This is a genomic window from Paenibacillus yanchengensis (genome assembly GCF_042684845.1).
Taxonomy (GTDB): domain Bacteria; phylum Bacillota; class Bacilli; order Paenibacillales; family Paenibacillaceae; genus Pristimantibacillus; species Pristimantibacillus yanchengensis.
On the sequence record NZ_JBHUMH010000022.1, the window covers coordinates 1 to 115,343 of the forward strand.

The following is a 115,343-nucleotide window of genomic DNA, read 5'->3' on the forward strand; positions in this document are numbered from 1 at the left end:
GAGTTCATATTCCTCCACAATCGCTGCTCTGGTTTTCCCATTTTCATAGAGTTGCACCATTTGTTTTTTGAATTCGGTCGTAAACGTACGACGTTGTTTTTTAGGCATTGTAGAGATCCGCTCCTTACCATGATAGTTTTATTCTACAAGCCCTTATTTTTTCTGTCCACCTTAGTGTAGCCGATCCAGTAACAACTACTTGAGTGGGTCGGTTTTTTTTGTAGGCTTGTCATTCGGTTGACATATTGCTCGATTATAATACGTAGTAGCAAACATGGTAAGGAGATAAGCGAGATGAAGTATAGCCGTTTGGCAAGGAAAGAGATAGTTATAGCTCTTTGTTTTTTATTACCGAGTTTGATTGGGTTTGCTTTGTTTTATATTATTCCATTCGGACAGACGATAAGTCATTCCTTGCAAGATCGACTGGTTAACGGTGGTGATAGGGGTATTACTTTACAACATTATCAAGCGATAGTAGCGAGTTCTTCCTTTCGTAATGCGGCTAGCAACACGGGCAGTTTTATTGCAATAGCTGTTCCACTGATCGTTGTTATTTCGCTGGCGCTTGCTATGATGCTGAACAGTCATGTTTATTTACGAAAATGGTTAAGAACGGCATACGTATTGCCTTTAGTCGTGCCTGTCGCTTCCATTATTTTAGTGTGGCAACTGTTGTTTGATTGGAACGGAGCGTTGAATGAGTGGCTCGTGCGATTGGGTGGGGGGCGAGTAGATTGGATGAAAACAGAGTGGGCGCAAGCAGTCATTATTATGATGTATATATGGAAAAATACAGGGTATAACGTTGTGCTTTTTTTAGCAGGGCTACAAAATATACCGGAGCAATATTATGAAATTGCTAGTTTAGAAGGAGCAGGAAGGTGGCGCAAACTATCGATTACGATTATCTATTTAGTGCCAACTTTTTTTCTAGTCATATTAATGTCGATTTTAAACTCGTTTAAAATATTTCGTGAAACCTATCTAATAGCGGGGGAATATCCGCACGATAGTATTTATATGCTACAGCATTATATGAACAACTTATTTCTATCATTAGATATGGAGAAGCTGTCGGCAGCAGCTGTCTTGATGGCTATAGCTATTTTGGTGCTTGTATTTGTTTTATTTCGAGTGGAGAAGGTGTTTCGATCTTTTATGGAATAGAGGGAATAAAGAGGGGATAAAGGGAAGAAAGGAGGAAGTTAATTGCTTGTTATGAACCGTTGGAAGCGCAAAGAAATGGGATATGCGATTGGACGTACTGCTATTTTGCTAGTTATTGGTGTCGCATTACTCTTTCCAGTTGTGTTGACAGTCATTAATTCGTTGATGACGGAGCAAGAAATATTAGCGAATTACAGTATGCTTGGCAGTACCGAATCTAGTCAATTAGTGCAATTAAAGTGGATACCGGATTGGGTGTCCTTACAGCAATATTATCAAGTGTTAATCGCAACACCTCAATATCTTTATTTATTTTGGAACTCGGTTGGATTAGTCGTACCGATTATTGTTGGGCAAGTGGTTGTTGCGGCATTGGCTGCATTTGCATTTGGTAAACTTCAATTTCCTGGTCGTGAGATATTATTTTCTATTTATTTGTTAGCGATGCTGTTGCCATTTCAAGTAACGTTAGTACCTAACTATATTATGATTGATCAGCTTGGATTAATGAATAAAGCAGCTTCTATTATATTGCCGGGTATATTTGCGGCGTTTGGTGTATTTTTGCTACGCCAGTTTATGTTACAAATACCGACGGCTTATATCGAAGCAGCCAAAATAGATGGTGCTAGCTACTTCCGAATTTTCCGCTCTATTGTATTACCGATGGTAAAACCGGGTTTAGCAGCGCTAGTGGTCTTATTGTTTGCTGATTATTGGAATATGGTGGAGCAGCCACTAATCTTTTTGCAAAACGCAGAGATGCAGCCATTGTCGGTATTTTTATCTCGTTTGCAAAAAGAAGCATTCTCCGTATCATTCGCAGCATCCGTCATTTATATGATTCCGATGCTGTTGTTATTTTTGCTGGCAGAAAAATATTTTATTGAAGGGATTGAATTGTCAGGAATTAAAGGATAAGGAACGATAGAAAAGGAGCAGAGAACTTAAAGCGATGAAGAAACGTAGCGAGCGGGTGTGGATAAGTTTATTGGTTATTTTTTTTGCAATATTATTGTTGCTGACGTTGTTTAGTAATACAATTCAAACGGCGATGCTGCCCAAAGTAGTAACGTCGCAAGCAGCAGCGAAGTCATTGTCTTATACGTTGCAAAGTAGCGGTACAGTAACTCCCAAAGCAGTACAGTTTATCCGAAGTAGCATCAGTGGAGGAATTGCTAAAATTACTGTAAAAGAACAGCAAACGGTAAAGAAAGGAGATATATTGCTAACCTTTGATGATGAACAACGAAAACTGCTAGAAAGACAATTGCGTGAAGGGGAACTGCAATATGATAAACAACAGCTGCAAGGGGAGTTGCTACAGGAGCAATATGTTACTGCGGTAAAAGAAGCAGATACGGATGCCATTGCCCAAGCGAAGCGAGATATTAAGCTGCATAAGCTAGATTTGGAATTAGCGGAGCTTAAGTTAGATACGTTGCGTGAAGATATGAGGACGAGTAGACAATTGGTATCAGAAAAAGCTGGAATAGTTGCTGAGTTGTTAGTCGAAGAAGGGGAACAAGTAACGAATGGACAGTCCGTGCTCCATTTGATTGATCCAATAGAAGGGTATGAAATAACATTCGTCTTGGACAAACCGTTAGCCGATCGCTTGCAGCTAGGACAGCAACTGAAAGTGACAATACAAGAGGAACAAGGAAAGCAGCAAAAGGCAGCTGGACAGATTAGCGATATAAAACGAATAGATGCTCGCTCGTCTAGTAGTAGTTCTAATGAAACAGTAGCTAGTACAAAAGAAGAAGAAGAGTTACCAGACAAAGTAGAGCTAGCAGAAGTGACGCTACAATTGTCGAGTAAGGAGGTGCAACCGTCTTGGATTGGAGCGGAGGCTCAATTAGTTGATACTTTGCCAGTGGAAGAACAAGGAGTTGTGTTACAGCAATCATTTGTGAAATGGGATAGCAAAGGTAGTTACGTCCTAGTAGTACGTGAGAAAAAATCTTCTCTTGGCAATACCTACATTGCCGACAAAGTATACGTCACGATTGCTGCGGAAGTGGGGGATGAAGTTATGATAACCCGTGGTTTAACAGCAGATGACAAAGTAATTATTGAAGCAAGCGAACCAATAGAAGCAGGTAATCGAGTCCGAATTTATTAATAAGACAAGAAGCAGAGTAAAGGAGACGGGGAATAATGATAATTATAAGTTGGAGAAAAAAGATAGGTATAGTAGGTTTGATGCTCCTGTTGCTACTAGCAGCATGTTCTGCACCGAGCAATTATTCCGATAAAGGGGAGTCGGCTGGAGAAGCTGGCAATCAACAGCAGAAAAAAGTAGTGGTTGCTGTACAAGGTGAAAATAAATTTTTGGAGGAAGCTGCTACTGCATTTGAACAACAATATACGGATATCGATATAGAATTACAATATTATATGGCGATGCCACAAGTAGCGACAGGTGGTGGGATGACCGAAGCGATTGCACAAGCTGATGTTGAAAAGTATATACAAACGGTTACTACACAAATTATGGCGGGTAAAGGCTCGGATTTAATCGTCATGAATCAGTTGCCACAACAAAAGTTGGTAGAGAAAAAAATGCTCGTTAATTTGTATGACAAAATGGAGCAGGATAGTGATTTTCAACTGGATCATTTTTATAAAAGTGTGTTAACAGCATCACAAGATGGAGATGGTTTGTACGCTATACCATTTGCAATGCAGCTCGATATGGTACAAGGGCGTCAAGATTTATTAGACAAGGCTAAGTTACAAATCGATGATGCATCTTGGACGTGGGAACAGTTTAAAGAAGTAGCGAAACAGTTAAAACAAACGGTTGGTGAAGATTACTATGCTTTTATTAACGTGTTTCCGATGCATTTATTAATTAACTATATGGAAGAAAATTTGTCTACTTTAATTGATGAAACGGGAACCGCCCATTTTGATTCCGATCATTTCCGGGAAATGATGGCATCTATTAAATCACTATATGATGAGCAAGTATTGCAGCAGCAATTTTCATACGATTATGATAAGGCATTATTTTCACAAACATCATTGTCTAGCCCAGAAGGTGCGCTGCGAACGATGAGTATGGCTAATAGTGTGTTATTTAAAAGTCCAACAGCTAGCGGCAAAGGAGAAGGCATTCCATTTCGATCGGAATTAATGATGGGAATGAATAGCAAATCAACAGTGCAAGAAGAAGCATGGCTATTTTTGAAATTTTTACTGTCAGACCATATGCAACAATCGCTTGAACTATCAGGTATCCCAATAAATAAAGTGGTAGCAGAACAACGAATAGAAGAGGCTGCTACGAAACTTGTCAATGGCGAAGTGGAATACGCCGATCCTGTATCAGCCGAAGTTGCAGAGCAGCAAGCGGTACAATTAAAAGAACTGCTCACGAATGTAGGAGACAAATTGCAATTAGATCACAAAGTCCAATCCATTGCAATTGAAGAATTCGAAATGTACATGAACAACCAAAAAACTGCGGAGGAAGTAAGTAAACTCATTCAAAATCGAGTATCCACTTATTTGAATGAGTAGTGATGTAGATGATGTAGATGATGTAGAATGATGGAAAATGAAAAGTAGTGTAGAGCGTGCAGAATGATTGCAAATGAAAAGTAGTGTATAGCGTGCAGAATGATGGCAAATAAAAAGTAGTATAGATCGTGCAGAATGATGGCAAATGAATAACGATGTAGATGGTTTAGAACGATATATGCTAGAAAGTAAACATACTAACATTTATAACACAGACCAAGTGAAGTGCTACTAATGTTAGTATGTCTTCCATCAAAATACCCATTCATGCGAAAATCAAATAAAGCGTTTTCCCTATGGTTTGCAGATGATCTTCATACGAAAAAACGTACAAAGTGTTAGCTTCAAAGGCTATTTTGTGACTGTTTATAGGAAAAAACGTACAAAGTGTTAGCTCCAAAGGTTATACTGTGACCGTTTATAGGAAAATACGTACAAAACGTTCGTTCCATAGGTCTGTCCAGGACTGTTTATACGATTTTTCATACAAACTTTCTCCCTTAGCGTGATGTCATCTGCACATTCACTTGGATGACGTGATTCAACTAGTATCGCACATGGAACCTTCGATGATATAGACAATATGGCGGTTTGTTGAGTCTATTTGTGACAGTATAAATCAATGAAAGCGCAAAATGCAGTAGAAAGGGGGCGTCCAGTTGTCAGTTGCACTGATTTATGGATGCCCCCTACTTGATAGTAAAATGATTTGCAACAATAATGGAGCTGATAGCTGATAGCTGATAGCTGATAGCTGATAGCTGCTAGCTGCTCATTAACAATTAGACATTAAGTCATAGTTGATTAATCAATTATAAGTAATCAAATCAAATATCAATTATTATTTATTAATAACAATATTGTCGCTACCTACGGATACTTCGCTTAGTTTCATTACTTTATCGAAGAACGCTAGTGGAGCGTAGGCATTGCCGTCTTTTTTGATGACAGGTACAGTGCCTAATTTAATTGGTGCTAGCTTAGCAAATGTGTAGTAATCTTTGTTTAATTGTAAAGAGATCGTATTACCAAGGCGAATTGTTTTCGTTGGTTGTTCCCAAGTTACTTTTATATCTAGCGCTTCAGCGATAGCTCTAACTGGAAGCATGACAACATCTTTATCATTTATATAAGCGGCTGGCGCTTTAATTGTTTTGCCGTTAACGATAAATTGCTTTTTGTCGATCGCTACTTCTTCTTGTGCAATTCCTTGTTCTTTTAGTACAACAATTTTTTGTGGAGTGGTGATTGCAGGAATGCTCTTAGTTGAAGCACCATACTCTACGAACAACACTTGATCTACGAGGCTACCAGTGTAAGCTTTGCCAGCAGTATCTGTTACTTTGATGTCTTCATCAACATTTAGCTTTAATGTACCGTTAGAGCTAACCATTTCTTTGTCGAATTTATCTACTGTTGTAAAAGAATCATCTGTATCCACGCTCACAGCAATTGGAGTATATTGTGGCGGATAGATCATAATCATTGGCATATTATTTTGTAAGAAAGCAGTTATAGTAGCACCTTCTTTAAGTTCGCCGTTAACAAATGTTTCAGCATTAATGTTCAAGTAAGCTGTTTCTTTATTATCAAGTTCAATCTTTACTGATTTGCGAGACTTGTCCGTCTCGTGTGGAGTAATGGCTGTAATTTTACCAGTAACGTTACTGTAGTCGCCAACATTCACTTCTTCCTCCACTACATTTTGTTGTTTTAATACAACTACTTTGGTTGGTATTGTTTGTGCAGGAAGACTTTCATTCGAAACACTGTAAGTAACGAGTAAGTTTTTGTTAGTTAGTTCGCCATCAAATGCTTTTCCATCGTAGCTCACAACTTCCGTTTTGTCGTTAATGTTCAGTTTTAATTGTCCATCTGCACTTATAAGATTTTTGTCGAAGTGATCTGCGATAACAGACTCACCAGTTGTACTATTAGCAATAACTAGAGCTTGATATTGTGGTGGGAATATCATAGGAGCACCCGCATTACCATTATAGTATGCAACAACATTGGCTCCAGTTTTTAATTCGTTAGCTACATATGTTTCATCTGTAACGTAGAAGTTAGTAATACTATCATCTTTTGCTTTGACTGTAACGATTTTTGTATTGTCTTGTAATGTATGTTCTGTAATTTTATCTACGACACCTGTAACAGTCATAAATTTAATTGCTTGTACGTTTTGATTAGCTGCGTCATGTTGTTTGATTACTCGTTCTGCTGCGACCGGTGTTACACTCGACGGTGTACTGGCTGCTACAATGCCAGCAGCTGACATAGATAACATAGCTATAGAGATAGATCCGATAAATGTTTTCTTCATTAGTTTATTCATTATTTTCTCTCCTTACGATGTATAGCGATTTTGTTAAGGTACCTATTACTCTAAACGAAACAACGTTTCGAATTGTTGCACTTTATATAAAAATACTGTTTTTTTATTGTTATGATATTGTAAATAAGTTGATGAACGGTTACTCGCATTGTTACGATATTGTAAATAAGTTGATGAACGCTTACTCGCATTGTTATGATTATTGTAAGTAAGATGCAAGCGAGATATTAGAAGTATTAAGGAGTCGATATATATGTTATCTCCATTTGATCCGATAATAATTAACGAAATACTAGAAAAAACAGAACTAACAAAACAAGAGACAATGGAGCAACTGCAACAATATTACAAACAATTACTTGCTATACCTACGCATTATTCAATAGCGATTGAAGAGGTGGAGCGCAATAGCGAGGAAAGAGAACAGTATCAATTTGTTTGGACGAACACAGGTGAATTAATAATAAATGGCAACCCTGAGCAAGTGGCAGTATTGTTGGAATTGAATGAGATTGGTCGCATCATGGAATATAGTCGGGAAGGGGAAACGGCATTAAGTTCAGAAAATACATTGCCAGAGATGGAGGAAGATAAGTCGCAACCAGCATTGTCGGAGGATGAAGCTTATCAGATCGCTCTTACTTTTATACAACAAAAAACAGGTTATCGATGCGATGAATATCAGTTGACAAAAGTGAAAAACGAAGAAGAAAAATATTATTTTTATTGGCAACAAGAAGAGCTGCAACTACCCGTTCCTTATTCAGGGTATTATGTTGTTGTTCAACACAATAAACAAATTAGTGAGTTTCGTTATTATGGTACTAAAGCTGTCAATTTATCCGATCAGCCAGATCAAGCAACCTCCGAATTGTATCGATATTTCGCACAGTTTCTTATAAAACAGCTCGATTTAAATATAGAAATTACGAATGAACAACCACGATTAAAACTAGCATATTTTGCGCGGTTTCTTATACATGGTTGGCGAGTAGATGGTAGCAATTGGGGAGAAATAATGGAAAGAATAAAGCTGGCGGATGCCGACGAAGAAGCGGATATACATGATGAAGACGAAGCATCAGAAGTGGAAGAAAAGCAAGCTAAGTCCTATATCGACAAGATCGCAAACTTTTCTTTGGAAACGATGAAACAAAGCGAACGTTTACAAACTGTCGAACAATTACAGCAGTTTTTTGCTATTGACCCCGAAAACTACGAATTAATAAGAAGCTCTCCTATAAATGAACATGTAGAAGGTTTAGTATGGCGGAAACGTCATTATATATCAAAACGAAAACAAGAAAAAACATTTGAACATTTACTGTTGGATGGGATAGAAGAAACGATTAAAATAAAATGGAACAGAAAAACGAAGCGAGTACTTGGATTTATTTCCTTTGAAGATGATGAGGTTATTAAAAAAGATGGACATGAAGGGGTAGGGGAAGTTGCTCGTAATTTATGGAACGTAGACAAGTGCTTGGAGGTGGTCAAGCATACAATGCAACAGTTATACACCGATTTAATACCGTATTTACGACTAGAATCGATTAGAGAAAACGATGGTAGATATTTCTTTACGTTCATTTTGGAAAAAAAAGGTCACGCACTGTCTGAACAGTTTAGTATGGCGGTTCACCGCTGCACAGGACAAATTAGAATGCTGATGGTTCCGGATATTACTGGGGCGGATGTAGAACAACTGCAAACCACACCACTTTATGAAGTATCAGACATCGCCGATCAATTGCAAAGTAGCATTACATTTGTGAAACAGTGGCAGGATGATTATGCTGCTGATCATTCGGAGAGACAATACCATCTAGTTTATCAACCGGTAGCTCGAACTCGACCTGAGAAAGAATTGAGCGGACTAATCGACGCTGTTACAGGAGAATGGTTAACTTATCGATAACAAAAAAACTCGGACTATTCTAAACAGCTGTCACTATATATTTGAAGCAGTCCGAAAATAATTTTTTTTGTTACACTATTGTAATATATAAAATTCGCCAAAAATATTGTTATATCATTTTTCCAATGTATACTAAATAATAGACGCTTATATTTTAGTGGAGGTTGACAATCGATGAAAAAAAGAACATTTGTAATCATATTAAGTACTGCTATGCTGGCTAGTATGGCAACGGGAGCATTTGCAGCTACCAAATTGCAACAAATTAAAGCATACTTAAATCCAGAAATTAAAGTGCAAGTAGATGGAACATTCAAAACGATGCGTGATGGTAAAGGTAATGAATTGGCTTCTATCAATTATAATGGGCTTAATTATTTTCCTATTGCTGCAATAGCTGGTGCTTTAGACACTGCGGTGGATTATAACAAAGAAACGAAAGTAATTTCACTTGGTGAAAAAGTAGATGGTGTCTCTATTGCGAAAGGCTTCAGCGATATGTATTTTACGAAAGATAGCAAACTTACGACATATAAAGGACACGATTATAAAGAAGGATGGTTTAACAACGGCCCGGGCAATCGTGAAGCATCCTTCATGCTCAAACCAAGCAAAAAATATCAAACATTGTATTTGAAAGTAGCAACGATCGATGGGGATATTAGTAATTTTACAGTGAAAGATGCTGACAAGGATGTTATACTTAAGCAGGTAGCTACGATTACACCTGAAGAAGGTTTGGCAACGATTGAAGTGGATATTGGTGGAGCTGACTCACTATACATTTTTGGTGATGTGAAGGATAAGACGGCGGTTTTTGTCCCATTAACAGCATCGTATTATAAATAAAGAACTAAATTGTTTTATATAGTTTGAAAGTATAAAGTAAAAGGTTGTTCAAAATTGACATTTGTCATTTGAACAACCTTTTGTTTGTTGCCTGTATTATGTTATTTGTCGCTGCACTATTTTAATTGATGCTTTTTAACAAATTCACGCAATGTTTCCTCTAAGTTAGGGCTGCCCACTTCATCTAGTTCATAGTGAACTCTAGTGAATGGCTTGTCTATTTTAATTACTCGTGAAAGATCAATTGGTGTACCAATGATAACGACGTCACATTCTGTCCGATTGATTGTTTCTTCCAAGTCTTTCAGTTGTTGTTTTCCGTAACCCATAGCAGGTAACAGATTTTCAATATGGCTGTACTTATTCAATGTATCGGTTAGTGTACCAACAGTGTAAGGACGTGGATCAACTAGTTCTTGAGCGCCTAGACGTTCAGCAGCTACTGTTCCAGCACCGATTTTCATTTCGCCGTGTGTTAATGTTGGGCCATCTTCTACGACTAGTACACGTTTTCCTTTGATCATTTCTGGATTGTCGACCGTAATTTTTGATTCTGCTTTTATAATAGTAGCTGTAGGGTTAGTACGTTTAATATTTTCTTCTACTATTTTAATCGCTTCTGGCGTAGCACTGTCAATTTTATTAATAATAGCTATATCAGAGATGCGCAAACTTACTTCACCTGGGTAATAGTTCAATTCATGTCCAGGACGGTGTGGATCAAGTACAGTAACTGCTAGATCGGCTTGATAGAAAGAGAAATCATTGTTTCCGCCATCCCATATTATAACGTCACAGCCATCCGGATCATTTTCTGCTGCACGTAATATTTCTTCGTAATCAACGCCAGCATATATAATGTTACCACGTGTAATATGTGGCTCATATTCTTCCATCTCTTCAATCGTACATTTGTGAAGCTGCAAATCTTCCACCGTTGCAAATCGTTGCACACGTTGCGCAGCCAAGTCGCCATATGGCATAGGATGTCTTACAGCAACTACCTTCAAGCCATGCTCCATAAGTAGCTCGATAATTTTGCGAGAAGTTTGGCTTTTGCCGCTTCCTGTCCGTACTGCACAAATGGATATAACAGGTTTATTACTTTTTAGCATCGTATTTTTTGGTCCTAGTAAAGTGAAGTCTGCACCTGCTGCATTAGCAATAGCGCCAACACTCATAACATCTTCATAACGAATATCACTATAAGCAAATACACATTCATCTGCTTGTAATTCTTTAATTAGCTTTGGCAATTCATCTTGTGAATAGATAGGAATACCTTCTGGATAAAGCGAACCAGCAAGTTCTGCTGGGTATCTGCGTCCATCAATGTCTGGAATTTGAGCTGCCGTAAATGCGACAACATTGTAGCTGTCGTTATTACGATAATACGTATTGAAGTTGTGGAAATCTCTTCCAGCCGCTCCGATAATGATAATATTTTTCTTTGTCATTAGGTTCACTCCTGTTTCATTTAATCAAAAGGATAGTAATAGTATGTATAATACGCTGCTACTTTTCGTATCCCAATAAAATATCACTGTTTCCATCATACCTTTTGGAGCCGATGAATCCAAGCGACTTTTTAAAAATATTAGAGAAAAAAATGATAAAATATTGACGAAACTATAAATGAAACAATAATGGAAACAACTGCTGTCACGATTACTGTCTAGTATGCTAATAATTACTTCTTGTATTCCAATTTAGAATAGCGTAACATTAGTGGCAGAAGAATAGTTTTATCCGGTGGAGTCTGTCAACATAGGATACTTGTATTTATTTACAAGCACTTATGTTTTGATTGGCTTTTTTTGTGTTGTTATGTTTCAATACGGAATTTTCAGGCTACTACTAGAGAGAAAGGAGTTACATCATGGAATTTATTTTAAGTCTTGTTTTAATTATTATTGCGACGAAGTTTGCGGGGGATTTGTCCGTTCGCTTAGGGCAGCCAGCAGTGTTAGGTAAATTGTTAGCTGGAATTATATTGGGTCCTGCCGTGTTCAATTTAATTCATGATGGCCAAGATGGGGCATTGATCGATATGTTCGCTCAAATTGGGGTTTTATTATTAATGTTCATTGCAGGATTGGAAACGGACATCGATCAGCTTCGTAAAAATTGGCTACCATCGTTTGCAGTTGCTTTTGGAGGAATTATTTTACCCTTTATCGGAGGATATGGTTTGGCAGTAGCGCTTAATCTATCTCAAACACATGCTTTATTTATCGGTATTTTGTTATGTGCCACATCGGTTAGTATTACGGTACAAACGTTAAAAGAGATGAATCAGCTGAACTCGCGAGAAGGAACGACCATATTAGGTGCTGCTGTAGTAGATGATATCGTCGTTGTTATATTATTTGCTGTGATGATGAGCTTGCTTGGAACAGGGGAAGCTGTTTCCATTCCACTGATGATTACCAAAAAAGTAGTGTTCTTTGCAGTAATTATTGCTCTAAGTTGGTTTGTTGTTCCATTTGTATTAAAACTGATGTCGAAGCTCAAAGTAACGGAAGGTATCATGAGTGCAGGATTATTATTGTGTTTAGGCTTTTCATACTTTGCGGAATTTATGGGTGTAGCGGGTATTATCGGAGCATTTGCAGCAGGGTTAGCTATATCTAGAACAGAATATCAGAAAACAATTGAAACGAAAGTGGAGCCGATTGCTTACACGTTATTCGTACCCGTGTTCTTTGTAAGTATCGGTTTAGATGTAACTTTCGGTGGGTTGAGCAATCAATTGTTGTTTATCGTGTTACTTACAATAGTAGCGGTATTCACCAAATTAATTGGAGGCGGAATTGGAGCAAGGTTAACTGGATTTAATGCGCGTGAATCGATAGCTATTGGTGCAGGAATGGTATCAAGAGGTGAAGTTGCGCTTATTATTGCTGCATCTGGTTTAGCTGCTGGTTTATTACCAGAGGAATATTTTACATCCGTTGTTTTGGTCATTATATTGACGACACTTATTACACCACCTTTAATTAAAATGGTCTTTCAATCTAAATCTAAAATAGAAGATACACACAATACGAACTCTAAACAAGTGGAAATTGACCAGTAACAATGATAACTAAAAAATAAAACGGTTATTTGTAATATGAGCTACATTAAAATTTGAACAACACTTAAGAGATGAACGTATCGATCTTTTGAGTGTTGTTTTTTTGTTTATTAAACTAAGCTAACGCACTTTTATTAGTATTTTATCAAATGTACAGTTCTTTTTTTTATTCTCGTATAATGTCGAGAAGTTTAAATAATGGAGGTTGGTTTATGTCTCAAGCTAATATTCCTAATATTACCCCAACTATTACGTTAATGTTGATAAAGCTCATAACTAGTAGTAAAAGGGTATTAAAAAACACCTTTTAGGGAAGCTCCTTGAAAGGTGTCGAATAAAAATGGGCGCAAAAGATTCCTATTTTTTCGAGTTTTTTTGAAGCAATGATGGGTGAGTCAAAAGGATTAATGACCTAGCGATTTTGCATTTAATGAACTAATTGGCAAAGTAAAGCAGAACGTTGTTCCAACATCCAATACACTTTCGGCCCATATTCTTCCGCCGTGATTTTCAATTACTTTTTTGCATATTGCAAGTCCAAGCCCCGCTCCACCGAAGCTTCTTGAACGAGATTTTTCAGTACGATAAAATTGATCAAACACATGGGGTAATTCCTCCTGTGATATGCCTGCCCCATTATCTGTAATAGAAACTTTCAGATTATCGCCATCAATGTTCACTTCAATCCTTATCGTTCCATTCTCACTTAAATATCTTTTCGCATTGCTGATCAGATTATCGAAGACCTGTGAAAGGCTATTTACATTGGCATAAAGACGTACTGAGGGGAGCGGTTTGATAACTTCCAGTTGCACTGGCTGATCGATAAACTCAATTTCAATAGGAGCTATTATGGATTGAAGCAATTCTCTTGATTCACGAACACAAAGCGCCTCTTTGATTTCGTTTATGTCAAGCTGTGAATATTGAAAAAGGCTTTCTATTAGATTATCAAGACTTTCCGTTTTGTTTTTTATAACGGCGATATATCGGTTAAACTTCTCCCTGTCATGAATAATACCGTCCTGCAAGCCCTCCACATAGCCCTTTATAGAAGACATAGGTGTACGTAAGTCGTGTGAAATACTCACAATCAACTCTTTTCGGGAATGTTCAAGCATTTCCTGTTTTTGCATAGAAGTTTTAAGTTGATCTATCATTAAATCGAAGGCTGCGCATAAATCGCCCATTTCATCATTTTTGTTGTAGGAAATCGAAAAATCGAAATTGCCACTTGTAATTTTTTTTGTTGCAGAAACCAATTCATAGAGTGGTCTTAAAATGTTGGAGGAAATAATCCAAACTAAAAGAATTGCACAAAGAAAAAACGGAATTGCAAAGGCCAACAAAACCAGCAAGTTCTGAGCATCAGACATCACTTCCGGTATATTTGCAGTAACGAGTACCATAAACATAGGGAGGAGTAGCATAGAGAGAAAGGAAAATATCAATCGCTTCCGAATGCCAACTCTCATTTTTCGCTCCTCCCAAACTTATAGCCAACCCCCCGAACGGTTTTAATAAATTCAGGTGCAGAAGGGTTATCCCTTACCTTTTCCCGAATTTTTTTTATGTGGATGGTTACAGTATTTAAGTCTCCATATTCATTGACACCCCATACATTTTTATAAATTTGCTGTCTGGTTAACACTTGATTGGGGTGTAGAACCAAGAAACGCAAGACTTCAAATTCCTTCGCCGTAAAGTCCACATACTGACCGTTCAGCTTTACCGTATAGGCTTTCAAGTCAATCTCCAAGTTTTGAAATGACCGAACGTCTCCTTTGTCGGCAGGAAAGGAAAGCTGATGATATCGCCTTAGCTGAGCTTTAACCCTTGCCACAACCTCTCCAGGACTGAAAGGCTTGACCACATAATCATCAGCTCCCAACCCCAACCCCAAAATTTTATCAACCTCGGCTTTCTTTGCACTGAGCATGATAATCGGGATAGCGGATTCGGCTCGTATGATTCTACACACTTCCATGCCATCCAAGCTTGGCAGCATAATATCCAAGACGATAAGTTGTGGTTTATATTCCCTGAATAGCTTCAAGCACTCCTTTCCATCGGTGCTGATGATCACATCATATTGCTCCGCTTCAAGGTAGTCCTTTATTAATTCAGCTATCTCCAGTTCATCGTCTACAACCATAATCTTCGTATGTTGCACATCGATCACTCCCTCTTTAGTCCATTATAGCATCACCAAGCTAACACTGAGAAAATGCCAACACCCTGCAACAGCTTAGCTATCCCTTCGTATAACCGTAATCCAATAAGCGAGCGTCCACAACAATGCCCAGCATATAAGGGTAAGGAGAGCCATTGCTACCGGAAGTTCGGTTACCTCATAGGCGGGTGTACCCAGCAGGCTCATGCTCGCCTGATCCGGCAAGAAACGTAAGATTTCCGGCCAATGTAGAAGAACGCCTGTGGCAACAAATATTGGAATCATGATCAAAATGGCCAATGGTGTAATCATACTGCGCAAAAAACCGGCTAATCCGAAAGCGATAATAGACATCAGCAAATAGACAGCAATCCACCGCCCAAGGTCTACTATAAGAAATCCGAAACTAAGTCCATCTGTCATCCCAATAATCAAACGCGGGGGAATAAGTGCCACAACTATGGCTGAAAGTACAGCCATCACCATTGCTATTAATTTTCCAATTATCAATCGTTGGCGGTTTGGAGTTGCGGTAAGCGTCATACGAAATTGTCCCTCTTTGTATTCACTGCTAGCCGCGATGACGGGCAGAATGAGAAAAACGTAGATAGGAAAGAACATAACTACCCCAAAGCTAGAAATTGTCGCCGGCGGCTGATTGGAATTCACATAGAACGAGACTCCGATTGCGTCAATAATCGCAAAGGCAAGGTTAATTATTATCGTGAGTGCTAGCGCAGCAATAGCTACCGGATGTGAGATGATTTTGGTCAACTCTGCGGAGACAACATCACGGATGCGGATTTTTTTTTGCAGTGTATTCACATTCATCGTGCATCCCTCCGCTGAATGACAGCCATAGAAACCAGGAGTATGAACACGATCCACCCAGCCAGCACCGTTGCCCCGATTTCAGGGCTTGAAGTGAATGGCGGACCGGAAACACCGCTTTCCGATTGCAATAGAAAGTTTCGTGCAGCACTGATAGGCATGAATGCGTCCAAGGTTGGTACGAATGAAGCAATAACTTGAGACATCGTCACAAAGATAGCGCCTCCCATTACAAATATGCCACGCAAAGTTCGTTTAGTAATAAGAGTGATGCCAAGCGTTAACAAGGTCATAGCTACAATGAATGATACTCCGCCCGTCACTTTCATCAGCGCTTCCGGCCTCCATATGAGATTCGGTTGCCAACTCTTTACAGACAGGTAAGTGAATAGGAACGTCATGGCAGCAAGGATCAGCCCTATAATTAACGCATACAATGCAGTTGCAATCGTTTTTCCGATGACGAATCGAGTTCGGGAAGGCACAGCTAGAACACTTAGTCCAAGCTGACCTGTGCGAAATTCAGCGCCAGCAATCACAGCGCCAAGTATGGTGAAAAATATACCTGGATTAAAAAGAACAGCGCCCATTGTATCAAAAAAATCAAGTTCAGCATAAACTGGTTTTCCATACCACCAATGCATCCCATTTGCATCTAACGTTTGTAATGTCTCCTCATTCATGGAAAATGCTTGATACTGATAAAGAAGACCAATGGCCATCAGAATTCCCGTCACGATCCAAACACCCGGCAATGTCATTATTTTTGTAAATTCAGAACGAATAATGTTAATCACCAGCTCTCGCCTCCTTTACTACCAGTCAAACCCAAAAATGCCTCTTCTAATGAGGAATATCCCTTGTTTACATCATCCAAAGTTCCAGAAACGATAATCTTACCTTTGTTGATAATTACAATATCATCAACAATCTTGGATGTTTCATCCATAAGGTGGCTGGATAACAGAACCGTATTTCCCTTTTGTACGTATTCGCGCAGAAAACCTCTAATAGTTCTGATTCCTTCAGGGTCTAGCCCATTAACAGGTTCATCCAACACAAGGATGCGCGGCTCGCCAAGCAACGCCGCTGCCAGTCCCAAACGCTGCTTCATTCCTAAAGAATATTTGCGAACTCGCATTTTGGCCGCATTGGTAAGACCCACTGTTTCCAGCACTTCATATATACGTTGTTTTGGAATTCGATTGGATTGAGCAATCCAACTGAGGTGATCAATTCCGCGACGCTCCGGAATGGCGGATGCCCCATCTATCATGGCTCCAACAGTTCGCAAAGGCTGAGCATGTTCGATATACGGTTTTCCTTCGATCAGAGCGGTTCCGCTCGTCGGACGATCAATGCCAAGTAAAATCCGAAGAGTAGTTGATTTTCCAGCGCCATTTGGTCCTAGAAAGCCCGTTACCCTGCCTGGGCGTACGGCGAAAGATACATTTTCAACAATTGTCTTGCTGCCGTATGTTTTGGTTACATTGTTAAGTAAAATAGTCTCATTGTTTTTTGTAAGCATATGTTTTTTTCCCTTCATTCTGCTTATAAGCAGTTTATTGTCTTCTTAATTATCCATCCCAAAAATAAACTAGCGCATGTGAAAAAATAAACTAGCGATATGAATTTAATTAAAATTTCATAAACATGAAGGTTAAATGAGCAGAAAGCAATATTCCTGATGAAGTCGCAACAGTCCTGCTGGATGCTGAACGTCAGAAAGAAGCTTATCGGCGGCGCATGTATCGTCATAAGGCCCGTTATTCGCCATTCCTAATCCAGTACTACCTGTGGGGGTATCCGTTGACGTCCCTCGATAATACCTGTCAAATAGACAGGCGACACTTTGTTCATCCATTCCTTGTATCTCCACCCAATATTTCAAAGTGATTTGCCTTATTCAGTGGCATATTTGCGGCTTCTGCAACCGTTCTGCGAATTAACTCTACCAACTCGGTCACACATCAATTCCATTTCAGAAATCAGGTGGCTTGAAACCAAAACAGCAACCCCATCTTCATGAGCAAGTTTTTTTAAGTAATGACGAAATTCATGAATTCCTGCGGGATCAAGCCCGTTGGTTGGCTCATCTAAAATAAGAAGAGATGGGCGGTGTAGAAGGGCTTGGGCAATACCGAGACGTTGCTTCATTCCAAGAGAATAGGTTCTTACTTTGTCGTGAATTCTGTCTTTTAGCCCAACAAGTTCCACAATTTCTTCAATGCGAGTAATAGTCGTTTTTCCTGCACCATTAGGACCGAGAAAACCAAATACTTCTCCTGCTGGGATATCAAATGATAGGTCGTTGACAAGAATTTTTTTCCGATTTTTTTCGTTGCATGTTGAAACTGAACGACGGGTGCCTGTTTCATAAATTCAATTCCTTTCTATGGGACGGATCATATTTTTTTGTTTTTCTACGATTAGCAGCAAATGATATCGTGGATTTATATCGTGTAAATGGGACGGCAGATCAGACGTTTAGAGCTAGTGCAGATGGTACGAACTCGACTGCTTCTGTCAGCTTAACTTTTCTAAAAATCTCAATAAATTAATTGGCTAATTTTCGTTTCATAAGGGAAAGATGATCTACAAATACTAAAGTGCAGAGAAGTCTAACATAGACGACTCTGCATTTTTGAATGTAATAAAAGAAGACTTCATTTCAGGAATTCAAGGGGATATATGCTACGCCATCCAAGCAGTTTTACTCCAAATCATTAATTTCGGAGTAAGATCATCTACCGTTGAATGGAGTAATAGGATTCTATGAATTACTTGCGTCTGATGCATCATCTTACAATGTATAAAAGCACCAACTTTGCTTTATGCAAAGGAGGTGCTTTTTACTGTAATTTATTATTACAATGTTATTTGGATATAACATCAAAATCTGATCGATCAAATTCATCAATAGATGAGAAAATAGAACCTTCTAACTCGTTAAACCGCTGGACTAGAGCAAATTCAACAAAGGCTTTGTCCAAATCGTTTTCTGCTAGTAGCTTGTCGGAAATAGTTATAGTAAACGTATATTCGGTGGAATGCGGCGTTAACTTTTCCTTAGATGTTTGAAAATCTAGTATATACGGTTTGAATATTTCCGGAGTTTTTATTGTAACATCTGTATGTTCGGCATTATTTAGAACTACGGTTGTCTCTATACTATTCCCTTTGTGGGTACTATGACTACTTCTTAATTTAGCAGATTTATTCGCAGGGATAGTGTCATAATCATTCGCTTCAAGTAAATACTCGCCAACTAGTTTCCCATCTATATTCCATTGCTTCGTCGTTTGTAGTTTTTTGAAAAACTGATCGAAATCTTTTTTGGTTGCTGTCATCTTATATAATGGTCGATCGAACATTTGTTGTGCGTCGGTTCTTTTGAAAAGTAAAGACTGTTCTTGAGATAAATGTGGCAGTTGAAAGGAAATTTCATCTACATTTTCAATCAAACTAAATAACAATAGAGCGGCGCGATCAAAATGTGGTTGGATCGTCGTTCGTTGATCAGTTAGTTGCGGTTGCCCATAACTTTCAACAGTTGGATCGGATTTCAAAAAGATAGTTAATCGATATGGTAAGTTAGTTGTTTGTAACTGTATATGATCGTATTGAAATGGCTGCGGATATTGTAATGTATTACTCAGCGTACTTACTTTATTGTTATCCCCCATATATGAAGTTCGATGAAGCCATAGCTTTTCCTTGTCATTCGTAATCGCTCCTTGTGACTTTACAGGATTAGACAAAAAGCTAATCCCTACAGCAATAATAATGGTAAGGAAACTAATAACTGCAATCGTTGCTTTCTTGTTGTGTATAATATTTCTCACGCTAGTTTCACGCTCCTATTCCGTATTTTAAATACAATTTAATAAAGGTATAAACCACTCATCAAACTAACTTACCTTACTCCCCTTTTAGATTCGTTATTCCAAAAGGAACATGGACAGAAGGTGCTAATTTTGCAACACTTTTTAGATATGACTTTTTGATCATCAAAGAAAATATGTGGTTTAAATTCACTTAATACAGTTAATGCTCTATAGACTTAAATACTCGCAAACCTGTATCTGGATTGTTTCTGGAAAGTAAGACGACTTCTACCGGTTGGACGGAGTCCTTATTAATGTTTAATAGTCGCTTAATCAATAGAAAGGCAACGCCTTGCTGTAATATGTTTGTTTCATTCTCTCGTTGATACAATCTATATTTTTATATATGGATAATGCATCTAATATAGCATCTTTAGTTAAATAGTTGTGTTAGACTTAATGGCACAGATTGAATAGTGTAGATTGTAAACAAACTCATTAGTGATTTTGGTGTGTACAAACTTTTTCCGCTTTCTTAATATTTTGCTGTACTATTCCACAAATTCCTGCTTTTCAGTAAAAACCTGTACTTGATTTCGACCAGCTCTTTTGGCAGCATAAAGTGCTTCATCAGCTTTTTGAAGAAGTTGATAGATTGTTTCCTCCATAGCTCCTGTCGTTACAGATACTCCAAAACTGGAGGTAACTGATACAAATCGGTCATTTTCAACTAGAGGCTTCTGTTCAATGCATAATCTAAGGTGATTAGCGAAGTTTTCCCCTTCCACTAGTGTATAACCAGTTAAAGCGAGTACAAATTCTTCACCGCCATATCTAGCAAATAGCATATGTTCTCCCAGCTCAGCCGTACATATTTGAGCCACATGTACTAGTATTTGATCTCCGGTTTGATGCCCATAAGTGTCGTTCACTTTTTTGAAAAAATCAATATCAAATAGAATAATCGTAAAAGATGACAAAGTATCCTTTACTTTCATTAAGCTTTGCTCACTTTGCTGGAAAAAGGCACGACGATTGTATATTTGCGTAAGCTCATCATAATAGGCTTGATGCTCTAACTTTTGTTGTAATGTATGTAGCTCTGTTATATCCGTAAATATAATTAGTAAGCCAGACCTATTATTTGATTGCTGAAGCATAGAAATACGTATTTGATAAATATAATCAGCTTGATGAATCGTATCATTCAATTTGTTTGATATCGTATCTAATTGAACAGGAAATGATTGGCCCGTTAGCATATACCAAACTTGATCAAATGGCTGCCCAATCGTTGATCGATCCAATTCACTAAACATATTTTTACAAGCTTGATTATATTCAATTAATTGATAGGTATCATTGAGCACAATAACACCATCATTCATATTATTAAAGATCGTTTCTTTCGCAATAGGCATAATTGATAGCATTCGAGAGGAAGTGATAGACCAGAGATACAAAGCAGAAGAAAACCAAATAACCATTGGTACCGGATCGATGCCATCGGGTGTCACTCCTATAAATAATAAAAATGCAGACACTACTGGAAGCAACTGACCGCAGATGAGGGCAAATAATTGAGGACGATATACACTAACTGTTTCCTTCCAGCGTGAAAGCAGCAATAAGAACGCAGCAAACATACAGCTAAAAATGTAAATATTATGTACAACAAACCATACCCCATATTTAATCTCACTATATGGAGCTCCAAGCACCGAATGGATATCATATATTCTATATAACATATGATGGGATTCATTTGTTACATTGATGAGTAAAGTGAGACAAGGCATTATAAGTAAAGCGATTATTCTTTTTCTCGTTAATTTATAACCCAAATATTGCATGACAAATAATAATCCTAACGGAGGGAAAAATGGCATCCCTGTATACTGTACAATATTCCAAAATCTAAGTTGTTCTAACGAAGTCGATGTTAAGCTAAAGGCATAACCAAAGCAATAAATCATTGAAGTAAATGTATTCCACATGAACAAATTAGCTATATTAGTATAATGATGTCTCCTCAAATAAGTATAGACAAGTATAGACAAATTCAGTACAGCCGAAGTACAAACTAATGTTATATATGCCGCTAGCTTCGAATCCAATAGTTATACCCTCTTTCATATATGTGAATATAATGTTAACATGATTAGCTTAAATTGTTAATGAATTACTTGAACCATGTACAGGATGTAAATAGTTTCAACACCTATACATATATAGAAGCAAAAAAACTTTAGTCAAGCCCACAACTAGTCCGCATATTTGTACGAGTCCCCACATAAATATCTATCAATCAGCAAAAAACAAATTGTGAAGAGGGGATGATTACATGCGTCGCATGACATGGACCGCGGCTATTGTATTAAGTATCGTATTATTATTGGCTGCTTGCGGGAAAAAGGATGCCGAGTCCGTGGTGAAGGATCTCGACAAGTTAATGAACACGATGGAAAGTTATCAAGGCAGTGGAACAATGACGCTACATTCGGGAGAGCAACCGCAAACGTATGATGTAGAAGTAACGTATCAACAACCACATAACTACCGAATTAAACTAACGAATGAGCAAAAAAATGTGACACAGATTATTTTGAAAAACGATGATGGTGTTTTTGTACTAACACCTAAGCTGAATAAAGTATTTCGTTTCCAGAGTGATTGGCCACAAAATCAAGGGCAAGTTTACTTGTACCAAACGTTGCTACAAAGTATTGTAGTGGACGGTTCACGTCAATTTGAAACAAGTGACAAAGAGTACGTATTTGATGTGATGGCTAATTATAACAATGGCACATTTTCTCGTCAGAAAATTTGGTTGAATAAAGACGATTACAGACCACTTCAAGTAGAAGTGAGTGATACGAATGCTAAAGTAATGGTTGATGTGAAATTTACAGCTTTCGAATTTGATGCCAAGCTTGATCCAGCTATGTTCGATACTGATGCGAATATGAAGGAAGGTCCAGTAACGGGCAGTGCCGATCCGACAACGGCTACGCCAGAAATGACGGATCAGCAAGCGGAAGAGGCGAATAATCAAGCGACAGAATCTGCTGCGGAGCAAACAGAAGAGCAGCAAACAGAGCAAACGAAAGAAGAGGCTACAGAAGAAACAACAGAGCAAGTAAAGGAAGAGGAAGCCGAGCAATCCGATGATAAATCACGTGATGCTGAGCAATCTTCCGAAGAACCAAGTGCTATGGAAACTCCAGAGCAATCCGATGATCAGATCGTAGCGGGACAATTCGTTGCTATGGGACCTTCTTATATGCCTGGTGATGTAGTCATGGGTGAAACAGTGGATATTGTGTTTGGCGGAAATCCGGGTATGATGACTCGCTATGAAGGTAGCTATAATTACACTTTAATTCAAACGCAACCAAAGGATGTCGCTGCATCATTAGTACCTGGAATTATTCATGATCTTGGATTTACTATTGCTGAAATGACAGTAGGCGAGGATAGTTTAAAAACGTTAACTTGGACATATGAAGGGCAACAATTTAGATTAACAAGTGCCGATTTGCCAGATACTGAGATGACTAAAATTGCACAATCTGTCCAAGGAAAAATGGAAAAATAAAAGTTGTTAATTTTGGAAAGACGTATCTCATATAAATTCCAATCATTTCATTGACAGTAACTTGCGTAGCGTATACGATTGATTTCATATGTGTTGCTCGGAGCAGGTCGTCAGATGAAAGGTGGGAGTGAAAGTGGATACGTTTTTCCGCCCTACTACAGTGGAAATTAGTTTGGACGCATTAGAGCATAATGTGCAAGCGATGCGAGCTGCATTGCCTACTGCAACTAAGATGTTAGCATCAGTAAAAGCGAATGCATATGGACACGGTGTCGTACAAGTTGCTAAACAATTGGAGCTATTAGCTGTAGATTATATGGGAGTAGCATTTTTAGATGAAGCATTACAGTTAAGACGGGCAGGCATCAAAACACCAATTCTCGTACTAGGGTATGTACCAGTGGATGGTTTATTAGAAGCAAGAGATCATAGCATTACCATTAGTTTATTCCGTGAGGATGTGAGGCAAGCAGCTGCACAGTTGCCTGATCATCCTGACGGATTAAAGTTACAAGTGCATATTAAAGTCGATACTGGCATGGGGCGTTTGGGAGTTATAGGTTATGAGGAGACGCTATCTTTTATCGAACAATGTATGAAAACGCCACAACTAATAGTAGAAGGCGTATTTACTCATTATGCTAATGCGGATACGGCAGATAAGACGCACACACAAGGGCAATATGCTTTGTTTAAGCAAATAGCTGATGCCATATCGGCTCGTAGTTGGGAGATACCTTACGTACATGCTGACAATAGTGCTGCAGGTATGGAATGCACGTCAGCTGCTGGTAATATGGTACGTTTTGGTATTGGGATGTATGGTTTATATCCATCTGTCGAAGTGAATCGTCAGCATATTGTATTGAAGCCAGTTTTATCCCTTAAATCAGAAATTGTCTTTGTGAAGAGAGCTCCTGAAAATTGGGGAATTAGTTACGGATCGAAATATGTGACAACCGATGCTGAATGGATAGGTACATTGCCGATCGGTTATGCAGATGGTTACAGTAGAATGTTAAGTGGGCAAGCGGAAGTTTTAGTGCGTGGTATACGAACGAAAGTATTGGGTAATATTTGTATGGACCAGTGTATGATTGCATTAGACCCTATACTAGCAGCTACAAATAACGAGCCGATGAAGCATGGTGAAGAAGTAGTATTAATCGGTGAGCAAGGAAGAGAACGAATTACAGCAGACGAATTAGCTGACAAATTAGGCACAATTCACTATGAAGTTGTTTGTATGTTAGCGGCAAGAGTACCGAGAATTTATCGACATAATGGAAAGATAACTGCTATAGTTAATCCAGTAAGTTAGTAAATTCGACATGCCATATAAAATAAATATAATTATTTGCAAATTGGAAAAGGTTTTTAGCGATTGATCTCGAATAATAGTTACGTGATGATCTAACTAGATACGATAGAATGTTTCTTGCAGCATAAGTGATATACGTTGCTCATAGATATATTTAAGTATAGGTAAGCCATAATTAAGCAATAATGTATAATGTGGCTATGGAAAAGTCTTGGAGGTGCAGATTAGGTGGCCAATTTGCAGAATACAAAGAGGATAATGATTAGTCTTCCTGATCACTTGTTGGAGGAGGTTGACGGTATCGTAGCCAAGGAGAATTCAAATCGTAGCGAATTTATCCGTCAAGCGATGAAGTTATATTTGGTTGAGCGAAAAAAACGTCAAATTCGTGAATCCATGCAACGTGGATATATGGAAATGGCTAAAATTAACCTGAATATGGCCTCAGAGGCTTTTTTGGCGGAGGATGAAGCCGACCTTACTTTAGGTCGTCTTGTAAGCGGGGTGTAAAGTTTGATCGTAAAGCGCGGAGATGTGTTTTTTGCTGATTTATCACCAGTAGTAGGTTCCGAGCAAGGAGGCGTGAGACCTGTACTTGTTATTCAGAATGATATTGGAAATCGCTTTAGCCCAACAGTTATTGTGGCTGCAATTACAGCCCAAATTCAAAAAGCTAAGCTGCCTACACATGTCGAGATGAGTGCATCGACACATGGATTTGATCGGGATTCTGTTGTGCTGCTGGAACAAATCAGAACGATAGATAAACAACGCCTTACCGACAAAATCACTCATTTGGACGACGAAACGATGCGGAAAGTAGACGATGCTTTGCATATTAGCGTTGGTTTAATTGATTTCTAAAAAAATGATGGACAACATGAACAACTATTTGGTATTATTTACGTATTGGTTGTTGAATTATATAGAGCATACAAGCGAGGAACGCTTTCAGTTTACCGGATAACGGTAAATTGGGCGTTCTTTTTTTTGTTGCAAAGGAGTGAAGTTTTGAGTAAAAGGAAAAGTTTGCTTATTAGTGTAGTTGCAGTAATCATTTCCGGTTTACTAGTTTTTGGGTTGTATCAGTTGCAGCATAGTCAGTTGATGGAACAAGAAACGGTGGACGTAGTTGTACCAAAATATTTTCTGGCAGCGGGTACTATGATTAGTGAAGAAAATATCGTCGTCAAGTCGTTGCCAAGATCAGTAGTAACGGAAGAAATGGTCGTTAGTAGGTCAGAGATTATAGGGATGGAGGCGATTGCACCACTTGGAGAGAACGAACCTATTTTACATTGGAGGTTAAATTACCATCACTTGCAGCCACGTTATGAGGAGGCGACGTTTCAAATTCCGAAGGAATACGTATTGTCTATTTCTAATGGAATAAGAGCTGGTGACAAAGTCGTTGTCTACTTATCTTCGGCGGATAAGCCGTCAGAGCGGTTATTTCCTCAATCGATTGTAGTTGCTTCAGTTAAAAGCTCTAGTAATACGGAAGTAGACAACTTACAGCAATCACATTTATTATCTTTGGCTGAAGGAAATCAAGAACAAATGTATGTCGCTAGAAGAGATGCCAATGCGATGATTGAATATTTGAATCTGAATTTAACGGAACAGCAGTGGTTGGAAATAGATGAGTTGTGTAAAGCAGGAACTGCTAAGTTAGTTGTGGCGTATAGCCCGGAATCATATGAACAGCAACAAGTAGTAGGTGCAAAGTAACTAGTAAAGGGGGTGAAATTGTGCAACATACTGTAAGCCATTCATCGGGAGCTTTAATCGCATTTATAGGTTCGACACCTAATATTGGAACGACGATTACCGCTGTTGCTACTGCTGTTCGCATTGCTGAACGAAGTCAGAAGCAAATAGGCTATCTTTGTCTTAATTTGAAAAGTTCAAAATTGCACCGCTACATCGGGGTAGATCAACCAATCGCTACATTAGACCAGCTACAAGCCGATTTGCGCGCGTTTAGTTTAAGTAAAAGTAAGTTGCAACAAGCGATGTATTCGCCCAAACAATTGCCTAAACTATCTATTTTATTCGGAAATTTATCAAGAGAGCAGGCTGAGTTTTATTGGCCGGAACATATTGAACATTTAATTCGTGTGGCGCAGCAATTGTATGCTGTAATAATTGTAGATGTTAGTGCGTACTGGGATAATGCAGCAACGATAACTGCTATGCGTTTGGCGGATACGAGGGTCATGATTACAAGTGTTGCATTGTCACATTTTCAGGAAGATCGCAATAAGTGGACGAATGAAGTCGCCCCATTATTTCAACTGTCCGAAGTTGCTTTCGAATATGTTACGACACATTATCCGTGGAAAAATGGAGGGTTTACGATGAATCAAGTGCAAAAGCAATTACAATTAAAAACATGGGATCAAATGAAAGTTTCAGAATCATTGTTGGCAAAGTTGGATCAAGGAACATATGTACACTGGCTTGTGTCGGATCGATCAGGGCAGCAATTGATGAATCAAGGAGCAGCTACTATTATGAAACGACATCAGATTCCGGTAGCATTGCAATGGAAAAAGGAGCAACCATGGTTTCGCAAGTTAACGATGTATAGGAGGAATGGAGCAAGGACATTATGAACAAAACGGATCGTTTTTCACCGACTAATTATGCTGTTTCATTAGAAAGAACGCAGGAAAGTAACGAATCAAACCCATTGTATATGCAGTCCATTCAAGGGGAAGAACAGTTTCAGCAACTGGCAGAAGAAGTGAGAACATTTTTAAGTGCTCCTCGAGGCTTATCAGAGGAAGAACGAAGGAACTATGGTGAAGTGTTAAATAAAGCAGTACTAGGTTATCCACAACAGCGAAAACAGATTATGTCTATTATCGAAGAACGATTAATCCGATTACGGCTATTTACGATGAGTAATATGGAATTGCCTTATCATTCTTTAGCAGAAGCATTATTCGCAGAAGTAGTAGGCTTGAATGTGTTAGAGCTTATTTTAGCACAAAAAAATCAATTAGAAGAAATACAAGTAGTCGGCACTAAAATATATGAAGTACGTAACGGTGAAACGTCTCTATCCGCCTATTCCTTTGCATCGATTGCTGACGTAGAACGCATCCAACAAAACTTAGTACTATACAACAATGATCGTATCAATCCACGTAAACGTTGGGCAGAAGTCATGCTACAGGATGGATCACGAGTGACGATGACTGGATTTGGCTTCACTTCCCAACCGACATTGACGATAAGGTTTTATACGATTACTACATTTACATTAGATGAGCTGGCGACAACGATGTACAGTACGATGAATAAACGGATGATCGACATGCTGCGAATGGTATTACAAGCAAGATTTAATCTAGTTATTATTGGGGCGACGAATTCGGGAAAGACACATTTGATGAAATCACTTATAGCCGAAATTCCAAGTGAAGAGAGGATCGTAACGATAGAAGGACGTTATGAGATGATGATTAGTCGTGATTTTCCAGACAAAAATATTGTGGAGTATGAAGCAACGGAAGATGATGAGATGCATCAGGCAGAGCAAGCTTTCAAATTAGCGTTACGACAGTCTCCTAAACGAATTATTCACGCGGAAATACGAGATAGCGATGCCAATATATACGTTAGAGCGTGTACGCGAGGTCATGCCGGCAGTATGACGACTGTTCATGCTAATCGGTTAGAAGATGTGCCGGAAGCAATTGCTGACATGTGTATGTTGGATGGGAGAGCAATGAATCCTGGACGATTGGTGAAGAGAATTACACAATATGTTACACAAATTGGTATTGAAATGCGGTACTGGCAAGGTAGACGAATTATTGCACGAATAGGTGAATTTGTTTGGCGAGATGGTGAAACTTCTATTCGGGATTGGGTGCAATTTGATTATACCCAGCACCGTTGGAAGTTCCCTTACTCCCCTTCTATACAAGCTCAAGTTATAATAGCGGAGCAGTTAGGACATGAAGTAGCTAAACAATATGCTTCTAGTCGTGAGGTAGGTGAATAAATAGATGAGTACAGTCTCGTTTGTCGCTTATATATTATTATTGTTTAGTTTACAGTATTTGCTTTGGTATCATTTGTTGTCGATGTGGCAGCAAGAGAGGACATTGCAGCATCGCTTAAAATCAGATGTTTGGAAGCGTTATCAGAAGGGTGCTGAACCAGCTAAATCATTGTCATCCGCACAACAATCTCATTTTAAAAAGATAAAAAAGAACGCCGATGTAACTTTGAAAATAAAACAACATATAGCGGAATTGCTAGAAATATTACGAATACCGATGACGATTGTAACTTTTGGATGGATGACGTTTTTTTTCTTATTAGCTGGTACAATGATTGGCGGATTTTTCTTTCAATCGACGAAAGGAACTTTATTGTTTGGAGTAGTTATCGGATTGACACCTTATTTAATTATTCGTTCGATGCTTGTGCAGCGAAGGCTACAAACACAGCTAGATTTTTTGCCGGCAGTTGAACTGTTTTATCAATGTTATCTTGTAACAGGTGAGCGACAAGTGAAAGTTGCCTTACAACGTGTAATTGAAGAAAAACGTTTAATTGGACCGATGCAGTCTGTTTATGAGCAGTTGTATCGTAATTTATCTATCCGCAATGATGATGAAACAAGTTTACGATTATTTGCTAGTTCATTAGGACACTTATGGGCTGATCACTTCGTCACTATATTACAAGTAGCGATGCAAGAAGGAGTGGTAGTTACTGAGTCATTGCAGCAGCTTCTAGTTGATATGCGCAAAGCAAGACGGGCAAATGAATTGGAGCGCAATCGGTTACTGGAAATCCGAATAGCAAATTTTTCGCCAGTATTATTTTTAATCGTATTTATTGGCGTTAATTTTTATTATAACCGAGCGAACGCGTACTACTATTATTTACTTGATGCACAAGGGCGAGACACGTTGTTAAATGCACTTATATTAATCTTTTTATCTTTCATAATGGGACTGTGGTTATCCCGTAAAAAGTTATAGGAGTTAAACAATGATCAATCAAATGAGCAAATTAATTTATTATAGTTCTTGGTTGCTACAGTGTGTTGTTATTGCAATAACGATTTATGGAGTTGCTTGGCTCATTACTAATTCGAAGCGAAAACGCTGGCCACATCTAGCAAAAGTGAAATGGAAAATGACAGCTGCACCACCGATATTAATGAAATTTTTATATATTCTGCAACGAAGTCAACCTTATTTGGATCGGGAATTTTTTTTGAAGAGCAGTGGATTCTCAGTTGATTCCAGTTGGTATTTTGTTGCAAAGCGGTTGCTAATAGGTGGTTGTAGTGTAATAGCTATTCTCGCTATAGTTTGGGAGAAATTAGGGTGGCATTGGTCGCTATCTGTATCGTCTATACTTGTAGTTTCTGGTTTGTCAGCTGTCATAGTTATGCTTATGTTTGACCATATTTGGCTCCGTTCATTAGGGCATATGCGCTCATTAAAAATAACAACAGAAATATATATCGTCAGTAATCACCTGTACTATTTGGCTGAATCGCAGCTGCATATTCATACGAAGCTTACTCGTTGCTTACCTTTTACGCAAGTGATTAAACAGGATTTGGAGCGATTGTTAGCAGATTGGTATCATCATCCTGGACAAGCGTTGCAACAATTCAAAGCACGATTAGCAACTGACGATGCTATGAATTTTGTGGAGACGATAGATGCACTTCGGATGCATGAAAGTAGTCATTATTATGAATTGCTCAAACAAAGAATTAATGATTATAAAGATAAAATAGAGCTAGCGAAGGAAAGTCGTAAAGAGACGACATCATATGTTTTGTTTGTTATTGCAGGTATCCCTATTTTGTATACGTTCCAAGTGTTTATTTATCCATGGGTACAAGAAGGGCAGAAACTATTTATGAATTTACAATAATCCGAATGGGAGTTGTTTAAACGATGCGAAATATATTAATTACTGTGATGATGCTACTTGTGGTGGTCGTATTATTTAACAATATTATTTCTAAAGATGCTACTGGCACGAGAAGTCAAGTGGAACGGCAAGGTACTGCGGCTAACAAGTATATCGAATCTTTGCTTCCATAGATCGTGGTTGCTAACGTTTGAGTGCGGAGTGCAGGGTATCGCGCATAAAATTAGTTTTTGAAGAAGGTGTTAATATGCGATCTATTTTAATATCGGTCATGTTAATTATGGTAGCATTGCTTATTTATAATAGTGTAGCTGGAGGAGATGGAGGAATGAAAAAACAATTAAAGCGTTCGGGAGAATCAATGTCGGAACATATAAGTAAGATAAGCCCATGAAACAAATATTAATATTTGTGTTGTTTTCGGCTATGTTATGCTGGGTTATGTTTTCGCCTATTTATAAACACGTTGCTATTGCGAGACAAGCTGCTTTGCAACAAGAAGTCGATTATTTGTTGGAGGTTGGTGCAAGTGGTACTTATGGATACATTGATGCTAGGATGCAACGCGAATCGCGGGCAAGACTTGAAAAATTTGGTTTGCAGTCGCAACTACTTCAGTACGAATTATTTTCTACGAGCGGGAGTGATCCTAGCAATGCAGGGCAGCCTTTGTCTCGAGGAACTGGTATTGCACTGACGATTAGTTATCCTTACGAAAACTTATTTACTATTGACAGATTGATCGGTATAACGTCTATTCATCCTAACGAGCGAATGCGAGCATTTGGGATGAAAATGAGCGAATATATGAAATAAGATAGGTTGGGAGAAAGATGTATAAGCTCGTTTTAATTATCGCAATGATGTCTGTATGGATAACGGCGCATTCAATCCAAATAGAGCAGGAAATGGCGTTAAAAACAGTATATTTAGCTAAGCAGGCAATTAATCGTGCGGCTCATGCGGCAGCACAACAATTAGATTCAAGTGCATTAAGTGAAGGTGAACTGCGAATCGATGAGGAGCAAGCAAAAGAAGTAGCGATGTTATATTTGCAACGAAATTTACACTTAAATAGTCAAGGAGAACCCCTACCTGCATCATTTTTACAAAATCCGGTTAAGCTGTTAGTATTCGATATTGTGAATGCAGAGCAATCTTTTCCTTACCATTATGTCAATACAGCATATCAATATGAAGTATGGTTAGAGCGACCAGCTGTTATCATTATAGGGAATATTATTTATCCGCAAATGTTCCGTACTATATCATCTATTGATTGGACATTAAAAGGTACAGCGCAAATGACCTATTTCAATGATTGACTAATGAAGTGAAAATTGTTGTAATAGAAAGAGATTGCAAATTGATTCACAAATAAAGGAGTATCATGGTATGTTACGAACGTTATCGAAAAAGCTTCATCCGGATTATTTTAAAGTGTATCGGATATCTAATGCAATACTGCATGGTATATTGGGAATAGTTTTAATTACTTATTTTGTTTTTGTCCAAGTGGAAGATTGGAGTCATATTCCATTGTTAATTGCGACACCTCTATGGTTAGTTTCTTTTCTATATTTCGGCTTGGTTACACCAGCTATTATGGAAAAAGTATTTCGCTATGAACTGTTTGATGATGAATTAGAAATTAAATCAGGTGTTATATTTTTGAAAAATGTACTCGTTCCTATGGTTCGTGTGCAGCACGTAGAAATTAGTAGCGGACCATTAATGCGTAAACATGATCTGGCAAGTGTGGAAGTAGTAACTGCTGCGACCACTCACAAAATTGTTGGTTTGAAGCTGCTAGAAGCAGAAATGTTGAAACGGCGGATTGGTCAGTTAGCGCGGGTGAGCGAAGATGAAAATTGATGAACAACAGAAGCTACACAAATTATATATTGTAGACCAATCGATCTCGCTTATTAAGGTGTTCTGGCCTTTATTTTTAATTATTGTTGTGAAAGAAGGGGTGAATAGCAGCGCTTTTTTATGGATGATTGGCGGAAGCATAGCAATTTTTTTACTTGGATTATTATTTTCTTATATCGGATGGAAGAGATTTAGTTTCACATTGATGTCGGATCGAATTATGATTCATAGTGGCGTGTTTTTTCGTGAAGAAAAAACGATTTATTATGGTCGAATACATTCCGTTAATGTGCAACAAAAACTGCTCCATCGTTTATTTGGTATTGCCCAGGTAATGATCGAAACGCCAGGAGGTAAAGAAAAAAGTGATGGCGTTTTATCTGCACTGTCGTTGTCCTATGCTAATGAACTTGCAGTTATGCTCCGTAATCGGAAAATGGATGCGCAGCAATCTAGAGAAGCGGATGCAGATCATGTACAAATGGAACAACAGGCACAAGAAATAGTTGCATCCGCAGCAATTGACAGTTCGACTACGAGCGAAGAACAGTTAAATCCAAAAGTAAATATTAATTTGAAAACGAGTGAACTATTGAAAGCAGCTGCGACGTCTTTAAACTTTGGGTTAGCGATTGCCTTTATTGCTGGTCTATATTCGTTCGGAAGTCAGTTTCTGGACGTTTTATTGCCTGAAAGTTTTATTGAAGATACGTTAAATCCGCAATATTTATTGCGAGCTGGTTTGATAGTCATAACGTTACTAGTTTTAGCGGTTATTGCTGTAGTCTGGTTATTGTCCTTACTGCTATATGTGATCAAATATAGTGGCTTTACTATGAAAGAACAACAGGATCAGTTGTTGATATCGTATGGCTTATTTGAGAAAAAAACGTTTGTTATTGATCCGGCTAAAGTGCAGGCAGTACTTGTACGACAAAGCTGGTTAAGAAAGCCGTTTGGCTACGTGGAGATCGGAATACAAGTTGTGAGTGCGGAAGAGAAAGAAAATTTAGTGTTACATCCGTTTATTGCGCTCCAAGATGTAAATGGGATATTACAGCAGATATTACCAAAGTTCATTGTGCCGGAGAAAGAAAAGATAGTTTCAGCACCGAAGCGAGCATTTCTTTATTATTGGAGAACCCCGCTTATTATAGCTTTACTACTTACGAGTGCCTTATTTTTCTTTTTCGAAGGTTATGCGCTATGGTCTTTAGGTTTAGTACCATTAATTTGGCTCGTCATGCGAGCAAGTTATAAGGCGGCAGGTGTATTGTTGGAGAAAAATCAATTGACGCTACGGTTTGGCGCATTAACGAAAACGATTTGTTTGATCCATCGACCGCAAATTGTATCATTAAGTATAACCCGCACTAGAGGTCAACGACGCAAACAACTACTCACTATCTCTGCACATGCATTAGGTAGTCTTATTCCTTACAAAGTAAAATGTTTGGATGAACAACATATTTTACCGGTGTGGATGTGGTACAGACGCAACAAATAATTTGCAGCTAAACAGAAATGGGTCTGTCTACTCAGTCCTAAACGAAAAAAACTGGATGGGAAAATATATTTATTATTCCATCCAGTTGCTTGATATAATCTTCAAAAAGCCAAATTTATATGTTTTCTCGTACAAACCCTCCGTTACTAGCCCCTTCGCATGACCTTTTATACGTTTTCTCGTACAAACCCTTCGTTACTAGCTCCTTCGCATGATCGTTTATACGTTTTCTCGTACAAATCCTCCGTATCTACCCCTTTGCCATGTTCGTTTATACGTTTTCTCGTACAAATCCTCCGTATCTAGCCCCTTGCCATGTTCGTTTATACGTTTTTTCAAACAAAACCCCCGTTTCTATTTCCTTCTCATGTTTGTCTACATGTTTTTTTCTAACTAACACTACGTTACAAGCCTGTCGTTTGTTTTTCAATGACTTCGTATTATTAAGGTCAACTAGGAATTTTTGGACAGCGCCTTTCTGTTTTTTGCGTTCTTTAAAATATTTATTTTATCAAACGAACGAAATAGGGAAGCTATACGTCTTATTAATAATGTAGGCTTTAACGATGATAGCGTGAAGGGAGAATTGCTGTCTCATGTTGGAAGAACAAGAGCTTATCTATCATGCAAAACAAGGAGATAGCAATTGTTTAGCTAAGTTGCTACAAGCCAATTATGATTTTGTGTATCACTACGTATTGAAAGTAACTTTAAATAAGCAACGTACAGAAGATTTGGTACAAGATACGATGGTGATCGCTATTGAGAAAATAGCTACTTTTCAAGAAAAAAGTAAGTTTTCTACGTGGCTTATGACGATAGCTTCTAGATTGCTAATTGATCGATCAAGACGGGCGAAGTTAGAACGATTATGGTTGCATACAAAGAAACAACAGTTGATGCATCATGATGATCGGCAACAAATGGAACAACCTCTAGCATGGATGCCGGCATGGCAAGCAGCAGCGGAGCTGCCTGAAAAATATCGAATGGTTATTATATTGAAATATTATTATCAATTTACGCAAACAGAGATAGCATCGCTATTGCAGATTGCAGAAGGAACCGTCAAATCACGGATTAATAAAGCGCTGACCTTACTTAGAAAGGAGTATGCTTTACATGAAAAGTGAAAACAAACAAGAGGAACAAGATAAACAGATGATGAAACGATTGGTCGCTGATTTCACACTATTTGAAGCAGAGCAGCGGCTCGAGCAAAAGCAGGTGAGTCAGGAGCAATTTTTATATTTCGTAGAAGAAAACAAACGACTATCGAAGATTCGCTTGCGCAAGGAGCTGTTGCTATTGTGGGTTATAGCTGTACCTTTAATTATCGTTATGTTCACTTTATTGCTATTGCAGCCTACTTTATTTTTTGGATTACAAGTGATTATCTTTATTGTGATGATTACTTACTTTGGATTAAAGCGAGAGTTTGTCAGTAGACGAGGCGAGGAAGGTGTATAACTGTGGATAAATTACAGGCTATTCCGGTGTGGCTACTTATATTGCTTGCTGTTTTACTTTTAGCTCAGTCCACTTGGTTATTTTTAGATGCTCGCAAGCGAACCCGTTTTTATTGGATATGGGCGTTATGGGGATTAACGCAAATTCCAACACCTTCCTTTGTTTATATTGTTTTTTTTCGATTAAGGTTGTGGCAGAAGTTGTTCCATAGAGCGAATAAGTAAAGGGGGAGTTAAATGTCTACTCGAATAGAGCTTTCGGAATATATGCCGCTGTTGCTACCAATTATAGTTATTTATTTGATACTGGTAATAATTGCTCTTATCGTTTGGAAAAGAACTACTACGATGTTAGGGAATAAATGGTTTTGGCTCATAATAATTATTTTTGTAAGTATGATCGGTCCGATATTGTTTTTAACGATTGGGCGTAGAGAAGAGGGACGTTGATGTTACAAGTAGAACAGCTTGATAAACAGTTTGGGCGTATAAAAGTAATAGATAATATTAGTTTTTCAGTTCCTGCGGGACGATGTGTAGCGATGCTAGGTCCGAATGGAGCGGGGAAAACGACGACACTGCGGATTATTAGTGGATTGTTGCAAGCGACGAGCGGTCAAGTTACTTTGGGAGGCATTGCATATAGTCCGAAAAATGCTGATCAATATAAACAGCGGATGGGGTATTTGCCACAAAACCCACAGTTTTTTTCATGGATGAGCGGATTAGAATTTTTAGTGTTCGCTGGAAAGTTACATGGGTTGTCAGCATCAATAGCTAAGAAAAAAGCGGAACAGTTAATGGAGCAGGTAGGTCTTCAGTTAGCAACTAAAAAGCGAATTGGCAGTTATTCAGGTGGGATGAAACAGCGATTAGGAATTGCTCAAGCTTTCATTCATGAACCGGATTTGTTAATAATGGATGAGCCTGTATCCGCACTTGATCCGATAGGACGTAATGAAATAATGGCGATGCTACAACAGTTAAAAAGAAAGACTACGATTTTATTTTCGACCCATGTGTTACATGATGCGGAACAATTATGCGACGATATTATTATTGTGAAGGAAGGTAAAATTGCTTTGCAGGGAGAGCTAGCTTCATTGAAAGAAAAGTATGATGAACCGCTCGTCCGAATGACCTTTTCTATAGCAACTGATCATGATAAGGGGAAAGTAAAGCAACTACAACGGAAATTGGTAACTGCCGTTCAACCTCATTCAAAGGAATTGATGTTTGTAGATTGTAATCTGGAAACAGAAACTTTAAGTTGCAAAATGACGGATGAAGTTATAGGAAAGCAAATGTTGTGGGAGCTACTAGCGTCAGATACTTATCCCGTGACCGACTTACAATTTACTTCTACTAACTTGGAAAAATTGTTTATGAAAGTGGTGACTGCATGATGGATACTTCTACTATAAAAAGTACAAATAAACAAAATGCTGTCGTGCCAACGACATCTGCGACCTACCGTTTTTTCACACTGATGATGAAAGAAATGATCGAATTTATTCGCAATTATAAAATGATATGGGTACCGCTAGCATTTATTGCTTATGGAATAATGCAACCAGTAGTAACTTACTATTTACCATTTATTTTGGATCATGCCGGTAATTTACCTGCTGGGACAGTTATAGAAATCCCTACACCGGCAGCAGCAGAAGTGCTGGCTTCCACTTTACAACAATATGGTATATTTGCTGTTATTATTATCGTCTTAATTACAATGGGAGCTATTTCGCAGGAACGAGTAAGTGGTATTGCTTCAATTATATTGGCGAAACCTATTTCGATTACAACGTATGTGATGTCAAAATGGGTTGCTTACGTATTGCTTGCATGGAGTTCTTTTTTGATCGGAATTAGTATAACTGGCTATTATACCCGGTTATTGTTTGCTCCTTTTGATTTGTCATTATTTTGGAGTAGTGTAGCGCTATATAGTTTGTGGATCGTATTCATAGTTAGTGTAACACTTGTTTTTAGTAGCATATTACGCAGTAGTATAGCAGCAGCAGCTGCAACGTTAGTTTTGCTTGGTGGGCTTACTCTATTATCATCTTTACCGCTGCAATACTTGCACTACATTCCTAGTCGGTTACCAACGATTGCTGCGCAAATGCTGATCGGCGATGCTGTAGACTCGCGGCAACTTCTAATAATAGTAGTTATTACACTGCTAGTGTTAGTTGGCTTGATCCGTTTTGCTATTGTTAAGTTGAGAAAGAGCGCTGCTTTGGATTAATAAAGAGCTGTCGGTAGCTTGCAGGCGTTTCTCCAGTTAATTTTTTGAAAGTGCGGTGAAAGTGGGTGGTACTTTCGAATCCGCAATCATAAGCGATATCCGCTATATTTTGATCCGAATGTTGTAATATTTCTTTTGCTCGGATAATTCGCTTCGCAGTAACATATTCTGTAATATTCATGCCGGTTAGTTTTTTAAAAGAACGAGATAAATGAGCGGTAGATACGTTTGCCATGGTAGCAAGCTCTGTTAAACGTAATAAAGGAGCGTTTTGTAATTGCTCGTCAATCGTTTGTAAAATGAATTTCATCCAGTCTGGGACGGGCAAAACGTCGGGTGAAATAGAAGTCGATGTAGTGAAGCCACTTAAACGACTAAAAAATAGTAATAGCCGGTGGACTTCGAGCTGAACAGCTTGACGGTAACCGGCTTTTTGCTCTGTTAATTCACGTTGGATGAGATCGAACGATTGACTCACTACCGCTTGTTCATCTGATTGCAGTGCATGCCGGTAAGCTTTGTATCGTTTGGCAAGCTCGAATGCTCGCAAATAAGTGTAGGCATCACCTAGTGGAGCACTATAAGTAAATGCGGCGTTGAAAAATAGAGCCGTTGCTGTTTTCGGGTTGTCTGATTCAGGAAAAGAATAATGAATGGTGTTGGCAGGAATAAGAAATAAGTCGCCTGGTCCAGCATCAAAATAAGATTGATCAATAAAAAATGTACCGTGCCCACTATATACGTAGGCGATCTCATACCAGTCGTGCCAGTGGTTAGGTAATTCGCTTTGAGCTGTTTTGGTATCTTTGTATTCAAATTCAAATGGGAAAGGCGCTTGATTATCAAATGTTCTACGATATAAATTCATTTATTAGCGCTCCCTTGTCGAATGTTTATTTTAATATACGATGAAATAAGTAATGATTGTCTATTAAGTGTAACAAATATCAAAAAAGAGTACAAATAAGATGTTTTAGACTATTTATGTGCTCTCAATGTTCTTTTATAATCAAGATAACAACGTTTAATTTTGTAAGGGGGAAGAAGTAATGAGTACCATTCATCTGCGCAAGGATAAGTGGACGGAGCAACAAAAACAGTTACATGAACAGGTTAGCCAATTACCGATTAAAATTTTACAAATTGGAGAAGGCAACTTTTTAAGAGGTTTTTTTGATTGGATGATTTATGAAAGTAGAAAGCAAGGCATATACGATGGAGCTATTGCGGTAACACAGCCGCGCCTACACGGGAAGCCCAAAATTGAAGCGCTTGCGAAGCAAGAAGGAGCATATACGCTCGTTACTCGAGGCTTGGATCAAGGAAAACAAGTGGAGCAGAAAGAAGTAATTTCTGTGTTTGGTGCTGTTTTTGATCCGTATGAATATTGGGAGCAGTTTCTCGCTTTGGCACGTAACGAATCGTTGCGAATTGTTGTTTCCAATACGACAGAAGCTGGGCTTGTTTATCGAGAAGAGCAGTTGCAAGAAGGGGTCGCGATTCAATCGTTTCCTGGGAAATTAACAAAATTATTATATGAACGATATCAAATATTTAACGGAGCAGCGGATAAAGGGCTTATTTGCTTGCCTTGTGAACTGCTGGAACGTAATGGAGATACTCTGAAAACTTGTGTACTTAAATATAGTGATGACTGGGGTTATCCAGAGGCGTTTAAAACTTGGGTAGTGGAGCATAATCAATTTTTGAATACGTTAGTAGATCGAATTGTGACCGGTTATCCCGATGAAGCACAAGCGAATGCTTGGTTTGAAGAGTGGGGGTATGAAGATACGCAACTTACGACGGCAGAGCCGTATCATTTGTGGGCGATAGAAGCAGATGGTAGTCAGATGGAGAAAATATTGCCGCTACAACAAGCAGGTTTGAATGTGCATTGGGTAGACGATTTGGTACCGTTTCAACTTCGTAAAGTACGTATTTTGAACGGGGCACATACATTAATGACGCCTTTAGCTATTTTGCATGACAAAGAACATGTAAGGGAAACGATGGAAGATGAGCGCATTGGCGCATTTGTTCGTCAAACAGTAGAGCAAGAAATTATACCTGTGATGCCCATGGACAAACAAGCGTTGCAACAATATGCGCAAGATGTATACGAACGGTTTTTGAATCCGTTTATTCGTCATCGTTTAGCTGATATCGCAATGAATAGTTTAAGCAAATTTACTACTCGTCTATTGCCTAACTATTTGTACTATATGGAGCAGCAGCAATCGATTCCTAGTGGATTACTACAAGCTTTTGCTGGATTAATTCGTTATTACAAAGTTTCGCAAGCGGAAGCGGGACAATTCGTTGGTAAAACGCTTAGTGGCGTAACGTATACTGTTCGAGATGATGAAGCATTGCTACAGGAAGTAGCTGCTATATGGAAACAACATGAACAAGCAGGACAATCTTTAGTCGATACAATGACAGAGCTATTAGGCAAAACAAATATTTGGGGTCATCAGTTGGCAGAAAAGTCTCCGGAACTAGCGCAGCAGCTGGCGGATATAATAGAAGAAATGGAGGGAGTAAGTCATGAATAAATGGGTGCGATTAAATGAGAATGATCATGTCATTATTGCATTACAACCTTTTGCGAAAGGTGAGCAGGTGGAACTGGAAGAAGGGCAAGGAACGTTAATCGTGACAGAGGATGTTCCTTCCGGTCATAAAATATTGACGAAGTCAGTGCAAAAAGGCGAGCATATTTTAAAATTTGGTTATTCCATCGGAATTGCAAGTGCTGATCTTGCTCCTGGTTGCTGGATGCATACGCATAATATGGGGACTGGATTGAAAGGATTTATAGATTATACGTACGAGCCGCTCATAGCTGAAGAGAGTAGCCAACGGGATGGAGTTGCATCAGTAACGAATCGGTTTCAAGACCGTACCTTTAATGGCTATGTTCGTCCGAATGGTGAAGTTGGTATACGTAATGAAATTTGGATTATTAACACAGTAGGCTGTATTAATAAAACTTGCGAAATTATCGCTAGACGAGGCGCAACTGAGTTTGCCGATAGAGTAGATGGTGTCTACCATTTTGCTCATCCATTTGGCTGTTCGCAGCTTGGAGATGATTTGACACATACCCAAACCTTATTGGCATCGCTTGTTCATCATTCGAACGCTGGTGGCGTATTAGTTATCGGTCTTGGCTGTGAAAATAATCAAATTGAATTGTTTAAAGAAGCCATTGGGGAACATGATGAACGACGAGTGAAATTTTTGAAATCGCAAGAAGCGGAAGATGAAATAGAAGAAGCAATGGTACTAATGGAACAATTAGTGGAACATGCTGAGCAGACGAAACGTGAGCCTGTACCCGTATCTAAATTAAAGCTAGGATTGAAATGTGGAGGTTCCGATGGTTATTCAGGAATTACAGGTAACCCATTAGTAGGTGCTGTATCTGACCGTTTAATTGGTGCTGGTGGAAGTGCGATTTTAACGGAAGTACCAGAAATGTTTGGTGCAGAAACGATCTTGATGAATCGTGCAGAGGACGAGCAAGTATTTAACAATATTGTGTCGTTAATTAATGATTTCAAACAATACTTTATTCGTCATGAACAAGAAATATATGAAAACCCTTCGCCTGGTAATATAGCAGGCGGGATTACTACATTGGAAGAAAAGTCGCTAGGGTGTACACAAAAGGGTGGTCATTCCATTGTAAAAGATGTTATTCCATATGGCCAGCGCATAACAAAACAAGGGTTAACTTTACTAGAAGCGCCAGGTAATGACCTTGTGTCTGTAACGGCGTTGTCGGCAGCAGGAGCACATATTGTCTTCTTTACAACTGGACGTGGCACACCATTCGGTGGACCTGTACCGACTGTGAAAATATCAACCAATAATGAACTGGCTGCGCGTAAGAAAAACTGGATTGACTTCAATGCAGGCAGATTGCTGACAGATAAAACGATGGAAGAATTGACGGATGATCTTTGGGAGCAAACGATTGCAATTGCATCTGGAGAAACGTTGACGCATAACGAAAGAAATGGGTTTAAAGAAATAGCTATATTTAAAGATGGCGTTATATTGTAAAGCTAAAAATAGGCTATGTAATAAAGGCAGTAGATAAAGGCTCAGTCATTTAGCTCTTTAGCAGAGTTAAATGACTGAGCCTGTTGTCTGCGATTCACACAATTGACACAATTGTTAAGATGTAGTAAAAAACAACGCTAATTATACTTGTCTACCGTTGACAGTTGTATAAATATTGCTTATTATGAATGAAGTGTGATAATCATTATCAATGATAATGGTCGATAGGCATAGCAAAATGAATAGCTCTTTTTTTTAATTGTTATATGAGAATGATTATCTCTACAGTTGATAGAATAATGTGAGGTTCGGCAATGAAACTGCGATATTTCGTAATACTACTAATTATATTATCCTTTATTTCTTTATTTATCGGTGTAAAAGATATTACTTTTAGCGGGCTATGGTCCATGTCAGAGGAACAATGGAAAGTAATGACGATTAGCCGTTTGCCACGCTTAATTAGTATTATTATTGCCGGAGTAAGTATGAGTGTAGCTGGTCTAATTATGCAACAATTGAGCCGTAATAAATTCGTATCACCAACAACAGCGGGTACAGATGATTCCGCAAAGCTTGGTATATTAGTATCGCTTATGATTTTTGGTTCTGCATCAACACTTGAGAAAATGTTAATTGCATTTTTATTTGCACTAGTTGGAACGTTTTTATTTATGAAACTGCTAGATCGAATTAAATTTAAAGACGCTATATTTATTCCACTTGTTGGGCTAATGTTTGGAAATGTTATTAATGCAGCAACTACTTTTTTTGCATATAAAAACGATTTAATCCAAAACATATCCGCTTGGCTGCAAGGCAGTTTTTCGCTAGTACTAAGCGGTCGTTATGAACTGATGTATATTAGTATTCCATTATTAATTGTAGCTTTTTTCTATGCGAATAAATTTACGATTGCTGGAATGGGAGAAGAGTTCGCCGTTAATCTAGGGATGAATCATAAATTAGTAGTAAATATTGGGCTTGTTATTGTGGCGCTTGTCTCTGTAGTTGTTATCGTTACGGTTGGAACAATACCTTTTTTGGGGCTAGTTATTCCTAATATTGTAACGTTATATATGGGAGATAATTTGAAGAAGACACTTGCTCATACGGCAGTGCTCGGAGCGCTGTTCGTACTTGTATGTGATGTATTTGGCAGACTTATTATTTATCCGTACGAAGTACCGATTGGACTAACTGTCGGCGTATTCGGAAGTATTATATTTTTGTATCTGCTATTGAGGAGAAGAGCAAATGAAAGTTAAACTAACGCTACTTGGAGTAGCAGTTTTAGCTGTCATCGCCGCATTCTTGTTCATCGATCTGCCAGTGAATTGGGAATACGCGCTCGATCGCAGAGTGAAAAAAATATTAGCTATAGCACTTACAGGTGCTGCTATCGCCTATGCAACATTGATATTCCAAACGATTACTAATAATCGAATATTGACACCGAATATTATCGGTCTAGATTCGATGTATATGTTAATCCAGACGTTTGTTATTTTCGTATTTGGCTCATTAAGTGTAGCCATCACGAATAAATATATTAACTTTGCTATATCGGTTACAGGTATGATTTTATTTGTACTATTTCTGTATCGCCTACTCTTTAAGCGAGAAGGAAAGCACTTATATTTATTATTGTTAATTGGTTTAGTTATGGGAACATTGTTCGGCAGTTTATCTACGTTTATGCAAGTATTGATTGATCCGAACGAGTTTTTAATTGTACAAGGTAAAATGTTCGCCAGTTTTAATAATGTAAAGACAGAATTACTAGTATTATCGTTTGTTGTATTAGGGATAGTTGCTCTATACACTTCCAGATTCACAAAATATTTTGATGTAATGGCGCTTGGCAAAGAGCAAGCTGTAAACTTAGGCGTTCCGTATGACAAAGTAGTTAAAAATATGTTGATCGTTATCGCCATTTTAATTTCTATTTCAACAGCGTTAGTTGGTCCAATTACATTTTTAGGTTTACTAGTAGTTAATCTCGCTTATCAGTTTATGAAAACATATCGACATACGTTCCTCATTCCTGGATCGATGTTACTTAGTATATTAGCTTTAGTTGGCGGTCAGTTTATTGTAGAAAGAGTTTTTGTGTTTGAAACGACGGTTAGCGTCATTATAAACTTTATCGGCGGTGCGTACTTCTTGTACTTACTGCTAAAGGAGAGTCGAGCATGATTGAAGTAAAGGATGTTTGCAAAGCGTACGGTGGTAAGACAGTTGTTGATAACGTATCTCTCACGATTGACAAAGGAAAGATTACTTCGTTCATTGGACCAAACGGCGCTGGAAAAAGTACATTACTATCAATGATGAGTCGGTTAATGACGAAGGACAAAGGGCAAGTATTAATTGATGGAAAAGATATTTCTGCGTGGAAAAGTAATGAACTAGCTCGCAAAATATCTATCCTTAAACAATCTAATCATATTAATATGCGTTTAACTGTACGAGAGTTAGTTAGCTTTGGACGGTTTCCATATTCACAAGGAAAATTGACCAAAGAAGATTGGCAATATGTTGATGAAGCAATTACTTATATGGAATTGCAAGATATGCAGCATAAATATTTAGATCAATTGAGCGGTGGGCAAAACCAACGAGCGTATATTGCGATGGTTATAGCACAAAACACTGATTATATTTTACTAGATGAGCCGCTAAATAACTTGGATATGAAACATTCTGTACAAATTATGAAAGTATTACGCAGACTGGTTGAAGAATTAAATAAAACTATTGTTATCGTTATTCATGATATTAATTTCGCATCGTGCTATTCCGATAAAATCGTAGCGTTAAAAAATGGGCAAATCGTCAAAGATGGTCCGACTAACGATATTATTGAAAGAGATGTGCTAAGTAATATATATGATATGGACATACCGATTCAACAAATCAATGGCAATCGAATCGGAGTCTATTTCACATAAAATTTTTATAATTTATTTAATAGGAGTGGGGAGAAAATGAAGAAAGGTTTTACACTTTCAATTATTATTTTGGCGTTAGCTATGGTGCTTGCAGCATGCGGTGCAAAGGATAATAAAGAGAACAATAGCGGCGCAACGAATAGTCCAGAAACAGAACAAACAGGTGCAGCAACAACGGAACCAACAACGGAGCCATCTGCTCCAGCAGATGCAGGTACTGTAGTTGTAAAACATCAACTAGGTGAAGATACAGTTACTAAAAATCCACAAAAAGTAGTAGTATTTGACTACGGTACACTTGATACACTGGACAAATTGGGTGTAGAAGTAGCAGCAATGCCAAAAGGTAGCTTACCTGAGTATTTGAACAAGTTTGCTGATGATAAATATGTGAATGCAGGTAACCTTAAAGAGCCTGACATGGAAACAATTCATGGGATGAGCCCAGATTTAATTATTATTTCTGGTCGTCAATCAGATTACTATGAAGAGTTCAAAAAAATTGCACCTACCATTTTTATGGGTGTAGATAATAACAATTATATGGAGTCATTCAAATCGAATGTAACTATATTAGCTGATATTTTTGATAAACAAACAGAAGCTGAAGCTGCTTTGGCTGAAATTGATACGAAAATTGCTGGAATTCAAGCAAAAACAAAAGATAGTGATAAAAAAGGATTAATTATTCTATCTAATGAAGGTAACATTAGCGCGTATGGTCCAAAATCTCGTTTTGGTATTATCCATGATGTATTTGGTGTAAAACCAGCTGATGAGACTATTAAAGCTAATGCACAGCATGGCGATTCTGTTACTTTTGAGTTTATTGCTGAGAAAAACCCAGATTATTTGTTCGTTATTGACCGTAATGCGGTAGTAGCTGGTTCTGGAAGTGCGAAAGAAACATTGAACAACGATCTTGTTAAAAACACAACGGCTTTCAAGGAAGACCAAGTTCTTTACTTGAATCCTCAGTTCTGGTACCTATCTGGCGGCGGATTGATTTCTGTAGCTGAAATGGTGAATGAAATTGAAGCTGGACTTAAATAAATAAAATAGTGTTACCAATAGCCTGTTTCCCTCTATGAGGGGAGCAGGTTTTTTGCTTGAGCAACTGCAACGGAATAGATTCGCAATAACGCTAAAGACAGTGATATAATATAGAGTAGTTAATCGTTAATTACTTTATATAAATGTTTAGTTAATTTGTGGAGAAGGGGACGCTTATTATGACTATTTTTCATGAGCTTGATGTAACAAGACAAGGAAAAATGTTATTGCAACAAATAACGGACACCGTATTACCTCCGGCAGCTGTTGCTATATGGGCATTAGGTCAGAATGGTTTTTTATTGAAATGGCAGTCCATAACAATTATGTTTGATCCCTATTTAACTAATTCGATTTATGAAGCAGCAGGAGAGCCATGGTCTCGAGCATATCCATCTCCATTAGCGCCATCACAATGTGCGACGATTGATTATGTCGTTTGTTCCCATCATCATGATGATCATATGGACAAACAAACGATTCAACAGATGGCAGCATACCCGCATACGAAGTTTGTTGTGCCAAAAGCACATGAAAAATTAATCGAGAGCTATGGTGTGGATGTAAGTAGAGTAATTACGATATCACATGGGGAGCAAATAAAGTTAACAGATGGTGTCATGTTGAAAGCGCATAAAGCAATGCACGACCAATTCGAAACGGATGAGCAAGGGGAGCATAAATATTTGTCGTATGTCGTTTCCTTTGGCGATAAATTACAACTATTTCATGCCGGAGATACAGTAGGTTTTAGTACGCTCGCAGAGTGGGCAAAAGCAGATGGTGATATTGATGTTGCCATGCTACCAATTAATGGTCGTGATTTCTCTCGGACGGAACGAGGCATTGTTGGCAATATGAACTATAGAGAAGCGATTGATTTGGGAAGAAGGATGAAAGCTAAATTACTTGTTCCTATGCATGTTGGTATATTTCCTCATAACGATGAAAATCCAGCTTTTTTTGTAGATTACTTATTTCATCAATACCCGATGCAAAGCTTTCATTTGTTCGCTCCAGGTGAACGGTTTATTTATTGGCAATGATAATGAATGTAAAGGAGAATGTCAGATGTCTATCTATGATTTGGAATGTGAAACTATTCAAGGAGAAGTTGTTTCCCTCTCGAAGTATAAGGGCGATGTATTATTAATCGTCAATACGGCTACAGGCTGCGGATTCGCTCCTCAACTAAGAGGGCTAGAGCAGTTACATCAAAAATACGAGCAAGCTGGTTTGCGGGTGCTGGCATTTCCATGTTCGCAGTTTGCAAATCAAGAATTAGACGATAATAGTAAAATAGCGGAAACATGTGAAGTGCAATTTGGCGTTAGCTACCCACTATTTGCTAAAATTGATGTAAAGGGAGACCAGATGCATCCATTATTTCGCAAGTTAACGGAAGAAGCGCCTGGCGTACTTGGATCAAAAGCAATCAAATGGAATTTTACGAAGTTTCTTGTGGATCGTAATGGCAAAGTAGTCGAACGATTTGCGTCGGCGACAGAGCCTGTGCGGCTGGAGCAATCGATCGAAAAATTGCTGTAATAATAGTTTGGATTAGTAGAAATGAATCAACTTTACATACCCACAAGGGGTATGATAGAATAAAGAAATAATACAATACCCTATGGAGGTATCATAGTGATGGCTAAAACCAATGATCCACTTATTCATACAGAGGAATTAGACAGCTGCTGTGACTCATCATCTGAACGAAAAAGCCATCATTCCGAGCAATCAAAACAGAATTTGACGAGGCGCTTAAATCGGATTGAAGGGCAAATTCGCGGTATTAAAGCGATGATAGACAAGGATGTATACTGTGATGACGTTCTAACGCAAATAGCAGCCGCACAGTCGGCTCTGGGTAGTGTTGCTAAGTTATTGTTGGAAGGGCACTTGCGGAGCTGTGTCGTTGAAAGAATTGAAGCTGGTGAGCATGAAGTTATCGATGAACTATTAACAACAGTTAACAGATTAATGAAATAGAATAGGAGGAATGGAGAGCATGAGTCAAGCTGTATTAAATGTTGAAGGAATGAGCTGCAATCATTGTGTTAACGCAGTGGAAGGTGCAGTTGCTGAAGCTGGAGCGAGTGGCAAAGTAGATTTGGCTACTAAGCAAGTGACGATCGATTATAATATCGATCAAGTAACTGTAGAGGCTATCATTGCAGCCATCGAAGAACAAGGATATGATGTCATAAAGTAAGAAAAAGCGTGTTGAATATAAGCAGTATACTCCATCAGCCAACGTTGCATGCAACTTGAATTGTGGCTGTTAAAGTATACTGTTTTTTGTTGTTTCCCAATATCTAGCTTGCTTGGAATTTTTTCTTTAGGAAGTGGGTATGCTGTTTATTGGGAGGGATGTATATGCCAGATTGGCTAGAAGTCATTGTACGAACAGTAATTGCGATAAGTATATTATTTATCATGACCAAAATGCTAGGTAAACGTCAATTATCGCAACTATCTCTGTTCGAATATATTACTGGTATTTCCATTGGTAATATCGCCGCTTATGTTTCATTAGATTTGGACAAATATTGGTATATGGGGCTTATCTCTATTACTGTCTGGGTATTAATTTCAGTTGGAATTGAGTGGGCTACGCTCAAGAGTAGATCAATCCGCAATTTTGTTGATGGTAAAGGAACGGTGCTTCTCCAAGATGGAAAACTACTTCTCAAAAATCTGACGAAAGAAAAGTTAACGATTGATGAGTTGTTAAGTCAGATGCGTTCGCGAGATATATTTGCTATCGATCAAATTGAATATGCAGTGATGGAATCAAACGGTAGTATCAATTTTATGCTTAAAAAAGAATACCAGCCACTAACTGCTGATACATTCAATTGGAAAATGGCGAAAGAGCAAGCGCCAAAAACAATTATTATGGACGGCATTATAATAGATGAAAGTCTAATTACAGCAGGTTTTGATAAACAGTGGTTAATGAATCAATTACAGCAATACAAAGTACCTTTGGAAGAAGTGTTAATTGGTCAAATTTTAAGTGATAATCAGTTGATTATTCAAACAAGAGATGGTGTAAACTATCCGAGCGATCAACCTAACAAAGCGACGCAGAAAATAGCTGATTTAACAGAGAGCTACGAAGCTGAATTGAAGCGACTTGGACAATATGCTCGTAATGATAGTGATCGGAAAGTTTATGAGCGAGCTTTGCAGCAATTTAAAGAAAATAAACAGTAAACAACAAGGCGGTTCCTTATGAGAAGCCGCCTTGCTGTGTTGCATCAGAAAACTTATTCGAGAAATTGTTCTCGAACGAGTGTATTAAAGGAACGAAGATGTGGATCGAGTTGTTTTTGAGCACGTGCTTCTTTAGCATAAATAAAAAATTGATTGACGAAATCCATATTAGCGGAAATATGCACTTCTTGAATCCCTTTGGTTGCTCGTCTAACTTCTATTGCAATAGTTTGCTTTAATTCTGGTGAAATATTGTGATGGTTGGAGACGGTAAAATTAGAATTGAAATGTTTGGCTATTTGTTCAGGATCATTGATTTTATCATGTTTCGCAATATATTGTTGCTGGTATCCTTCGGTATTCACTTGTTCTTCTGGTTCTTTATTACTTCGAGTACCTGATGCGCTCAAGTTTAGTAGAAAGGCAACATAGGCATTTTTATCTGTTGTAATTACAGTGGCAGTAGCAACACCCGGCAAATTACTTACTTTTTTGGATAGTTCATCATCATACTTCATATATTTATTTTCATGCTGGGTAGCATTGTGCTTGATCGATCCGTAAGCTTTTCCACCATTCATTTTTGGATCGTCATGCTGTCTGCTACCATAATCGTAATTGGTATCGGTAATTTTTTCTTTGTCACTACAAGCGGATAAAGTAAGCGTCATGGTAATAAAAATAAGTAATAAGACAGAAATAGATGGATGTCGTAATGAAGTTCCATGAAACTTGCTCATCGATTATCGCCCCTTTCATAAATGGTTGTTACTTAGTTTGAATCAATAGGCGATAAATATACATGATGGATACATACATAAATGTCCATGCTTTTTGTTAATGTCAAAAGTGGAAAATAAATAAAACGAGTAGAACAGATCAACAAAGTGTGAAGAAAGCAATGATATCAACCGATTCAAGATGTTTGACATCTTTGAGAACAATTTGTGAACTCTCTATGGAACATTGACAAATGGGGGGTTCAACTTTATATTTAATAAAGTGATTCAATATGCAGAAATTGCAGTAACATCAATGAAACACGCAACCGGTCCGCTTGCCACAAACAAATTATGGCGGTTGCAAATATGTCAAAAGTGGGGTTGATGAATAATGAAACGGTGGCAGTTTGTAAAACGACTTGCGCCTCTAATGTTAGTCATGACATTAGTATTGGCAGCATGTGGACGAGAGGATCTATCTGCGCTTAATCCGCAAGGTCCGGTGGCACAGCAGCAGTATGATCTAATGAAGCTGTCCATTTTGATTATGGGAATAGTAATCGCAGTCGTATTTCTTCTTACTTTGTTTGTAATTATACGTTTCCGTAGACGCCCTGGAGACAATACAATTCCAAAACAAATAGAAGGAAACCACAAGCTGGAAATTGTATGGACGGTAATTCCGGTTATTATGCTTGTAATCTTAGCAGTTCCAACGCTGCAATCTGTGTTTGCTCTTGGAAAGGATTACAGAAATGACCCTGAAGCGCTGCAAGTAAAAGTAATCGCTCACCAATTTTGGTGGGAGTTTGAATATCCTGATTTGGGTATTACAACAGCACAGGAGCTCGTCATTCCTGCAGGGAAGAAAGTTATGGTTGAGTTAATATCGAATGATGTTATTCACTCATTCTGGATTCCAGCACTAGCAGGAAAAATTGATACGAACCCTGGAGGAATCAAGAACATTATGTATTTCTCAGCACCTGAAGGTGTATTTCTCGGGAAATGCGCAGAGTTTTGTGGTCCTTCACACAGTTTAATGGACTTTAAAGTCAAATCAGTTAGTGAGTCGTCGTTTGATCGTTGGACTGTAGCGATGAAAGAGCCGACAGCACTACCGACAGATCCGGACATTGCTTCAGCATTAGAAAGCCAATGTTTGACGTGTCACGCAGTTGGTCCAGAAAATTCACCTTATCCTAGCTTAAAAGGGATAGGTAGTCGTGAAAGTGTCGGGGGCGTACTAGTTAATACGGAAGATCCGAAGTATGGACACGAAGGAACAACTTACGACAACTTGTATAACTGGATCAAAAACAATGAAACGATCAAGCCTGATAATCATATGGCTGGAGCGTATGAGTTATCTGAGGAAGAAATGAAAGGTATTGCAGAATACTTAACGAATCTAACGCTTGACTTTGAAGATTAAATGAACATTGATTGAAGGAGGTAACTACCTTGGCTCATGCACATGCTTTGCCAGCTAAACGGTATAGAGGCATTATGGATTGGCTTACAACAGTAGACCATAAAAAAATTGGTATATTGTACTTGCTAGCAGGAGGATTTTTCTTTCTGATAGGCGGCTTGGAAGCTATTCTAATTAGGCTTCAACTGTGGAAACCGCTCAACGATTTCGTTGGAGCACAAACTTTTAGTGAACTTATTACGATGCACGGTACAACGATGATATTTTTGGCAGCGATGCCGATTATTTTCGCCATTATGAATGCGGTAATTCCTCTTCAAATTGGAGCTAGAGACGTAGCGTTTCCATTTTTGAACGCACTTGGTTTTTGGACGTTTCTATCTGGTGGATTATTGTTAAACATTAGCTGGCTTGTAGGTGACGTGCCAGATGCCGGTTGGACATCTTATGCACCACTAGCAGGAACTACATACAGTGTATCGCATGGTATGGACTACTATGTTATGGGACTGCAGATTGCAGGTATCGGTACACTAATCGGTGGAATTAACTTCTTGGTTACGATCATTAATATGCGTGCACCAGGAATGTCGTTTATGCGTATGCCGATGTTTACATGGGCATCCTTTATTACATCAGCGTTAATCTTGTTTGCTTTCCCAGCACTTGCGGTTGGGCTGGCAGCACTGATGTTTGACCGATTGTTCGGTGCAAACTTCTTTAACCCGGATATGGGTGGAAACGTTGTACTTTGGGAGCATATTTTCTGGATATTTGGTCACCCGGAAGTTTATATTCTTATAATGCCAGCCTTCGGTATTATATCGGAAGTAATTAGTACTTTTTCACGTAAACGGTTGTTCGGATACAGCTCGATGGTATTTGCGACCATCTTGATTGGATTCTTGGGCTTTATGGTGTGGGCTCACCATATGTTTACGACGGGTATGGGACCAGTAGCTAACTCGCTCTTTTCGATTGCGACGATGCTTATTGCCGTGCCTACTGGGATAAAAGTATTTAACTGGGTATTTACGATGTGGGGCGGCTCGATAACGTTCCCTACAGCAAACTTGTTTGCGATTGGCTTTATTCCAACCTTCGTTATGGGTGGAGTAACTGGAATTATGCTTTCGGTAGCACCGGCTAACTTCCAGTATCACGATAGTTATTTCGTCGTTGCTCACTTCCACTACGTTATCGTTGGAGGGCTAGTATTTGGTCTATTCGCTGGTCTAACCTACTGGTGGCCAAAAATGTTCGGACGAGTGCTTAGTGAGAAAATTGGAAAATGGACATTCTGGACATTTTTCATCGGTTTCCATCTAACGTTCTTCGTACAGCATTTCCTTGGTCTGATGGGTATGCCACGTCGTATATGGCAATATCTAGACGGTATGGATTTGACAGAAATGAACATGATTAGTACTGTAGGTGCTCTGTTGATGGGTGTTGGTACATTACTATTCATTCTTAACGCAATTGTAACTAGCTTCAAACCAAAAGGTACAGACAATGATCCGTGGAAAGATGGTCGTACACTAGAGTGGACGATTCCTTCGCCTCCACCAGAGTACAACTTTGCTCAAACACCATTAGTACGTGGTTATGATGCTTATTGGAAAGAGAAAATGGATGGTCACAAGAAAATGACTCCAGCAGAGCCAATTGGTGATATTCATATGCCTAACTCTTCCATATTGCCATTTGTTATGGGTATTGGTTTGTTTATAGCTGGATTTGGTTTTATGTATGCTCCAGATTGGGGTACATTGGTTGGAAGCATTAAAGTAGGCCACGCCGTTGGTGTTGTAGGGCTGGCAATCTTGTTCGGTTCGATGATTGTTCGTTCTATGAAGGACGATCATGGATATCACATTCCGAAGGAAGTAGTACTTAAAGATCAGGAGGGGAAAGCATGAGCGCACATACAGTAGACGGCCAATTGCCTCATGAGCCGGAAAAGGCGACCCTCGAAGGTCGCAATAAAATACTAGGCTTCTGGTTATTCCTTGGTGGAGAGACGGTATTATTTGCTACATTGTTCGCAGCTTTTCTAGCGCTTCGTGGTCAAGTATTAGATGGTCCGACAGCTGATCAATTGTTCGATTTGAAATTAATTGCGTTAGCGACAGGTATTCTATTAACTTCCAGCTTGATGAGTGTGTTTGCAGTTAATGCTTTGCATAAGCAAAACACAAAAAGTTTGATCGGCTGGCTTGTAGCTACCGTAGCACTTGGTGTTTGTTTCCTTGGTTTAGAGATTTATGAGTTTGTACATTATGTAGGTATGGGACATGGATTTACTACAAGTGCATTTAGCTCTTCCTTCTATACGTTAGTTGGATTTCATGGAGCGCACGTTATTTTGGGAGTTGTGTGGATATCATTAATTATCTACCAACTGAAAAAACGTGGTCTTAATACAACAACTGCTCCGAAAGTATATGTAGCTAGTATGTACTGGCACTTTATCGATGTTGTGTGGGTATTCATTTTTACCGTCGTTTACTTGATGGGAAAGGTGGGTTAATGTATGTCAGAACAATCTGTTACGAACGGAAATAAAAAAGAACGTCCATATGTAGAAGGACCGAAAAAGCATATTGTCGCTTTTATTATGTCTGTCCTGCTTACATTAGTTGCCTTTGTTACAGTAGCAAGTGGAGGAATTAACAAAGACTTCACGTACATTATTATTATTGCTGCTGCGATATTGCAAGTGTTCATCCAATTGGCGTTCTGGATGCACCTGAAGGATCGTGGACACACATTTGCAATAATCGGTATTCTAGGTGGAGTATTCGTTGCTATATTGTGTGTTATAATGGCATTATCATGGGTATGGTGGTAATAGCCTAGAAGTAGGTTACTGAGAGGGTCCCATGGCTGGGCCCTCTTCTTTATAGAAAGGAGTCTTACATATGTTTGGCTTACAATATTTTAAATGGGATGAAGTATGGACACCACTTTTTTTGTTTGCAATAATTGCTATTAATATTTTGTATTTTTATATTATAGGTCCTTGGAAAGCAAAACATTATCCAGATGCTGAACCAGTTTCACCAGCGAAAAAGGTTATGTTTATAGCTGCTACACTTTTAATATATATTGCCCATGGTGGTCCTATTAATATATTGGGGCATATGATGTTTACGTTCCACATGATTAATATGGCTATTTCTTATTTAATTGTTCCGCCACTAGTTTTAGTGTCCGTTCCCGTATTTGTATGGAAACATATATTTGATCGACCATTTTGGCGTAGACTCCGGTTTTTGATGAATCCAATTGTTACGCTTTTAGCATTTAATCTATCTTTTTCTGTCTATCATTTACCATTTGTACACGATTATATTATGACTCACTTTACGATACATCGATTGTACTATGTGTTATTGTTTATTGCCGCACTGATGATGTGGTGGCAAGTGGTTGTTCCCGTAAAAGAATGGGCGAGACTAACCGATGTCAAACGAATGGCGTATGTATTTGCTAACGGAATGTTATTGACGCCAGCTTGTGCCTTAATTATATTTGCCAGTGAACCGTTATTTGCGACATATAGTGATCCGAATGTTTGGGTTATTGCGATGGGATATTGTGTTCCTGGAGATACAAGTTTTCTATTGGATGCATATGGTGGTCCGCAATTTTTTAATAAATTTGACGTCCTAGAAGATCAACAATTGGGCGGTATAGTAATGAAAATAGTTCAGGAGCTCATGTATGGTGTAATACTTGCTTTTATCTTTAGACAATGGTTCAAACGTGAGCATGCTGATGATGATATATTACCAGAAACAGCTTCTAACCCAAGTACAACTTAAAATGTTTGGATGATATAGTGAAAGAGTATTTTTATTTGAAATTGATAGCCTAATGGCTTATGGGGTGACAATAGTCAGATGAATAGTTTTAATTTACTTCCTACGATTAGTACTTTTTTTATCGTTTTAAGCGCGGTTTTAGTAGCTGTTGGCTGGCGATTAATATTGCAAGGGAAACGAGAACAACATCAAAAAGTGATGATCTACGCTGCAATAGCGGCAGTACTTTTCTTTATCGTGTATTTATCGCGTACGGTATTTCTCGGTAATACGCCGTGGAGTGGTCCAGCAAGTGTAAAACCATTCTACATCACGTTTTTACTATTTCATATTATACTGGCAACTGCTGCTGCGGTGTTCGGTATTACGACAATTACACTTGGCTACAAGAAAAAATATAGTCGTCATCGTAAGCTAGGTAGAATTACAGCGACGATCTGGTTTATTACTGCCATTACTGGTGTAGCTGTATACGCACTATTATATTTAATTTATCCTGGTGATGAAGTAGTTCCATTGTTAGATGCGATTTTTGGTTAGAAACACATTCTTCGACCTTCTTAAGTTAGTTGCTAACTTTGGGAGGTTTTTTTGTTTTATTGATTTAGTACATTCATAAAAATAAAAAGCTAAAATATTTAGGCTCTACCTTAAAATCAGTACTTGACGTGTGAAAGTTCAGATAGACTCTTACAGCTCGGACATTTACAGGAAGTAGGAAAGTAGGAAGCGATTTATACGATTTTTCACACAAGTTGCCTCCAAATTAACCCAATTGATGCCGATTGTACGAAAAATCGTACATAAAACTAGGCACGTCATTCAAAAAGCGATATTTTGTACGATTTATCGTATAAATTAGTCATTATTGCCTGGAAATGACCATTCTCTGTACGAAAAATCGTACAAAACGGTCTTCCATGCCGCGCTACCCAATCAACATCAGCACAGGTCAAGCGCTGATTTCGGTTTTGAGCCAAAATTTATTGACAAACGAGATTACTATGCATATACTGTGTATATCAATATATACAGTATATAGATTATGTATAGAGAAATGAAGCAAGTTGGTAGAGCTAATGGCAACGTGGGAGGGTGCTTGGATGAGTACGTGGCGTGGAGCATGGATGTTATTAAAACATGATATGAAATCTAGCGGCTCTAGTATTGTATTTATAATCGCTTTTTTACTTTACTTAACGCTTATGTTAGTACCGTTTTTAGTAGGGGCAATAAAAAATCAATCTAGTGACCAGTATAATTGGATCATTGACCTGTTATATATTACCGTTTTACTAACTTCGTTAAGTGCAGTTGGCGGAAGGTTGAAGTGGTTGGGATGGCTTACTACACCTTTCTCTGAAAAGATAGTAGTTTGGAGAACGTTACCGATTACGAGCGAGCAAATAACAGTATTTCGAATCATGCAGCTATTTATAGTTGCTTTTAGTTCACAGCTTGTATTTTATATGATACTAGTTGCTGCCATGATTATAATGAAAGTCGAAGTGGTCTTTTTACAGCTGTTTCTTTTCGCTTGCTTTTGGTTTTGTATTGGTTTGATGATTAACTTTGTAACGATCTATTTAGAGTTAGTAAAAAGTGCAAAAGTGTATTCTATTGGTTTTTATGGATTTGCGATTGTCCAAGTTGTCGTTATTCTAGTGTTAGGCATTGTGAGAAAAAGTAGTTTAGTATTAACGACGTTAGCGTTACCGACAAGGGAACTTTGGATATATAGCACAGTTGCTTTGATTGTATTGAGCGCTATTTACTTGTTAGGCTGGCAAATGATTTCTCGAAAAATGCGTGAACGTAGTTTTATTGTTTGATAAGAAAGTAGGTGTGACGTTCGTGCGACTTCCGATTCACATTAATGAACAAAGCGCTGAACCGCTATATTATCAAATTACGGTACAACTTCGAGCATTAATATTAAGTGGACAATTAGTAGCCGGAGAGCAGTTACCGTCGATAAGAGAGCTGGCACAAGCAGTGAAATGTAGTGTCATTACGATTAAACGTGTCTATAACGATTTGGAAAATGAAGGATTAATTAGAACGAGGCAAGGTACAGGAACGTTTGTTAGTGATGTTTCGACAGCTAAAAAAGATGAACAGCGATTAGCAACTGTAGAAATAGCATTAGACGATCTGATGAGACAAGCAGAACAAGTGCAAGTAACGAAAGACGAATTACAGCAGTTGTTTCATCAAAAACTGGATCAATTCTATACGTAAGAGGAGAATAAACAATGGATGAGCAAGCAATAGTTTCGATGGAAGAAGTAACATATGTACGAGATGGCTTTGTGCTTGGACCGTTAAATATATCGATTCCAAAAGGTTATGTGACCGCCGTCGTTGGACCAAATGGCAGTGGTAAAAGTACTTTATTTCAAATGTTACTCGGCTTATGTAACCCTTCGACAGGGCAAATTACACTAGATGGTCAGTTGTTAACGAATGAGTGTAAGGAACAGTACAAACAAGAGATAGGTTACTTGCCAGAGTTGCCGTGGGCACATGAGTCTTATATGCGTGGCAAGGAAAAAGTATCCTTTTACAAAAGTGTATTTTCGAATTGGAACAGCACGTATTATGAACAGTTGCGAGAGAAGCTGCAAATTGATGATCAATTGCGATTAGATAAAATGTCCAAAGGGATGCGCCGAAAATTAGATTTTATTATAGCGCTTGCGCATGAGCCGAATTTGCTATTACTGGATGAACCGTCCAGTGGACTCGACCCGTTAGCATGGAAAGAGATGATTGAAATATTACATCAATATATGGAGCAGGAAGAGCGAAGTATCGTTATTAGCAGTCATATTGTAGAAGAAGTTCGCCGTTTGGCAGATTATATATTATTTGTTCATCAAGGAAAAATAGTAGGTTTTTTTGAAAAAGATGAACTGTTTAATAAGTGGTGTGCGTATATCATATTCGACAGAGAAATTAGTGAGCAGCAGTTATACGGATTGCCGGGCGTACGTAAAATAGAAATTGAACGAGGTGGTACTTACACTATTGTAACAAGCGAGGCACTAGCGGTAGAGCAATGGTTACAGGAGCAACGACTGCAGTCTGTCACAAGAACGGCATTAGATTTAGATGAAATTTTGTTTTATTTAATACAACCACAAAAATCGCAAGAGGTGTGAAATGATGAATCCGTTAAAAGTAGAACAAGTAAGTAAGCAGTACGGAGATTATACAGCGGTCAACAATATTAATTTTGAAGTAGCAAGTGGTGAGATTTATGGGCTGCTAGGAGCGAATGGAGCAGGGAAAACGACGACGATGCGGATGGTACTAGGACTTATCTATCCCGATCAAGGAAAAATATTATACAATGGTAAACCTTTTGACAACAAAAACTTGCAATTACTTGGTTACTTGCCAGAAGAAAGAGGTCTTTATCCAAAAATTACAGTTAGTGATCAAATTATTTATTTGGCACAATTACGGGGCATGGCTAAGGCCGATGCAACGGCAAATTTGAAGCAGTGGTTAGATCGGTTTGAAGTGCCGGAGTATTATAATAAGCGTGTAGAAGAGCTATCCAAAGGTAATCAACAAAAAATTCAATTTATTGCTGCGATTATTCATCGACCAAAAATTGTTATATTGGATGAAGCGTTCAGTGGATTGGACCCTGTCAACGTAGAATTGCTGAAATCAACGGTTAAAGAATTACGTGATGATGGTACATCGATTTTATTTTCTACCCACCGAATGGAGCATGTCGAAGAACTTTGTCGGAATATTACAATATTACATCGCTCTAATACAGTGTTGAAGGGAAACATTCGAGAAATCAAAAAACAGTTTCCACGTGAAAAAGTAATTTTGAACACGATAGGAAATGTAGAAGGGCTAGAGCAAATAGCCGGAGTAACCAAAGTAAATCGTAATGAGCAAGGCTATGAATTGTATATTGCTAATGAGCAAACGGCTGGATTAGTACTGCGTCATGCGATGGAGCAAACAGATATTTTGAAATTTGAAATTAAAGAGCCAACATTAAACGAAATCTTTATTAAAACGGTAGGTGAGCGCCATGAATAGTTTTTGGACAATTGTCGGATTTACAGTTCGTAATAAAATAAAAGCAAAATCTTTTAAAATAACGACGTTAATTATTGCTATTGTGTTGTCGATAGGAATAAATCTGCCGTATATATTTACACAATTTAATATAGGTGGATCAGGTGGAGCAGAACAAACGGCAGTAGGCTACATTCAAATGAGCGATGCAGATCTTGGAACAACAACTGGGAAGAAGCTAGAGCAGCATTTTGCAGCAATCGAAGATGGTTCGTTAGTAGTACGAGGATATGAAAGTAAAGGGTCAGCAGAATCAGATGAACAACAATTGCGAGCGGCAATTGCTTCAGGAGAAATTGAAGGATACTTACTATTCGGCGAACTCGATGATAGCGGATTTCCGAAGATGACTTATAAGAGCGAAGCGATGTTGGAATTCCAAGTACAAAGTAATATTGAATCGGCATTAAAAAATATTCGTCAGCAAGATATCTTGAAAGATGCTGGTTTGACGGAAGAACAAGTTACTTTGCTTAATGCTCCTATTTCCATTGAGACGATTCAAATTTCGGCTTCTGGCGGTGGATTAGGTACAGTTGGTGAAGGAAAAACGGCAGGTCAGCAAGGAATTAATATGTGGATTGTCTATGGTATGATTATATTGTTATTTATGGCGGTAATGATTTCTGGTAATATGATCGCTTCGGAAATTACAGCTGAAAAAAGCTCTCGTGTCATGGAAATATTGATTACAAGTGTGGCACCACTCAAACAAATGTTTGGCAAAATATTCAGTATGTTTCTAGTTGTTATTATTCAGTTAGCGGTATATGTAGCAGTTTTCATAGCTAATCTAAGTTTGCCGCATAACCAAGAAATAATGAAGCAATTGAATTTGAATTTTGATACGGTAGATCCAATGCTGCTTGGATACTCCTTGTTGTTCTTCTTAACTGGCTTTTTCTTATTCGCAACGATGTTCGCTGCGGTAGGATCAATCGTTAGTCGAACCGAAGACCTCGGGCAAGCGGTTATGCCGATCACATTAATATCATTAGCCGGTTTCTATATTGCTATCTTTAGCATCTCGTCACCGGACAGCATGATGGTTAACGTTACGTCGTATATTCCATTTTTCTCACCATTTGTTATGCTACTGCGATTAGGTCTAACCGATCCACCAGCATGGCAAGTATTAACCTCCATCGGAATACTACTCGTTACGATCTACATCTCCGTTTGGATAAGTGCAAAAATTTATCGAACAGGTGTCTTGATGTACGGTAAACGCCCAAGCTGGAAAGAAATTCGCAAAGCGATGAAAGCTTATAAGGTGTAGAGATAAAAGATGTGTATGGAGTAAATATTCGAAGTTTAAGAAAACGAGTTGGTCTAACTCAAATCGAGTTCTCCAAGAAAATTGGTGTTTCGCAAGGAACTTTAAGTGATATAGAATTAGGAAACTGTACCCCTTCTGTAGAAGTCGATTCATGAACCATATGGAGTAACTTTAAATTGGCTTCTTAAGGGCATAGAGCAAGAACGAGTAACCAATTTAGAGTTAGACGCTTGTTAAGTATTGCGAAATGAACTTTTAGATGTAGTAAGGATTCTTCCAGAAAAGACACTGTTAGAAGTACTAAATTACGTAAAGAATAAATTAAAAAATGAATAATAATGTAAGAATTGCGGCCCATGATTCCTTTAATAAGGTGAATCATGGGTTTTTCATTGAGAGGATGCTGCCATGCATGAGTGGAGAGAACACGTTAAATAACAACCAGAAGTGGAACAAAATGTTTGTCTCAGGAATGGCGCTTGGGGAGGTTTAGCATATGCGTTTGATACGAGACATGGAGTAACAACAATTGTTGATGTTCCTTTAATAGGTTTGGACTAGATTCATCCAATAAATTGCCCCAAATTAGGATTATTCCTAAAATCATAACAGACGACTAAGGGTAACCGTTAGTCGAAAACTTCGTCTCGAGCTGTGGCTAGAATCAAGATTCACTCTCTTTCCAAGAAGACAACATTTTTTTCATAACTTTACAAATGAAAGTTATCAAATACTTTGTAAATTTCTTCGGTTTCCGTTTTTATATTATTTTCAAGACACCAAAAAATCACATTTATTACCGCGCCCGTATGAGCTTCAGTCAATAGATCTAGCATTATTGAGTCATTTGGCAAAGAGTGTTTAATAGCCAGATGCCCCCGTAATCCACCACGTAGTTCTTCTTTAATTATTCCTCGTAACGAGTCTCTTTCTTCTGATAGAACTTGCATAAAAAGATTTTTATGATTATTTGCGAAGATTAAGCCCTGTTTAAACATATCTCTGGGGGACAAGTCATCTTTGCTTATAATCACTTCTTGACTGGAGAGCTCTCTGAACGCCTCTGAAAGTAAGTGATATTTATCCATAAAATATTTATAAAAGGTAGCTCTATTTACCATAGCGTGCTCACAAATTTGTTTGACTGTTATACTTTCAAATGAATGATTGTTGATTATTTCTAAGATTGCCTTATACAGAAGTGTCCTAGTTCGTCTAACACGTAAGTCCTCTTTTTCGCTATTCATTCACAATCCACCCTTCACGTAGATAACAATACAAATTAACTAATATGTATCATTTAACAACATTTTAAGATTATTATCGGTTGTTATCCAATACTATACAAAATATAATTTAGCTACAAATACAATATAAGTATACATATGTTTATTAAAAGAAGGGTGATTATTATGAAAAAAGTATTAATTGTAGGACTCGGAATAGCAGGTATGTCTGCAGCAATTAGTTTAAAAAACATAGGATGGGAACCTGTAATTATTGAAAGAGCTTCTGAACGTAGACGTGGTGGTTACTTTATTGGTTTATTTCCAGAAGGTATAAAAGCAGCTCAAAAGTTAGGGTCATATGAAGAAATCAAAATAAGAACACCAGATGACTCTATAGAAAATTTCGAGATGAATAAAAAAGGAAAAATGAAGAGGGGTATTTCATTCTCAGACCAACCTGGCAACCCGCAATCAACGCTTAGAGGAGATATTGAAGAGGGATTATGGCAAACTGTTGATCAGTCCATAAAAATTATTTATAGCACTGTACCCATTGAGATTAAACAAAAAGACCAAGTCGTAAACGTAAAATTAAAGAATATATTAACAGATGTAGTTCAAACAGAGTCATATGATTTAGTTATTGGTGCTGATGGATTGCGTTCAACAGTACGATCATTAGTATTCGGTTCTCACGATAAATACATGAAATCTCTAAATACGATGATAGTCGCATTTCAAATGAAAAAAGATTTGCCTGTCCTAATAAATCAGCAAAGTATTACTTTAGTTGAGAAAAATCGTTCTGTATGGTTTTTTGGTTTGAAAGATACAAATCCTACGGTGTTATTCACTTATCGGACAAAAGATATTGATTCACAATTCATATATCCGATTAAAGATGTATTGAAGGATAAATATAAAGGAATGACTGGAGAAAACTTTGTTAACCATGCTTTAAGTGAACTTGAAAAAGCTGAAAATCCATTAACTGATTCTGTGCATCAAGTGATAATGCCCAAATGGAGTAAGGGGAATGTAGTAATGTTAGGTGATTCAGCATGGTGTTTAACTTTATACTCTGGAATGGGTGCGAGTGCTGGAATGATGGGTGCAAATGTATTAGGAGAAAAACTATCTCAATCTCCAGAAGATATACAGACAGCATTAGAAAACTATGAGTCTGAATTAAGACCGTTTATAAATAAACATCAAAAGTTAGCTTTCCTAAAATCACAATTCTTCGTGCCCTCAAATCTCTTCTACGGATTTTTACGCAGTAGGATAATAAAAATGAAAGCTAAGCAAAAGTTCAAAAATTAAAAAATGAAGCCAGTGCAGCTTTAAAATATATTTGAATTAATTTTCACATTAACGTCTCTCGTACCTTACCGAAAAATTTACTGGGACAAGCCATTGCTTACAGCCTTAATCAATGGCAAAAGCTGACTGCTTTTTTTCCTCACCGCTAGGTGTGGGCAATTTGACGCTCACCTTCCTAACACAACACTAGACGAATAGGCTAGGCTTGATGCCTTATTACAATGGTCAGATACCTTACCCACCTCCTGCAAAAGTACCTCACAAAAAGGTTAGTGTTCTAACGACTTCCGAAAGCAGTTCTGGGTCGTGCCAGTATGCCCTTTTCTCGATCCCTTTTGTGCTTGTCGCTTCACGTAACGTTCTTCTGCTGTGTAGATGATAATTTTCGCTCGATGGCATATAGCTGGTTGCAGTAAGCCATTCTCTCACTAGCCAGCGTCGGCTTGTCATGACTAGGTGGTGCGCCTTTGATTGTTTCATCATATTTGTGTCTGGCATGTGCCCAGCAGCCAACTAGCGTTGCTCCTTTCACCTTATGCTAGCCTGCACAACCATCTACCTGTAAATAACCTTGAAACGTAGCAAGAAATCGCTTCGGATGTTCGTCACCTCGGGTACGATTTTGAAGCAAGAGTACTTTAGTGGGCGATAGCGCTATTTGTGGAAATTTAATAAAATATAGTCCATCATCTTCCGACTTTTATGAATGGGCGATTGGCGGTTTCCTTTCTATAATGAAAGAAAATAACAATTTATATGAGAGGAAGATGATGATGGCTAGACAAATCGTACCATTAGATGGAGAATGGTTGTTCCAAGCGGATATGGCGAATGAGGGAAATGAGCAAGAGTGGTATAAGCATGGACTAACGGATGGGCAGCAAGTGCGAATTCCTCATACGTGGAATATACAAGAAGGTTTAGAAGATTACCGAGGTACGGGCTGGTATAGTTATTCTTTTACAGTTCCTGAAGATTGGCAAGACAAACTTGTTCGAGTGCAATTCGATGCGGTTTATCGAGATACTATCATTTGGCTTAACGGTCAGAAGGTATTAGAGCATAACGGCTCTGGCTACACCCCATTTTTGATAGATATTACTCCTTTCTTAAATAATGCAGCAACGCAGTTGCTTGTTGTATCTGTAAATAATGAAAATAGCGCTACCGCATTGCCTATGAATAATACATTTGATTGGGCAGATGATGGCGGTATTTATCGGGGAGTATCTTTTATCGTAACTGGTCAATATGCCATTGATTATGCTAAGCTTTCTGCTGCACCACTATTTGAAAAAAATGAACGCAACGCTAACTCTGGTGTATTATCGGGGACAGTTCACTTGTGGAATAATCCATTATTGGATGGCGATAGCACTACTAATTTCCGCTTGAACGTTACGGTAGAAAAAGATGGACAAGTAGTGAAGGAGCAAGTAGTAGAGCAGGCTGTGACAGCTAAAGAAGGCATAATAACACTTTCGGAGTTAACGGTAGATAAACTAGATTTATGGCATTTTGACCACCCTCATTTGTATTCCGTTCGTCTTACACTATTTGTAGGTGAAGTGGAGCAAGCGGTTGATGAACTCGTCGTAAACGTTGGCTTTCGGGAAATAAAAGCAGTTGGTAATCAGTTGTTACTTAATCGTGAGCCGGTTCGTTTGATGGGTGTAGAATGGATGCCAGGTTCTCATCCAGAGCGTGGCATGGCAGAGACGGAAGAACAATTGTTTGAAATGCTAACCCATATTAAACATGCAAACTGTGTCATTACAAGATTCCACTGGCAACAAGATAGTAAATTATTGGATTGGTGTGACCGTAATGGATTACTAGTACAAGAGGAAATACCTCATTGGGCACAACCGTTTGATCCAGGCGATGAGACATTAGCACTTGCTACAAAACATGCGGAAGCCATGATTGCTAGACATTATAATCATCCGAGTATTTTTGCATGGGGAATGGGTAATGAAGTGAATGCACAATCTCCGATTACAGTACGCTACTTTGAACGATTAAAATTGGTAATCGAGCAATTAGATCATACACGGTCGATTAACTATGTATCTAATAGCGTTCATGAAAATCCAGCAGCAGATGCATCAGGTGTAGGCGATATGATTATGTGGAACGATTATATTGGCACATGGCATGGTGATTTGGATCGTACAGCAGAGATCAAACAAATTGTAGCTGCCTATCCTGATAAACCGTTAGTAATATCTGAGTTTGGATTGTGTGAACCGAAGTTTACAGGTGGAGACGAACGTCGTGAACAAATATTAATTGAAAATACGCTCGAATATCGTAAACATAAAAGTATTGCTGTGTTGTACTATTTTAGCCTAAATGATTATCGTACACAGATGGGGGAAGAAGGAGTAGGGCGATTCTGCCAACGGGTCCATGGTTCAATGGATATGTATGGAAATGCGAAGCCTTCCTACTATGCACTTCGTACTTTAGGATCACCAGTAGAGCTAACAGCAGTTTACAATGCAGTGACTGAGGGGCTGGAGCTAACGGTAACGGTACGGAATGATATTCCGAACTATGCTATTGATGGTTACAGAATAAGCTTGGAAAATGAGCAAGGAGACAATGCAGAAGTGATACTGCCAGCACTATCTCCAGGACAATCTTATATGATTACTAATCCAGCAATTAGTGTCGAGCGATGGGAAGAAATTTCGTTTCAGATCGTTCGCCCTACCGGGTTTTCAGTAATCGATGGTCGACTAGGTGACTATAAACAATAATAGATCCTATTAACCTTTTGGGATGTTTCGATAATATGTCGGCGAGCATCCCATTATTTTTTTGAATAATCTGGAGAAGTAGTATGGATCATGTATTCCTACGGAGTTGGCAATCTCTTTTATACTTAAATTAGTTAAAGCTAACAATTGGCTAGCACGTTGTATTTTTAGACGTAAGTAAAATTCAATTGGTGGAGTACCTGTTTCCTGGTTGAACATATAGATCAGATGTTGTTTGGATAATCCAATATGATCCGCAAGTTGAGTAAGCGAAAGTGATCGATCTAGTTGTGTCATCATATAGCGGACAGCTTGATCGAAATAATGAGCATGTTGACTGTTACTATTATCATTCGTTAGTGCTAGTCCGACATGGCTGATCAAGTGACGAATACATTGTGATACATAAATATGACTTGCCATCGCATATGGTTTCTCTGTTAACAATGTATAGCATTGTTCTATCTCTTCTATCCATCTTTGATGTAGGTTGGTGGAAAAAGTAAGAGGTTGACTAGTTAATGCGTACGTCTGCATCAGTTCCATTGCATGTGTACCTTGTATGTGCATCCAATAAATACTCCAAGGATTATCATTTACAGCTCCATAACGATGCGGTGTTCCTGCTGGAATAACGATCAGTTGTCGGGGTTTAATAGTCGTTTTCGGTTGATTGTCAAATTCTAACCATCCCTCGCCATCCGCACAATAAATAAGGATATGTTCCTCACATCCACTTAGCCGTTCTCGCAAATGAGCTTTCGCCTCGGGAAAACAGCCGATATCGCTAATATAGCATTGTTTTGTTAATTCGTTCTTTTGTAGCTCTTGCAATATATAATCAGGTTGTACATAAATTTTATCTGGATCAAATGCTGGAGAAGTATGATTGGAGTTGGTCATTTTTCTATCTCCTCATCTCAAAAGGGTATCATCTGATTTTATTGTACCGCTTTATTATTTTATCTCAAATAGTTAAATGGCTCTAGTTATGAAACAGATCATGAAATAATAGCAACCTATTGGTCTATTAACCGTATGTAATATAGATTATTTAAATAAGGGAGATATGACATATGAATCATTGGAAGAAGAAACTATTATCACTGACGGTTGCACTAGCATTGTTAACAACAGCGTTACCGGTTGCGGCAGCCGCAGCACCATCTGCTACTTCTATTAAAATTAACAACGAAAAAGTAGAATATTCAACTGGTGCTCCAATTATAGAGCGAAATACGACTTATGTACCGTTACGTTCGACGCTCGAAGCGATGGATGCAAAACTAGCAACTGCTAATAATGATACGATTGTAGCTGTTGTAGATGGCAAAAAAATAACGCTCAAAAGCAAGCTAAAACGTGTAAATGGTGTAACTTATGCACCAATTCGTGTTGTCGGTGATGCTACAGGATATGATGTTCGCTGGGATCAAGCTACTCGTACTGTGTTGTTAGTGTCCAAAGGAAATAGTACAGAAACTGCAAAAAGTGTTGGACGCGGATTTATGTGGGAAGTGGAAAATGGCAAAACAACCGTTTATTTAGTAGGATCTATGCATCTAGCTGACGATAGTTTTTATCCACTGCGTGCAGAGTATGAGGAAGCTTTTAAAGAAGCGGATTATTTGGGAGTAGAAATAGATATTAGTAAAGCGGCTGATGAAGAGCAGCAAAACTTGATGGTAGATATGGGAATGTACCAAGATGGTACAACGTTAAAAGATCATATTTCAGCAGATACGTACAAAAAGTTAGGTGTTCTTCTTAAAGAGAATGGAATGGAAGCAAATGCGTTGGATGCATTCAAACCGTGGATAGTGGAAACGACTTTAAGTAGTTTAAAATCAACAGAAGCAGGTTTTGATGCAGCAGCAGGTGTTGATTTGTACTTTATTCAAAAAGCGCTGGAACGCAAAATGCCTATTATAGAGCTAGAGTCATATGAATCGCAACTTGGAATGTTTGCTGGATTTTCGAAAGAACTGCAAGAAGAAACATTACTAAGTGCGATTGAAAACTTTGATGTTATAGATCAAAGCGTAAAAGAGATGGCGAACATGTGGGTTAGTGGTGATGAGGAACAGTTGTTAGAGTTAACTAATAGTATGTCTGGCAATGAAGAATACAATAAAGCGATGCTGATTGACCGTAATATCGAGATGGCTAAGAAGATTGATGGCTATTTGAATAGCGGAAAAGAAGAAGAGTACTTTATTGTCGTAGGTGCAGCACATTATTTGGGTGAGCATGGCATTATAAAACTGTTACAAGATAAAGGGTACAGCGTTTCCCGTAAATAACAAAGTCAGCCCAAAAAAGAACCTTATATACCAGTATTCCAACAATTTGCAATAAATAATTGATGCAAAAGTTCTTCATTTAGTGTAATCTGATATTGAGTCATGATGAATCCCTCCATTGAATGTCGTCTCGACAACTTCATTCTAAAGGAAATAATTCATCATGGCTCTTCTTATTTTCTTCCAGATGCNATAAGGGTCTGCCTCCGTCCTTTTGTACGAAATATCGTATAAAGCTTCGTCTACAGCGGTCAGCCCACGCCCTTTTGTACGAAATATCGTATAAAGCTTCGTCTACAAGGGTCTGCCTCCGTCCTTTTATACGAAATATCGTATAAAGCTTCGTCTACACGGTCTGCCCACGCCCTTTTGTACGAAATATCGTATAAAGCTTCGTCTACAGCGTTCTGCCCATGCCCTTTTATACGAAATATCGTATAAAGCTTCAGCTACAACGGTTTGCCCATATTCAATACTGATCCAATTCGGCAATAATTGCTTGTTCTATTTGGCGAATCGACTCTTCAGCTGTCTTTCCATGTACTTTCTGTCCATTGACGAGTGCATAGGGTCTTGTTTGACAAAGGCGGCATTCGTTCAAACATTCCATTGCAATAACTGCTATGTCTGGATACTTTTTCTCTAATGCTTCTAGTTCATCTAAATTTAGTGCATTGCGATTACATTTTTCTACGATTACTATTCCAAGCCCCATTGTTTTCACCTCGAACCTATACAATCATCATCGATGGAATTCTATTATTGTTGCAAAGAATCATCACGGAGATCGCCAATTATTTTCACTTCTGTTTCTAGCCGTACTTGGTAATTGTTCCATACTGTTTGTTTGACATGTTCAATTAATTGTAAATAATCGGTTGATGTAGCCTGATCGACGTTGACAATAAATCCGGCATGCTTGGTCGATACTTCCGCTCCGCCGATACGTGTTCCCATTAGTCCACTATCCGAAATGAGTTTACCGGCAAACATATTAGGTGGTCGTTTGAAAACACTGCCGCAGGATGGATATTCCAAAGGTTGTTTTTGTTCACGAAGCATCGTATTTTCATCCATCTTGCTTTGAATAGCGGTAAGTTCAGCTTTTTGTAATTCAAATACTGCTTCTAGTACGGTGTAATGCTGCTGTTCAAAGATGCTGGAACGATAGCTAAAGTTGAATTGGGTATGATCCAGTACAAGTAGCTGTCCCGATGAATCTAATACTGTAGCTTCTTTCAATACGAAGGAAACTTCTCCACCGTATGCCCCAGCGTTCATCATCAATGCACCACCGACGCTACCAGGAATGCCACAAGCAAACTCTAGCCCGCTCAAATGATGGTCTCTTGCCAGACGGGAGACTTGAATAATACTAGCACCGCTTTGTGCTGTAATAATCGTATTGTCTACTTGAATGTGGTCAAGTTTATTCATATTCATGACAATACCACGGATGCCGCTATCACGTACGATAACATTTGTTCCGTAGCCAAGTGTAGTTATTGGTAAATGTAATTGTTTGGCTGCTGTAACGATTTGTTGTACTTCTTCAAACGTTGTTGGTTGAACGAATAGATCAGCTGCGCCACCCGTACGAGTAAATGTATGCCGTGCCATTAGTTCACAGCTTTTAATATCCATAGCAGGGCAAAGTTGTTGTAAGCTGTTTCGCAATAATTCTGTGCTCAGAGGGGGTGCCTCCTTTCTATACTTTAAAAAAGAAACCCATTTATTCTAATATATTTACAAGATACATCAAAAGTGAAGAACCAGCAAATCATTTCACAAATGTTTTTTAAATTTAGCGTTAATGTGATGAATCATTGACAAATGAGAGTACATTCATCATAATTTATATACATAGATGTATAATAATATATATAAATGAAGTAATTCAAAAATAACTGATTAGTCAGTGCATAGGATATATGCATGACAAGGAGGGAAACATCATGAAACTTACGGTAACAGATGCAGCAGTACAATGCTTTTTGAAAGAGTGGTCCATCGAGCAAGGAGATCATGTTCGTATTTTTGTACGATATAGTGGTGGCGGAGAAGACGCGTTCGCACTTGGAATTATGAAAGATGATCCGGAGCAAATAGCACTCGAGTATGTTGCAGGCGGCATTCACTTTTTTATAGCTGATAACGATGCCTGGTTTCTCGATGGCCAAAATTTATTAATCGACAGTGAGCAGAATGAAATAAAATTGCTTCGCAATTAACAGCTTTATATTACCAATAGTATGAAAAATATGAAGTATCTATTATAATTATAGTAGGAAACTGAAACAACTAAATGATTTGTTCTGGAGGAGATCGAAATTGTTGCAGCAAGTGATGGAAGCGATAGAATATCCAAATCGTCGTCTCAAAATTATTCAAATTAGCGGAGCAAAAGGTGTAGATTATACCGTTTCGGAGTTAACTGCAATATTGCTGCATAGCCAGTATCATATCGGAGAGTACAAATATGTAGCGGGTAGTCTCGAACAATCGATAACGTTTAATGGACAATCTGTACCGAGTGCTGATTTGGAGCCGTTTGTTGCACAAGTGCAAGCAGCTGTTTCTAAGCTAGACCTTGGAGCGGAGTGGACGGACGAATGGATGAGCAGCGCAGTAGCTTTGCAATATTTTGCAAGAGAATCATGTCCAGATTTTGTCATTTGGCATACTAACTTTGGTGGGCAAATAGAAAAAATAGCGTTGCAAATTAATGAATCAATCTATCCTGTTTTAACTATTGTTACAGATTTACCGAAAGCGGAGCTAGCGCAATATGCTGCCGCTGTACGTCCAGGAGTGTCGTTGTTGAGTGGTGTCAAACAAAAAGAGACGATTGCTCACCTAGATGCGCTTACCGCAGCAGTGAGAAGTAATCATTACGCGCTTAATCGGGATTATCGACATCGGACAGCGATATCGATGACGAATGATTTGTTATTGCACTTTGAAGGTCCTTATCGCACATTGGAGTTTATCCGCGTTGCTTCTGGTGAGGAAAAAGATATGTGGACAACGACGATAGCGATCATGGCAGCAGAGCTATTGCGACAAAGTTATGCTGTTTTAATGGAAGATGATTGGCATCAAGCGCGTTAGGTAAATATAAATAGTAAAAAGATAAAGGGTAGCTTCCCAGAAGCTACCCTTTATCTTTTAGTTACTTGCTTGGAATCTTACAACAATTCGTCGATGATTGCTAAGAGCTATAGGGACTTGAAAAAGTCTTCCGTTTTTTTGACATAACTTTTGTATACGTCTGGAAGATCTTCTTCATAGAAGATTGCACCTACAGGACAAGCTGCTTCACAAGCTCCGCAGTCTATGCAAAGGTCTGGATCAATAAAATATTGATCACTGCCTTCTATAATGCAATCAACCGGACAAACATCAACGCAGTCTACTGCTTTCTCGTCGATGCATGGCTCCGTAATTACGAATGGCATAATGTTTTACACCTCACTATATGAAAGCTATTGGATAACACTACTATTTTACCGCAGCTTCGTAGCGTTTGCCAACCTCGTCCCAATTAACTACATTCCAGAATGCAGCAATATAATCAGGGCGTTTGTTTTGATATTTTAAATAGTAAGCATGCTCCCAAACATCAAGACCTAGAAGAGGAGTTTCACCTTCCATAATTGGGCTATCTTGGTTAGGTAGTGAAGCAACTTTTAGTTTGCCGTTAGCTACAGATAGAAACGCCCAACCGCTACCGAAACGAGTAGTAGCTGCTTTAGCAAAATCTGCTTTAAATGTTTCGAATCCGCCAAGCTCGCTATCAATTGCTGCCGCTAGTGCGCCAGTTGGAGCGCCACCTGCGTTTGGTCCGATTGTTTCCCAGAATAGGCTATGGTTAGCATGTCCACCGCCATTGTTACGAACTGCTGTACGAATTGCTTCAGGTACACGGTCAAGATCAGCGATAAGCTCTTCTACAGACAAGCTTTGTAGTTCAGGTGCTGATTCTAGAGCTGCATTCAGGTTAGTAACGTAAGTATTATGATGACGATCGTGGTGAATCATCATTGTTTGTTCGTCGATATGTGGTTCAAGCGCGTTATTTGCGTATGGTAGTGCTGGTAATTGATGTGACATTGTACATTCCTCCAAAGTTTTTATTTAGTATTACTACTTAATCATACTTTAATTCATCAACTTATTCAACATTTCTGTATAATTAATATATTATTCGTTTTTGAATGTAAGTATGGTAAAATATTTATGTATGCATAGATACTATATATAATACTATAAAAAAGGTTTAATATATAATTTCCAGCACATAAACGTGTGGAACATGGTATGATAGTTGGTAAGACAGAAGTCAGGATGGTGATGAACATGGCAATGACCGAACCAGGCGAACAACAACAACTCCCAACGCGGGAAGTAATTCTCCATTTGTTAAAAACTAAGGGAGCAATGAGCACAAAAGAATTGACGGAAGAGCTGGGGATTACGATCATGGCAGTACGTCGCCATATTCAATCACTAGAGCGTGACCAATTAATAACGTCAAAAGTATTGCGCCAATCGATGGGAAGACCTACAGCGGTCTATGAATTGACTGGACAGGCGAATGGATTCTTTCCTAATAAGTATCCTACGTTAACGTTAGAGTTATTACAAGAGCTGGAAGAAAGCTTTGGTCCAGATGCCATTAATCAGTTATTTGAGGGAAGAAAAGATAAACTAATTAGTAAGTACGATGCGTTGATGCAAGGAAAAGAGATGAGCGAACGAGTTGCCATCCTTGCCCAAATTCAAAATGACAATGGATATATGGTCGAATTAGAACAATTGAACGAACAAGAATTTTTGTTGAAGGAACACAATTGCCCTATCGAGCAAGTAGCTACGAAGTATAAAAATGCTTGTCACTGTGAATTACAAATGTTTCGCTCTTTATTAGAAGATGCCGATATTAGTCGCCGAGAATGTTTGGCTGATGGTGGTAATCGTTGCACTTATTCTATCAAATCGAAACAGAAGCCTAGTGCTCACTGATGTGGCACTGGCTTCTGTTTTTTTAACATTTATAATGCTTTATTACAATTTCATATTACTACTATGACCTGGTGCAAGGCGAGCAGATGGATCGATGTATACTTTCGCATTATTGACCGCAGTCGGAGCTTCACCAAAACCAACGGCAATCAATTTCACTTTGCCAGGATACGTTGTAATATCTCCCGCAGCAAAAATACCCGGAATGTTCGTTTCCATACGAGAATCGACCACGACGGAACCTTTCTCAACTTCCAGACCCCATTCTGTAATAGGACCAAGTGTAGAAACGAAACCGAAGTTAATGATAAGCGCATCACATGCTATATGTTTGGTTTCGTCTGATTTATCATAAGTAACGGTAATGCCTGTAATGCGGGCTTCTTGTTCATCGCTATGCAACTGTGTAATTTCTGCTGGCGTAACAATTTGGACTGTAGAGTTTTTCAGTTGCTCTACACTATGCTCATGCGCTCTAAATTTATCACGGCGATGAATAATCGTCACTTGTTTCGCAATTGGCTCTAACATTAGCGCCCAATCTACAGCAGAATCGCCTCCACCGTTAATGATGACATGCTGACCTGCAAACTGTTGCAAATCAGTGATGAAGTAATGTAGATTGCTCTTCTCAAAGCGCTCTGCACCTTCAATCGTTAGTTTACGTGGGGCAAAAGCGCCGATACCCGCTGTAATAATAACCGATCTAGCTAGATGGACTTGCTTGTCCGTAATTACTTCAAAGTGACGCTCGTCCACTTTAATAACTTGCTCTACTTTCTCTTCCAAATGTATGCCAACAGGGAACAAACTCATTTGCTCCACTAGATTGTTCGTTAACTCTGCTGCTGTAATGCGTGGAAATCCTGCAATATCATAAATATATTTTTCAGGATATAGAGCAATCGGTTGACCGCCTAGTTGCGGCATACTGTCAATAATTTTGGCACTTGCTTGACGCATACCGGCATAGAATGCTGCGAACATACCAGCTGGCCCGCCCCCGATAATAAGCATATCTGTAAATGAATCATTTTGTGCTGTAGTCAAGTTGTTCTCTCCTTCTCTTTCAACATATATTATAGTATAATGTATAAAAATTTGGATTGCTATATATATTTTTTGGCTGATCGGTGACAAGAATAATCTTGTTTTTGTGTAGCTAGTTATTTGGTAATTTGCAAAAGGCTATTGATAATTGATCCTTTATTAGCTATAGTTAGATTAATAAATAACAACGTTGTTAATCGAATGGAGGAATTGTAATGTTTCGTTTGGATGATACAGTCTCGGTCGTTATTGGTGGAAATGGTGTTTTAGGTGGAGCAATGTCGGAAGCGCTTGCGGAAGCAGGTTCTAAAGTCGCGATAGTTGGGCGAAATATGGACAAAGCGAATCAAGTCGTTGCTACGATTGAAGCTGCTGGTGGTGTGGCGAAAGCTTTTCAAGCGGATGCGGCAAACAAAGAGCAATTGCAACAAATGATGGAAGAAGTATTAGCATGGGGTGGTCGGGTAGATACGCTTATTAATGCGTCAGGTGTTAATAGCTCTACGCCGTTTTTTGAATTGGAAATGGATGAATGGGATCATATTATGGATACGAACTTGAAGAGTGTCGTTTTGGCATGTCAATTGTTCGCTAAACAAATGATTAAGCAAGGTGCGGGCGGTTCGATTATTAATATTTCTTCTGTATCTTCTGATCCTCCGTTGTCGCGTGTGTTTACTTATTCAGCATCCAAAGCTGGCGTAAATAATATTACGCAGTTTTTAGCTCGTGAATTTGCACAGGATGGTGTACGTGTTAACGCTATAATTCCAGGCTTTTTCCCAGCGGAGCAAAACAAAAAGATTTTATCGCCTGATCGTGTAAAAGCGATTATGCGCCATACTCCGATGAATCGTTTTGGAGAGCCAAGTGAATTAAAGGGAGCAACTGTATTTTTGGCATCGCAGCAAGCATCGTCCTTCGTTACCGGCTCGTTTATACGAGTAGATGGTGGCTATGGAGCAATGACTATTTAATAAATGTGAGAGTAGAAGGAGACTTGTTTATGACAAATGCAGCAGCTTTACCGTTCGATCAAGTACGAGAGAAGACGATGCAACTTGCTTACCAAACACCAGTAACAGATATGCACACCCATCTCTATGCTCCAGCATTTGATGAGTTATTGCTTTGGGGAGTAGATGAGCTGTTGACCTATCATTATTTGATATCAGAAGCATTTCGTTGGTCGGATGAGCCTTATGAACAGTTTTGGTCATGGACTAAAAAAGAACAAGCGGATTGGATTTGGAAAAAATTATTTATCGATCATTCACCTGTAAGCGAAGCGGCGACTGGTTTCTTAACGATTTTACACCGTTTGGGGATTGATACTACAGCACGGAATTTGGATGAAATTCGCGCTGCTTTTTCTAATATTACGACGGAGCAGCAAGTAGATCGAGTAATGGAAGTAAGTAAAGTACGCAAAATTGTAATGACAAACGATCCGTTTGATCCTTTGGAGCGCCCAGTATGGGACACAAATCAAGGGAAAGCGGATCAGCGATTTTATGCTGCACTGCGAGTCGATAATTTGTTAAATAATTGGCAGCAAGCGGTACAGGATTTGCAAATGCTTGGTTATGATGTAACTGCTGAATGGACGGAAAAAACAAAAGCGGAAGTTCGGCGTTTTCTGGTCGAATGGATCGAGAAGATAGATGCATTGTATTTGGCAGTTTCGATGACGGGTGATTTTGCTTATCCTGCGGATGATCATCGTAGTCGGATGGTGGATGAAGTGATGGTTCCTGTCTGCCAGCAAAAATCGATTCCTTTTGCTTTGATGATTGGTGTCAAACGCCGTGTTAACCCTGGTTTGCAGCTAGCGGGAGATATGAGTATGCACTCTGACGTATCTGCTGTAGAGGCACTGTGCCGTAATTACCCGGATCAAAAGTTTCTTATTACGATGCTAGCGAGAGAAAATCAGCATGAATTAGCTGTACTAGCTCGAAAATTCCGCAACTTAATGGTATTCGGTTGTTGGTGGTTTTTGCATATTGAATCGATGGTAGAAGAAATGACTCGTTTCCGGATGGAACTGCTCGGTACAGCAATGATTCCGCAACATTCCGATTGCCGTGTATTCGAACAATTAATTTATAAATGGGAACATTCCCGTACGATTATCGGTAACGTCTTAGCGGATAAGTATGAAAAACTACACAGAAGCGGCTGGGCAGTATCAGAGGCTGACATTAGTCGTGACTTAGATGATATGTTAAATCGAAATTTCTGGAATTTTATAGGATGTCCGGAAGAAGCAAACTAATTACTTACTCGTTTTCATGGCGTATCCCCATCACTCAGTGCGGCTGGTCAGTTGAATCAACATACAAGAGATTGTGCACATAACACAACAACAGATAGTTTGTATGATAAATCGTATAACCGGTAATAGAAAGACGATTGAAATGCAAGCTTTGTATGATCAATCTTATAAATGGTCATGGGAAGACCCTTGGAATACAAGCTTTGTACGATTTATCGTATAAAAACTTACAATCGTGATCTTAGCCCATCATCTACTGAAAATAGCAGGCAACCGCCTCGCTGCATTCCTTCGAAACAAACAAAAAAAGTTGAACAGAAAAAATTATCTTTTCTTGCTCAACTTTTTTTGTTTTGGGGACTTATTGGACAGCTGGGCTGTAAGTATAATTCCAAATGCTTATTAAAATAGAAGAACAAGGGTAACTATAAGTACGAATATTAGTGGACGGACAACTGCAACTGTACGTATAGATAAAATTTTTACTGTAACTGTAACTGTAACTGTAACTGTAACAGCAAGCAAAACTATATTTGAATCTGCATCTGGGTCTACATGAACATCTAATCCGCCACTGACAACGTTAAGTGTGCGGTAAGTGTCACTGAGCGAATGGGATACGGAATAAAAGGTTTAGTAGGAAACAGTTAAGCTTGCACATAATCATAAAATATGGAAATAGATGATTTCTACAGTTTAAAAAGTAGAAATCATCTTTTTTGTTCTTTTTCAATGATATTTAGCAACATATTTACAGTGAATGTGACAAATAGAGAAATAATGTTTGACTTTAGATAACGATTATCATTATACTGTTAATGATAATCGTTATCACATATTTAAAAATACAAACAGCACTTATATTTTCGGAGGGGTTATTGGTGAGAAAAAGTTTATTAGCTATGTTGATAGCTATCGTAATGGTATTGTCTGCATGTGCAGAGCAACCGGCAAAGAAGGAAGAAAATCCGGCAGCTAGTCCAGAAACAAGTGAAGCTACAGCAGCGGTTAGTGATGGTGTAGATGATGCAAGAGTGCAAGAAATTTTGGCGCAATTCCCAGAATCAATTAGTGAGCGAGTAGCAACGACATCGGTACCAGTTGCAGAGATGTTGCATTTGCTTGGGATCACACCTGTAGGTGTTCCTACGTCTACAAATCCGATTCCGGCTGCGTTTGATCAAGTGGAACGTATTGGTTCGCCGATGCAGCCCGATTTGGAAGTAGTAACGGCGCTAAAGTCTGATCTGCTTATTGGAGCAGAATCACTGCGCAGTACGCTAGAGAAAACGTTAGAAGGTATTGAATTGCAAACAAGTTATTTACCAACCGATTCCTTTGCAGATTTGAAGCTTAGCTTTAAGGTGCTAGGTACATATTTCAACAAGCAAGAAGAAATGAACACTAAATTACAATCGATCACGGATAAAGAAGTAGAACTACAAAAGTTGACAGAAGGAAAAGAACTTCCTTCCGTAATGTTAGTGATCGGAACGGCTGAGTCGTTTATGGTAATGAGTGAGAAATCTTATTTGGGTAGTCTTGTTGGGAAACTTGGAGCGGATAATATAGCTACATCAGCGCTCAAAGTAACGGATACTTATTCTCCAATTAATATGGAGAACATTGTAGCGGCTGATCCAGATATTATTCTCGTACTTGCTTCTGGCGATCATGGAGCAACAGCAGATAAATTTAACAAAGAAATTGAGAAAAACGAAGTTTGGACGAAATTATCTGCTTATCAAAACAAAAAAATTCATATGTTGGATTATAGTACATTCGGTGTTACATCTATTATAAACGTAGAAAAAGCGTTGACAGATATTTCTCAATTTTTTATAGATAAGTGAAGGTGAAGGCAGTGCAAACAGTGAAGAAGTCCAGAGGATGGATGATTGTACTTTTAACGGCGGCACTTGTTATATTGATTGCAATCATCGCTATTGGACTTGGTAGTGTGAGAGTACCTATTCCGGAAATTTTAAAAACATTGTTTGGTTATGCGAATGATGATATGTACCATACAATAATTCTTGATATTCGATTACCACGAGTCATACTTGCTATTATTGTTGGTGCTAATATCGCAATCTCTGGAGCACTGTTGCAAGCTGTTATGGGCAATCCGCTAGCAGACCCTGGTTTAACCGGGGTTACTAGCGGTGCTTCTGCAATGGTACTACTTATTATGCTGGCGGCTCCACAGTATACGGGGCTTATACCAATAGCAGCATTCATAGGTGGCGTTATCGCTGCCGCTATTGTTTATAGTTTAGCGTGGCGTAAAACAGGTATTTCTCCGATTACGATTATATTGTCGGGAGTTGCAGTCAATGCGATTTGTGGCGGTGTTATTGGCTACTTATCTTTGATGTACAGCGATCGTTTGCCAACGGCAGTACAGTGGATGAATGGTAGCTTGGCTGCCAAAGGTAATAATGCTCTATATATGATTTTACCGTACGCCTTAATCGGCTGGGTATTATCTATTCTGGCGATTCGGAAAGCGAACATTATTCGACTTGGTGATCAAGTTGCATCTAATTTAGGTGAAAATGTGAATAGAATTCGGATATGGTTGTCATTGTTAGCTGTATTTTTGGCTGCTATTTCTGTAGCGGCTATCGGGATGATTGGTTTCGTCGGTTTAATTGTGCCTCATATGGCAAGGTTGATGGTTGGTTCTAATTATAAGTTTATGTTGCCAATGAGTATGGTGCTAGGCGCACTTGTGTTGTTAATAGCTGATACAGGTGGTCGAACGTTGTTTGCTCCACTTGATATTCCATCTGGTATTTTGATGGCGGCTATCGGCGGTCCGTACTTTTTATATTTGATGCGCAGGAGGTCATTCTGACATGTTTACTGTGGACTCGGTTTCTATTCGTTATGAGAAAAAGTGTGTCATTAATAATTTTTCTTTTTCGGTTTCTCAAGGGGAAATTGTCTCTATTATCGGTCCGAACGGATCTGGTAAGTCTACGCTTCTAAAAGCAATGTCACGAACGTTACCTTGTGAAGCAGGTCGAATTGTACTGGAAGGCAAAAATATGAAAGAAATGAATGCCAAAGAAGTTGCCCGTACGATGTGTATGCTTAGCCAAAAAAATAATGCTCCAAGTGATATGACGGTCGTGGATTTAGTTTCATACGGTCGTTTTCCGCATAAAAAGTGGTACGAAAAGTTGAACAAAGAAGATATGGAAATTGTCGAGTGGGCACTTGAAAAAACATCGTTGTCAGCATACCGTGATCGTTCGATTGGCGGATTGTCCGGTGGTGAGTCGCAGCGGGCTTGGATTGCTATGGCGCTTGCGCAGCGACCGAAGGTATTATTGCTTGATGAGCCAACGACATATTTAGATATATCGCATCAGCATGAAGTTTTGGAATTGGTACGGGAGTTAAATAAAGAAATGGGCATGACGGTAGTTATGGTACTGCATGATTTGAACCAAGCTGCTACGTATAGCGATCGCATTATCGTTGTGCAAGGCGGAGAAAATTGTATGTGCGGTACTCCAAATCAAGTGATGACTTCTTCCATGATTAAGCAAGTTTATCGCATGGATGCTGAAATACAGCAGCAGGCAGAGGGGCAAGCACCACGGGTTCATTTGCTAGGTACTGTTAAGTAATAATAATTGTGTTTTTATTGTAGGGGGAACAGGGAATGAAAAAGCCAGTAGATATTGAGAAGCACCGTCAAAATTATAATGAATTTGTACAATCGCGTGAGCAAGTGATCCTTTCGATGATTGATGAGGAGGGAAAACCTTTTACAAGCATCGCACCGTTTGTTCGGAAAGATGGAAAGTTTTATATTTATATTAGTCAAATTGCTGATCACTATCAGTTGATGGAAAGCAATGAATATGTCGATGTATTTTTGCACGGAGATCAGTCAGAGACAACGAATAAATTTGCAGTGGAACGTGCGCGCTGGTGCTGTACTGCTGAAAATATAGGTAATGATGGGCATGAAGATTTATTTGCATTATTTAGTGGTGCTTTTGGAGAGAATATAGTGAAGTTGTTGCGTGGACTGGATTTCTCAATATTTGAGTTAACACCGTTAAAAGGTCGATATGTTGCAGGTTTTGGACTTGCTTTTGATTTAGACGTTGAGGGTTTTCACCATGTAGTTATCGACAAAAAGAAAGATGATAAAGGAGGCGAATAAGCTTTGAGTATGGAAACGGTATTGCCAGTATGGCAAACGATTCAGCAACGCTTTTATAAGCTAGTATCGGGTATTCCTCAAAGTGATTTGGAGCTTGGGTTGGATTCGGTCACCATTGTATCGTTAATTCGTCATACCGCAGAAGCGGAATTTATTTTTATGGAATGGTTTTTTGGGCAACCAACGCCAGAGCATGTGAAAGAGCGGATGAGTAGAAAGCAAAGTGAAGTTAGTGAAAGTGTAGAAAGCGTGGAGCAATTGTTAGAGCTGTTGCAATTATCCAATGAAAACATCATGTCGGCGATGCGTAACTTACCGGAGGATGCGTGGCATAAGCCAGTAGAATCTCCAATGGGAGCATCTACACCTTTGGAAGCGATCGGTAGATTGATGTATCACGCAGGTATTCATGCTGGTCAAATTTCACTTATTCAAAAAGTAGAACGCAGCAATCAAAAGTAAGGAGAAAAACATTCTCTAAGCGATTTTTCAGTCGAATAGTAGAATGTTTTTTTGTTATAAAAATAGTGCTTTGATCAAAAAAAACAGCAGTGGTAAGTTGCTATAAACGAAAAGTTAGTACATACTACTTATAGATAAAAGCCGGAAATAACGGAAGTGGCGTAGCATCATTCCATCAACAAGGTCACGATTGGGCGTTGCAGCATTTTACGAATACACTAAGAGCGACTGTCATAAAAGCATAAGAAGGAATGGGGAAAATGGACACAAATTTGACTTTGCATACGGATAAATATCAAATGAATATGATGTATGCTCATTGGAAGCAAGGGACGCTGTATCATAAAGCGGTATTCGAAATATTTTTTCGGAAATTACCTTTTGGCAATGGTTTTGCGGTGTTTGCAGGGCTAGAGCGAGCAGTACATTATTTGCAAAATTTACAGTTTACGCAAGTGGAGCTTAACTATTTGCGCCAGCAAGAAGAACAATATGATGAAGCCTTTTTGCAGTTGCTAGAACAGTTTCGTTTTACAGGGAACGTTCATGCGGTAGCGGAAGGATCGTTAGTATTTGCTGGGGCTCCTTTGCTACGTGTGGAAGCAACGATGTTTGAAGCACATTTGATCGAAACGGCACTACTTAATTTTATTAATTTCCAAACGTTAATTGCAACAAAAGCTGCAAGAGTGAAGCAAGCGGCTGGAGAAGATCAGTTGTTGGAATTCGGTACACGTCGTGCGCAAGAGACGGATGCCGCCTTGTGGGGTGCACGCGCTGCCTATATTAGTGGATTTCATGCGACATCGAATATGCGAGCGGGGATGCTCTTTGGCATACCAGTTCAAGGGACACATGCCCATGCTTGGGTGCAAGCACATGATAGTGAAGCGGAAGCATTCGCTCGTTATGCCGAAACGTTTCCAAACTATGTGACGTTATTGGTGGATACGTATGATACGTTGCAAAGTGGCGTACCAGAAGCGATTAAAGTTGGGCAAGCGTTAGCAGCGCAAGGAAAACGAATGCGAGCGATTCGATTAGATAGTGGCGACTTGGCGTATTTATCGAAGCGAGCACGTCAAATGTTGGACGAGGCTGGGCTGGACTATGTGAAAATTGTTGCATCGAACGATTTGGACGAACATATTATTACAGAATTGAAAAGCCAAGGTGCGCAAATCGATTCCTGGGGTGTTGGTACACAGCTAATTACAGCAGCGGATCAACCATCGTTAGGTGGCGTATATAAATTAGCTGCTCGCGAAGTGCCTGGTCGGGAAGGATATGTTCCGGTTATTAAAATTTCTGGCAATCCAGAAAAGTTAACGACTCCTGGTGTTAAGCAAGTGTATCGTTTAATTAACAAAACGACAGGTAAAGCAGAAGCAGATTATATTGCATTAGATGATGAATCTGATGTGCAGCAAGGTAGCAAAGTGAAATTATTTGATCCCATTCATCCTTATATTTATAAGTACTTGGACAACTATGAAGCTAGCCCGCTGTTACAGCCTGTTATTGTAGCCGGTGAGCTAGTGATGGAGCTACCAACTTTGCAGCAAATACGAGCGTTTCATGAAGAGCAGAAGGCGATGTTTTGGCCAGAGTATTTGCGTAAATTAAATCCTGAAAAGTATCGGGTAAGTTTAAGTGTGAAGCTATGGGAGTTAAGACAAAGACTAATTACTGAAAATAGTAAATAAAGCAAGCTCAAGAAGCCTAAGTGATCTACGGACAATAAAGCGAAAATATCGCCCATTAGTCGTATCGTTCACTAGGCTTCTTTTCATTTCAAAAAGCTACAGTATTTGTGATAACTTTCGATAATCAGTAGGAGATATTCCTTCGTGTTGGCGAAACGAACGACTAAAGTAATGTAGGCTAGCAAATCCTACTTGCTGGCTTATTTTTTCAATGGGTAAGGCGGTTTCTCTTAGTAAACGACGAGCTTCCCGATGACGTATCGTACGAATATAAGTGTTGGGTGCCATGCCAGTTAAATGCTTGAAGAGGCGGGCAGTATGATCGATGCTCAAACTCATCGCTTTGGCGATGGAGTGGTTCGTCCAAGCATCACTAGGCTGTTGTTCGATTTGTTTAATGATTTGGAGCATGCGCTGATCGTGATGTGAAGTGTGCTGCACTGATTTACTTAGTGTAAGTCTAAGTAGATAGGCTAGTATTTGCATCATTAATGATCGACAGACTAGTTCATAGCCAGGTAGGCGCATCGAAAATTCAGATTCTAATTGCTCCATTAATTGCACACAGGCAAGTGGCGGCGTATAGATTAATTGACTCGTTAACGGCGGAAATTGGTCTGAAACAGCTTCTACAGCAAATCCGTGTATATTTACTTGCTCTTCGTTTACGATCATATCCGCTTCAGTGTGGATGTCTAGTTCATGAAAAAAATCAAAATGAATACCTAAAAAACGATTGCCATCCGTTGCAACTGCCGCATTCTGGTGTTTTACTCCCGCTGGTAAAAATAGCAATTGACCTGCTTGAATAGCATGGTCTCGTCCCCAGATCGTCGTCACAGCTTCTCCTTGGTATACATAAAGCAATTCAAAATCGTACAGTCTGCGTGGTGGTAAACGTTGCGGCATTAAAAATTGAAAGCTGGCGTAATGTACATTAGGTATCCAATCTCGAAAGGGGACGACTTTCTGCATTGGATATTGTAATTCCTCATTTAGCATCGGTATGTCTCCTTTGACGTAAGTAAGAATTTTCAACGGAATAGTGCAAATAATATCTTTAATCACTATATAAATCTCAAAAAAAATCAAGTAGTATTAATATTATGACAGATGGTAAATAGAAAGACAATATGACGGAATAAGACAAAAATCTTGTTTGTTCAAAGGAGCGAATGACGATGAAAAAAGGTATTAATATTTGGTCATTTCAAGATGGTAAGTCGATTAAAGATTGTATTACGGTAGCAAAAGATGCTGGCTTCGATGGGATTGAACTTGCACTGAATGAAACTGGTGAATTAAGTTTAGAAGCAACTGATGCAGAAATTAACGAGATTAAAGCTCGTTTGGAAGATGCTGATTTAGAATTAGCTGGTCTAGCTACTGGACTTTATTGGGATTATCCGATGACGAGCGACGATGAAAATAAACGTAACAAAGGGATAGATATTTGTAAAAAACAAATAGAAATTGCTGGTGCGCTTGGCGTAGATGCAATATTGGTGATTCCTGGAGCTGTGGGAGTAGACTTTATCCCTGGAGCAGAAGTTATTAATTATGAAGTAGCTTATGAACGAGCTTCCGAAGCGATAGAGAGCTTAGTACCATATGCAGAAAGCGCCGGAGTAGCGATTGCTATTGAAAACGTCTGGAATAAGTTTTTGTTATCGCCGTTAGAGATGCGTCAGTTTATCGATCAGTTTAAATCTGATTTTGTAGGATCATATTTTGATGTTGGTAACGTCACGTTTAGTGGTTATCCAGAACATTGGATTGAAGTGCTCGGTAGTAGAATTAAGCGCGTACATTTTAAAGACTACCGTCGAACAGCAGGCGGATTGCATGGATTTGTCGATTTGTTAGCAGGTGATGTTGATTATCCATTGGTCGCACAAACGTTGCAAAAGGTTGGTTATAACAATTATGTTACTGCCGAAATGATTCCAAACTATACGCACTACACGGATCAAATGATATACAATACTTCTGGTGCGATGGACGCTATATTAGGGCGCGTAAAGCGATAAAATAAGGAGGGAATAATAAGATGCTAAAAATTGGATTAGTCGGTTTTGGATTTATGGGCCGTATGCACTTTGACAATTATGTTCGTCTCCAACAAGAAGGTGTTCCAATAGAATTGGTCGCTATATGCGATATAAGAATTGAAGAACTAAAGAACGGATCGACGTGGGGCAATATTGCCACAGAGCAATCTGTCTATGATCTAACCCCTTACCGGTTGTATGATAATATCGATGATATGCTAGCGAACGAAGAACTTGATATTGTCGATTTGGCATTGCCAACACCGATTCATGCGGATTATTCCTGTCGGTTATTAGAAGAAGGTAAACATGTATTTTGTGAAAAGCCAATTGCGCTTACTTCTGCGGAAGGTTATCGGATGGCAGAAACGGCTCGCCTTACAGGTAACAAATTAATGATCGGGCAATGTTTGCGGTTTTGGCCAGCATATGAATTGTTGAAGGAATGTGTCGAGGACAAACGTTTTGGCGAAGTTGTTTCGGGGAACTTCTTTCGTGGCGGTGCATCTCCACAGGGATGGTTTATGGATGGAGAGCAAAGTGGCGGCTGTATGGTAGATATGCATGTTCACGATACGGATGTTATTCACTGGTTGTTTGGTCCACCGACACATGTATCTACACTTGCTCGTAACAATGTTCCAAAAAGCGCTTATGATACAGTATCTACAAATTATGCCTATCCAGATGGAAAAGTGATTAATGCGCAAGCAGATTGGACATTGCAAGGCGATTTTGGATTTTCGATGACTTATCGTGTCAATTTTGAGAAGGGCAACCTAGTGTTCAATGGCGATACAGTGAAAGTTAATCCAGAAGATGCTGCCGGATTTGTAGCAGACTTGCCAGATGACAGAGGTTATTATCGAGAGCTACGCTATTTTGTAGAGTCAATTATTAACGATACAGAAATTACTATATGTACACCAGAAAGTGCGGCTAAATCGTTAGAAATTATCGAAGCTGAAATAAAGTCAGCTGACAATAAAGGAATGTTGCAACCGATAGCTTAATGTCATCATTACTATAGTTACGATATATAATAGAAGGAAAGAGAATTTAGTGAAGCTTTTTGCTCAAGTTTAAAGCAAAAAGCTTCTTTGTCCTAGAGTAGGAAAAAATATGTATAAAACGTAGGAATAGCAGTGCAACATTTCGCAACTCGGTATATAATAAGGAGGAAGTAAATAGATTATAGTTGGGGGTGGGACGGTGAAGGTCTGGAATTTTGCTATTATCGGCTGTGGATCAATCGCAGACTTTCATGCGGAGGCGATTTCGCAGTTAAGTAATGCTAGGTTAGTAGCAGTGTCTAGTCGAAGTGAACAGAAGGCAGCAGCGTTTGCAAGTAAAGTAAATAGTGAGTGGACGAGCGATTATAATGAGCTGTTACAACGAGCAGATATTGATATTGTCTGTATTACGACTTCCAGTGGTAGTCATGCTACGATAGGACTTGCTGCAATTGCTGCTGGTAAGCATGTTGTGATCGAAAAGCCACTAGCGATGAGAACAACTGATGGAGCAGAGCTAGTACGTGCCGCTCGTGCTGCTAATGTGAAACTATCCGTCATTTCACAGCGTCGGTTTGAACCGCAACACCAATTAGTAAAACAAATGTTAACTTCAGGCGCACTTGGGAAATTATTATTAGTGGAAGCTTCCTTACCATTTTATCGTTCGCAGGATTATTATGATAGCGCTTCATGGCGAGGTACGATTGCGGAAGATGGCGGAGCTTTGATGAATCAAGGTATTCATAGTGTAGATTTATTATTGTGGTTTGCTGGATCAGTACAATCGGTAATGGGAGAAATCGCTACTCAAACGCATCAGATGGAAGCGGAAGATATGGGGCTTGCTATCGTTAAATTTGAAGGTGGAACGCTTGGTACGATTATGGCTTCTACTAGTATACAACCTGGTTTTCAAGCGACGATGCATCTGTATGGATCGCTTGGTACGATTAAGCTCGAAGGATCATCTATTACGTACTGGCATGTGCGAGGGCATGAACAGCCGCAAGCGGAACAAGAGAAAAGCTATGGCGGTGTATCTGATCCACGCAATTTAGTAGCTGATTATCACCGTATCCAATTTGCAGATGTTATTAGTGCCATTGAGCAGGATGTTACTCCGCTTGTTTCGGGGGCAGACGGTGTAAGAGCAGTGGAGCTTGTGGAGTCGATATATGCAAGTTCAGTAACTGGCAAGCGAATCGATACATTTGTTGAGCTATAAAGAAATGTATCGTTTGCGTTTAATAACAACGTTGGCAGTAAACGAAGGAAATAATTATAACGATAAACCAATGTCGAGGAAGAAGGTATTCGGATGTCTCAAAAAATAATCAAAGTTGGCATTATTGGGCAAGGACGCAGTGGACGAAACATTCACGGAAATATGCTTGTCTCTTTACCGAATCAATATAAAATTGTTGCAATTGCCGACTCCATGGCTGATCGACAAGCACAAGCAATGAAAGAATACGGATGTAGAGCTTACGATACGTATACGCAGATGGTGGAAGAAGAGCAATTAGATTTAATTGTTAACGCATCACCAAGTCATTTACATTTTCCAATTACATTAGAATTGCTAAATAAAGGGCTTCACGTTTTATGTGAAAAGCCGCTTGCCAAAACAGCAGCAGAAGTGGATCAATTAATAGAAGCATCGCAACAAAACAATGCGTTACTAGCTGTTTTTCAACAATCTCGTTATCAGCATGCTTTCGTTCAGTTGCGTGAAGTAATTGCTTCTGGTGTACTGGGAAGAATTGTTCAGGTTGATTTTTCGCTCAACGGGTTTGCTAGAAGATGGGATTGGCAAACGCTGCAAAGTAATAACGGTGGAACATTGATGAATACAGGACCTCATCCGCTTGATCAAGCGCTACAATTATACGGTAGTGAAGAAATGCCGGATATTACATGTATGATGGATACGGTAAACACGTTTGGTGATGCAGAAGATTATGTGAAATTATTGATGCGCAAACCAGGACAACCAACAATAGATCTGGAAATATCTTCTTGTAGTGCTTATCCGCACGAATTGTTTAATGTCCAAGGCTCTAATGGCGGGTTGCGTGGTACAAGCGACAAGCTGACTTGGCGTTATTTTAAGCCGGAAGAAGCGCCAGAGCAAGTGTTAGTAGCGGAACCGCTAGTTAATGCTGCTGGTGAACCTGCATATTGTAGAGAAGAGCTGGTATGGCATACGGAGGAATGGACGATAGATCCAGATGTGGGGAAAGATCCGTTTAATCATATGGTGAAAACTTTCTATCAGATGTTACACCGTCATATGGTGGATGGAGCGGAATTAGAAATTACTGCCAAACAAGTTCATCTACAGATGCAAGTAATGGAAGAATGTCGTCGTCAAAATGCTCATATTTATAAAGATTAAACATAAAAAGTATTATAATTGTAAGTATCTAATAATAAATTTGCTATTCAGCCCTTTTCCTCATGGAAAACTGGGCTTTTTAGCATTATCTTCATATATTCCTTCTTCAAATTTGCAATAGCTTGTTTAACATAATATCATATAACTGTACGTCCCAATCACAGAAGCAATTGAACGTATAACAGGTGAGGAGATTAAGTATGAAAAATGGCTATCCAATCGCTCAGTTTAAAAAGCTGAAAGATGAAGTGACTCGGTTCATGATGATGTATCAGTTTGCATTGCAAGAACTTGAGACTAAGGTGGAAATTCTGAAAGAAGAATTTCATTTGTTACATGACTATAATCCCATTGAACATACAAAATCACGAGTGAAGTCGATCGAGAGTATAATAAATAAGATGCAGCGAAAAGCTGTTCCTTTTTCCTTAACAAGTATTAAAGAACACTTGTATGATATTGCTGGAATGAGAATAACTTGCTCATTTATTTCTGATATTTATCGTGTATGTGATATGCTAAGTAAGCAATCGGATTTAAAGGTAATAGAAATAAAAGATTACATCAAAGATCCGAAGCCTAACGGGTACCGTAGTTTGCATATGATCGTAGAAATACCGGTATTTATGTCTAATGGTGTAGAGTATGTTCGGGTAGAAGTTCAGGTTCGTACGATAGCGATGGATTTCTGGGCTAGTTTGGAGCATAAAATATTTTATAAGTACAACAAAGATGTACCGGACGAATTGCTGAGTGAACTGAAAGAAGCAGCAGAAAATGCGAATAAGCTCGATAAACAAATGGAAAGACTTAACCGGGACATCGCTGCTATTAAAGAGCAGCAAGAGGATAATGAGGAAGAAGAATTGGCTCGATTATTACTTTCGAACGAACAATTTTTATTGCCGGCTAGTTTGATAGATGTTGGGGAATTTAAGGAGCAGTAATCATTTCTAGCAATCTCCTAAATTGGACAATAGTTTATATTTTTAGTAGGATTAGAAGGATAGTAGATAGCTTGAATCAGCGACAAAGTATGGGGGATGAGACGATGCTAAAATTAGGTGCGAAGGTCGTCATTGTGGCTGACCATTTCGAACAAAATATTCCCATTGGGGAATACGGTTATATTATTGCGTATGATCGCAATACAGACAACGTTTTTGATTATGTAGTCCGAGTACCAAGTGCTAATCGTAATTTTCTCCTTCCAGATATAGACGTGGAAATGGAAGATGAGTTGCTACGAAGAGAAGTAGAGCGAGTAGAAAAGGAATCATTAATTGATTATGCGCTTGCAACCTATAATGAGCAATTATTTCATTCTATTATGCGCAGCGAAGAGGAAGAGGAAGAAGTGGAAACAACAAATGCAGAAGCACTAAGCAATGAAGAATTTATTCGCAGAGTAAATTTGAAAGCTTGGATTTAATTCCGTTGTTTCATTTTTTTTCGATGAATGTGTTATAGTTTTGCACCTAGACGACCAACATACTAACAGGAGCACAGCTAGCTTGAGTTTTGGCTAGTTCTGCTACGGTTAGTATGTTTTTTTGTATACAGCTCGTTTTGCGTGGAGCAATACATTGCTGTAAACGGCTTGTATACGTTATAATAATATGCATGACTTTTATAGAGGAGAGTATGGGAATGAGCATAACAGTGAACGATGTAGAGCACGTTGCTAGCCTTGCACGCCTTAGATTAACGGAGGAAGAAAAGCAGCTATATACGGAACAGCTTAATACCATTATTAATTATGCTAATAAGCTAAGCAGCTTAGATACGGAAGATGTCGTTCCGACGAGCCATATATTGCCGCTTGTTAATGTAATGCGTGAAGACGAGCGTAAGCCATCCTTACCTATCGAGAAGGTGCTGGCTAATGCCCCGGATGATGAGGACGGACAGTTCAGAGTACCAGCGGTACTAGAATAAATGGCGGGGTTTAATTTGAAAGGAGGAACTTTAGTTGGCACTGCATGAATGGCGTCTACGAGACGTACAAAAACAACTGGAGCAAAAGGAAGTGTCTGTTTCCGAATTGGTAGATCACTCCTTAGCTCGCATTAATCAAACGGATGAGCGAATTAAAGCTTTTATTACGGTAGATGAAGAAGGGGCACGCTCGCAAGCTGCAAAATTAGATGCAGTTGCAGGTCGTGCGACTGATAAACCACTCTTTGGTTTGCCGATTGGATTAAAAGATAATATTGTAACCGAAGGATTGATAACGACTTGTGCGAGTCAGTTTCTACGTAACTATAATCCAATCTATGATTCGACTGTAGCCAGTAAACTGAAGGATGCTGGAACGATTACAATGGGTAAGCTGAACATGGATGAATTTGGTATGGGTGGCTCTAGTGAAAACTCCAGTTTTCATGTGACACGCAATCCATGGAATGAAGCATATGTAGCCGGAGGTTCAAGTAGCGGTTCAGCTGCGGCAGTAGCAGCAGGACAAGTCTATTTTGCGCTAGGAACGGACACAGGCGGCTCTATTCGTCAGCCAGCTGCTTATTGTGGTGTTGTTGGTCTAAAGCCAACCTATGGGCTTGTATCGCGCTTTGGCGTCGTTGCCTTTGCTTCTTCATTCGATCAGGTAGGACCAATTACAAAAAATGTAGAAGATGCAGCATTTGCACTGCAAGCTATTGCGGGATACGACAAAAGTGATACGACTTCTGCGAATGTTACGATTCCAGATTATTCGAAAGCATTGGACGGTAATGTTGCAGGTTTGAAGATCGCTGTTCCTAGAGAATATTTGGGCGAAGGCGTTGACCCACAAGTAAAAGAAGCTATTCAGCAGGCGCTCAAGCAATATGAATCAATGGGTGCAGTAGTAGAGGAAGTATCGATGCCGCATACAGAATATGCGGTTGCTACGTATTATTTACTATCATCTTCTGAAGCTTCATCTAACTTGGCTCGTTTTGACGGTGTACGTTATGGTGTACGTGCGGAAAATCCAGATAATTTATTGGATCTGTACTTGAAATCACGGAGTGAAGGTTTCGGACCAGAAGTAAAACGAAGAATTATGCTTGGTACATATGCGCTTAGCTCCGGATATTACGATGCATATTACTTGAAAGCTCAAAAAGTGCGTACACTGATTAAACAAGATTTTGATCAAATATTTGAAAAATATGATGTAGTAATCGGACCGACAGTACCTAAACCAGCGTTTAAAGTTGGCGATTATCAAGGTGATCCGTTAACGATGTATATGAATGATATTTGTACGATACCGGCCAGCCTTTCTGGTGTTCCTGCCATAAGTATCCCTTGTGGAATGGTCGATGGATTACCGATTGGTATGCAAATTATTGGTAAAGCATTCGATGAGTCGACAGTATTAAAAGTAGCACATGCTTTTGAAGCTCAAACGAATTATCACCAGCTACGACCAGAGCTATAATAAATGCTTCTTTTCCTGAAAAGATAATTAGTGGAGAAGCGGAACGAATGATTATGGAGGAAGAAAGGAACGATTGGAATGTCTGAACCGAACAAATACGAAACGGTCATCGGGCTGGAGGTACACGTTGAACTGCATACCGAAAGTAAAATTTTTTGTGGCTGTTCGACTTCATTCGGTGCGCCACCGAATAGTCACACTTGTCCGATCTGCTTAGGTCATCCAGGTGTACTTCCTGTACTTAACTATCAAGCGGTAGAGTATGCGATTAAAGCTGCTATGGCTATTAATTGTGAAATTGCCGATATAAGTAAATTTGATCGTAAAAATTATTATTACCCTGATTCGCCAAAAGCGTATCAAATATCGCAGTTTGATCAACCGATTGGCGAGCATGGGTATGTCGATATCGAAGTAAATGGCAAAACAAAGCGCATTGGGATTACCCGACTGCATTTGGAAGAAGATGCGGGGAAATTGACACACGTGGATGGCGGTTACGCTTCGCTCGTCGATTTTAACCGTGTAGGAACACCGCTTGTAGAAATAGTAACGGAGCCGGACATTCGAACGCCAGAAGAAGCAAAAGCATTTTTGGAAAAGCTACGTGCGATTATGCTATATTGTGATGTTTCTGATGTGAAAATGGAAGAAGGCAGTATGCGCTGTGATGCTAACGTTAGTTTGCGTCCATACGGGCAAGAAAAGCTAGGAACACGGGCGGAACTGAAAAATATGAATTCTTATCGTGGTGTACAGCGTGGGCTGGAATACGAAGAGATTAGACAAGCAGACTTGTTGGATCGCGGCGAAGAAATTGTGCAAGAAACACGTCGTTACGATGATGCATTAGGCAAAACATTTTCGATGCGTGGCAAAGAAGAAGCACATGATTATCGTTATTTTCCAGATCCAGATTTAGTAAAGGTAACGATAAGCGAACAATGGAAACAACAAATTGCTGCTACTATTCCAGAACTGCCAGATGCTCGTAAAGCTCGTTATATTGCAGAATATAGCCTGCCATCTTACGATGCTGAAGTAATTACAGCGACGCGTCAATTGGCTGACTTCTTTGAAGAAAGTATGAATTATACAAAAGACGCGAAATCGGTGTCGAACTGGATAATGGGTGACTTGCTAGGCTACTTGAATGCTAACAATTTGGAGCTAGAGCAAGTGAAAATTACAGGTCAAGGTTTAGGGGAAATGATTCTTCTATTAGAAAAAGGAACGATTAGTGGAAAAATTGCCAAAACGGTGTTTAAAACTATGCTGGAGACTGGAAAATTGCCACAACAAATAGTAGAAGAACAAGGGTTAGTCCAAATTAGTGATGAAGGTGCATTGCTTGCTATCGTCGATACTATTATTGCTGCTAATCCACAATCAGTGGAAGATTATAAAGCAGGAAAAGATAAAGCGATTGGCTTCCTCGTAGGACAAATTATGAAGGAAACAAAAGGGAAAGCAAACCCAGCACTAGTAAACAAATTATTGTTGGAACGACTCGCTTAATTGGGAGTAAGTAAATAGTAAATAGGGGCTATCCAATTAGTCTTCAAAATAAAAAAGTTGAGTGGGAAAAGGTAATGTTTTCCGCTCAACTTTTTTTTAATGCTACGTGGACCTTGTTCAATCGTCACTGCGTGGTAATTATTACATGTAAAACCTTTAAAGTCCTAAATTTTTATTATACTCCATACAATGACATCCTGTTCAGTCAAAATTGTAAATTTCATATGATAAATCGTACAAAGCTTGTATTCCAAACGTCAGTCGATGACCGTTTATACGATTTATCGTACAAAGCTTGTATTTCAAGGGTCTGCTCGTGACCGTTTATACGATTTATCGTACAAAGTTTGCATTTCAAAAGTGTGCTTGTGACCGTTTATACGATTTATCGTACAAAGCTTGCATTTTAAGGGTCTGCTCGTGACCATTTATACGATTTATCATACAAATAATCTGTCGGTGCTTTATCTGCACAATCTCTTATATGTTGTTTCAACAATCCCACCCATATAACCTTAGATTATATAGTAGTCCTCTATTTATGTTGTTGAATGAATTCTCGTGGGCTTAATTGGGTATGTTTTTTGAAAAAACGAGAAAATGAAAATAAATCAGCAAAGCCTAACTGAATGGCAATCGTCGAAATGCTAAACTCTGTGTAGCGCAGCAATTGTTTAATATGCTGTATACGTAGTTGATCAATGTGATGTTTCATACTGTAGCCACTTATTTGTTTGAATTTGACTGATAAATGACTGCGTGTATAGCCAAAATGTTCAGCAATTTCTTGTACTGTTAATGGTTGGGCAGCTTTGGAAGTAATAAATGTAGTAATTTCGTCAAAGAAAGCTTGTTCTGCATTGCGATTCGTATGAAGTAATTCTGTATGAACGTATTCAAACAATGCTTCTAGTATACCTGCGGTAAAGGCACGTTCATAGGGAGACACATCTACTCGTTCGACAACGGTTTGAAAAGCAGTAATTAATTTGGCAGTAGTATCATTTCGGGTAATAACGCCGCTCCAATGCGGGCGATCATGCCAATCTCTTTCAAATTTTAAGGTTATCCACTTCACGTCTGGGCAATGATAAACAAAATTATGTTTCACGTAAGGTGGTAATAATAACATATCTCCAGGATATAGCGTATAATTGTTTTGTTCCACATTGCTTTGCACAGAACCATCTATAATAATTTCAAGTTGCCAATGACTATGGTGGTGTAATGCTACCGTTTTATTTATATATTGACCAAAAAATATAGAAAGTATGTGGTTATTCATCTGTACTCTCCTCGAATAACAATCAGTTTAACAAACATAATGATCAGCAGTTAATTATTTTAGCTATGTGTAAGCGTTATGAAATTTGTTATTGGGTTGGATTATCGGTGATGTTATTAGTATAGCAACAACTGAAATTGTAAGCTACCATCATAGTTAAAACGTCTATCGCTAGTTTAATTATGTATAAAGCGATAGATATTCTTTCGTATGTTTCTGTTTATAATGGAATATAATATTGATATTTCCGCTAATTAATGCGATAAAAAGCATTGCAAATAACTGCATTTTGTGAGGAAGCTTTTGCTATTGGATTGACAAAGTGTAAACGATACACGTATTATAGTATTAATAATAATAATTACAAAGAAGGACGTGAGGGGAATGGGCCTTAGTGTGAAGATGGCATTAGAGCAGCTGAAGATGACTGGTGTCCGAATGACCCCACAGCGTCACGCTATTTTAAGCTATCTGATGGACTCTAAGTCACATCCAACAGCGGATGAGATATATAAGGCGCTCTCACCAGATTATCCAAGTATGAGCGTAGCTACTATTTATAACAACTTAAGATTGTTCGTAGAAGCTGGTTTAGTGCGTGAGCTGACTTATGGGGATGATTCTAGTCGATTTGATGCTGATCTAACGGATCATTACCATGCCATTTGTAAATCGTGTGGAGACATCGTTGACTTCGGATATCCACCATTATTAGAAGTAGAACGAGTAGCATCGAAAGAAACTGGTTTCGTTGTACAAGGTCATCGCATGGAGATTTATGGTATATGTACTAGCTGTAACACAGTGAAAGCAGAATAAATCTCATTAATATTAAAAATTGGAAAAACGTGAAGAACGACCTATGTAGATGGTTATCGTAGGCTGATCTTTACGTTTTTTAATTATTCCTAATAATTTCTTAAACTTTTCCTTATGTATTATCGTTATAATAGAGAGAAGAAGTGAGCAACAAAAAGGAGAGTGAGTTTGTGGAAACGATGCATACCCGAGCGAATTTACCGCAGAGATATGGGAAGCGGAAATCTAGAAAGACAAAGAGATGGTTTGTCATACTACTCGGGGTGATTTTAATATTGGTAGGAAAGTATATTTATGATCACTATATTCCTAGTTTTCAGCAAGTCCAGCCTAAGTATTCATCTGATTTTCCTATTACAATGAATGGTAAGGAAGCACCATTTAAAGCATTAATAGATGAAGATCAAGTAAAACTACCGCTACCTTTATTGCAGCAATGGTTGGAAGAGGATCAACATATTCATTATGAACAAGATAATGGAGCACTGGTATTAACGACTTCATCATCTGTACTTCGGATGGTTGTAGATGAAAAAGTGGGACAACTTCAATTGGCTCCATATCAATTAGATTCGGCTGCTGTAGAAGTAGATGGTGTCGTTTATTTACCTTTGCAGCCATTAGAAAAATTATATGGAATACAAGTAGAATATAATGCAGAAAGTGGAGTAACTACTTTATTTCATGCTGGACAAACGCTACAATCTGCAGAAGTAACAAAAGAAAAGGGCGTAGTGATGCGAATAGAACCGCATATTAAAGCGCCTTACTTGGCAAAAGTGGTCCAGCATGAAGTAGTTCGAGTATGGGAAGAAGAAGCTGGTTGGTTCAAAGTACAAAATAAACTGGGACATTATGGTTATGTGAAAAAAACTGGCGTACAATTAACAACGACGGAGCAGATTCCCACATTGGAGAAGAAAGAAGCTTTTGTTGCTTGGAAAAAGCCAAACAGTAAGATCAATCTCGTGTGGGAAGCAGTATACGGCAGACGCCCAGATCCTGCTACCATTGGTTCGATGCCGGGAGTTAATGTAATAAGTCCTACTTGGTTTGAACTAGCTGATAGCAAAGGTAACATTAATGAAAAAGCAGATACGGCGTTTGTTACCTGGGCGAATAAGCGAGATTATGAAGTATGGGCACTATTTAGCAATGCTTTTGAACCAGAACAAACGACAACAGTATTAGCAAATGTAGACAGTCGATTTACGATGATTAAGCAATTGCTTGCTTTGGCAGATAAGTATAAATTACAAGGGATTAATGTCGATTTTGAAAATGTATATACCAAAGATAAAGAAAATTTTGTGCAATTTATCCGGGAGATGACTCCATTTCTTCATGAGCAAGGGTTAGTCGTTTCCGTTGATGTTACTCCAAAATCTAATAGTGAAATGTGGTCGGCTTTTATCGATCGTGAAGCACTAGGCAAAATCGTCGATTATATGATGGTAATGGCGTATGACGAGCATTGGGCAGCTAGCCCGAAAGCGGGATCGGTTGCTTCATTACCTTGGACAGAGCATGCGATTACGAAAATATTAGAGGAAGACAACGTGCCATCTGAAAAATTAATATTAAGTATGCCGCTATATACGCGAATTTGGACAGAAAAAAAGTTGGAAGATGGGACTATTAAGGTTTCGTCAAAAGCAGTGGGCATGGAGCGGGTGAAAAATATTATAAAAGAAAAGAAATTGACTCCAAAGCTGGACGAACAGGCGGGACAACATTATGTTGAATATGTGGAAGAAGGCAATCGACAGCGGATATGGATAGAAGATGAGTTATCTATTACGAAACGAATTTCATTAGTACACAAGTATAAATTGGCTGGAGTAGCATCATGGCAACGAGCTTTTGAAACGGCTACTATATGGCCAGTTATTGAAAAACAATTACAACAAACGAAGCAATAATAATATTGTGAATAGAAAAATACCGTAACAATGTAGTAGGCGAGTAGATACCAAAGGTGCCAGTAAGCATACATTGTTACGGTATTTTACGTTTGTATGTTTAAGTGTTTATGCGTTGTATACTAATTCGTTGGTGATGGAGCGGGATGACTTTCTTCTTCTTGAGCGAATTCAGTAGCATCGTTCGGATCAAGTGTTAGCATCGTTTTGCAGAACATACAGCGGTCTGTTTTGCCAAGCATTTTCGTTTGTTTGTTGCATTCCGGACATTGGAGCGCAGTCGCACTAGTAGACATCATACCAGCCCAAAAGTAAATGACAACACTAGCAAGTAGGACAATCATTCCTAATACAAGGAATATAGCAGATACTATTCTCCCTGCCTCTCCCCAAAATACAATTCCAGCTGTCCCCAAAATCATAACTAACATGCCCAGCATCGTAGAAACGAGTCCCCATAAACGGAATTCGTTAATTTTTGCCGATTTAAAAAAGAACTTTTTCATAACGTCAAACCTTTCATCACAAATTTAATCGAATATTATTGATAATATTATGTAGATTTAGCAGGAATAATTGTATAACTTGTCGAAAAACAAAGAGACTGAGTTTTCGAAGAAGCTTTAGAATACCATTATAGCGCAATCATGATTGATTAGCTATACGGAGGAAATTTTGTGGATGCTATAAAAATGCATTTATTCCATACCTATCGTCAAAAATCTCATGTAAGTTCTATTGTAGTTGTCGCTGGACCAATAATGTCGATGCCGCTTGTTGAAGGGACAAAAGCACTTGCTATTATTGTTATGCAACAACAAGTAGAAGATATTTTATTTGAGTATGTAGAAATTGACAATGAACGGATTGTAGTGCAGTTAATATCCAAGGAAAGGCTATCCAAATATCTACAAAACAATAATCAATGGAACAACAGTATATTGGAATGGCTACTACGAGGAGAGATATTGTTGGATACGGATCAGTTTTGGGCGAATACGCGAAAACAAGTATTATCATTTCCAGAAGAACTACGTGATCAAAAACGATTTCAAGAATTTGTTTTATTTTTACAATGCTATGTCCAGGCAAAACAGTTTTTTCATGAAGGACATGTTCTCGATGCTTATAGTAAAGTGTTGCTAGCACTACATCATTGGGCGCACATTGTTTTGATAGAAGAAGGAATTAGACCAGAGCTAGCAGTATGGAAACAGTTAAAACATGTACATCCTGGAGTATATAAACTGTATGAGGAACTATCTGCCAGCCCAGAATCGATGGAGCAACGAGTGCAACTTGTATTGCTTGCTTGCGAATTTACGGCGATTAACAAATTAAAAGGATGCTGTACTCACTTATTCAAGATTATGAAGGAAAGTGACCTTCCATGGAGTATATCCCAATTACAGCAGCATCCAAGCATGGCGGTATTGCAATTAGATTTAGCTATGGTATTTCAAAAATTAGTGCAACGAGCTTATGTAGAAGAAGTGGCAATACTTTCAGATCTAAATGTAGAGTGGATGGAAATACGTTATAAGCTTGTTGTGGAATGAATGAGAGAATAAGTATCAATCAATCAATAAATAAATAAATAAATGAGCTGCACCAATAGGACTGTCCAGAAATATAGTGAAAACTAACTTCTGGCTGTCCTATTTTTAATTACAACATTTCTTATATTACTATGAAACAAAGATCAGCAAAAGATTTATTCATACACGACAGCGGTTGTCATGCCCCCTAACGGTAAGGTCATATTATTGCTAACATGATGTGGAAAATGGCAATGTAATGGCCAGCGACCTGGATTATTGGCGATAAATTCAATATCTCTTGTTGTGCCTGAAGAGACGAGTATAGTATTCATTTTGCGTTGATTAGCTGGCGGTACAGCATTGCCGTCCAAAGCCGTTTCGTAAAATTGATGACCATGAAAGTGAATCGGATGGTTCATCATGCCAATATTGCCGAAGCGCAGTCTAACACGCTCTCCTTCTTTGACGGGGAGTAATGATGTATATGGAAAGGAGCGACCATTAATCATGAAAAAATTGCTACTATGCGCAAAAGGATCGATATTAAAAATCCCTTGTTTAACAACACCTTGCTCCAAGCCTACCAAATGATGGGCACTAAGCATAAGGTAGTAGTCTCTATCGATATGCGGTGTACTAGCTTCGGGATCAAGTATAATAAATCCGCCTTCTAATCCTAACATATCTTGTAAAACCGTATAGTAATGAGCATGGTACATGTGAGTTCCTGGTGGGTTGGTTATTTCAAAGTGATAATCAAAATAAGTACCAGGATCGATTTTTGGAGATGGTTCAATTTCTGGTACACCATCCATAACATTTGGAACATTTAATCCGTGCCAATGTACGCTGGTTGGTTGTGGTAGTTTGTTGTACACTCTAATGCAGACATAATCACCCGGATAAACACAGATTGTCGGCCCAGGTGTTATTCCGTTATATCCCCAAGCGTTGATAAAAACACCAGGCAGTATTTCCGTTTGCACCTCTTCAGCAATCAACTCGAAATATTTCACGCCGTTTTGAATAGTAAATGGTAAGTTTGGGATGTTGGGAGTAATAACCATATAAATCCTCCTTCCTGAACATTCTTAATAGTATATGAGTAAATGTAAAAAAACAGATCTTATTTCAGAATATTGTAGCAAGAAATTTGTCTATTTCTAGAACATATAATTTGCGGATTTGACTCTCCAATATGAAGATGGTATATTACAAAATAAACAGATTAAAACTACTACCATTAACGCAAACGTTTGCCTAGATTTTCTATTTATTAGTGGTGAACAAAGATGCGTTTTCATTTTAAGTTCAATGCAAACGTTTAAGTAGACAGTATTTATTTGATAAATAGTATTTTATCTTCAATACTTAGTAAAATTTACTTAAACGTTTGCGTTAATGTGAAGAGAAATGGTAAGTTTTTGGAGGGTTGCTAAAAGTGAAATGGTGGCAGACAGCAGTTGTGTATCAGATTTATCCAAGAAGTTTTCAAGATAGCAATGGCGATGGTATTGGTGATTTACAAGGAATTATTAGTAGATTGGATTATCTCGAACAATTAGGAATTAACGCTATTTGGTTAAGTCCGGTTTATCAATCTCCGAATGACGATAATGGCTATGACATTAGTGACTACGAAGCTATTATGGAAGAATTCGGAACGATGGCTGATATGGACCAACTTATTCAAGAAGCGGACAAACGTCATATTAAAATAGTAATGGACCTAGTAGTCAATCATACGTCGGATGAACATCGGTGGTTTATTGAAGCTCGCAAAGGAAAAGACAATCCATATCGTGATTATTATGTTTGGCGTGATCCAGTTGCTGGAGATGTTCCTAATGGGCTGCGTTCTACGTTTAGTGGTTCAGCTTGGGAGTTTGATGAGGAAAGCGGTCAATATTATTTACATTTGTTTAGTAAAAAACAACCAGATCTTAATTGGGAAAATGAACAAGTAAGGCAAGAAGTTTGGAAGATGATGAATTTTTGGTTGGAAAAAGGAATAGGAGGGTTCAGACTCGATGTTATCGATTTAGTGGGTAAGCTGCCTGATCAGAGCATCACTGGAAACGGTCCCAAATTACATGAATATTTGCAAGAGATGAACCGCAATACATTTGGTAATTACGATGTGATGACGGTAGGAGAAACATGGGGAGCTACTCCAGAAATTGCAAAGTTATACTCCGATCCGAAACGCGATGAACTATCGATGGTTTTTCAATTTGAGCATATTGGTTTGGATCAGCAACCTGGAAAAGACAAATGGGATTTGCAGCCACTACAAGTAAATGAATTGAAGCAAGTGTTAGCAAAGTGGCAAACTTCTTTAGGCAATGAAGGTTGGAACAGTTTATTTTGGAATAACCATGACTTGCCAAGGATTGTATCCCGTTGGGGGAACGATCAGCAGTACCATGTAGAAAGTGCCAAGATGTTTGCTATACTATTGCATTTAATGAAAGGGACTCCGTATATTTATCAAGGGGAAGAGATTGGTATGACTAATCGTCCGATTAATGATATTTCGGAAGTTGCTGATATAGAGAGTATTAATATGTATGCAGAGCGACTCGCTGCTGGATATCAAAAAGAAGAAATAATAGCATTTATTAATGCCAAAGGTAGAGATAATGCGAGAACTCCTATGCAATGGGATGAAACAGAAAATGCTGGCTTTACTACAGGAAAGCCTTGGCTATATGTCAATGACAATTATAAAAAAATTAACGTATCTCAAAATTTAACTGACAATAATTCCATTTTTAACTGTTATAAAACGTTAATACAGCTTAGAAAAGATAACCCGATCGTTGTATGGGGGGAATTTGAGCTAGTAACCGATGTACCTGAGCCAATATTTGCTTATTTGCGACATCACGAAGGGATAAGCTGGCTAGTTGTCGCTAATTTTGGTGAAGTAGAACAGCAATTGAATGTATCTAATTACACAACCTATACTAAATTATTAATTAGCAATTACAGTAAAATACAAACGAACTTATCAGAATTAATATTACAACCTTATGAAACATTTGCTGTACAACTATAGATAACTGGGGGAAATGAAGATGATTAAATATGGTGGTAAAAAAAGATTTACAGTGTTGACGTTGCTTTTAGTCATGACATTATTGGTTGCAGCTTGTAGTGGTGGAGGTAATTCGGGTAACAGCAATAAAAATGCTAGTGGCAATACGGCGAATAACAATGGTGGTAGTGGAGTATCGAATGATCCTTATGGTAAATACGAGGAAGAAATTACAGTAGAGATGGGTCGTACTACAGCTAAAAACCCAAAACTACCAAAAGGTGATACGTATGAAAACAATGCCTATACACGATATGTCAAAGATGAACTTAACGTAGTGGTCAAAAACGCCTTCGAAAGTAACGGTGATGATTATAATCGTCAAGTTGCGCTTGCTATCGCTTCAGGAGAACTGCCAGATATGATGCGTGTTGACACAAAACAAGAACTGAAAGAACTGGTTGATAATGATCTAATAGCGGATTTGACAGATGTATATGATAAATTTGCTACACCACACATTAAATCAATCTATAATTCATATGACGGTCGAGCGCTGGAAAATGCGACGATAGATGGACGATTAATGGCACTGCCTACAACAGCAGTTGATGCAGCACCAACTATGGTTTGGCTGAGACAAGATTGGATTGATGATTTAGGTTTAACAGTGGATGAAGATAAGGATAAAGTGATAAGCGTACAAGAAATAGAAAATTTAGCGAAACAATTTATTGAAAATGACCCAGGGAAATCTGGAAATAATATTGGAATACCTTTTGTGAATACTTTAAATGCAACAGATTATGGTGCATCTGCATTTACAATGTCTGGAGTTGCTAGTGTATTTAATGCATTTCCACAATATTGGATAGAAGAAGAGGGTAAAGTAGTTTACGGTTCTACGACAGAGACAACGAAACAATCATTGGAACTGATGGCAGATTGGTTTAAAAAAGGAATTGTTGATCCGCAATTTGGAACAAGAACTTGGGACGATATTATGGCACTAGTAGTGAATAACCAAACAGGTATTGTATTTGGTCCATGGCATATGCCTGATTGGGGTTTAATGACTGTCAAACAATCTGATCCGAAAACGAATTTTGTTGCTTATACTCTAGGGGACGAAAATGGTAAAGTAAATGTTATTCATGCTAATCCAAGTTCGCAATTTATGGTTGTGAAGAAAGATTACAAACATCCAGAGATTGCAGTTAAAATATTAAATTTATTTTTTGATAAAATTGTAAATGACAAAAATCTTGCGGAAAACGCACCTGAAGTTGCTAAATACCAGGAAGATGCGGTAGATAACTCAGCACGACCTATCAATATTGAAGTTCATTCTGCTACGTCATTACTTGAAGACTATTCTGATATTTCTCGTGCTATTACAGACGAAATTAAGTTGGAAGAAGTTCGTACTGCAGAATCTCGTTATAATGTATTGTCTATAAAAAGTTATTTAGAAGAGCAAGATGGATCGAATGTGACAGGTTGGGCTAGATATGCATCACGAATGGAAGGTATTGGATTGATTCATACCGTAACAGAAAACAACCAATTCCATTGGACAACGCCTGTATTCTCAGATACAACTATGACTATGCAACAAGCATGGGCTAACTTGCAAAAGATGGAACAAGAAACATTTATGAAAATAGTGACCGGTGTAAGTCCGATAAGCGAATTTGATAAATTTGTAGAAGATTGGCATAAACAAGGTGGAACACAAATATTGAAAGAAATTGAAGCGGAGAGATAATGATGAGTTCCGAATCAGTTAGTAGAAAAAAAGTGAGAAGCCGCTTTGGATGGCCATTCCATGTTATGATTATACCAGGTATTATCTTTCTTGTTATTTTTAGTTATGTACCGATGGCAGGTATAATTATGGCCTTCCAAGATTTTGTGCCCGCAAAGGGAATATTCGGTTCTAATTTTGTAGGGTTTAAGCACTTCATTTATATGTTTCAGTTGCCTGATATATGGAATATTATAAGGAATACGGTCGTTATTGCATTGGGCAAAATTATTTTGGGTACTTTAGCCGCTATTATTTTTTCGATTTTATTAAATGAAATTCGTCTAAAAACATTGAAGAAAAGTGTTCAGACTATAGTTTATTTGCCACACTTTTTGTCATGGGTTGTACTAGCAGCTGTCGTCGTTAATATGTTTAGCTTGGATGGAACAGTGAATCAAATTTTAGCTTATTTTGGCGTAGATGCAGTTAACTTTCTTGGAAGTAATACGTGGTTTCAGCCATTGTTGATCGGAACGGATGTATGGAAGGAATTTGGCTACACTTCGATCGTTTACTTAGCAGCAATTACGAGTGTTGATCCTGGGTTGCATGAAGCTGCAAGTATAGATGGTGCAGGTTGGTGGAAACGAATATGGAATGTTACCTTGCCTGGTATATTGCCTATTATTTTACTAATGGGTGTCATGAACATGGCGAATGTGCTGAATGCTGGATTTGATCAAGTATATAATTTGTACAATCCGATGGTATATGCAACTGGTGATATATTAGATACTTACGTCTATCGTATGGGACTAGTTGGTCGTCAATATAGTTTTGGTACAGCAGTAGGTTTGTTTAAATCTGTTATTGGTATTGTCTTGCTACTTTCTGCTAACAAACTAGCACAAAAATATACAGATCGTAAAATATTCTAAGGAGGCGCAATTACGTTGAAACAGTTTACTGGATTTAAAGGGCGTACAGGTCTTGCCCTTATCTATACTATCATTGTACTGCTGGCGTTAATTTGTTTACTTCCTCTATGGAATATTGTAGCGATTTCGTTTAGTAGTAACCAAGCCGTAACAGCGAACGCTGTTGGATTATGGCCTGTTGACTTTACAACAGCGCCTTATCAAAAAATAATGGCGGATACTCAGTTTTGGCGCTCATTTGGGCTATCGGTACTACGTGTTGGTTTAACATTGGTACTTAATATGTTCGTCATTATTTTAATGGCATATCCGTTATCTAAATCGAAAAAGCAGTTTAAAGGTAGAAATTTCTATATGAATTTGTTGATTTTTGCTATGTTATTCAATGGCGGAATGATTCCAACGTATCTTGTTGTTAAAAATTTAGATTTGCTTAATACAGTATGGGCGCTTGTATTGCCGGCTGCTGTTCCTATCTTTAGTATTATATTGGTGATGAATTTTTTTGCTGGTGTACCTAAAGCGTTAGAAGAAGCAGCCGTAATAGATGGTGCTAATCAGTTTACGGTATTGTTACGTATTTTTATTCCTGTATCTTTACCTTCGTTAGCTACGGTTGCCCTATTTAGTATTGTTGGTAGTTGGAATGACTTTTTTAATGGACTTATCTATATGACGAAAGTTAGTGAATATCCACTGATGACTTATATTCAAACACTAAGTGTAGATATCGCTGATATTATTAAATCAGGTGGTAATGCGCAAGATTTGGCTAACGCAACAGAAGTATCTAATCGTAACCTGAACGCTGCGAAAATTGTTGTAGCTGTTATACCATTATTACTGATTTATCCAGCGTTGCAAAAGTATTTTATAACAGGGATTGTTGTAGGTTCTGTCAAAGAATAGTAGAAATTATATTGATTATTGAGCTATAGAATGATATATTAGCTTCTAATCAAACGTTTGCGTGAGGTGTTAAAGAAATGAATATAACGATTAAAGACATAGCACGCGTAACCAATGTATCGCCTGCAACTGTTTCTCGAGTACTTAACAATGTAGGCGGATATAATGAAGCTACACGGAAAAAAGTTCTACAAGCAGCAGCAGAACTTGGGTATCGAAGAAATGAAAGTGCACGTAGCCTTGTGAAAAATTCTAGTAATTTGATTGGTGTCATTATGCCGCAAGTGTCCACTTTGTTTTATGGTGACATTATGACTGGAATTGAACGAGCTGCTCATCAGAGTGGGTATAGTATTATTATTTCACATTCAGGCAATGTTGGAGATAAAATTCCAGAATGCATTAAACTAATGGCAGAACGAAAAGTGGATGGTTTAATTATCGCTACTGTAGAAATTAATGATGAGCATTTAGCAATGGTGCAGGAGCTTCGCATTCCATACTTGTTATTAGCTACCAGAATGCCTGATCGGAATGTTCCATATTTGAAAGTGAATGATTTTGATGCAGCTTACACAGCAACACATCATTTGATTGAGAATGGACATGAAAAAATAGGATTAGTCGGACTCAGTTTAACAGATAGAGTAGCGGGAACAACGAGATTTGAAGGATATAAGCGTGCGCTTGAAGATAATGGATTGAAATTCGATCCTCATCTTGTAAAAGAAGGCGATTATGGATTCTATAGCGGACAAAGAGCGATGCAATCTTATTTGCAAGAAAAAACGGAGTTGACTGCTGTATTTTGTGTTAGTGATGATGTCGCATTAGGAGTAATATCTGTAGCTGCCGATCATGGTATTCAAATTCCTGATGATTTATCAGTAGTTGGATATGATAACACCATTATTGCAGAAATGTCCATTCCACCGCTCACCTCGATTGATCAACCTTTTATGGAGATGGGAGAAGAAGGATGTAGCATGGTCATTGATGCGATTCGCCATAAGCAGAAAATTTATTCGAAGATTATGCCATATACATTAGTAGAACGAAGATCTGTCAAACAAATAACACATAAAATTTTTTGAAAAAAGAAGAACATACGGGCTAACTCAGTGAGATAGCCTAGTATGTTCTTCTTTTGTTACGATACGCTTGCAATAAATATGTCTATTTTATCATATAAAATAACTAACCTCACCTGTTGTTGCTAAAGGTGGATTTGAATATAATAAGGCTGTAAGTCATAAAGGAGGGAGGAAAGTAAGCGCTGTCAAAAAATATATGCATTTTAAAGGAGGAAAATAGATGAATGTTAATTGGTTTTCCATTTTAAAAAGTAGATATAGTATTATTTTACTTAGTGTGTGGTTGTTACTTGGGGCTATTCCAATTACCTTTGCTACACCTTTAGAAAAAATAACTGACATAAATGTGGAAGAACAGGTACAAGAACAAAAACTTGAACAAGAACCAGAAATAGAAATGTTTAAATCCGATCCGATATATTATTATGTATCTGCGGAAGAAGGTGATGATGATAACGATGGATTAAGCGTAACTCCAGGAGGAAATAATTCTGGTCCCTTTAAAACCATCCAAAAAGCAGCCGATGTAGCTGTAGCAGGTGATACAGTATTCATCCGAGGTGGAGTATATGAGGAAGAAGTTATTCCTAAAAATAGTGGAACCGCTAATAATCGAATTGTATTTGAGCCCTATAATAAAGAGAAAGTAACAATTAGTGGAGCGGATTGGATTGACGATGCGGATTGGAAGCTTTATAAAGATAATATTTACGAAGTGGATATAGAGTTGCCCGTAGAAAATTACAGTAATACGGGAATTTTTGCGAACCAAATTTTTGTGAATGGTGAAATGATGACAGAAGCACGCTATCCGAATAATACAGGTACATTAATGAAACCAACGTTGGCACTTGCCGAGGCAGGTAGTACATCAACGGCGAATGTCGGAGGAACGGTTAAAGACTCGAAATTACCGAGTGGAGATCTGAAAGGTGCGATATTTTATCATTTATCTTATGGAAAATGGGTTTCTCAGACAGGTGAGGTGACATCTAATAAAGAAGGTGAGTTTGACTTTGTAAAAGCTGCTTATGATAATGGCAATGTTGGTGTAATTCCTCCGAATTGGGGAAGTAATTATTTTACACATTATTACCTGACAGGTAAAATGCTTTTTCTAGATACAGCTAAAGAATGGTTTTATAATGGGGAAGTGGAAAACAAGCTTTATTTATGGGCACCTGATGGAGAAAGTCCAAGCAAAGTACAGGTGAAGATGAGAAATAATGCTTTTGATTTAAGTGATAGGCAATATATTACAATAAAAAATGTTAATATTCTGGCTTCTACGATAGCTACTAATGCAAATAGTAGTAATAACGTCATCGATGGGATAGATGCAAAATATATTTCGCACTTTGTAACACAGCCAAGCGATCCTAGCTTATCCTATGGTGGGATTTATATCTCTCACTCCGGTGACACTGGTATTATACTTAATGGAGAGAACAATGAGATTCGAAATAGTAAAATCGCATATAGTGCTGGCAATGGTATAGCATTGGTTGGTAAAGGTGGCAAAGCTATTAATAATTACATTCATGATGTTAATTACACGGGTACCTACACTGCTGGTATATCAGCAGATAATGACAACATTATTATTAGTAGGAATACTATCTTCAACACTGCTCGCGATGGCATTCGCTTCGGTGATGACGTAATTGGTTCACATTTTAATAATAGTGAAATTTCCTATAATGATATTTCCAACTATGGAATGACCAATGAAGATTTAGCTGGTCTTTATGTATGTTGTGACGTAGATGGATCAGGTACAGAAGTTAAATATAATTATATTCACGATGATCAAACGCAGTATTTTGGCTATGGAAATGGGATATACATTGATAACGGTTCTAATAATTTCAAATTACACCATAACGTTCTCTACAACATTCAATCAGAAGCTATATTTTTAAATAGAACTCATCGTGGAGGGATACCGATTGTTGCTCATAATGAGGTTTACAATAACACGATGTTGTCACGATTTAAAGTGCATAATCTTGATAGTAATATAGTTCGTAATAATATTATGGTAGATAAACCTTTCATAGTTGATGGTTCCACACAGAGTAATAACTTATTAGTTGGTACTGCTATAATGACTAGAACTAATGGGGTTGGATTACCACTAACAAATGGTACTACTAAAATAGATAGACTATTAGATGTTGGTTTTATAAATTCTGAAAGTAATGATTTTAGACTTCGTGAAGATTCGATAGCTCAAGGGCTAGGTATCCCAATACCAGGTATTACGGATGCTACTACAGAAGATGGTAAGACATATGTTGGGGCATATGGGGTGGGAGACGATTGGATTCCTGGGTATCAAATTCCTGTTGAACAAGAAGTAACTACGCTGGATACTCCAATATTGATTGATTTAAGAAATGACAGACAAGGTTTGCATGCCAATTGGTCACCTGTTCCTGGTGCAACGGGGTATAAAGTGCATATTGGTACAGCAACAGGTCAATATGATGCAGTGATTGATGTGGGAATAGCTACGGGAAAAACCATTTTCAAATTAATGGATGAAGAGTTGTATTTCGTTGCAATATCTGCATATTCTGATCGATTAGAGAGTGAAATATCTAATGAGAAAAGTATGAACTATAACAGTCTCAATAAAGTAGTTTTTAAAAATCCAGGATTTGAAGATGGAGGTACTGATTGGTACCATTTTGATGCTGAAGTTAGTTCAGAAGCACGTAGTGGAAATAATAGTGCTAAAATTAACAACACCAACAGAAGTATTGAGTACAAATGGTTATCAGGATTTGTTCCAGGAGAAGAGTACGAAGTGTCAGCTTATTTTAAAATAGAAAATAGAGATCCGACTGTAAAGTTACAATTTGGAGTTAAAGAGCATGGGTTTGAAGAACATTCTGAATTTATTAATCATGATAGTGAAGAGTATGAAAAATATACGTTAAAATTTAAAGCTGGAAGTAGTAGTGCTAAAATTTATGTTTGGTCTAATGGTATGAAGGGCGAGGTTGTATATGTGGATGATTTTGAGATTAAACAAGTAAGTAGTTCTAATCCAAAGCAACCAGCCACCCATACGATTCAGTTATCGAACGAAGGCTGGAGTAATACAGATGTAGTATTAACTATAGTAGATGATGCAGTATTAGGAAGATATAAATTACAGTATAAATTTGGTGAATCGGATGAATGGATAAATTATAATGAACCTGTTACAGTGGTGGACGAAGGAGAAACTAAGGTTTATGCTCGTAAAATAGATGCTCTCAATGCAAATTATATTTCAGAAATAGTTGAGTCAGAAATTAAAATTCACAAAGGAAAGCCAACAGTACCAGTAATAACATATGAGGAAAAAGTCGGAGATAAACTAGTTGTTACGATAGTAGGTGGTACGGATGATGTTGTTGGTATCGAGAGAACCGAATATCGAATTGGCGAGTCGGATGAATGGAAAACATACATCACTCCATTTGAACTGAAAAAAGAAGGAAATATTACAATCTATGCTCGCACAGTAAATAAGGCGGATAGTTTTAGTGAGGAAGTATCGAAACAAATCCATTCTACATCTGGAGGTGGAGGAACGGTAGTTTATCCACCATATGTGCCAACACAAGATGGAGCAGATACAGGAAAACCGGAAAAAGAGGACAATAAAGATAAAAGTGGTGAGGCAGGGGAAGAAGGAATCACCGAAGAAGAAGAAGAATCAACAAAGGAAACTGAACCAAGCACAGAACAACCAGTGAATAAATTAATCGATATAAAAGGGCATTGGGCACAAGCAGCAATCGAACAATTAGTAAATAAACAACTTATGACCGGTTATCCAGATGGCACGTTTAAGCCAAAAAAATCGTTAACCCGCACAGAAGTAGCTACGTTAATCGTTCGCTTGCTCGGATTGGAAACGGAAAATAGTGCCGCTGAGGAGTCTACTACATTTACAGATGTTCCGAAGGCGAATTGGGCTTATGACTCTGTGCAAATAGCAGCCGAACATGGCATTATCCAAGGAAGAACTGCAACTATGTATGCACCAAATGATGAAGTGACAAGACAAGAACTAGCATTGATGATCAGTCGAGCGTTGCAATTACCAGCAGGTGAGATTGCAACTAAGTTTAAGGATAGCGATGAAATCGCACCTTGGGCCAAAGATGCAGTTGAGCGTGTGTATGAAGCTGGGTTAATAAAAGGATATGATGATCAAACCTTCCGTCCTACTCAAGCAATTACTAGAGCGGAAGCAGCAGTCACACTAGCAAGATGGTTAGAGCGTTAAACTGAAAAGAGTCTAAATAAACAACGAGGATGTCAAGAAAGCTAGTATAAACTAGCCTTACTTGCATCCTCGTTATTCATTTCAATAATTTAAATGTTGCATTGATCTATATGGTTTAAACTATTGCTTATCGACTAGCTTCAAAAGTTATTATCTGATCTGCACTTGTCGGCTGTTGTCCGTATATATAATTTGCAGAACAGCTGATGGATTGGAATCCGATCTTTTCTAATATAAGGCGGAATTCCTCAATTCCATACCAGCGCATCGCAAAACGTTGCAATTCTGTTTGAATAAGTTGACCATTTCGCCACTTCTCATATGTGAGATACGTTTCGGTTGTTTGTTGCAGCCAATCGAGCTGAATTGATTTGCTTTCGAGTGTTATACCATCACCACTTGGTAATAGGTAAGTGGAAGTAGTTATTTCTCCATCTTTCCAGTCAGCTGGCAGCTGCAAATCTACAATTAATTTTCCATTTGGTACTAAATGGTTATAAAAGTTTTGTAGCGCTGCTATGGCATCTTCACGCTCGTCAATCAGACAAAATGACCCTGTTGGAATAATGATTGCTTCATACCGCTCCGGCAACGAAAAGTCTTGTAGCTTCGCTTCGTATAAAGTCGGAGTTAGCCCAACCTGTTCGCAACGTTGCCTACACGATTGTAGCATTTCAGGTGAGTAATCCATCCCATCGACGATAAAACCTGCTTCAAGCAAAGGAATAAGAAAACGCCCCGAACCAACTGCTGCTTCTAAAATCTTGCCATCCGTCTGTTGCAATCGTTCCGTATAATATTCGATGTCTCCATCGAGTGACTTCCCCACTGGTTTGGTGAAATCATACAATTCTGTACATAATGGACCATAATAACTAAACATATTCATACCCTCCGCTAATGTATGCGGAAGTGATTATTATTAATACTTCCGCACCTTATTATTTAATACGTCAAATCTAGAGCAGACTGTCATCCCTAATCACTCACTTTCATCTAATTTGTATGTATTGTATCCTATATTGTCCTTTTAGACAAGAAAATAAGACCAAATTGTGCTGTAATATTGCTACAAAATTGTTCATATCCATATACCGAGTGATCATGAGAATGTTATGACAAAAAAAGTTGCGTTATGTTGAGAGGAGATATTTTATGCTATCACCATTTGCTGTAGACACATTAAGAGGTATTCAAAAATGGGGTAAATTTGTTGGCTGGTTTACTGTTGTAATGGGAGTAATTTCGGCACTATTCGGTTTACTTGCGTTTGTCGTTGGGGCAATACCTGGAGTGATTTCTATATTTCTTGGTTTGTTTCTTATTAGAAGTGCAGAAAGTGCAGGAAGGTTAGTATTGGAATATGATACAGGACAAATGGATGGATTATTTGATAACTATAAAAAATATTTGAAGCTACAAGGTATTTTAATGATCATTAATTTGGTTGTTTTGATAGTTGGTTTATTAGGGTACGGTGCTGTAATAATTGCTCTATTAACGGGAAGTGGGCTTTAATTGAAGTTAGCTTGCTATAGTAAAATGCATGAAGCGTAATAATTCTAAAGACAGCCAATCGTAAACAAATGGCTGTCTTTCTTTTTTTAGTAGAAGTATTAAGAAAGATTTAACATATTTAAACAAAAATAATAGTTTGCTAATAGGGTTTTAATATAATATTGCAAGTAAAGTAATTTTTTATAGTTATTATAATAATAGGATGGGTTGTGGATGCGGAAGTAGTAAAAACTGAAGGGGATGTAGTGGTGAAAAAAGTTTTTGCTTCGCTCGTTGTTTTATTGCTACTTATAGGATGTAGTAACAACGCAGATAAACAGAAAGTGACATTGAAAGTAATCTATTATTAGAATTTCAGTTAGATGTAATAAATACACAATTGATTCAATATTTACGATTGTATGGAGGAGGTCATCTGTATGCACTATCTCCGACCTTTACTGGAAAGGCAACCTTTTATAACAAAACATTGCTTGATCAATTGAGTATGAGCTACCCTACCGATGGCATGAATTGGAGTGAGTTATTAGACTTTGCAGCTAACGTAGAACGAGCAAGGAAAGGACGAAGTATGGATGCTGTTAGTTTTTTTTATAATCGGGATATGGTGGAGCTTGTCACTAAAATAGCAGAGTCCAGACATATACAATATATCGATGAGGCGCGGAATGTAACGTTTGAGACAAATGGTTGGCGAGATATTATAAGCAACGTGCTAGAAAAGGCAAGAGCAGGTACGATTATGACGAAAGAAATGGATGGGGATCGATCCGTGGTTGAAAATGCTGCATTTACGGAAGGGAATGTCGTGCTCACTGTTGATTATTCTTACCTGTTGGATAGATTGCAGCAAAGTGAATTTGATTGGGGCGTTGTCCGTTGTCACGATGCCGACGGATGATCGGTTAGAAAGTACCGATGCATTGCAGCCAAATACGTTATTCGGTATAAATAGCAAGGCAAGCCATGTGCAGGAGAGCGCTGAGTTTATGTTGTACATCAATGGGGAGCAGTTCGCTCAATTAAAACAAAAACAAGGAAAACTATCTGCCCTACCTGCTAGAGAAAAATATACAACGGACATAGTTAAAGCAGACCTACAAGCTTTTTATAAAGTAGCGCCGAAACAAGCGTTTATCGAGCGTCCGCTTCGTTTCGAACTAGCGATGCAACTGCATGCACAAATAAACGATATTTTATTGGATGCGCTACAGACGACAATGAGTACAGAGGAAGTAGTAACGTCGTTACAAACTAGTGCAGAAATGATCCTAGTAAACGATAAAAATAGTAATGAAAGTAGTGAGGAGTAAAAAGACGATGAGGCTGAAGATGATGAGACGAATTTTTTTAATTATAGTGATCATTTTATTGTTAGCTGGCTGTACGCTAGCACCTGCGGATGAAAAGAAACATGTGAAAATAATATATAGTACTAAAATGAAGTTTAACGAACATTATGGTAGTTTAACACATCACTTTCCTAATGTGACGATTGAAGTTATCGAATATGAACCGATTATTGGTGCTGGCACGTATATGGGATCTGAATATGTATCCTATGATCCACAAACGAATGACGGGGTTATGCATGCTAGAGATTGGTTAGTAGATGAGTTTATCGCCTTCGTGGAGCAGAATAAGCCGGATATATTATATTATCCAGCGGCACTTTATTTTCCACTCTATGAAGCGGGAATATTGCGTGATGTAACAGATGTGATGAGTAAGGAAGAGATGCAAACGGTCGATCACAATGTGAAAGAGATGCTTGCTACCATTGGTGATGGAAACATACATGCATTTGCCGAAACAATTACACCAAACACAATCTACTACAATAAAGATATATTCAAAAAAATGGGCTTAGAGGAACCGCAGGATGATATGACCTGGGAGCAATTGCTCGAGTTGGCAACGGTTATTAGTAAACTAGGGCAAGAAGAAAAGGTGATCGGCTTACATCTACCATATTATTCGATGAGTGAACTTTATTTACAACTTGGCAAAGCCTACGGATTAGATTGGTATGATGATGTGAATAAACAAACGCTGTTTCATCATGAGCAGTGGCAGAAATTAGCGCAATTAGTTGTAGAAAAATTTAAAGCTGACCTAATTACAAATCCGGAGTATAGAGGGGGTATGTTCCACGCTGAAGAGGCTGCGATGATAGTAGAAACAAATCGATTGTGGGAGGAATTTAGAAGAAATCCACCAACATTTGAATGGGATATTGCTGCTATTCCGATGGATGAAGCAAGTAATAATCGCACCTCCTTTAGTCAGATTGCTGAAGTTAGCAGCGTATACAAACATACTGGTCAAGTAGATGTTGCCAAACAAATATGGGTTTACTTAAATAGTGAACTAGCCGCACGCAAAAAACATAATGTTGATATTCTCCGATGGGATATACCAATAAGATCGACTATTTTAAAAGATGTTACGAAAAATATGGCAGCCTATTATACTAATATTCCGTATTTATCCGCTGACGAAGGGTTACCGAGATCTAAAAAAGCAGCTGTACGAAATTATATAGATAAGCAATTTTCTTTGATGATAACAAATGAACTTCCTCTGGAAGAGGCGATAAAGCAGTGGGATATGGAATTGTTACCGATCATTGCAAAGGAAGAATAACGAAAGAATAGAGGAGAGAGGTGACTTAGTAGCCCATGGTGAAATTATATCGAGTAATGATGTTTTTGATTGTAACGATTATGGTCGTCGGTTGCGCAGCACCGAATGTAATTCACAAGGATTATACGAATCAACAGATTACCATTTCCACAGGTGGTCTTATCGATGAACAACAGTTTTATAGAAATTATGGGAATTTTATATTGGACCACTTTCCTGGTATAGAAATTAATGTGAGCAATACAGACAATAGTAATACGGAAGATAGTAATAAAGTTCCAATAGATTTAGTCGTATTGCCTTGGAATCAGTTTGCACAATTACGAAATGATGACTATTTGCAAGATGTTACATCGTATGTGATGCGAGATAGGTTTGACCTCACACAATTTTCGGATAGTATGGTTACAGCTATGAAAGATGGAGATGAAGGGTTATATGGTCTCGCTTCAAGAGCAAATGTGGATGGCATTTTTTATAATAAGGATATGTTTGCAGCTATGCAGGTCGATGATTTG

Annotated in this window: 113 protein-coding genes and 2 pseudogenes (1 of these 115 running past the window's edge); 88 read left to right on the forward strand and 27 right to left on the reverse strand. The window is 38.4% G+C overall.

The features are described from left to right. Positions 1-294: 294 nt before the first annotated feature. From ACFSTH_RS10480 to ACFSTH_RS10495, 4 genes are read left to right on the forward strand one after another with little or no spacing between them, the layout of a single operon-like run. Positions 295-1,170 (forward strand): carbohydrate ABC transporter permease, encoded by an 876-nt coding sequence (locus ACFSTH_RS10480; RefSeq protein ID WP_377771025.1) that lies wholly within the window; start codon positions 295-297, stop codon positions 1,168-1,170. Positions 1,171-1,221: 51 nt separating this feature from the next. Then, on the forward strand, positions 1,222-2,091 hold the full coding sequence (locus ACFSTH_RS10485) for a carbohydrate ABC transporter permease (protein ID WP_377771360.1): 870 nt from the start codon (positions 1,222-1,224) through the stop codon (positions 2,089-2,091). 34 nt (positions 2,092-2,125) lie between these two features. Continuing rightward, a complete protein-coding gene (locus ACFSTH_RS10490) occupies positions 2,126-3,298 on the forward strand; it encodes an efflux RND transporter periplasmic adaptor subunit (RefSeq protein ID WP_377771027.1) in 1,173 nt (390 codons plus the stop codon). Between the two features lie 35 nt (positions 3,299-3,333). Continuing rightward, a complete protein-coding gene (locus tag ACFSTH_RS10495; RefSeq protein WP_377771029.1) occupies positions 3,334-4,701 on the forward strand; it encodes an ABC transporter substrate-binding protein in 1,368 nt (455 codons plus the stop codon). Between the two features lie 841 nt (positions 4,702-5,542). Here ACFSTH_RS10495 and ACFSTH_RS10500 read toward each other — a convergent pair. After that, a complete protein-coding gene (locus ACFSTH_RS10500; RefSeq protein WP_377771031.1) occupies positions 5,543-7,039 on the reverse strand; it encodes a stalk domain-containing protein in 1,497 nt (498 codons plus the stop codon). Positions 7,040-7,292: 253 nt separating this feature from the next. On the opposite strand from ACFSTH_RS10500, the gene ACFSTH_RS10505 reads away from it, so the two are divergent. Next, positions 7,293-8,957, forward strand: a complete 1,665-nt coding sequence (locus ACFSTH_RS10505) for a YcdB/YcdC domain-containing protein (RefSeq protein ID WP_377771033.1) — start codon at positions 7,293-7,295, stop codon at positions 8,955-8,957. A 174-nt stretch (positions 8,958-9,131) separates the two neighbouring features. Continuing rightward, entirely contained in the window at positions 9,132-9,806 is a 675-nt protein-coding gene (locus ACFSTH_RS10510) for a hypothetical protein (RefSeq protein ID WP_377771035.1), read from the forward strand. 116 nt (positions 9,807-9,922) lie between these two features. Here ACFSTH_RS10510 and ACFSTH_RS10515 read toward each other — a convergent pair whose 3' ends face one another. Continuing rightward, complete coding sequence (locus ACFSTH_RS10515; protein ID WP_377771037.1) at positions 9,923-11,263, reverse strand: cyclic 2,3-diphosphoglycerate synthase; 1,341 nt, start codon at positions 11,261-11,263, stop codon at positions 9,923-9,925. A 422-nt stretch (positions 11,264-11,685) separates the two neighbouring features. On the opposite strand from ACFSTH_RS10515, the gene ACFSTH_RS10520 reads away from it, so the two are divergent. Next, on the forward strand, positions 11,686-12,885 hold the full coding sequence (locus ACFSTH_RS10520) for a cation:proton antiporter (protein WP_377771039.1): 1,200 nt from the start codon (positions 11,686-11,688) through the stop codon (positions 12,883-12,885). Between the two features lie 404 nt (positions 12,886-13,289). Here ACFSTH_RS10520 and ACFSTH_RS10525 read toward each other — a convergent pair whose 3' ends face one another. The 10 genes and pseudogenes from ACFSTH_RS10525 to ACFSTH_RS10570 form a co-directional block, all read right to left on the reverse strand. After that, a complete protein-coding gene (locus tag ACFSTH_RS10525) occupies positions 13,290-14,360 on the reverse strand; it encodes a sensor histidine kinase (protein ID WP_377771041.1) in 1,071 nt (356 codons plus the stop codon). Then, a complete protein-coding gene (locus ACFSTH_RS10530) occupies positions 14,357-15,058 on the reverse strand; it encodes a response regulator (protein ID WP_377771043.1) in 702 nt (233 codons plus the stop codon). The genes ACFSTH_RS10525 and ACFSTH_RS10530 overlap by 4 nt, the downstream gene beginning before the upstream one ends. A 75-nt stretch (positions 15,059-15,133) precedes the next feature. After that, a complete protein-coding gene (locus tag ACFSTH_RS10535) occupies positions 15,134-15,889 on the reverse strand; it encodes a hypothetical protein (RefSeq protein ID WP_377771045.1) in 756 nt (251 codons plus the stop codon). Next, entirely contained in the window at positions 15,886-16,686 is an 801-nt protein-coding gene (locus tag ACFSTH_RS10540; RefSeq protein WP_377771047.1) for a hypothetical protein, read from the reverse strand. Before ACFSTH_RS10540 ends, ACFSTH_RS10535 begins: the two co-directional genes overlap by 4 nt. Continuing rightward, a complete protein-coding gene (locus ACFSTH_RS10545) occupies positions 16,683-17,435 on the reverse strand; it encodes an ABC transporter ATP-binding protein (protein ID WP_377771049.1) in 753 nt (250 codons plus the stop codon). The genes ACFSTH_RS10540 and ACFSTH_RS10545 overlap by 4 nt, the downstream gene beginning before the upstream one ends. 114 nt (positions 17,436-17,549) lie before the next feature. Beyond that, entirely contained in the window at positions 17,550-17,753 is a 204-nt protein-coding gene (locus tag ACFSTH_RS10550) for a hypothetical protein (protein WP_377771051.1), read from the reverse strand. Positions 17,754-17,845: 92 nt separating this feature from the next. Beyond that, positions 17,846-18,271 (reverse strand): annotated as a pseudogene (locus ACFSTH_RS10555) (ABC transporter ATP-binding protein); the annotation flags it as partial. A gap of 494 nt (positions 18,272-18,765) precedes the next feature. Further along, entirely contained in the window at positions 18,766-19,734 is a 969-nt protein-coding gene (locus ACFSTH_RS10560; RefSeq protein ID WP_377771053.1) for a DUF4825 domain-containing protein, read from the reverse strand. 205 nt (positions 19,735-19,939) lie between these two features. Beyond that, positions 19,940-20,113: pseudogene (locus ACFSTH_RS10565) on the reverse strand (5'-nucleotidase); the annotation flags it as partial. A 154-nt stretch (positions 20,114-20,267) separates the two neighbouring features. Continuing rightward, positions 20,268-21,833 (reverse strand): histidine kinase N-terminal 7TM domain-containing diguanylate cyclase, encoded by a 1,566-nt coding sequence (locus tag ACFSTH_RS10570; protein ID WP_377771055.1) that lies wholly within the window; start codon positions 21,831-21,833, stop codon positions 20,268-20,270. 227 nt (positions 21,834-22,060) lie between these two features. On the opposite strand from ACFSTH_RS10570, the gene ACFSTH_RS10575 reads away from it, so the two are divergent. From ACFSTH_RS10575 to ACFSTH_RS10675, 21 genes are all read left to right on the forward strand, one after another. Beyond that, positions 22,061-23,314 carry a LolA family protein gene (locus ACFSTH_RS10575; protein ID WP_377771057.1) on the forward strand — a complete coding sequence of 418 codons (1,254 nt, stop codon included), beginning with the start codon at positions 22,061-22,063 and terminating at the stop codon, positions 23,312-23,314. A 133-nt stretch (positions 23,315-23,447) separates the two neighbouring features. Then, on the forward strand, positions 23,448-24,635 hold the full coding sequence (gene alr / locus ACFSTH_RS10580; protein ID WP_377771059.1) for an alanine racemase: 1,188 nt from the start codon (positions 23,448-23,450) through the stop codon (positions 24,633-24,635). A gap of 228 nt (positions 24,636-24,863) precedes the next feature. Next, positions 24,864-25,145 (forward strand): CopG family ribbon-helix-helix protein, encoded by a 282-nt coding sequence (locus ACFSTH_RS10585; RefSeq protein ID WP_377771061.1) that lies wholly within the window; start codon positions 24,864-24,866, stop codon positions 25,143-25,145. 3 nt (positions 25,146-25,148) lie between these two features. Beyond that, positions 25,149-25,499: a type II toxin-antitoxin system PemK/MazF family toxin gene (locus ACFSTH_RS10590; RefSeq protein ID WP_377771063.1), complete on the forward strand. Its 351-nt coding sequence runs from the start codon at positions 25,149-25,151 to the stop codon at positions 25,497-25,499. Between the two features lie 147 nt (positions 25,500-25,646). Continuing rightward, entirely contained in the window at positions 25,647-26,366 is a 720-nt protein-coding gene (locus tag ACFSTH_RS10595; RefSeq protein WP_377771065.1) for an SAF domain-containing protein, read from the forward strand. A gap of 20 nt (positions 26,367-26,386) precedes the next feature. After that, positions 26,387-27,253 carry a hypothetical protein gene (locus ACFSTH_RS10600; RefSeq protein WP_377771067.1) on the forward strand — a complete coding sequence of 289 codons (867 nt, stop codon included), beginning with the start codon at positions 26,387-26,389 and terminating at the stop codon, positions 27,251-27,253. Further along, entirely contained in the window at positions 27,250-28,653 is a 1,404-nt protein-coding gene (locus ACFSTH_RS10605; protein ID WP_377771069.1) for an ATPase, T2SS/T4P/T4SS family, read from the forward strand. The genes ACFSTH_RS10600 and ACFSTH_RS10605 overlap by 4 nt, the downstream gene beginning before the upstream one ends. A 4-nt stretch (positions 28,654-28,657) precedes the next feature. Next, positions 28,658-29,644, forward strand: a complete 987-nt coding sequence (locus tag ACFSTH_RS10610) for a type II secretion system F family protein (RefSeq protein WP_377771071.1) — start codon at positions 28,658-28,660, stop codon at positions 29,642-29,644. 10 nt (positions 29,645-29,654) lie between these two features. Continuing rightward, positions 29,655-30,557 (forward strand): hypothetical protein, encoded by a 903-nt coding sequence (locus ACFSTH_RS10615; protein ID WP_377771073.1) that lies wholly within the window; start codon positions 29,655-29,657, stop codon positions 30,555-30,557. A 23-nt stretch (positions 30,558-30,580) separates the two neighbouring features. After that, the gene (locus ACFSTH_RS10620; RefSeq protein WP_377771075.1) at positions 30,581-30,730 is read left to right on the forward strand and encodes a hypothetical protein; all 150 of its coding nucleotides are present in this window, start codon (positions 30,581-30,583) and stop codon (positions 30,728-30,730) included. A 74-nt stretch (positions 30,731-30,804) separates the two neighbouring features. After that, positions 30,805-30,951 (forward strand): hypothetical protein, encoded by a 147-nt coding sequence (locus ACFSTH_RS10625; RefSeq protein ID WP_377771077.1) that lies wholly within the window; start codon positions 30,805-30,807, stop codon positions 30,949-30,951. Beyond that, entirely contained in the window at positions 30,948-31,373 is a 426-nt protein-coding gene (locus ACFSTH_RS10630) for a hypothetical protein (RefSeq protein ID WP_377771079.1), read from the forward strand. The genes ACFSTH_RS10625 and ACFSTH_RS10630 overlap by 4 nt, the downstream gene beginning before the upstream one ends. A 17-nt stretch (positions 31,374-31,390) precedes the next feature. Further along, positions 31,391-31,882, forward strand: a complete 492-nt coding sequence (locus ACFSTH_RS10635) for a hypothetical protein (protein WP_377771081.1) — start codon at positions 31,391-31,393, stop codon at positions 31,880-31,882. Positions 31,883-31,952: 70 nt separating this feature from the next. Beyond that, on the forward strand, positions 31,953-32,432 hold the full coding sequence (locus ACFSTH_RS10640; RefSeq protein ID WP_377771083.1) for a PH domain-containing protein: 480 nt from the start codon (positions 31,953-31,955) through the stop codon (positions 32,430-32,432). Then, complete coding sequence (locus ACFSTH_RS10645; RefSeq protein ID WP_377771085.1) at positions 32,422-33,939, forward strand: PH domain-containing protein; 1,518 nt, start codon at positions 32,422-32,424, stop codon at positions 33,937-33,939. Before ACFSTH_RS10640 ends, ACFSTH_RS10645 begins: the two co-directional genes overlap by 11 nt. Positions 33,940-34,535: 596 nt before the next feature. Beyond that, positions 34,536-35,072: a sigma-70 family RNA polymerase sigma factor gene (locus tag ACFSTH_RS10650; protein WP_377771087.1), complete on the forward strand. Its 537-nt coding sequence runs from the start codon at positions 34,536-34,538 to the stop codon at positions 35,070-35,072. After that, the gene (locus tag ACFSTH_RS10655; RefSeq protein ID WP_377771089.1) at positions 35,062-35,409 is read left to right on the forward strand and encodes a DUF5345 family protein; all 348 of its coding nucleotides are present in this window, start codon (positions 35,062-35,064) and stop codon (positions 35,407-35,409) included. The genes ACFSTH_RS10650 and ACFSTH_RS10655 overlap by 11 nt, the downstream gene beginning before the upstream one ends. 2 nt (positions 35,410-35,411) lie before the next feature. Further along, the gene (locus ACFSTH_RS10660) at positions 35,412-35,633 is read left to right on the forward strand and encodes a sigmaY antisigma factor component (protein WP_377771090.1); all 222 of its coding nucleotides are present in this window, start codon (positions 35,412-35,414) and stop codon (positions 35,631-35,633) included. A gap of 12 nt (positions 35,634-35,645) precedes the next feature. After that, a complete protein-coding gene (locus ACFSTH_RS10665; RefSeq protein ID WP_377771092.1) occupies positions 35,646-35,858 on the forward strand; it encodes a PLDc N-terminal domain-containing protein in 213 nt (70 codons plus the stop codon). Further along, positions 35,858-36,814, forward strand: a complete 957-nt coding sequence (locus ACFSTH_RS10670) for an ABC transporter ATP-binding protein (protein WP_377771094.1) — start codon at positions 35,858-35,860, stop codon at positions 36,812-36,814. Before ACFSTH_RS10665 ends, ACFSTH_RS10670 begins: the two co-directional genes overlap by 1 nt. Beyond that, positions 36,811-37,659 carry an ABC transporter permease gene (locus ACFSTH_RS10675; RefSeq protein WP_377771096.1) on the forward strand — a complete coding sequence of 283 codons (849 nt, stop codon included), beginning with the start codon at positions 36,811-36,813 and terminating at the stop codon, positions 37,657-37,659. The genes ACFSTH_RS10670 and ACFSTH_RS10675 overlap by 4 nt, the downstream gene beginning before the upstream one ends. On the opposite strand, the gene ACFSTH_RS10680 is transcribed toward ACFSTH_RS10675, so the two are convergent. Next, positions 37,628-38,527 carry an AraC family transcriptional regulator gene (locus tag ACFSTH_RS10680; RefSeq protein ID WP_377771098.1) on the reverse strand — a complete coding sequence of 300 codons (900 nt, stop codon included), beginning with the start codon at positions 38,525-38,527 and terminating at the stop codon, positions 37,628-37,630. The genes ACFSTH_RS10675 and ACFSTH_RS10680 overlap by 32 nt on opposite strands. A 181-nt stretch (positions 38,528-38,708) precedes the next feature. Between ACFSTH_RS10680 and ACFSTH_RS10685 the strand changes: the two genes are divergently transcribed. The 11 genes from ACFSTH_RS10685 to ACFSTH_RS10735 all read left to right on the forward strand — a co-directional run bounded on the left by ACFSTH_RS10685 (position 38,709) and on the right by ACFSTH_RS10735 (position 48,962). Then, positions 38,709-40,217 carry a tagaturonate reductase gene (locus tag ACFSTH_RS10685; RefSeq protein WP_377771100.1) on the forward strand — a complete coding sequence of 503 codons (1,509 nt, stop codon included), beginning with the start codon at positions 38,709-38,711 and terminating at the stop codon, positions 40,215-40,217. Next, positions 40,210-41,733 (forward strand): UxaA family hydrolase, encoded by a 1,524-nt coding sequence (locus ACFSTH_RS10690; RefSeq protein WP_377771102.1) that lies wholly within the window; start codon positions 40,210-40,212, stop codon positions 41,731-41,733. Before ACFSTH_RS10685 ends, ACFSTH_RS10690 begins: the two co-directional genes overlap by 8 nt. Before the next feature lie 314 nt (positions 41,734-42,047). Next, entirely contained in the window at positions 42,048-43,001 is a 954-nt protein-coding gene (locus ACFSTH_RS10695; protein WP_377771104.1) for an ABC transporter permease, read from the forward strand. Continuing rightward, positions 42,991-43,932 (forward strand): iron chelate uptake ABC transporter family permease subunit, encoded by a 942-nt coding sequence (locus ACFSTH_RS10700; protein WP_377771106.1) that lies wholly within the window; start codon positions 42,991-42,993, stop codon positions 43,930-43,932. The genes ACFSTH_RS10695 and ACFSTH_RS10700 overlap by 11 nt, the downstream gene beginning before the upstream one ends. Beyond that, positions 43,929-44,687 (forward strand): iron ABC transporter ATP-binding protein, encoded by a 759-nt coding sequence (locus ACFSTH_RS10705; RefSeq protein WP_377771108.1) that lies wholly within the window; start codon positions 43,929-43,931, stop codon positions 44,685-44,687. Before ACFSTH_RS10700 ends, ACFSTH_RS10705 begins: the two co-directional genes overlap by 4 nt. Before the next feature lie 36 nt (positions 44,688-44,723). Continuing rightward, positions 44,724-45,740, forward strand: coding sequence for a siderophore ABC transporter substrate-binding protein (locus ACFSTH_RS10710; protein ID WP_377771110.1), 1,017 nt, complete (start codon positions 44,724-44,726; stop codon positions 45,738-45,740). Between the two features lie 179 nt (positions 45,741-45,919). Further along, positions 45,920-46,786 carry an MBL fold metallo-hydrolase gene (locus ACFSTH_RS10715; RefSeq protein ID WP_377771112.1) on the forward strand — a complete coding sequence of 289 codons (867 nt, stop codon included), beginning with the start codon at positions 45,920-45,922 and terminating at the stop codon, positions 46,784-46,786. Between the two features lie 25 nt (positions 46,787-46,811). Further along, entirely contained in the window at positions 46,812-47,288 is a 477-nt protein-coding gene (locus ACFSTH_RS10720) for a glutathione peroxidase (protein ID WP_377771114.1), read from the forward strand. Positions 47,289-47,387: 99 nt separating this feature from the next. After that, positions 47,388-47,732, forward strand: a complete 345-nt coding sequence (locus tag ACFSTH_RS10725) for a metal-sensitive transcriptional regulator (protein ID WP_377771117.1) — start codon at positions 47,388-47,390, stop codon at positions 47,730-47,732. A 19-nt stretch (positions 47,733-47,751) separates the two neighbouring features. Beyond that, positions 47,752-47,955 (forward strand): cation transporter, encoded by a 204-nt coding sequence (locus tag ACFSTH_RS10730; RefSeq protein WP_377771119.1) that lies wholly within the window; start codon positions 47,752-47,754, stop codon positions 47,953-47,955. Positions 47,956-48,119: 164 nt separating this feature from the next. Then, positions 48,120-48,962 (forward strand): DUF421 domain-containing protein, encoded by an 843-nt coding sequence (locus ACFSTH_RS10735; protein WP_377771122.1) that lies wholly within the window; start codon positions 48,120-48,122, stop codon positions 48,960-48,962. Between the two features lie 53 nt (positions 48,963-49,015). On the opposite strand, the gene ACFSTH_RS10740 is transcribed toward ACFSTH_RS10735, so the two are convergent. Further along, positions 49,016-49,702 carry a YhcN/YlaJ family sporulation lipoprotein gene (locus tag ACFSTH_RS10740; protein ID WP_377771124.1) on the reverse strand — a complete coding sequence of 229 codons (687 nt, stop codon included), beginning with the start codon at positions 49,700-49,702 and terminating at the stop codon, positions 49,016-49,018. A gap of 370 nt (positions 49,703-50,072) precedes the next feature. On the opposite strand from ACFSTH_RS10740, the gene coxB reads away from it, so the two are divergent. From coxB to ACFSTH_RS10800, 12 genes are all read left to right on the forward strand, one after another. Continuing rightward, entirely contained in the window at positions 50,073-51,119 is a 1,047-nt protein-coding gene (coxB, locus tag ACFSTH_RS10745) for a cytochrome c oxidase subunit II (RefSeq protein WP_377771362.1), read from the forward strand. Positions 51,120-51,193: 74 nt separating this feature from the next. Next, complete coding sequence (gene ctaD / locus ACFSTH_RS10750) at positions 51,194-53,041, forward strand: cytochrome c oxidase subunit I (RefSeq protein ID WP_377771364.1); 1,848 nt, start codon at positions 51,194-51,196, stop codon at positions 53,039-53,041. Continuing rightward, positions 53,038-53,652: a cytochrome (ubi)quinol oxidase subunit III gene (locus ACFSTH_RS10755; RefSeq protein WP_377771126.1), complete on the forward strand. Its 615-nt coding sequence runs from the start codon at positions 53,038-53,040 to the stop codon at positions 53,650-53,652. The genes ctaD and ACFSTH_RS10755 overlap by 4 nt, the downstream gene beginning before the upstream one ends. A gap of 3 nt (positions 53,653-53,655) precedes the next feature. Then, the gene (locus ACFSTH_RS10760) at positions 53,656-53,973 is read left to right on the forward strand and encodes a cytochrome C oxidase subunit IV family protein (RefSeq protein ID WP_377771128.1); all 318 of its coding nucleotides are present in this window, start codon (positions 53,656-53,658) and stop codon (positions 53,971-53,973) included. A 70-nt stretch (positions 53,974-54,043) separates the two neighbouring features. Continuing rightward, positions 54,044-54,949 carry a cytochrome c oxidase assembly factor CtaG gene (ctaG, locus tag ACFSTH_RS10765; protein ID WP_377771130.1) on the forward strand — a complete coding sequence of 302 codons (906 nt, stop codon included), beginning with the start codon at positions 54,044-54,046 and terminating at the stop codon, positions 54,947-54,949. Positions 54,950-55,027: 78 nt separating this feature from the next. Continuing rightward, a complete protein-coding gene (locus tag ACFSTH_RS10770; protein ID WP_377771132.1) occupies positions 55,028-55,489 on the forward strand; it encodes a DUF420 domain-containing protein in 462 nt (153 codons plus the stop codon). A gap of 563 nt (positions 55,490-56,052) precedes the next feature. After that, positions 56,053-56,781 carry a hypothetical protein gene (locus ACFSTH_RS10775; protein ID WP_377771134.1) on the forward strand — a complete coding sequence of 243 codons (729 nt, stop codon included), beginning with the start codon at positions 56,053-56,055 and terminating at the stop codon, positions 56,779-56,781. 22 nt (positions 56,782-56,803) lie between these two features. Next, on the forward strand, positions 56,804-57,190 hold the full coding sequence (locus tag ACFSTH_RS10780; RefSeq protein ID WP_377771136.1) for a GntR family transcriptional regulator: 387 nt from the start codon (positions 56,804-56,806) through the stop codon (positions 57,188-57,190). Positions 57,191-57,204: 14 nt separating this feature from the next. Next, the gene (locus ACFSTH_RS10785; protein WP_377771138.1) at positions 57,205-58,113 is read left to right on the forward strand and encodes an ABC transporter ATP-binding protein; all 909 of its coding nucleotides are present in this window, start codon (positions 57,205-57,207) and stop codon (positions 58,111-58,113) included. 4 nt (positions 58,114-58,117) lie between these two features. Further along, the gene (locus ACFSTH_RS10790) at positions 58,118-59,020 is read left to right on the forward strand and encodes an ABC transporter ATP-binding protein (RefSeq protein ID WP_377771366.1); all 903 of its coding nucleotides are present in this window, start codon (positions 58,118-58,120) and stop codon (positions 59,018-59,020) included. Continuing rightward, a complete protein-coding gene (locus ACFSTH_RS10795; protein ID WP_377771140.1) occupies positions 59,013-60,338 on the forward strand; it encodes an ABC transporter permease in 1,326 nt (441 codons plus the stop codon). Before ACFSTH_RS10790 ends, ACFSTH_RS10795 begins: the two co-directional genes overlap by 8 nt. 11 nt (positions 60,339-60,349) lie before the next feature. Further along, complete coding sequence (locus ACFSTH_RS10800) at positions 60,350-60,493, forward strand: helix-turn-helix domain-containing protein (protein ID WP_377771142.1); 144 nt, start codon at positions 60,350-60,352, stop codon at positions 60,491-60,493. 555 nt (positions 60,494-61,048) lie between these two features. Here the strand turns inward: ACFSTH_RS10800 and ACFSTH_RS10805 are convergent. Beyond that, the gene (locus ACFSTH_RS10805) at positions 61,049-61,585 is read right to left on the reverse strand and encodes a TetR/AcrR family transcriptional regulator (protein ID WP_377771144.1); all 537 of its coding nucleotides are present in this window, start codon (positions 61,583-61,585) and stop codon (positions 61,049-61,051) included. Between the two features lie 165 nt (positions 61,586-61,750). Here ACFSTH_RS10805 and ACFSTH_RS10810 point away from each other — a divergent pair, with 165 nt between their 5' ends. Beyond that, entirely contained in the window at positions 61,751-62,890 is a 1,140-nt protein-coding gene (locus ACFSTH_RS10810; protein WP_377771146.1) for an FAD-dependent monooxygenase, read from the forward strand. A 349-nt stretch (positions 62,891-63,239) separates the two neighbouring features. On the opposite strand, the gene ACFSTH_RS10815 is transcribed toward ACFSTH_RS10810, so the two are convergent. After that, positions 63,240-63,422: an IS66 family transposase gene (locus tag ACFSTH_RS10815; RefSeq protein ID WP_377771148.1), complete on the reverse strand. Its 183-nt coding sequence runs from the start codon at positions 63,420-63,422 to the stop codon at positions 63,240-63,242. A gap of 109 nt (positions 63,423-63,531) precedes the next feature. Between ACFSTH_RS10815 and ACFSTH_RS10820 the strand changes: the two genes are divergently transcribed. Then, complete coding sequence (locus tag ACFSTH_RS10820; protein ID WP_377771150.1) at positions 63,532-65,655, forward strand: glycoside hydrolase family 2 protein; 2,124 nt, start codon at positions 63,532-63,534, stop codon at positions 65,653-65,655. A 9-nt stretch (positions 65,656-65,664) separates the two neighbouring features. Here ACFSTH_RS10820 and ACFSTH_RS10825 read toward each other — a convergent pair whose 3' ends face one another. Next, positions 65,665-66,558, reverse strand: a complete 894-nt coding sequence (locus ACFSTH_RS10825; protein ID WP_377771152.1) for an AraC family transcriptional regulator — start codon at positions 66,556-66,558, stop codon at positions 65,665-65,667. Positions 66,559-66,731: 173 nt separating this feature from the next. Between ACFSTH_RS10825 and ACFSTH_RS10830 the strand changes: the two genes are divergently transcribed. Continuing rightward, positions 66,732-67,958, forward strand: coding sequence for a TraB/GumN family protein (locus tag ACFSTH_RS10830; protein WP_377771154.1), 1,227 nt, complete (start codon positions 66,732-66,734; stop codon positions 67,956-67,958). A gap of 469 nt (positions 67,959-68,427) precedes the next feature. On the opposite strand, the gene ACFSTH_RS10835 is transcribed toward ACFSTH_RS10830, so the two are convergent. Continuing rightward, positions 68,428-68,673 carry a DUF1450 domain-containing protein gene (locus tag ACFSTH_RS10835; protein ID WP_377771156.1) on the reverse strand — a complete coding sequence of 82 codons (246 nt, stop codon included), beginning with the start codon at positions 68,671-68,673 and terminating at the stop codon, positions 68,428-68,430. Positions 68,674-68,717: 44 nt separating this feature from the next. After that, entirely contained in the window at positions 68,718-69,602 is an 885-nt protein-coding gene (gene murB, locus ACFSTH_RS10840) for a UDP-N-acetylmuramate dehydrogenase (RefSeq protein ID WP_377771368.1), read from the reverse strand. Between the two features lie 311 nt (positions 69,603-69,913). Between murB and ACFSTH_RS10845 the strand changes: the two genes are divergently transcribed. Continuing rightward, positions 69,914-70,189 carry a HesB/YadR/YfhF family protein gene (locus tag ACFSTH_RS10845; RefSeq protein WP_377771158.1) on the forward strand — a complete coding sequence of 92 codons (276 nt, stop codon included), beginning with the start codon at positions 69,914-69,916 and terminating at the stop codon, positions 70,187-70,189. A gap of 100 nt (positions 70,190-70,289) precedes the next feature. Beyond that, on the forward strand, positions 70,290-71,069 hold the full coding sequence (locus ACFSTH_RS10850; protein WP_377771160.1) for a hypothetical protein: 780 nt from the start codon (positions 70,290-70,292) through the stop codon (positions 71,067-71,069). Between the two features lie 107 nt (positions 71,070-71,176). On the opposite strand, the gene ACFSTH_RS10855 is transcribed toward ACFSTH_RS10850, so the two are convergent. Together ACFSTH_RS10855 and ACFSTH_RS10860 are read right to left on the reverse strand one after the other, a co-directional pair. Further along, the gene (locus tag ACFSTH_RS10855; protein WP_377771162.1) at positions 71,177-71,416 is read right to left on the reverse strand and encodes an indolepyruvate ferredoxin oxidoreductase subunit alpha; all 240 of its coding nucleotides are present in this window, start codon (positions 71,414-71,416) and stop codon (positions 71,177-71,179) included. A 43-nt stretch (positions 71,417-71,459) separates the two neighbouring features. Then, positions 71,460-72,071 (reverse strand): superoxide dismutase, encoded by a 612-nt coding sequence (locus ACFSTH_RS10860; protein WP_377771164.1) that lies wholly within the window; start codon positions 72,069-72,071, stop codon positions 71,460-71,462. A 246-nt stretch (positions 72,072-72,317) separates the two neighbouring features. Between ACFSTH_RS10860 and ACFSTH_RS10865 the strand changes: the two genes are divergently transcribed. Beyond that, the gene (locus ACFSTH_RS10865) at positions 72,318-72,983 is read left to right on the forward strand and encodes a helix-turn-helix transcriptional regulator (RefSeq protein ID WP_377771166.1); all 666 of its coding nucleotides are present in this window, start codon (positions 72,318-72,320) and stop codon (positions 72,981-72,983) included. Positions 72,984-73,025: 42 nt separating this feature from the next. On the opposite strand, the gene ACFSTH_RS10870 is transcribed toward ACFSTH_RS10865, so the two are convergent. Continuing rightward, positions 73,026-74,000 (reverse strand): NAD(P)/FAD-dependent oxidoreductase, encoded by a 975-nt coding sequence (locus tag ACFSTH_RS10870; RefSeq protein ID WP_377771370.1) that lies wholly within the window; start codon positions 73,998-74,000, stop codon positions 73,026-73,028. Positions 74,001-74,248: 248 nt separating this feature from the next. Here ACFSTH_RS10870 and ACFSTH_RS10875 point away from each other — a divergent pair, with 248 nt between their 5' ends. The 8 genes from ACFSTH_RS10875 to ACFSTH_RS10910 all read left to right on the forward strand — a co-directional run bounded on the left by ACFSTH_RS10875 (position 74,249) and on the right by ACFSTH_RS10910 (position 82,665). Next, complete coding sequence (locus tag ACFSTH_RS10875; RefSeq protein WP_377771168.1) at positions 74,249-75,010, forward strand: SDR family oxidoreductase; 762 nt, start codon at positions 74,249-74,251, stop codon at positions 75,008-75,010. 29 nt (positions 75,011-75,039) lie between these two features. Continuing rightward, complete coding sequence (locus ACFSTH_RS10880; RefSeq protein ID WP_377771170.1) at positions 75,040-76,311, forward strand: glucuronate isomerase; 1,272 nt, start codon at positions 75,040-75,042, stop codon at positions 76,309-76,311. An 881-nt stretch (positions 76,312-77,192) separates the two neighbouring features. Beyond that, the gene (locus ACFSTH_RS10885; RefSeq protein WP_377771172.1) at positions 77,193-78,164 is read left to right on the forward strand and encodes an ABC transporter substrate-binding protein; all 972 of its coding nucleotides are present in this window, start codon (positions 77,193-77,195) and stop codon (positions 78,162-78,164) included. 11 nt (positions 78,165-78,175) lie between these two features. After that, on the forward strand, positions 78,176-79,171 hold the full coding sequence (locus tag ACFSTH_RS10890; protein WP_377793663.1) for a FecCD family ABC transporter permease: 996 nt from the start codon (positions 78,176-78,178) through the stop codon (positions 79,169-79,171). Position 79,172: 1 nt separating this feature from the next. After that, positions 79,173-79,952, forward strand: coding sequence for an ABC transporter ATP-binding protein (locus ACFSTH_RS10895; RefSeq protein WP_377771176.1), 780 nt, complete (start codon positions 79,173-79,175; stop codon positions 79,950-79,952). Between the two features lie 35 nt (positions 79,953-79,987). Next, the gene (locus ACFSTH_RS10900; protein WP_377771178.1) at positions 79,988-80,497 is read left to right on the forward strand and encodes a HugZ family pyridoxamine 5'-phosphate oxidase; all 510 of its coding nucleotides are present in this window, start codon (positions 79,988-79,990) and stop codon (positions 80,495-80,497) included. A 9-nt stretch (positions 80,498-80,506) separates the two neighbouring features. Continuing rightward, entirely contained in the window at positions 80,507-80,959 is a 453-nt protein-coding gene (locus ACFSTH_RS10905) for a DinB family protein (protein ID WP_377771372.1), read from the forward strand. 260 nt (positions 80,960-81,219) lie between these two features. Beyond that, positions 81,220-82,665, forward strand: coding sequence for a nicotinate phosphoribosyltransferase (locus ACFSTH_RS10910; RefSeq protein ID WP_377771180.1), 1,446 nt, complete (start codon positions 81,220-81,222; stop codon positions 82,663-82,665). A 96-nt stretch (positions 82,666-82,761) separates the two neighbouring features. Here the strand turns inward: ACFSTH_RS10910 and ACFSTH_RS10915 are convergent, their stop codons facing one another. Beyond that, positions 82,762-83,667, reverse strand: a complete 906-nt coding sequence (locus ACFSTH_RS10915) for a helix-turn-helix transcriptional regulator (RefSeq protein ID WP_377771182.1) — start codon at positions 83,665-83,667, stop codon at positions 82,762-82,764. Between the two features lie 179 nt (positions 83,668-83,846). Between ACFSTH_RS10915 and ACFSTH_RS10920 the strand changes: the two genes are divergently transcribed. The 9 genes from ACFSTH_RS10920 to gatB all read left to right on the forward strand — a co-directional run bounded on the left by ACFSTH_RS10920 (position 83,847) and on the right by gatB (position 93,075). After that, positions 83,847-84,695, forward strand: a complete 849-nt coding sequence (locus ACFSTH_RS10920; RefSeq protein WP_377771184.1) for a sugar phosphate isomerase/epimerase family protein — start codon at positions 83,847-83,849, stop codon at positions 84,693-84,695. A 20-nt stretch (positions 84,696-84,715) separates the two neighbouring features. After that, positions 84,716-85,729 (forward strand): Gfo/Idh/MocA family protein, encoded by a 1,014-nt coding sequence (locus tag ACFSTH_RS10925; protein WP_377771186.1) that lies wholly within the window; start codon positions 84,716-84,718, stop codon positions 85,727-85,729. Positions 85,730-85,928: 199 nt separating this feature from the next. Next, complete coding sequence (locus ACFSTH_RS10930) at positions 85,929-86,957, forward strand: Gfo/Idh/MocA family protein (protein ID WP_377771188.1); 1,029 nt, start codon at positions 85,929-85,931, stop codon at positions 86,955-86,957. Positions 86,958-87,050: 93 nt separating this feature from the next. Then, positions 87,051-88,130, forward strand: coding sequence for a Gfo/Idh/MocA family protein (locus ACFSTH_RS10935; protein WP_377771190.1), 1,080 nt, complete (start codon positions 87,051-87,053; stop codon positions 88,128-88,130). Positions 88,131-88,330: 200 nt separating this feature from the next. Then, entirely contained in the window at positions 88,331-89,077 is a 747-nt protein-coding gene (locus tag ACFSTH_RS10940; protein ID WP_377771192.1) for a GTP pyrophosphokinase, read from the forward strand. Between the two features lie 104 nt (positions 89,078-89,181). Further along, positions 89,182-89,562 (forward strand): ATPase, encoded by a 381-nt coding sequence (locus tag ACFSTH_RS10945; RefSeq protein ID WP_377771374.1) that lies wholly within the window; start codon positions 89,182-89,184, stop codon positions 89,560-89,562. A gap of 218 nt (positions 89,563-89,780) precedes the next feature. Further along, positions 89,781-90,068 (forward strand): Asp-tRNA(Asn)/Glu-tRNA(Gln) amidotransferase subunit GatC, encoded by a 288-nt coding sequence (gatC, locus tag ACFSTH_RS10950; protein WP_377771194.1) that lies wholly within the window; start codon positions 89,781-89,783, stop codon positions 90,066-90,068. Between the two features lie 34 nt (positions 90,069-90,102). Beyond that, on the forward strand, positions 90,103-91,557 hold the full coding sequence (gene gatA / locus ACFSTH_RS10955; protein WP_377771196.1) for an Asp-tRNA(Asn)/Glu-tRNA(Gln) amidotransferase subunit GatA: 1,455 nt from the start codon (positions 90,103-90,105) through the stop codon (positions 91,555-91,557). Positions 91,558-91,635: 78 nt separating this feature from the next. Continuing rightward, complete coding sequence (gene gatB, locus ACFSTH_RS10960) at positions 91,636-93,075, forward strand: Asp-tRNA(Asn)/Glu-tRNA(Gln) amidotransferase subunit GatB (protein WP_377771198.1); 1,440 nt, start codon at positions 91,636-91,638, stop codon at positions 93,073-93,075. Positions 93,076-93,610: 535 nt separating this feature from the next. On the opposite strand, the gene ACFSTH_RS10965 is transcribed toward gatB, so the two are convergent. Next, the gene (locus tag ACFSTH_RS10965) at positions 93,611-94,360 is read right to left on the reverse strand and encodes a helix-turn-helix transcriptional regulator (protein ID WP_377771200.1); all 750 of its coding nucleotides are present in this window, start codon (positions 94,358-94,360) and stop codon (positions 93,611-93,613) included. A gap of 384 nt (positions 94,361-94,744) precedes the next feature. On the opposite strand from ACFSTH_RS10965, the gene perR reads away from it, so the two are divergent. After that, positions 94,745-95,179, forward strand: a complete 435-nt coding sequence (gene perR, locus ACFSTH_RS10970) for a peroxide-responsive transcriptional repressor PerR (protein WP_377771209.1) — start codon at positions 94,745-94,747, stop codon at positions 95,177-95,179. Positions 95,180-95,358: 179 nt separating this feature from the next. Then, positions 95,359-97,101 carry a glycosyl hydrolase family 18 protein gene (locus ACFSTH_RS10975; RefSeq protein ID WP_377771376.1) on the forward strand — a complete coding sequence of 581 codons (1,743 nt, stop codon included), beginning with the start codon at positions 95,359-95,361 and terminating at the stop codon, positions 97,099-97,101. A gap of 122 nt (positions 97,102-97,223) precedes the next feature. Here ACFSTH_RS10975 and ACFSTH_RS10980 read toward each other — a convergent pair whose 3' ends face one another. Further along, positions 97,224-97,607 (reverse strand): YgzB family protein, encoded by a 384-nt coding sequence (locus ACFSTH_RS10980; RefSeq protein WP_377771211.1) that lies wholly within the window; start codon positions 97,605-97,607, stop codon positions 97,224-97,226. A 171-nt stretch (positions 97,608-97,778) separates the two neighbouring features. Between ACFSTH_RS10980 and ACFSTH_RS10985 the strand changes: the two genes are divergently transcribed. After that, positions 97,779-98,660: a nucleotidyltransferase-like protein gene (locus ACFSTH_RS10985; RefSeq protein ID WP_377771213.1), complete on the forward strand. Its 882-nt coding sequence runs from the start codon at positions 97,779-97,781 to the stop codon at positions 98,658-98,660. A gap of 155 nt (positions 98,661-98,815) precedes the next feature. On the opposite strand, the gene ACFSTH_RS10990 is transcribed toward ACFSTH_RS10985, so the two are convergent. After that, on the reverse strand, positions 98,816-99,709 hold the full coding sequence (locus ACFSTH_RS10990; protein ID WP_377771215.1) for a multicopper oxidase family protein: 894 nt from the start codon (positions 99,707-99,709) through the stop codon (positions 98,816-98,818). Between the two features lie 374 nt (positions 99,710-100,083). Here ACFSTH_RS10990 and ACFSTH_RS10995 point away from each other — a divergent pair, with 374 nt between their 5' ends. The 6 genes from ACFSTH_RS10995 to ACFSTH_RS11020 all read left to right on the forward strand — a co-directional run bounded on the left by ACFSTH_RS10995 (position 100,084) and on the right by ACFSTH_RS11020 (position 110,661). Then, complete coding sequence (locus tag ACFSTH_RS10995) at positions 100,084-101,703, forward strand: glycoside hydrolase family 13 protein (protein WP_377771217.1); 1,620 nt, start codon at positions 100,084-100,086, stop codon at positions 101,701-101,703. A gap of 19 nt (positions 101,704-101,722) precedes the next feature. Next, positions 101,723-103,450 (forward strand): sugar ABC transporter substrate-binding protein, encoded by a 1,728-nt coding sequence (locus ACFSTH_RS11000; protein WP_377771219.1) that lies wholly within the window; start codon positions 101,723-101,725, stop codon positions 103,448-103,450. Beyond that, positions 103,450-104,370, forward strand: a complete 921-nt coding sequence (locus ACFSTH_RS11005) for an ABC transporter permease (protein ID WP_377771221.1) — start codon at positions 103,450-103,452, stop codon at positions 104,368-104,370. Before ACFSTH_RS11000 ends, ACFSTH_RS11005 begins: the two co-directional genes overlap by 1 nt. A 15-nt stretch (positions 104,371-104,385) precedes the next feature. Beyond that, on the forward strand, positions 104,386-105,279 hold the full coding sequence (locus ACFSTH_RS11010) for a carbohydrate ABC transporter permease (RefSeq protein ID WP_377771223.1): 894 nt from the start codon (positions 104,386-104,388) through the stop codon (positions 105,277-105,279). A gap of 77 nt (positions 105,280-105,356) precedes the next feature. After that, the gene (locus ACFSTH_RS11015) at positions 105,357-106,373 is read left to right on the forward strand and encodes a LacI family DNA-binding transcriptional regulator (RefSeq protein WP_377771225.1); all 1,017 of its coding nucleotides are present in this window, start codon (positions 105,357-105,359) and stop codon (positions 106,371-106,373) included. 220 nt (positions 106,374-106,593) lie between these two features. Then, entirely contained in the window at positions 106,594-110,661 is a 4,068-nt protein-coding gene (locus ACFSTH_RS11020) for an S-layer homology domain-containing protein (RefSeq protein WP_377771227.1), read from the forward strand. Between the two features lie 127 nt (positions 110,662-110,788). Here the strand turns inward: ACFSTH_RS11020 and ACFSTH_RS11025 are convergent, their stop codons facing one another. Beyond that, positions 110,789-111,544, reverse strand: a complete 756-nt coding sequence (locus ACFSTH_RS11025) for a class I SAM-dependent methyltransferase (RefSeq protein ID WP_377771229.1) — start codon at positions 111,542-111,544, stop codon at positions 110,789-110,791. Between the two features lie 272 nt (positions 111,545-111,816). Here ACFSTH_RS11025 and ACFSTH_RS11030 point away from each other — a divergent pair, with 272 nt between their 5' ends. The 5 genes from ACFSTH_RS11030 to ACFSTH_RS11050 all read left to right on the forward strand — a co-directional run. After that, on the forward strand, positions 111,817-112,179 hold the full coding sequence (locus ACFSTH_RS11030) for a DUF5362 family protein (RefSeq protein WP_377771231.1): 363 nt from the start codon (positions 111,817-111,819) through the stop codon (positions 112,177-112,179). Positions 112,180-112,558: 379 nt separating this feature from the next. Further along, positions 112,559-113,080 (forward strand): hypothetical protein, encoded by a 522-nt coding sequence (locus tag ACFSTH_RS11035; RefSeq protein ID WP_377771233.1) that lies wholly within the window; start codon positions 112,559-112,561, stop codon positions 113,078-113,080. Then, positions 113,034-113,492, forward strand: coding sequence for a hypothetical protein (locus tag ACFSTH_RS11040; protein ID WP_377771235.1), 459 nt, complete (start codon positions 113,034-113,036; stop codon positions 113,490-113,492). The genes ACFSTH_RS11035 and ACFSTH_RS11040 overlap by 47 nt, the downstream gene beginning before the upstream one ends. A gap of 19 nt (positions 113,493-113,511) precedes the next feature. Then, a complete protein-coding gene (locus ACFSTH_RS11045) occupies positions 113,512-114,825 on the forward strand; it encodes an ABC transporter substrate-binding protein (protein ID WP_377771237.1) in 1,314 nt (437 codons plus the stop codon). A 35-nt stretch (positions 114,826-114,860) separates the two neighbouring features. Next, positions 114,861-115,343, forward strand: partial view of an ABC transporter substrate-binding protein gene (locus ACFSTH_RS11050; RefSeq protein ID WP_377771239.1) — the 5' portion only. It continues 768 nt past the right edge of the window; the window shows 483 of its 1,251 coding nt (coding positions 1-483); the start codon lies at positions 114,861-114,863; its stop codon lies beyond the right edge, outside the window.

Excerpts from the sequence above, each read along its gene's own strand:
- ACFSTH_RS10480 (WP_377771025.1), top strand. The coding sequence starts at position 295 with ATGAAGTATAGCCGTTTGGCAAGGAAAGAGATAGTTATAGCTCTTTGT.
- ACFSTH_RS10485 (WP_377771360.1), top strand. The coding sequence starts at position 1,222 with ATGAACCGTTGGAAGCGCAAAGAAATGGGATATGCGATTGGACGTACT.
- ACFSTH_RS10490 (WP_377771027.1), top strand. The coding sequence starts at position 2,126 with ATGAAGAAACGTAGCGAGCGGGTGTGGATAAGTTTATTGGTTATTTTT.
- ACFSTH_RS10495 (WP_377771029.1), top strand. The coding sequence starts at position 3,334 with ATGATAATTATAAGTTGGAGAAAAAAGATAGGTATAGTAGGTTTGATG.
- ACFSTH_RS10500 (WP_377771031.1), bottom strand. The coding sequence starts at position 7,039 with ATGAATAAACTAATGAAGAAAACATTTATCGGATCTATCTCTATAGCT.
- ACFSTH_RS10505 (WP_377771033.1), top strand. The coding sequence starts at position 7,293 with ATGTTATCTCCATTTGATCCGATAATAATTAACGAAATACTAGAAAAA.
- ACFSTH_RS10510 (WP_377771035.1), top strand. The coding sequence starts at position 9,132 with ATGAAAAAAAGAACATTTGTAATCATATTAAGTACTGCTATGCTGGCT.
- ACFSTH_RS10515 (WP_377771037.1), bottom strand. The coding sequence starts at position 11,263 with ATGACAAAGAAAAATATTATCATTATCGGAGCGGCTGGAAGAGATTTC.
- ACFSTH_RS10520 (WP_377771039.1), top strand. The coding sequence starts at position 11,686 with ATGGAATTTATTTTAAGTCTTGTTTTAATTATTATTGCGACGAAGTTT.
- ACFSTH_RS10525 (WP_377771041.1), bottom strand. The coding sequence starts at position 14,360 with ATGAGAGTTGGCATTCGGAAGCGATTGATATTTTCCTTTCTCTCTATG.
- ACFSTH_RS10535 (WP_377771045.1), bottom strand. The coding sequence starts at position 15,889 with ATGAATGTGAATACACTGCAAAAAAAAATCCGCATCCGTGATGTTGTC.
- ACFSTH_RS10545 (WP_377771049.1), bottom strand. The coding sequence starts at position 17,435 with ATGAAGGGAAAAAAACATATGCTTACAAAAAACAATGAGACTATTTTA.
- ACFSTH_RS10550 (WP_377771051.1), bottom strand. The coding sequence starts at position 17,753 with ATGGATGAACAAAGTGTCGCCTGTCTATTTGACAGGTATTATCGAGGG.
- ACFSTH_RS10575 (WP_377771057.1), top strand. The coding sequence starts at position 22,061 with ATGCGTCGCATGACATGGACCGCGGCTATTGTATTAAGTATCGTATTA.
- ACFSTH_RS10605 (WP_377771069.1), top strand. The coding sequence starts at position 27,250 with ATGAACAAAACGGATCGTTTTTCACCGACTAATTATGCTGTTTCATTA.
- ACFSTH_RS10610 (WP_377771071.1), top strand. The coding sequence starts at position 28,658 with ATGAGTACAGTCTCGTTTGTCGCTTATATATTATTATTGTTTAGTTTA.
- ACFSTH_RS10615 (WP_377771073.1), top strand. The coding sequence starts at position 29,655 with ATGATCAATCAAATGAGCAAATTAATTTATTATAGTTCTTGGTTGCTA.
- ACFSTH_RS10620 (WP_377771075.1), top strand. The coding sequence starts at position 30,581 with ATGCGAAATATATTAATTACTGTGATGATGCTACTTGTGGTGGTCGTA.
- ACFSTH_RS10625 (WP_377771077.1), top strand. The coding sequence starts at position 30,805 with ATGCGATCTATTTTAATATCGGTCATGTTAATTATGGTAGCATTGCTT.
- ACFSTH_RS10630 (WP_377771079.1), top strand. The coding sequence starts at position 30,948 with ATGAAACAAATATTAATATTTGTGTTGTTTTCGGCTATGTTATGCTGG.
- ACFSTH_RS10635 (WP_377771081.1), top strand. The coding sequence starts at position 31,391 with ATGTATAAGCTCGTTTTAATTATCGCAATGATGTCTGTATGGATAACG.
- ACFSTH_RS10640 (WP_377771083.1), top strand. The coding sequence starts at position 31,953 with ATGTTACGAACGTTATCGAAAAAGCTTCATCCGGATTATTTTAAAGTG.
- ACFSTH_RS10645 (WP_377771085.1), top strand. The coding sequence starts at position 32,422 with ATGAAAATTGATGAACAACAGAAGCTACACAAATTATATATTGTAGAC.
- ACFSTH_RS10650 (WP_377771087.1), top strand. The coding sequence starts at position 34,536 with ATGTTGGAAGAACAAGAGCTTATCTATCATGCAAAACAAGGAGATAGC.
- ACFSTH_RS10655 (WP_377771089.1), top strand. The coding sequence starts at position 35,062 with ATGAAAAGTGAAAACAAACAAGAGGAACAAGATAAACAGATGATGAAA.
- ACFSTH_RS10665 (WP_377771092.1), top strand. The coding sequence starts at position 35,646 with ATGTCTACTCGAATAGAGCTTTCGGAATATATGCCGCTGTTGCTACCA.
- ACFSTH_RS10670 (WP_377771094.1), top strand. The coding sequence starts at position 35,858 with ATGTTACAAGTAGAACAGCTTGATAAACAGTTTGGGCGTATAAAAGTA.
- ACFSTH_RS10675 (WP_377771096.1), top strand. The coding sequence starts at position 36,811 with ATGATGGATACTTCTACTATAAAAAGTACAAATAAACAAAATGCTGTC.
- ACFSTH_RS10680 (WP_377771098.1), bottom strand. The coding sequence starts at position 38,527 with ATGAATTTATATCGTAGAACATTTGATAATCAAGCGCCTTTCCCATTT.
- ACFSTH_RS10685 (WP_377771100.1), top strand. The coding sequence starts at position 38,709 with ATGAGTACCATTCATCTGCGCAAGGATAAGTGGACGGAGCAACAAAAA.
- ACFSTH_RS10690 (WP_377771102.1), top strand. The coding sequence starts at position 40,210 with ATGAATAAATGGGTGCGATTAAATGAGAATGATCATGTCATTATTGCA.
- ACFSTH_RS10695 (WP_377771104.1), top strand. The coding sequence starts at position 42,048 with ATGAAACTGCGATATTTCGTAATACTACTAATTATATTATCCTTTATT.
- ACFSTH_RS10700 (WP_377771106.1), top strand. The coding sequence starts at position 42,991 with ATGAAAGTTAAACTAACGCTACTTGGAGTAGCAGTTTTAGCTGTCATC.
- ACFSTH_RS10705 (WP_377771108.1), top strand. The coding sequence starts at position 43,929 with ATGATTGAAGTAAAGGATGTTTGCAAAGCGTACGGTGGTAAGACAGTT.
- ACFSTH_RS10710 (WP_377771110.1), top strand. The coding sequence starts at position 44,724 with ATGAAGAAAGGTTTTACACTTTCAATTATTATTTTGGCGTTAGCTATG.
- ACFSTH_RS10715 (WP_377771112.1), top strand. The coding sequence starts at position 45,920 with ATGACTATTTTTCATGAGCTTGATGTAACAAGACAAGGAAAAATGTTA.
- ACFSTH_RS10720 (WP_377771114.1), top strand. The coding sequence starts at position 46,812 with ATGTCTATCTATGATTTGGAATGTGAAACTATTCAAGGAGAAGTTGTT.
- ACFSTH_RS10725 (WP_377771117.1), top strand. The coding sequence starts at position 47,388 with ATGGCTAAAACCAATGATCCACTTATTCATACAGAGGAATTAGACAGC.
- ACFSTH_RS10730 (WP_377771119.1), top strand. The coding sequence starts at position 47,752 with ATGAGTCAAGCTGTATTAAATGTTGAAGGAATGAGCTGCAATCATTGT.
- ACFSTH_RS10735 (WP_377771122.1), top strand. The coding sequence starts at position 48,120 with ATGCCAGATTGGCTAGAAGTCATTGTACGAACAGTAATTGCGATAAGT.
- ACFSTH_RS10740 (WP_377771124.1), bottom strand. The coding sequence starts at position 49,702 with ATGAGCAAGTTTCATGGAACTTCATTACGACATCCATCTATTTCTGTC.
- ctaD (WP_377771364.1), top strand. The coding sequence starts at position 51,194 with ATGGATTGGCTTACAACAGTAGACCATAAAAAAATTGGTATATTGTAC.
- ACFSTH_RS10755 (WP_377771126.1), top strand. The coding sequence starts at position 53,038 with ATGAGCGCACATACAGTAGACGGCCAATTGCCTCATGAGCCGGAAAAG.
- ACFSTH_RS10760 (WP_377771128.1), top strand. The coding sequence starts at position 53,656 with ATGTCAGAACAATCTGTTACGAACGGAAATAAAAAAGAACGTCCATAT.
- ctaG (WP_377771130.1), top strand. The coding sequence starts at position 54,044 with ATGTTTGGCTTACAATATTTTAAATGGGATGAAGTATGGACACCACTT.
- ACFSTH_RS10770 (WP_377771132.1), top strand. The coding sequence starts at position 55,028 with ATGAATAGTTTTAATTTACTTCCTACGATTAGTACTTTTTTTATCGTT.
- ACFSTH_RS10775 (WP_377771134.1), top strand. The coding sequence starts at position 56,053 with ATGAGTACGTGGCGTGGAGCATGGATGTTATTAAAACATGATATGAAA.
- ACFSTH_RS10785 (WP_377771138.1), top strand. The coding sequence starts at position 57,205 with ATGGATGAGCAAGCAATAGTTTCGATGGAAGAAGTAACATATGTACGA.
- ACFSTH_RS10790 (WP_377771366.1), top strand. The coding sequence starts at position 58,118 with ATGAATCCGTTAAAAGTAGAACAAGTAAGTAAGCAGTACGGAGATTAT.
- ACFSTH_RS10795 (WP_377771140.1), top strand. The coding sequence starts at position 59,013 with ATGAATAGTTTTTGGACAATTGTCGGATTTACAGTTCGTAATAAAATA.
- ACFSTH_RS10805 (WP_377771144.1), bottom strand. The coding sequence starts at position 61,585 with ATGAATAGCGAAAAAGAGGACTTACGTGTTAGACGAACTAGGACACTT.
- ACFSTH_RS10810 (WP_377771146.1), top strand. The coding sequence starts at position 61,751 with ATGAAAAAAGTATTAATTGTAGGACTCGGAATAGCAGGTATGTCTGCA.
- ACFSTH_RS10825 (WP_377771152.1), bottom strand. The coding sequence starts at position 66,558 with ATGACCAACTCCAATCATACTTCTCCAGCATTTGATCCAGATAAAATT.
- ACFSTH_RS10830 (WP_377771154.1), top strand. The coding sequence starts at position 66,732 with ATGAATCATTGGAAGAAGAAACTATTATCACTGACGGTTGCACTAGCA.
- ACFSTH_RS10835 (WP_377771156.1), bottom strand. The coding sequence starts at position 68,673 with ATGGGGCTTGGAATAGTAATCGTAGAAAAATGTAATCGCAATGCACTA.
- murB (WP_377771368.1), bottom strand. The coding sequence starts at position 69,602 with ATGGATATTAAAAGCTGTGAACTAATGGCACGGCATACATTTACTCGT.
- ACFSTH_RS10845 (WP_377771158.1), top strand. The coding sequence starts at position 69,914 with ATGAAACTTACGGTAACAGATGCAGCAGTACAATGCTTTTTGAAAGAG.
- ACFSTH_RS10855 (WP_377771162.1), bottom strand. The coding sequence starts at position 71,416 with ATGCCATTCGTAATTACGGAGCCATGCATCGACGAGAAAGCAGTAGAC.
- ACFSTH_RS10860 (WP_377771164.1), bottom strand. The coding sequence starts at position 72,071 with ATGTCACATCAATTACCAGCACTACCATACGCAAATAACGCGCTTGAA.
- ACFSTH_RS10865 (WP_377771166.1), top strand. The coding sequence starts at position 72,318 with ATGGCAATGACCGAACCAGGCGAACAACAACAACTCCCAACGCGGGAA.
- ACFSTH_RS10870 (WP_377771370.1), bottom strand. The coding sequence starts at position 74,000 with ATGCTTATTATCGGGGGCGGGCCAGCTGGTATGTTCGCAGCATTCTAT.
- ACFSTH_RS10875 (WP_377771168.1), top strand. The coding sequence starts at position 74,249 with ATGTTTCGTTTGGATGATACAGTCTCGGTCGTTATTGGTGGAAATGGT.
- ACFSTH_RS10880 (WP_377771170.1), top strand. The coding sequence starts at position 75,040 with ATGACAAATGCAGCAGCTTTACCGTTCGATCAAGTACGAGAGAAGACG.
- ACFSTH_RS10895 (WP_377771176.1), top strand. The coding sequence starts at position 79,173 with ATGTTTACTGTGGACTCGGTTTCTATTCGTTATGAGAAAAAGTGTGTC.
- ACFSTH_RS10900 (WP_377771178.1), top strand. The coding sequence starts at position 79,988 with ATGAAAAAGCCAGTAGATATTGAGAAGCACCGTCAAAATTATAATGAA.
- ACFSTH_RS10905 (WP_377771372.1), top strand. The coding sequence starts at position 80,507 with ATGGAAACGGTATTGCCAGTATGGCAAACGATTCAGCAACGCTTTTAT.
- ACFSTH_RS10910 (WP_377771180.1), top strand. The coding sequence starts at position 81,220 with ATGGACACAAATTTGACTTTGCATACGGATAAATATCAAATGAATATG.
- ACFSTH_RS10915 (WP_377771182.1), bottom strand. The coding sequence starts at position 83,667 with ATGCTAAATGAGGAATTACAATATCCAATGCAGAAAGTCGTCCCCTTT.
- ACFSTH_RS10920 (WP_377771184.1), top strand. The coding sequence starts at position 83,847 with ATGAAAAAAGGTATTAATATTTGGTCATTTCAAGATGGTAAGTCGATT.
- ACFSTH_RS10925 (WP_377771186.1), top strand. The coding sequence starts at position 84,716 with ATGCTAAAAATTGGATTAGTCGGTTTTGGATTTATGGGCCGTATGCAC.
- ACFSTH_RS10935 (WP_377771190.1), top strand. The coding sequence starts at position 87,051 with ATGTCTCAAAAAATAATCAAAGTTGGCATTATTGGGCAAGGACGCAGT.
- ACFSTH_RS10940 (WP_377771192.1), top strand. The coding sequence starts at position 88,331 with ATGAAAAATGGCTATCCAATCGCTCAGTTTAAAAAGCTGAAAGATGAA.
- ACFSTH_RS10945 (WP_377771374.1), top strand. The coding sequence starts at position 89,182 with ATGCTAAAATTAGGTGCGAAGGTCGTCATTGTGGCTGACCATTTCGAA.
- gatC (WP_377771194.1), top strand. The coding sequence starts at position 89,781 with ATGAGCATAACAGTGAACGATGTAGAGCACGTTGCTAGCCTTGCACGC.
- gatB (WP_377771198.1), top strand. The coding sequence starts at position 91,636 with ATGTCTGAACCGAACAAATACGAAACGGTCATCGGGCTGGAGGTACAC.
- ACFSTH_RS10965 (WP_377771200.1), bottom strand. The coding sequence starts at position 94,360 with ATGAATAACCACATACTTTCTATATTTTTTGGTCAATATATAAATAAA.
- perR (WP_377771209.1), top strand. The coding sequence starts at position 94,745 with ATGGGCCTTAGTGTGAAGATGGCATTAGAGCAGCTGAAGATGACTGGT.
- ACFSTH_RS10975 (WP_377771376.1), top strand. The coding sequence starts at position 95,359 with ATGCATACCCGAGCGAATTTACCGCAGAGATATGGGAAGCGGAAATCT.
- ACFSTH_RS10980 (WP_377771211.1), bottom strand. The coding sequence starts at position 97,607 with ATGAAAAAGTTCTTTTTTAAATCGGCAAAAATTAACGAATTCCGTTTA.
- ACFSTH_RS10990 (WP_377771215.1), bottom strand. The coding sequence starts at position 99,709 with ATGGTTATTACTCCCAACATCCCAAACTTACCATTTACTATTCAAAAC.
- ACFSTH_RS11000 (WP_377771219.1), top strand. The coding sequence starts at position 101,723 with ATGATTAAATATGGTGGTAAAAAAAGATTTACAGTGTTGACGTTGCTT.
- ACFSTH_RS11005 (WP_377771221.1), top strand. The coding sequence starts at position 103,450 with ATGATGAGTTCCGAATCAGTTAGTAGAAAAAAAGTGAGAAGCCGCTTT.
- ACFSTH_RS11015 (WP_377771225.1), top strand. The coding sequence starts at position 105,357 with ATGAATATAACGATTAAAGACATAGCACGCGTAACCAATGTATCGCCT.
- ACFSTH_RS11020 (WP_377771227.1), top strand. The coding sequence starts at position 106,594 with ATGAATGTTAATTGGTTTTCCATTTTAAAAAGTAGATATAGTATTATT.
- ACFSTH_RS11025 (WP_377771229.1), bottom strand. The coding sequence starts at position 111,544 with ATGTTTAGTTATTATGGTCCATTATGTACAGAATTGTATGATTTCACC.
- ACFSTH_RS11030 (WP_377771231.1), top strand. The coding sequence starts at position 111,817 with ATGCTATCACCATTTGCTGTAGACACATTAAGAGGTATTCAAAAATGG.
- ACFSTH_RS11045 (WP_377771237.1), top strand. The coding sequence starts at position 113,512 with ATGATGAGACGAATTTTTTTAATTATAGTGATCATTTTATTGTTAGCT.